Annotated in this window: 98 protein-coding genes (1 of these 98 running past the window's edge); 44 read left to right on the top strand and 54 right to left on the bottom strand. The window is 39.5% G+C overall.

Annotation, left to right across the window (positions count from 1 at the left end):
* Positions 1–573: 573 nt before the first annotated feature.
* From AC1M89_RS08975 to AC1M89_RS08955, 5 genes are all read left to right on the top strand, one after another.
* Complete coding sequence (locus AC1M89_RS08975) at positions 574–1548, top strand: MlaA family lipoprotein (protein WP_481591515.1); 975 nt, start codon at positions 574–576, stop codon at positions 1546–1548.
* Between the two features lie 117 nt (positions 1549–1665).
* Positions 1666–2634, top strand: coding sequence for an RsbU family protein phosphatase GigA (gene gigA / locus AC1M89_RS08970; RefSeq protein ID WP_035268527.1), 969 nt, complete (start codon positions 1666–1668; stop codon positions 2632–2634).
* 112 nt (positions 2635–2746) lie between these two features.
* Positions 2747–3253 (top strand): anti-anti-sigma factor GigB, encoded by a 507-nt coding sequence (gene gigB, locus AC1M89_RS08965; RefSeq protein ID WP_035268529.1) that lies wholly within the window; start codon positions 2747–2749, stop codon positions 3251–3253.
* A gap of 38 nt (positions 3254–3291) precedes the next feature.
* The gene (locus AC1M89_RS08960; RefSeq protein WP_481587539.1) at positions 3292–4119 is read left to right on the top strand and encodes a carbon-nitrogen hydrolase family protein; all 828 of its coding nucleotides are present in this window, start codon (positions 3292–3294) and stop codon (positions 4117–4119) included.
* Positions 4120–4228: 109 nt separating this feature from the next.
* On the top strand, positions 4229–4654 hold the full coding sequence (locus tag AC1M89_RS08955) for an organic hydroperoxide resistance protein (RefSeq protein ID WP_481591516.1): 426 nt from the start codon (positions 4229–4231) through the stop codon (positions 4652–4654).
* Positions 4655–4882: 228 nt separating this feature from the next.
* Here the strand turns inward: AC1M89_RS08955 and gspE are convergent, their stop codons facing one another.
* Entirely contained in the window at positions 4883–6370 is a 1488-nt protein-coding gene (gene gspE / locus AC1M89_RS08950) for a type II secretion system ATPase GspE (protein ID WP_481588729.1), read from the bottom strand.
* 99 nt (positions 6371–6469) lie between these two features.
* Here gspE and AC1M89_RS08945 point away from each other — a divergent pair, with 99 nt between their 5' ends.
* A complete protein-coding gene (locus AC1M89_RS08945) occupies positions 6470–7288 on the top strand; it encodes a hypothetical protein (protein WP_092768367.1) in 819 nt (272 codons plus the stop codon).
* A 9-nt stretch (positions 7289–7297) separates the two neighbouring features.
* Positions 7298–8215: a mechanosensitive ion channel family protein gene (locus tag AC1M89_RS08940; RefSeq protein WP_035268545.1), complete on the top strand. Its 918-nt coding sequence runs from the start codon at positions 7298–7300 to the stop codon at positions 8213–8215.
* Positions 8216–8244: 29 nt separating this feature from the next.
* On the opposite strand, the gene AC1M89_RS08935 is transcribed toward AC1M89_RS08940, so the two are convergent.
* The gene (locus AC1M89_RS08935; RefSeq protein WP_481614108.1) at positions 8245–10956 is read right to left on the bottom strand and encodes a DUF2339 domain-containing protein; all 2712 of its coding nucleotides are present in this window, start codon (positions 10954–10956) and stop codon (positions 8245–8247) included.
* 160 nt (positions 10957–11116) lie between these two features.
* On the opposite strand from AC1M89_RS08935, the gene polA reads away from it, so the two are divergent.
* Positions 11117–13876, top strand: a complete 2760-nt coding sequence (gene polA, locus AC1M89_RS08930) for a DNA polymerase I (RefSeq protein ID WP_481614107.1) — start codon at positions 11117–11119, stop codon at positions 13874–13876.
* A gap of 78 nt (positions 13877–13954) precedes the next feature.
* On the opposite strand, the gene AC1M89_RS08925 is transcribed toward polA, so the two are convergent.
* From AC1M89_RS08925 to ppx, 5 genes are all read right to left on the bottom strand, one after another.
* The gene (locus AC1M89_RS08925; RefSeq protein ID WP_481591519.1) at positions 13955–14503 is read right to left on the bottom strand and encodes a YggT family protein; all 549 of its coding nucleotides are present in this window, start codon (positions 14501–14503) and stop codon (positions 13955–13957) included.
* Positions 14504–14526: 23 nt separating this feature from the next.
* The gene (gene proC, locus AC1M89_RS08920; protein ID WP_035268555.1) at positions 14527–15357 is read right to left on the bottom strand and encodes a pyrroline-5-carboxylate reductase; all 831 of its coding nucleotides are present in this window, start codon (positions 15355–15357) and stop codon (positions 14527–14529) included.
* A 21-nt stretch (positions 15358–15378) separates the two neighbouring features.
* Entirely contained in the window at positions 15379–16731 is a 1353-nt protein-coding gene (gene tilS, locus AC1M89_RS08915) for a tRNA lysidine(34) synthetase TilS (RefSeq protein ID WP_481591520.1), read from the bottom strand.
* Positions 16668–17492: an acetyl-CoA carboxylase carboxyltransferase subunit alpha gene (locus AC1M89_RS08910; RefSeq protein ID WP_035268558.1), complete on the bottom strand. Its 825-nt coding sequence runs from the start codon at positions 17490–17492 to the stop codon at positions 16668–16670. The genes tilS and AC1M89_RS08910 overlap by 64 nt, the downstream gene beginning before the upstream one ends.
* Before the next feature lie 67 nt (positions 17493–17559).
* Entirely contained in the window at positions 17560–19080 is a 1521-nt protein-coding gene (gene ppx / locus AC1M89_RS08905; protein WP_035268561.1) for an exopolyphosphatase, read from the bottom strand.
* Between the two features lie 269 nt (positions 19081–19349).
* Between ppx and trxA the strand changes: the two genes are divergently transcribed.
* The 3 genes from trxA to AC1M89_RS08890 all read left to right on the top strand — a co-directional run bounded on the left by trxA (position 19350) and on the right by AC1M89_RS08890 (position 21950).
* Positions 19350–19676 carry a thioredoxin gene (trxA, locus tag AC1M89_RS08900; protein ID WP_035268564.1) on the top strand — a complete coding sequence of 109 codons (327 nt, stop codon included), beginning with the start codon at positions 19350–19352 and terminating at the stop codon, positions 19674–19676.
* Positions 19677–19995: 319 nt separating this feature from the next.
* Positions 19996–21264 carry a transcription termination factor Rho gene (rho, locus tag AC1M89_RS08895; RefSeq protein WP_035268567.1) on the top strand — a complete coding sequence of 423 codons (1269 nt, stop codon included), beginning with the start codon at positions 19996–19998 and terminating at the stop codon, positions 21262–21264.
* A 401-nt stretch (positions 21265–21665) separates the two neighbouring features.
* Positions 21666–21950, top strand: coding sequence for a hypothetical protein (locus AC1M89_RS08890; protein WP_035268570.1), 285 nt, complete (start codon positions 21666–21668; stop codon positions 21948–21950).
* A gap of 141 nt (positions 21951–22091) precedes the next feature.
* Here AC1M89_RS08890 and AC1M89_RS08885 read toward each other — a convergent pair whose 3' ends face one another.
* From AC1M89_RS08885 to pheS, 3 genes are all read right to left on the bottom strand, one after another.
* Complete coding sequence (locus AC1M89_RS08885) at positions 22092–22388, bottom strand: integration host factor subunit alpha (protein ID WP_035265376.1); 297 nt, start codon at positions 22386–22388, stop codon at positions 22092–22094.
* Positions 22385–24766, bottom strand: coding sequence for a phenylalanine--tRNA ligase subunit beta (gene pheT, locus AC1M89_RS08880; RefSeq protein ID WP_481591521.1), 2382 nt, complete (start codon positions 24764–24766; stop codon positions 22385–22387). The genes AC1M89_RS08885 and pheT overlap by 4 nt, the downstream gene beginning before the upstream one ends.
* Before the next feature lie 120 nt (positions 24767–24886).
* The gene (gene pheS, locus AC1M89_RS08875; RefSeq protein WP_035265373.1) at positions 24887–25867 is read right to left on the bottom strand and encodes a phenylalanine--tRNA ligase subunit alpha; all 981 of its coding nucleotides are present in this window, start codon (positions 25865–25867) and stop codon (positions 24887–24889) included.
* A 169-nt stretch (positions 25868–26036) separates the two neighbouring features.
* On the opposite strand from pheS, the gene AC1M89_RS08870 reads away from it, so the two are divergent.
* Entirely contained in the window at positions 26037–27062 is a 1026-nt protein-coding gene (locus AC1M89_RS08870) for a hypothetical protein (protein ID WP_035265371.1), read from the top strand.
* Here AC1M89_RS08870 and AC1M89_RS08865 read toward each other — a convergent pair.
* The 6 genes from AC1M89_RS08865 to AC1M89_RS08840 form a co-directional block, all read right to left on the bottom strand.
* Positions 27047–27586 (bottom strand): AAA family ATPase, encoded by a 540-nt coding sequence (locus AC1M89_RS08865; RefSeq protein WP_481591522.1) that lies wholly within the window; start codon positions 27584–27586, stop codon positions 27047–27049. The two genes, AC1M89_RS08870 and AC1M89_RS08865, sit on opposite strands and share 16 nt — an antisense overlap.
* Positions 27587–27669: 83 nt before the next feature.
* Positions 27670–28029, bottom strand: coding sequence for a 50S ribosomal protein L20 (gene rplT, locus AC1M89_RS08860; RefSeq protein ID WP_004867327.1), 360 nt, complete (start codon positions 28027–28029; stop codon positions 27670–27672).
* 11 nt (positions 28030–28040) lie between these two features.
* Positions 28041–28235, bottom strand: coding sequence for a 50S ribosomal protein L35 (gene rpmI / locus AC1M89_RS08855; RefSeq protein WP_004278281.1), 195 nt, complete (start codon positions 28233–28235; stop codon positions 28041–28043).
* A gap of 158 nt (positions 28236–28393) precedes the next feature.
* A complete protein-coding gene (locus AC1M89_RS08850) occupies positions 28394–28819 on the bottom strand; it encodes a YqaA family protein (RefSeq protein ID WP_481591523.1) in 426 nt (141 codons plus the stop codon).
* Positions 28819–29115 carry a hypothetical protein gene (locus tag AC1M89_RS08845; RefSeq protein ID WP_481591524.1) on the bottom strand — a complete coding sequence of 99 codons (297 nt, stop codon included), beginning with the start codon at positions 29113–29115 and terminating at the stop codon, positions 28819–28821. Before AC1M89_RS08845 ends, AC1M89_RS08850 begins: the two co-directional genes overlap by 1 nt.
* A gap of 72 nt (positions 29116–29187) precedes the next feature.
* Entirely contained in the window at positions 29188–29805 is a 618-nt protein-coding gene (locus AC1M89_RS08840) for a glutathione S-transferase family protein (RefSeq protein WP_481591525.1), read from the bottom strand.
* Between the two features lie 281 nt (positions 29806–30086).
* On the opposite strand from AC1M89_RS08840, the gene AC1M89_RS08835 reads away from it, so the two are divergent.
* The gene (locus tag AC1M89_RS08835) at positions 30087–30557 is read left to right on the top strand and encodes an Hsp20 family protein (RefSeq protein ID WP_481591526.1); all 471 of its coding nucleotides are present in this window, start codon (positions 30087–30089) and stop codon (positions 30555–30557) included.
* A 443-nt stretch (positions 30558–31000) separates the two neighbouring features.
* On the opposite strand, the gene infC is transcribed toward AC1M89_RS08835, so the two are convergent.
* Both infC and thrS read right to left on the bottom strand, forming a co-directional pair.
* Entirely contained in the window at positions 31001–31552 is a 552-nt protein-coding gene (gene infC, locus AC1M89_RS08830) for a translation initiation factor IF-3 (RefSeq protein ID WP_081403231.1), read from the bottom strand.
* A 5-nt stretch (positions 31553–31557) separates the two neighbouring features.
* Complete coding sequence (gene thrS, locus AC1M89_RS08825; RefSeq protein WP_481591527.1) at positions 31558–33480, bottom strand: threonine--tRNA ligase; 1923 nt, start codon at positions 33478–33480, stop codon at positions 31558–31560.
* 325 nt (positions 33481–33805) lie between these two features.
* On the opposite strand from thrS, the gene AC1M89_RS08820 reads away from it, so the two are divergent.
* Positions 33806–35425, top strand: a complete 1620-nt coding sequence (locus tag AC1M89_RS08820; RefSeq protein WP_481591528.1) for a glutamate synthase-related protein — start codon at positions 33806–33808, stop codon at positions 35423–35425.
* 58 nt (positions 35426–35483) lie between these two features.
* Here the strand turns inward: AC1M89_RS08820 and AC1M89_RS08815 are convergent, their stop codons facing one another.
* The 3 genes from AC1M89_RS08815 to AC1M89_RS08805 are packed head-to-tail and all read right to left on the bottom strand — an operon-like array spanning position 35484 to position 39715.
* Entirely contained in the window at positions 35484–36683 is a 1200-nt protein-coding gene (locus tag AC1M89_RS08815) for an alanine racemase (RefSeq protein ID WP_481591529.1), read from the bottom strand.
* Positions 36684–36686: 3 nt separating this feature from the next.
* A complete protein-coding gene (locus AC1M89_RS08810; protein WP_481614106.1) occupies positions 36687–37976 on the bottom strand; it encodes a D-arabinono-1,4-lactone oxidase in 1290 nt (429 codons plus the stop codon).
* Positions 37973–39715, bottom strand: a complete 1743-nt coding sequence (locus AC1M89_RS08805; protein ID WP_481614105.1) for a neutral/alkaline non-lysosomal ceramidase N-terminal domain-containing protein — start codon at positions 39713–39715, stop codon at positions 37973–37975. The genes AC1M89_RS08810 and AC1M89_RS08805 overlap by 4 nt, the downstream gene beginning before the upstream one ends.
* 264 nt (positions 39716–39979) lie before the next feature.
* Between AC1M89_RS08805 and AC1M89_RS08800 the strand changes: the two genes are divergently transcribed.
* Positions 39980–41620, top strand: coding sequence for an acyl-CoA synthetase (locus AC1M89_RS08800; protein ID WP_481614104.1), 1641 nt, complete (start codon positions 39980–39982; stop codon positions 41618–41620).
* Between the two features lie 57 nt (positions 41621–41677).
* Here the strand turns inward: AC1M89_RS08800 and yjgA are convergent, their stop codons facing one another.
* The 9 genes from yjgA to mazG form a co-directional block, all read right to left on the bottom strand.
* Positions 41678–42211 (bottom strand): ribosome biogenesis factor YjgA, encoded by a 534-nt coding sequence (yjgA, locus tag AC1M89_RS08795; protein ID WP_035265351.1) that lies wholly within the window; start codon positions 42209–42211, stop codon positions 41678–41680.
* 2 nt (positions 42212–42213) lie between these two features.
* Positions 42214–42483 carry an HPr family phosphocarrier protein gene (locus AC1M89_RS08790; protein ID WP_035265349.1) on the bottom strand — a complete coding sequence of 90 codons (270 nt, stop codon included), beginning with the start codon at positions 42481–42483 and terminating at the stop codon, positions 42214–42216.
* The gene (rapZ, locus tag AC1M89_RS08785) at positions 42480–43331 is read right to left on the bottom strand and encodes an RNase adapter RapZ (RefSeq protein WP_035265345.1); all 852 of its coding nucleotides are present in this window, start codon (positions 43329–43331) and stop codon (positions 42480–42482) included. Before rapZ ends, AC1M89_RS08790 begins: the two co-directional genes overlap by 4 nt.
* A gap of 39 nt (positions 43332–43370) precedes the next feature.
* On the bottom strand, positions 43371–44210 hold the full coding sequence (panC, locus tag AC1M89_RS08780) for a pantoate--beta-alanine ligase (protein WP_481591532.1): 840 nt from the start codon (positions 44208–44210) through the stop codon (positions 43371–43373).
* Between the two features lie 2 nt (positions 44211–44212).
* Entirely contained in the window at positions 44213–45022 is an 810-nt protein-coding gene (panB, locus tag AC1M89_RS08775) for a 3-methyl-2-oxobutanoate hydroxymethyltransferase (RefSeq protein WP_481614103.1), read from the bottom strand.
* Between the two features lie 40 nt (positions 45023–45062).
* A complete protein-coding gene (folK, locus tag AC1M89_RS08770; RefSeq protein WP_481591534.1) occupies positions 45063–45551 on the bottom strand; it encodes a 2-amino-4-hydroxy-6-hydroxymethyldihydropteridine diphosphokinase in 489 nt (162 codons plus the stop codon).
* Complete coding sequence (gene pcnB, locus AC1M89_RS08765) at positions 45548–47005, bottom strand: polynucleotide adenylyltransferase PcnB (RefSeq protein ID WP_481588712.1); 1458 nt, start codon at positions 47003–47005, stop codon at positions 45548–45550. The genes folK and pcnB overlap by 4 nt, the downstream gene beginning before the upstream one ends.
* 153 nt (positions 47006–47158) lie before the next feature.
* Positions 47159–47569, bottom strand: coding sequence for a helix-hairpin-helix domain-containing protein (locus AC1M89_RS08760; protein ID WP_481614102.1), 411 nt, complete (start codon positions 47567–47569; stop codon positions 47159–47161).
* Entirely contained in the window at positions 47562–48356 is a 795-nt protein-coding gene (mazG, locus tag AC1M89_RS08755; RefSeq protein WP_481587553.1) for a nucleoside triphosphate pyrophosphohydrolase, read from the bottom strand. The genes AC1M89_RS08760 and mazG overlap by 8 nt, the downstream gene beginning before the upstream one ends.
* 107 nt (positions 48357–48463) lie before the next feature.
* Here mazG and AC1M89_RS08750 point away from each other — a divergent pair, with 107 nt between their 5' ends.
* Complete coding sequence (locus tag AC1M89_RS08750; RefSeq protein ID WP_481608963.1) at positions 48464–49240, top strand: SDR family oxidoreductase; 777 nt, start codon at positions 48464–48466, stop codon at positions 49238–49240.
* A 79-nt stretch (positions 49241–49319) separates the two neighbouring features.
* The gene (locus AC1M89_RS08745; RefSeq protein WP_035265332.1) at positions 49320–49751 is read left to right on the top strand and encodes a hypothetical protein; all 432 of its coding nucleotides are present in this window, start codon (positions 49320–49322) and stop codon (positions 49749–49751) included.
* Between the two features lie 55 nt (positions 49752–49806).
* Here the strand turns inward: AC1M89_RS08745 and AC1M89_RS08740 are convergent, their stop codons facing one another.
* The 4 genes from AC1M89_RS08740 to cysM are packed head-to-tail and all read right to left on the bottom strand — an operon-like array spanning position 49807 to position 55302.
* Positions 49807–52113 (bottom strand): RelA/SpoT family protein, encoded by a 2307-nt coding sequence (locus tag AC1M89_RS08740; protein WP_035265331.1) that lies wholly within the window; start codon positions 52111–52113, stop codon positions 49807–49809.
* A 53-nt stretch (positions 52114–52166) separates the two neighbouring features.
* Positions 52167–53534, bottom strand: a complete 1368-nt coding sequence (gene rlmD / locus AC1M89_RS08735; RefSeq protein WP_481591538.1) for a 23S rRNA (uracil(1939)-C(5))-methyltransferase RlmD — start codon at positions 53532–53534, stop codon at positions 52167–52169.
* A gap of 9 nt (positions 53535–53543) precedes the next feature.
* Positions 53544–54365, bottom strand: coding sequence for a 3'-5' exonuclease (locus AC1M89_RS08730; protein ID WP_481591539.1), 822 nt, complete (start codon positions 54363–54365; stop codon positions 53544–53546).
* Between the two features lie 16 nt (positions 54366–54381).
* A complete protein-coding gene (gene cysM, locus AC1M89_RS08725; protein WP_481591540.1) occupies positions 54382–55302 on the bottom strand; it encodes a cysteine synthase CysM in 921 nt (306 codons plus the stop codon).
* Between the two features lie 151 nt (positions 55303–55453).
* Here cysM and AC1M89_RS08720 point away from each other — a divergent pair, with 151 nt between their 5' ends.
* The 6 genes from AC1M89_RS08720 (at position 55454) to AC1M89_RS08695 (ending at position 62082) form a co-directional block, all read left to right on the top strand.
* Positions 55454–58258 (top strand): GacS-like sensor histidine kinase, encoded by a 2805-nt coding sequence (locus tag AC1M89_RS08720; RefSeq protein ID WP_481591541.1) that lies wholly within the window; start codon positions 55454–55456, stop codon positions 58256–58258.
* A gap of 110 nt (positions 58259–58368) precedes the next feature.
* Entirely contained in the window at positions 58369–59157 is a 789-nt protein-coding gene (locus AC1M89_RS08715; protein ID WP_481614101.1) for a crotonase/enoyl-CoA hydratase family protein, read from the top strand.
* A 35-nt stretch (positions 59158–59192) separates the two neighbouring features.
* On the top strand, positions 59193–60068 hold the full coding sequence (locus tag AC1M89_RS08710) for an NAD(P)-dependent oxidoreductase (RefSeq protein ID WP_481591585.1): 876 nt from the start codon (positions 59193–59195) through the stop codon (positions 60066–60068).
* A gap of 12 nt (positions 60069–60080) precedes the next feature.
* Positions 60081–60854: a hydroxypyruvate isomerase family protein gene (locus tag AC1M89_RS08705; RefSeq protein WP_481591542.1), complete on the top strand. Its 774-nt coding sequence runs from the start codon at positions 60081–60083 to the stop codon at positions 60852–60854.
* A gap of 99 nt (positions 60855–60953) precedes the next feature.
* On the top strand, positions 60954–61361 hold the full coding sequence (gene rsfS / locus AC1M89_RS08700) for a ribosome silencing factor (protein WP_035265319.1): 408 nt from the start codon (positions 60954–60956) through the stop codon (positions 61359–61361).
* Between the two features lie 103 nt (positions 61362–61464).
* Positions 61465–62082: a GNAT family N-acetyltransferase gene (locus AC1M89_RS08695; RefSeq protein WP_481591543.1), complete on the top strand. Its 618-nt coding sequence runs from the start codon at positions 61465–61467 to the stop codon at positions 62080–62082.
* A 41-nt stretch (positions 62083–62123) separates the two neighbouring features.
* Here the strand turns inward: AC1M89_RS08695 and AC1M89_RS08690 are convergent, their stop codons facing one another.
* From AC1M89_RS08690 to AC1M89_RS08680, 3 genes are read right to left on the bottom strand one after another with little or no spacing between them, the layout of a single operon-like run.
* Positions 62124–63569 (bottom strand): NAD(P)(+) transhydrogenase (Re/Si-specific) subunit beta, encoded by a 1446-nt coding sequence (locus AC1M89_RS08690; RefSeq protein ID WP_481591544.1) that lies wholly within the window; start codon positions 63567–63569, stop codon positions 62124–62126.
* Between the two features lie 3 nt (positions 63570–63572).
* The gene (locus tag AC1M89_RS08685) at positions 63573–63896 is read right to left on the bottom strand and encodes a proton-translocating transhydrogenase family protein (protein ID WP_035265316.1); all 324 of its coding nucleotides are present in this window, start codon (positions 63894–63896) and stop codon (positions 63573–63575) included.
* Between the two features lie 11 nt (positions 63897–63907).
* Positions 63908–65035, bottom strand: a complete 1128-nt coding sequence (locus tag AC1M89_RS08680) for a Re/Si-specific NAD(P)(+) transhydrogenase subunit alpha (protein WP_035265315.1) — start codon at positions 65033–65035, stop codon at positions 63908–63910.
* Positions 65036–65832: 797 nt separating this feature from the next.
* On the opposite strand from AC1M89_RS08680, the gene AC1M89_RS08675 reads away from it, so the two are divergent.
* Positions 65833–66756 carry a DMT family transporter gene (locus AC1M89_RS08675; protein ID WP_481587564.1) on the top strand — a complete coding sequence of 308 codons (924 nt, stop codon included), beginning with the start codon at positions 65833–65835 and terminating at the stop codon, positions 66754–66756.
* 53 nt (positions 66757–66809) lie between these two features.
* Here AC1M89_RS08675 and soxR read toward each other — a convergent pair whose 3' ends face one another.
* Entirely contained in the window at positions 66810–67310 is a 501-nt protein-coding gene (soxR, locus tag AC1M89_RS08670; RefSeq protein ID WP_035265311.1) for a redox-sensitive transcriptional activator SoxR, read from the bottom strand.
* Between the two features lie 66 nt (positions 67311–67376).
* Between soxR and AC1M89_RS08665 the strand changes: the two genes are divergently transcribed.
* The 6 genes from AC1M89_RS08665 (at position 67377) to AC1M89_RS08640 (ending at position 71939) form a co-directional block, all read left to right on the top strand.
* Positions 67377–67829 carry a RidA family protein gene (locus tag AC1M89_RS08665; protein WP_481587565.1) on the top strand — a complete coding sequence of 151 codons (453 nt, stop codon included), beginning with the start codon at positions 67377–67379 and terminating at the stop codon, positions 67827–67829.
* Positions 67822–69024: an MFS transporter gene (locus tag AC1M89_RS08660; protein WP_035265309.1), complete on the top strand. Its 1203-nt coding sequence runs from the start codon at positions 67822–67824 to the stop codon at positions 69022–69024. The genes AC1M89_RS08665 and AC1M89_RS08660 overlap by 8 nt, the downstream gene beginning before the upstream one ends.
* Positions 69025–69177: 153 nt before the next feature.
* Positions 69178–70347, top strand: a complete 1170-nt coding sequence (locus tag AC1M89_RS08655; RefSeq protein WP_481591546.1) for a zinc-binding dehydrogenase — start codon at positions 69178–69180, stop codon at positions 70345–70347.
* Positions 70348–70495: 148 nt separating this feature from the next.
* A complete protein-coding gene (locus AC1M89_RS08650; RefSeq protein ID WP_481591547.1) occupies positions 70496–70975 on the top strand; it encodes a GFA family protein in 480 nt (159 codons plus the stop codon).
* Between the two features lie 150 nt (positions 70976–71125).
* Positions 71126–71521, top strand: coding sequence for a transposase family protein (locus AC1M89_RS08645; RefSeq protein ID WP_035265307.1), 396 nt, complete (start codon positions 71126–71128; stop codon positions 71519–71521).
* Positions 71469–71939: a transposase gene (locus AC1M89_RS08640; protein WP_481591548.1), complete on the top strand. Its 471-nt coding sequence runs from the start codon at positions 71469–71471 to the stop codon at positions 71937–71939. The genes AC1M89_RS08645 and AC1M89_RS08640 overlap by 53 nt, the downstream gene beginning before the upstream one ends.
* A gap of 184 nt (positions 71940–72123) precedes the next feature.
* On the opposite strand, the gene AC1M89_RS08635 is transcribed toward AC1M89_RS08640, so the two are convergent.
* The gene (locus tag AC1M89_RS08635) at positions 72124–72486 is read right to left on the bottom strand and encodes a hypothetical protein (protein ID WP_481591549.1); all 363 of its coding nucleotides are present in this window, start codon (positions 72484–72486) and stop codon (positions 72124–72126) included.
* 129 nt (positions 72487–72615) lie between these two features.
* Positions 72616–72882, bottom strand: a complete 267-nt coding sequence (locus tag AC1M89_RS08630) for a hypothetical protein (protein ID WP_481591586.1) — start codon at positions 72880–72882, stop codon at positions 72616–72618.
* A gap of 192 nt (positions 72883–73074) precedes the next feature.
* Here AC1M89_RS08630 and dusA point away from each other — a divergent pair, with 192 nt between their 5' ends.
* Positions 73075–74085, top strand: a complete 1011-nt coding sequence (gene dusA / locus AC1M89_RS08625) for a tRNA dihydrouridine(20/20a) synthase DusA (protein ID WP_481591550.1) — start codon at positions 73075–73077, stop codon at positions 74083–74085.
* A 62-nt stretch (positions 74086–74147) separates the two neighbouring features.
* On the opposite strand, the gene AC1M89_RS08620 is transcribed toward dusA, so the two are convergent.
* The 7 genes from AC1M89_RS08620 to AC1M89_RS08590 form a co-directional block, all read right to left on the bottom strand.
* Positions 74148–74915 carry a tRNA threonylcarbamoyladenosine dehydratase gene (locus AC1M89_RS08620; protein ID WP_481588691.1) on the bottom strand — a complete coding sequence of 256 codons (768 nt, stop codon included), beginning with the start codon at positions 74913–74915 and terminating at the stop codon, positions 74148–74150.
* Positions 74916–74982: 67 nt separating this feature from the next.
* Positions 74983–75816, bottom strand: a complete 834-nt coding sequence (locus tag AC1M89_RS08615) for a TatD family hydrolase (protein ID WP_481591587.1) — start codon at positions 75814–75816, stop codon at positions 74983–74985.
* Between the two features lie 7 nt (positions 75817–75823).
* On the bottom strand, positions 75824–76771 hold the full coding sequence (locus tag AC1M89_RS08610; protein WP_092766781.1) for an RsiV family protein: 948 nt from the start codon (positions 76769–76771) through the stop codon (positions 75824–75826).
* 130 nt (positions 76772–76901) lie between these two features.
* Positions 76902–77726, bottom strand: a complete 825-nt coding sequence (locus AC1M89_RS08605; RefSeq protein ID WP_481591551.1) for a hypothetical protein — start codon at positions 77724–77726, stop codon at positions 76902–76904.
* An 83-nt stretch (positions 77727–77809) separates the two neighbouring features.
* Positions 77810–79402: a peptide chain release factor 3 gene (locus AC1M89_RS08600; protein ID WP_035265298.1), complete on the bottom strand. Its 1593-nt coding sequence runs from the start codon at positions 79400–79402 to the stop codon at positions 77810–77812.
* 120 nt (positions 79403–79522) lie between these two features.
* Positions 79523–81589, bottom strand: coding sequence for a putative bifunctional diguanylate cyclase/phosphodiesterase (locus AC1M89_RS08595; protein WP_481591552.1), 2067 nt, complete (start codon positions 81587–81589; stop codon positions 79523–79525).
* A 216-nt stretch (positions 81590–81805) separates the two neighbouring features.
* Complete coding sequence (locus tag AC1M89_RS08590) at positions 81806–83989, bottom strand: carboxy terminal-processing peptidase (RefSeq protein ID WP_481614100.1); 2184 nt, start codon at positions 83987–83989, stop codon at positions 81806–81808.
* Positions 83990–84185: 196 nt separating this feature from the next.
* Between AC1M89_RS08590 and nagZ the strand changes: the two genes are divergently transcribed.
* Both nagZ and AC1M89_RS08580 read left to right on the top strand, forming a co-directional pair.
* Positions 84186–85205, top strand: coding sequence for a beta-N-acetylhexosaminidase (gene nagZ / locus AC1M89_RS08585; protein WP_481591554.1), 1020 nt, complete (start codon positions 84186–84188; stop codon positions 85203–85205).
* A 70-nt stretch (positions 85206–85275) separates the two neighbouring features.
* Complete coding sequence (locus tag AC1M89_RS08580) at positions 85276–86121, top strand: class I SAM-dependent methyltransferase (RefSeq protein ID WP_481591555.1); 846 nt, start codon at positions 85276–85278, stop codon at positions 86119–86121.
* Positions 86122–86184: 63 nt separating this feature from the next.
* Here AC1M89_RS08580 and AC1M89_RS08575 read toward each other — a convergent pair whose 3' ends face one another.
* A complete protein-coding gene (locus AC1M89_RS08575; RefSeq protein ID WP_481611328.1) occupies positions 86185–87507 on the bottom strand; it encodes an alpha/beta fold hydrolase in 1323 nt (440 codons plus the stop codon).
* Positions 87508–87795: 288 nt separating this feature from the next.
* Here AC1M89_RS08575 and AC1M89_RS08570 point away from each other — a divergent pair, with 288 nt between their 5' ends.
* The 3 genes from AC1M89_RS08570 to pta all read left to right on the top strand — a co-directional run bounded on the left by AC1M89_RS08570 (position 87796) and on the right by pta (position 92875).
* A complete protein-coding gene (locus AC1M89_RS08570; RefSeq protein WP_035265287.1) occupies positions 87796–89061 on the top strand; it encodes a glutamate-5-semialdehyde dehydrogenase in 1266 nt (421 codons plus the stop codon).
* A 384-nt stretch (positions 89062–89445) separates the two neighbouring features.
* A complete protein-coding gene (locus AC1M89_RS08565) occupies positions 89446–90669 on the top strand; it encodes an acetate/propionate family kinase (RefSeq protein ID WP_179998650.1) in 1224 nt (407 codons plus the stop codon).
* A gap of 64 nt (positions 90670–90733) precedes the next feature.
* Positions 90734–92875, top strand: coding sequence for a phosphate acetyltransferase (gene pta, locus AC1M89_RS08560; protein ID WP_481591558.1), 2142 nt, complete (start codon positions 90734–90736; stop codon positions 92873–92875).
* 184 nt (positions 92876–93059) lie between these two features.
* Here pta and AC1M89_RS08555 read toward each other — a convergent pair whose 3' ends face one another.
* Positions 93060–93890 (bottom strand): alpha/beta fold hydrolase, encoded by an 831-nt coding sequence (locus AC1M89_RS08555; RefSeq protein ID WP_481608974.1) that lies wholly within the window; start codon positions 93888–93890, stop codon positions 93060–93062.
* Between the two features lie 239 nt (positions 93891–94129).
* A complete protein-coding gene (locus tag AC1M89_RS08550) occupies positions 94130–95125 on the bottom strand; it encodes an AraC family transcriptional regulator (RefSeq protein WP_481591560.1) in 996 nt (331 codons plus the stop codon).
* Positions 95126–95533: 408 nt separating this feature from the next.
* Here AC1M89_RS08550 and AC1M89_RS08545 point away from each other — a divergent pair, with 408 nt between their 5' ends.
* A complete protein-coding gene (locus tag AC1M89_RS08545; RefSeq protein WP_035265279.1) occupies positions 95534–97060 on the top strand; it encodes a fumarate hydratase in 1527 nt (508 codons plus the stop codon).
* A 71-nt stretch (positions 97061–97131) separates the two neighbouring features.
* Positions 97132–97674: a DUF2059 domain-containing protein gene (locus tag AC1M89_RS08540; RefSeq protein WP_035265277.1), complete on the top strand. Its 543-nt coding sequence runs from the start codon at positions 97132–97134 to the stop codon at positions 97672–97674.
* A 27-nt stretch (positions 97675–97701) separates the two neighbouring features.
* On the opposite strand, the gene AC1M89_RS08535 is transcribed toward AC1M89_RS08540, so the two are convergent.
* From AC1M89_RS08535 to tig, 4 genes are all read right to left on the bottom strand, one after another.
* Positions 97702–98454: a DUF2846 domain-containing protein gene (locus AC1M89_RS08535; RefSeq protein WP_481591561.1), complete on the bottom strand. Its 753-nt coding sequence runs from the start codon at positions 98452–98454 to the stop codon at positions 97702–97704.
* 138 nt (positions 98455–98592) lie between these two features.
* Positions 98593–99903 carry an ATP-dependent protease ATP-binding subunit ClpX gene (gene clpX, locus AC1M89_RS08530; RefSeq protein ID WP_035265272.1) on the bottom strand — a complete coding sequence of 437 codons (1311 nt, stop codon included), beginning with the start codon at positions 99901–99903 and terminating at the stop codon, positions 98593–98595.
* A gap of 33 nt (positions 99904–99936) precedes the next feature.
* Positions 99937–100548, bottom strand: a complete 612-nt coding sequence (gene clpP, locus AC1M89_RS08525; RefSeq protein WP_035265270.1) for an ATP-dependent Clp endopeptidase proteolytic subunit ClpP — start codon at positions 100546–100548, stop codon at positions 99937–99939.
* 192 nt (positions 100549–100740) lie between these two features.
* Positions 100741–102072 carry a trigger factor gene (gene tig, locus AC1M89_RS08520; protein WP_180028337.1) on the bottom strand — a complete coding sequence of 444 codons (1332 nt, stop codon included), beginning with the start codon at positions 102070–102072 and terminating at the stop codon, positions 100741–100743.
* A gap of 266 nt (positions 102073–102338) precedes the next feature.
* Here tig and AC1M89_RS08515 point away from each other — a divergent pair, with 266 nt between their 5' ends.
* The 6 genes from AC1M89_RS08515 to metW form a co-directional block, all read left to right on the top strand.
* Positions 102339–104477 (top strand): TonB-dependent receptor domain-containing protein, encoded by a 2139-nt coding sequence (locus AC1M89_RS08515; RefSeq protein WP_481591562.1) that lies wholly within the window; start codon positions 102339–102341, stop codon positions 104475–104477.
* 281 nt (positions 104478–104758) lie between these two features.
* Positions 104759–107050, top strand: a complete 2292-nt coding sequence (locus tag AC1M89_RS08510; RefSeq protein ID WP_481587582.1) for a TonB-dependent receptor — start codon at positions 104759–104761, stop codon at positions 107048–107050.
* Between the two features lie 64 nt (positions 107051–107114).
* Positions 107115–107798 (top strand): Fe2+-dependent dioxygenase, encoded by a 684-nt coding sequence (locus AC1M89_RS08505; protein WP_481591588.1) that lies wholly within the window; start codon positions 107115–107117, stop codon positions 107796–107798.
* A 317-nt stretch (positions 107799–108115) separates the two neighbouring features.
* Positions 108116–109813, top strand: a complete 1698-nt coding sequence (gene leuA, locus AC1M89_RS08500; protein WP_035265262.1) for a 2-isopropylmalate synthase — start codon at positions 108116–108118, stop codon at positions 109811–109813.
* A gap of 101 nt (positions 109814–109914) precedes the next feature.
* Positions 109915–111075: a homoserine O-succinyltransferase MetX gene (gene metX / locus AC1M89_RS08495; protein ID WP_035265259.1), complete on the top strand. Its 1161-nt coding sequence runs from the start codon at positions 109915–109917 to the stop codon at positions 111073–111075.
* A protein-coding gene (gene metW, locus AC1M89_RS08490) for a methionine biosynthesis protein MetW (RefSeq protein ID WP_092766759.1) crosses the window boundary here: on the top strand, positions 111075–111322 show its start. The gene runs 346 nt beyond the window's last position; the window shows 248 of its 594 coding nt (coding positions 1–248); its start codon is at positions 111075–111077; the stop codon falls past the right edge of the window. The genes metX and metW overlap by 1 nt, the downstream gene beginning before the upstream one ends.

Genomic DNA, 111322 nt, shown 5'->3' with positions numbered 1-111322 from the left:
ATCAATAGTACCTAAAGGGTACCAATCTTGGCTCATCAATTACTGACAAAAAATTTGCTCAAATAAACTTCGAGAAATTTCTACCAATTATCAATGATAATATATATCGATCAATCAACCAGTAAAAATCCACACAAGTTGTTCTTCATAATCTCTTAATGATCTTCTTAATGCTTCGTCAGCATCAAGCTAGGTCGGCTATATTACCCTTTCTTTTCAGAAAGTCAACTAGCAATGTTAATTTATTTTCTAACTTATTCTCAAAACTTAGATCCAACCTATTCAGCTAAACCCTTGTTTTTCAACAAGTTTTAATCAACATCACCGCCGATGGATGTGCATTCTACAGTATTCCTCCCCCAATGCAACCTCTTTTTTAAAATTTAATTATATTTTCTTAACAAGTGATTATATTTTCTACAAAATCACTCTTTTTTCACGGTTAATTCACATTTTTTGTGCAAATATACTTTAGTAAACTGCTTTCAACTCTCGCTATAATGGCGTTATTCTGTTCGTACTTACTATTTATTTAATAAGACTAATATTCAGCTTTTATTCTAGGATGTTTTTATGCAGTACTCTCAACTTATTTGGGTCAGTATGTTAAGTATTGGTTTAGCAGCACCCGCTTACGCCAAACAACCTGAGATTGCAGGCAATAAAATTGCTGACGATACTGCATTATCAACATCTGATAAGTTGTCTACCTCAAATGATAATAACCAGCCTTTAAACAACGATATTGCTAAGGCTTCACAACCAGCTTTAGAAAATTCAGTTAACACCAATGGATCTATCAAAGATTTAAAAAATTTAAAAATTGATAATTTCAAAGTCAATGCAACAGCAGCATTACCTGAAAATGAAAAAGATCCACTTCAACCTTTAAACAGACAAATCTACGCATTTAATGATGTTGTCGATCAAAATGTCTTGCGCCCCATAGCCGTGCAGTACGCTGATAAAGTTCCAGAACAAGTTAGAGATTCAGTACGTGGCTTCCGAGACAATTTGGGTGAGCCATGGAATGCTGTAAATCAGGTTGCTCAAGGTCGCTTTAAACGTGCCGCACAAACGTTTGGTCGTTTTACATTAAATACAATTACAACGCTTGGTTTCGCTGATCCTGCACGTCGCTTATCTCTCCCAATGGAAGATGAGGATTTTGGAACTACTCTAGGCTATTACGGTGTCCCTTCTGGTCCTTACCTCGTTCTTCCTTTTATGGGACCAAGCACCCTCCGTGATACTGTTGGTCGCGTAGTGGATAGTCAGGCACGCCCTCAAAAATATTTACTCGATGGTCATGATCGCATCTATTATAGTGACTGGGCACTTAGCGCATTAGATACACGTGCTCAACTTTTAGAGATTGAACAAGTCTTGCAAGGTGACAAGTATGCAGCAATGCGTGATGCCTACTTACAACGAAAAAACTATGTTATTGCTGAAAAACGCGGTTTAGAAACGGGTTCTGGACTATTTATTGAAGATGATTTTTCAGATGATGAATCCTTCATGGATGAGTCTATGGAATCCGAATAGAAACCATATGCAAGTTAAAGTCTAAATCTTCTGTTTTTAGACTTTAACTTGGCGTTCGATATAAGTTCGTCTAAGATAGTTTTATAAATAAAGCATTTAGGATTGATTCTTTCATCTATGTATTTCATTCAACCCACTCGTGACATCCATCTTCTAGATAGCGTTCTAGAGGCTCTGCCGAGTTTACAAATGATTCATATAGATGATCTTCATCTTTACGATTCAACCATCATTGCCATTAGTGATGTTAATGATTTTCTGCAATATAAATGGACCCTCCCTACGATCGTGATAGGTCATGCAGATGAGGGACTTCAACTCTCGCAAGCATGGGAACTTGGTGCACTCGCTGGCTGGATTTGGGATCGTCTTCCAAAAGACCTCGCAAAATCGATTGCTAAAATTGAAGCAAAATACAAACGTAATCAGGACAGCCGCGACCTGCCCTCCGCAGCCGAATTACAAAAAAAACTATTACCCAACCCAATCGACCTACTTAATTATAAAGTCGAGACTTTATTTCAACCGTCAGCTTACTTATCTGGTGATTGGTATGATTATTGGAAACTCAGTGATCGTGAAATCTTATTTTATCTCGCTGATGTTTCTGGACATGGTGTAACAAGCTCACTTCTTACCTCTTGGATGGCTGCATTTCACGGTAGATCGAAAACCCCACGAGAACTCCTCAAAAAACTTAATGGCATGCTTTTACAAGAGAACATCGAAAAGCATATTACAATGATTGCAGGCACATTGAATCTAGAGACCCACCAGCTTAAGTGGTCAAGCGCAGGGCATTACCCTCCAGCAATTATCTTTGAACCTAATCAGGATGCTCGCATCCTCAACACCAGCAGCTTTCCCTTAGGTCTTACTGAAGATCTCGAAATTGAAGAGTTTGAATGTACGTTGAATCGTGGAGCTCGTTTTATTATTTGCTCAGATGGTGCACTTGAACCTTTTGATGGTGGATTGAATGAACAATTCACACAATTGGTCTATCACTTGCAAAATCAATCATTCGAAGTTCCTGAACATGTTGCAGATGATATTGCAATACTCAGCTTCCAACGTCTAAATTAAGTTAATAATCAATAGTGTAGCTGTTTATAAATCGATCTACGACTGAAGACTACTTGAGTATCGACTTGCGCTATGTGATAATTTTAGCATCCTTTCTGCAAATGGCATTTATATGTCAACAGGTCATGTTGAATATGCAAGCTTGGATGGTACGCACATTTTCAAACTCATTGGAGAAGTGCGCGCTCAATCTTGTATAAGCCTTGATAAATTATTATCTCGGATTGAACAACAACAAAACGTCGTAGGCGCAATTGTTGATTTAACCCAAACTACATTCATAGACAGTACTGTGCTTGGAATCCTCGCAAAACTTGGATTAAAGCTCAAACAAGTGCATCAAGTTCAAGCTGTTATGTTATCTACTAACCCAGATATCACTACACTTGCGAACAGTATGGGTCTTGGTCAGGTTTTCGTAATTTTAAACTATTGCGGAGATCCGAATGTGTGCACGCGCGCTTTATTGGACGAACACATCACACATAATGCAATGCTTTCAACTGTATTAGATGCTCATCGTACATTAATGAAATTAAATGCTGATAACCAAAATATGTTCGAACCTTTGGTTAAACAATTAGAACAACAACAAGATACCATCGATCACAGCATCTGATATTCTCTTAAGCATACTGAGCGCTTAAGGAGAACCTCATGACAACCTTACTTTCTGTCACCCAAATGAACTCCCAAAATGATATTGAAAATAACTTTCAAGTCATTGAATCATTGTTAGCAAAAAGTAAGAATCAAGGGGCCTCCTTGATCGTTTTCCCGGAGAATTTCGTTTGTTTTGCGGCAGGCAAACAGCGTGAGACTGCTGAACGATTTGAAGAAATACAATCTCGTTTAGAACAACTTGCTCATCAATATCAAATGTGGATTGTTGCTGGGACACTCCCCTGTCCTTTTCGCCCAGACGGCACCATTGTGCCAGATGGTCGTGTCAGAACAACCAGTCTTTGTATTAGCCCTGAAAAGACAGAAGCACGTTATGACAAGATTCATTTATTCGATGTTCAAGTCGGTGATGCGGTAGGTGGATATCAAGAATCTAAGTTTTTTGAACCAGGTGATCAAACCGTCATTGCTAAAACTCCATTTGGCAATATTGGTTTAATGGTCTGCTATGACCTTCGTTTTCCTGAACTTGCTTTAAAGCTGCGCGCACAAGGCGCAAATATTTTAACAGCACCTTCTGCTTTTACTTACACGACAGGTCAAATGCACTGGCAATTACTTTTACAAGCTCGTGCCATGGATAGTCAATGCCAAGTTTTAGGCTCAGCTCAACAAGGGTGGCACGGTGAAAAAAGACAAACCTGGGGTCACTCTGGTGCTGCGAATTCTCGTGGTCAATTGTTAGATATCATCTCTGAAGAAGGTGCTCAAATGATTACAGTTCCGTTTGACATCGATGAACAGAAAAAAATTAGAGAATCGATGCCATTAATTCAGCATCGTAAACTTATTCAGCTTTAACCTGCTCACACATAAAAAATTGAATACCAAGCTTTACAAAATTACCGCTTATCATTCCTTTTAAATCAGAGAGTATAGATATTCACCTATACTCTATCTGGAAGGAATCATGTCATTAGAAAAAGTTGTTTATACCGCACATGCAAAAGCTACTGGTGGGCGTGATGGTCGTGCTACATCATCAGATCAAATTTTAGATGTTCGGCTCGGTGTACCAAAAGAAATGGGTGGTCCCGGTGGTGGAACAAATCCAGAGCAATTATTTGCTGCTGGTTATTCTGCATGTTTCTTAGGTGCGATGAAATTTGTTGCCAACCGCGATAAATTGAAAATCACACCAGATGCTTATATTGAAGGTGAAGTGAGTATTGGTCCTATTCCAACTGGTTTTGGAATAGCAGCCACTTTAAATATTCATCTGGAAGGCTTGGATAAAGAGCAAGCTCAAAAGCTAGTAGATGCTGCTCATATCGTTTGTCCATATTCAAATGCAACACGTGGCAATATTGATGTGACCTTGAATGTGATTTTTTGATCCAGTTGTTTCAATCCTAAAAATCACGCTGATATGCATATTGCATCTCAGCTTTTTTAGCGTTGTAGGTTAAGTTCATGTTAGAACCCATTTAAAATCAGTTGTTTAACCATATAAAAGAAGCCCTTTCATCTCCGATTGGGCTCTTTTGTTGAATCCTCAGCTTTCGGGCTTAATTTCAAATCAGCGCTTCTTCGTTTTATCGAGAATTATTAAATAATCTCTGAATCACTCCGCCGCTTCGTTTGTTACTCGAAGTACTTCCTCTAATGTACTCTTACCTTCAAGCACCTTTCGTAATCCATCATCACGTATCGAACCTGACTGCTGGCGAGCATAGTTTTCAACTTCAAACTCTGCAGCATTCCCGTGAATCAGACGGCGCATTCCATCATCAACAGGGACGATTTCATAAATGGCGGTACGACCACTAAAACCTGTATGCGCACAATGTTCACACCCCTCTGGTTGAGGCAGATTGAGCGCAATACCATCATGGACATTCTTAAAAATTTCTTTTTCAAAGTCATCCGCGGCACGCCAACTATGACAATGCGAACACAAAGTACGAACCAATCGTTGCGCAATCACACCAATTAAAGAACTCGACAGAAGAAATGGCTCAATTCCCATGTCTTTTAAACGCGTCACTGCACCAATCGCAGTATTGGTATGCAACGTCGACAATACCAAGTGACCCGTCAAAGATGCTTGCACAGCAATTTCTGCAGTTTCTAAATCTCGAATTTCCCCCACCATCACCACATCGGGATCTTGACGAAGCATCGCTTTCAATGCACGCGCAAATGTCATATCCACTTTAGTGTTAACCTGAGTTTGTCCAATACCTTCAAGTTGATATTCAATTGGATCTTCCGCGGTCAAAATATTCTTAGATCCATCATTTAAATCCGAGAGTGCAGCATAAAGTGTCGTCGTTTTACCAGAACCTGTCGGTCCGGTCACGAGAATGATACCGTGAGGACGATGCACTAATTGGGTTAATCGCTCGTAATCATCTTTCATCAGACCCAAATGGGTCATATTTAAACGACCTGCTTGCTTGTCTAAAAGACGCATTACTACGCGCTCACCATGTGAAGAGGGTAAAGTCGAAACACGGACATCCACCTCACGACCAGCCAGTCGTAAAGAGATACGACCATCCTGAGGAATTCGCTTTTCAGCAATATCAAGTTTTGCCATTACTTTAATACGTGAAACTAACAATGGGGCAAGTTCACGACGTGGTTGCACGATTTCTCGAAGTTGCCCATCAACACGTAAACGAACCGATAACTTTTTTTCAAAAGCTTCAATATGTATATCTGATGCACTCACTCGAATGGCTTCGGACAATAATGCGTTAATCAATCTAACAATCGGAGCATCGTCTTCCTGATCCATCAGATCTTCTGCTTCAGGTACTTGATCGGCTAAACTTAACAAGTCAGGATGATCTTCTAAACCAGCAGCCACTTGCTGAGACTCGCCTGTCTCGCCAGCATAACTTGAACTGAGTAACTGACTAAAATCTTGTTCAGTCGCCAATTGATATTGGGCTGTACGCCCCACGTAACGGCGTGCTTCTTGCAAAGCAACCAAAGCTGTATCTTGACGACGGACAATAAAAACTTGATCCCCTTCATAACGCAACAAAACGCCATGCTTTTTTGCAAAACTATACGGTATTTGTATTTGTTTAAGTACTTGCATAAGGGATGATAATCATGATTAAAATTACCTCGAGTGTACTCTAAGCATTTGACAGCGTGAAGACAGTTTTTTAATGAATTTATTTAAGGATATTCCCTATTGTCTCTAGATCAGAAACTTGAGCAAAACCCTTCAACTTTAAGGTGGTGGGGTGAGCAGCATTTTGAACTCAATCAAGTGCGTGCTTGGCAATTTGGTTCATTGCTCTTTCGACTCACTCGTGGCTTACAAGAATGGCGCATGGAGTACTACCGTCCTCAAATTCAATACGACTACGAACAAAAGTGGCAGGAAATGGATGACCCCCATTTTTCATTTCCTCGTCCAGTACATGTTGAACGTTATATGTTCAGGGAAACTCACCCTAAAATTCAATTGATACCACGTCTTGCAGATCGATCTGTGGTGATCCGTCCTGTAGACCCAATTTACATTCCAGCTGGTCAACGTGGCACGCTTTATATTAGTACCCCTCTGTGGCTTTCAGGTTATGTCGAAAGTCAAAAGACCCCATTATTCGATATACCGGTCATTATGCCTAAAGATACATGGTTCGGTCCTGATCAACGCAGTGGTGAAATGTGTTACGCCACTTCAGTCGATGGTCGCACAGAACTCAAACAACTTCGTCCACGTGCATTTCGTGCGGTCACTCCAATTGACTTTCACAATGTCAGTGGACATCAACTCCGTTTCGATCGAATGAATGTACCTGTTCCTGCCCTGCCTTTGTTTTATAGTGAAAGTACAGAGCGATTATGGACGTCACAAATTAAAGTCATTCACGAAGGGATGGATCGACCAGCACGTATTCGTATTGAAAATCGCACCCCACCATTGGCAGGTGATGTAATTTATGTCAATCCAGCACGTGCCCCAGGTAGTACTTTATTTAACATGTTTGATTCATTCTTCTAAGGGGGGCATATGGCAGATAGTCTTACCGGCACCATTGCTGATAGCCTCAAAAGTATATTTACCAATATCAATACGGATCGCTTAACTGAAATTATTATTGCGATTGTGCTTTGCTTTATTGGATTCCTTTTTGCTCGAGTCGTTTCCAATACTTTTGTTAGAACGATCGGCGCCAAATTTAATGCTCATCAGCGTTTGGTATGGCGGCGCGGTATTTTTTATTTTATTTTCCTCATCTTTGTGATGGCGAGTTTAAAAGAAGCAGGTTTTAAATTAAGTGTATTTCTAGGTGCTGCTGGTATCTTGACCGTAGCGCTGGGTTTTGCCTCCCAAACCTCTGCGACGAACTTGATTAGCGGTTTATTCTTGATTGGTGAAGGTTCTTTTGAAATTGGTGACACCATTCAAATTACGTTAATTCGTGGACATACCATCGAAGGCGAAGTGATCTCCATTGATTTACTGTCTGTGAAATTACTGACTCAAGATAATGTCTATGTCCGTTTACCTAATGAGCAATTAATTCGTGCTCCCGTACACAACCTTTCTAAATTCCCGATACGGCGCATCCCCATTACACTTGCAATCAACTTTCATGAAGACATCATTAAAGTACGAGAAGTTTTATTAAAAGTGGCAAACAGCTATCCTTTAGTGTTAGCAGATCCCAAACCTGCTGTAACGGTAACCGCATTCCGTGAATCTTCAATCGAATTGTTATTCGCCATTTGGTGCCAACAGGAAAACTTTTTAAAAGTGCGTGATGAAATGCAAGAGAGGATTCGAAACGGTTTTGTTGATCACCATATTGAAATTCCTGTACCTAAAATGGGTTTTGTTGATCGCCCTCCACAACCCTCGTTAACAGATGAGGAAATAGACCAATACGCCAATGCTAAGGAAATCAAAAGAGAGCCTAAATTATAATGAATTAAGGTTAATGCTTGATCTCAGGATCAAGCATTAGTCTCTTCTACTCGTTTTTGCTCTGGCGCTGGAGCGATGTACGCAATAATCAACATTAATCCTCCCGCGCCTAAAAATGATAAAACTCGACTTAGAGTGCCGATATGGGATAAATCTAACAACACCAACTTAAAAGTCACGATCGCCAAAATACTTGCACCAAACATCCATACCACTCGATTATGGATGATAGCGGCATATTTCATCACAATGAATGCCATGACCACCCACAATAATGTCAACGCCAATTGCACTGCAGAATCTTGCCAAATGATCCACTGGTTATAAGGTGTAGCAAAATAAAAATGTAAGGCTCTAAGAAGTACATAACTACTTACCCATAGCACAGCGAGTAAGATCAAGAATGCGCCAAGTGTTCGCTCTAGCCCCATTCTGATTTGACTGCGAAGCACCTGAATAAGCACCCACAAACCAGTCAGACTGACGAAATCAATAGGGTTTAAGATTGGGATAAAATATTTCCAAAAGGGTTCTACCACCCAAATTTGTGAGCTGACAATCCAGCACAACAATAAAATGAGGCTAGTCTTAGTTAACCAAAGCTTATTCAAGTCTTTTGTTTTAGAAACACTATAGCCATAAAGTATCAAAGGTAAAAGAACAGCTCCCATCATAGGTGACATTGAAACTACACCCACACTGGCACAAGCTAAAGAAGCGAGTCCACCAAAGGCGATCCATTCATTTTCGTACTGAGCATTTGAAATTGGTTTTAACCACAGATAGCTCAGGCCCAAGCAAACCAAGATAAACAAGCCTTGCTCACCAAATGACTGCCAGACGATGACTCCTTGAGTGTATTGATCGATCAGCATAATAGCTGCGAACACTACAATAGGAATCAGCCCCAACCATTTTGGTAATAACCATGACCATGAGACTACTTGGCGCGGTTGTAAGACTAAATTAGCAGCAAAATAAATCGCAATTGTGAATGCAAGTGTGTAGATTAATCTCATCGGTTCACTAAAACTTTCCACACCTTGATAAAGCAGTAAAAGACTCGCAAAAAAAGAAAAAATAGACAGGAAAATTTTATCTGACAGTGTCAGCTGTTTTTGATAACGCATGACAACATTGGAGACCACAATCGCAAGGATATAACTTAGACCTAGTAACCATGGGATGATATTTGGAATTGATGCTAACTCGATCAAATAGTATACATACGAAAATAATCCAACTGTTAACAACGCATAACCTAATGTTCGCCCTACCCTAAACTCACGATGCAAACCCCACATTAAAATAAGCAGTCCTTCAAAAATCCACCCGATCACACTCCATACTTGTGGGATAAAGATCGGCGGGACAAAACTTAGAAAAATAAAACCTAACATTAAATAATTTTGTTTAATCGCCGTATCAAATTTCGCATGCTGCACAACTTTAAAAATCGCAAAGTGAGTCAATGCAAAACCCAAACACAAGGCAATTTGAACCGATGTTTGATCTAAATACATGAGATGTAAAAATGCATATGCGACCAAGGGACTGACATACATCAATGCGGAGTCAATAATACGCTGACCTAAATGAGCTTGATTTTGATGTGTAGCGAGCTGGTTAAATCTGAAACCCAACCAAATAAATACACTCGCATGTGCAATAACTAGACAGGATAAAACGAATCTCTCTGCAACACCGCCATTCAAAAAGGCATAACCACCACCGATAACAATAATGAGCAGCAACGCTATTTGAGTGAGTATTTTCCATGGATGTAATGTACAAATTACACCTACAACACAATTGACCGCTAGATAATAAGACAGTAATTGAGCTGAGGAAAAATCTGCATGAGGTAATGTGAACGGTGCAATATAAGCAACCAAAACTCCCATCAGGGAAAGCTCCACTGACCGCTGTTTTAAAATCAGCATGACCAACGACAGCATGCTCAAGCTGTAAAGCGTAATCGTATTAATGAGATTTAACAGATTATACTGATAAGCAAATAGAATACTTAATAACAATCCCGCAAAACCCAGTCCTTGTAAAGCAAGACCAAAGCCGCGGTTTTTTTTCTGTATATGATAACCAAAGGCAACACATATGACGGCGATGACAGCAACAGCCAAAAGTTTGATTGAAAGACTTAAGGTCCAATGTTCAACCATATATCTCAATAATAAGACGACCCCAATCACTAGGACGGTAATCGCAACTTTGAGAACAGGATTCCCATGAAAGATCCATCGTCTGATTTGCATCCAAAAACCCAAATCATGCTGCTGATTTGTCTGGATTCCCTCTGAATCTTGTAAAATACTTGTGGTGCTGGTCTGATCGTCTCGATCTAGTTTTATTAGCTTTTCCTGCAAAGCACCGATTTGAATTAATCGTCCCTCAAGTTGGCGCAACCAGTTTAGAAAAAAATAAATCCAGAGTGTTAAACCTAATCCAACCAACCATGTCCAATCGAACAAGCTGCCAATTAGTGCAAGAAATGACGAAATATATAAGGGCAATCGTGATGTATTCTGCTTCGAATAATGAGTCTGTTGCTCAATGTTGGTAAGCGGTTTTTCAACATGATGGGCATATTGCATAACACTTATGATCAATGCAGCAACACATAAAAACGTAATGATCGGCAACGCTAGAACCCAAGCACTGATCGCTACTATGATGAGTAGCATCAACCAAATCATTTTTATTTCACTATGTTGCTTCAGCATACACATCATTCCTTTTTAACTAGATTGATGATACCTCAGCAAGAATTGGCATTTTGCGTTTTTCATCGCATATTCTGTACACTTGATTGCAAATCTTGTATCAGCGCAACTGCTGAAAATCACGTACAATAAAAAAGTTAATTGGATTAGGAACGTTTCAATGCCACCATTTGTCTTGGTCGATGGGTCATATTTTTTATTTCGTGCTTATCACGCACTACCACCGCTAACGACGTCAACAGGTTTACAAACCAACGCAATTCGCGGAGCTATTTCTGCTATCCAAAAATTAATGCGTCGTGTTCAACCTACACACATGGCTGTCATTTTTGACACACCTGAACCAACTTTCCGTCATCAACTTTCCCCAATATATAAAGGGGATCGACCGAGCATGCCTGACGAACTCGCTCAACAAATTCCGTATTTACATAATTTAATTCGTGCTTTAGGTATCCCACTCCATGCCATACCTGGTGCGGAAGCCGATGATATCATCGGTACGCTGGCAAAACGTGCAGAAAAAGAAGGCTATCAAGTCTTGATTTCCACAGGCGATAAAGACATGGCTCAATTGGTCACGGACAAAGTGACACTTGAAGACAGTTTTAAAGACAAGCCCATGGATGTGAATGGCGTTTTTGAAAAGTTTGGTGTTTGGCCGAACCAAATTATTGATTATTTAACCCTCATGGGAGATGCCTCTGACGGCATCATGGGCGTTCCTGGTATCGGGGCAAAGACTGCGGCTAAACTGCTGAATGAATATGGTTCAATAGGCGGAATTCTTGAAAATGTCGATAAAATTAAAGGCAAAGTAGGCCAAAATATTAAAGACAATGCAGATGGTATTGCGCTAGATCATCAGCTAGCAAGTATTGTTTGTGACTTAGACATGAATCTGACCTACGATGATCTTAAACTCCGAGATCCAAATGTTGCAGAGTTACGTCAGCTTTACACCGAACTTGAGTTTAGAAATCAACTTCAGTCTCTAGATCATCCCAACAATCCAAATAGTGCTGCGTATAAACAATCAAGTCAAGTTATCGCAAAACCGAGTACTGCAACATCGAAAATCGAAGACCAAGCGGTTCAAACTAGTGTAGATGATCAGCTTGGCAAGGCAACTTACCATACCGTTTTAACACCAGCGGATTGGGAAAAACTCTTTCAAAGATTGACTACTGAGAAACGCTTTGCTTTCGATACTGAAACCACAAGTTTAGATTATCGTGTTGCAGAGATGGTAGGCTTCTCTGTGGCATTTGATGCCCAAGATGCATATTACGTTCCGCTTGCTCACGATTATGAAGGTGCTCCAGAGCAATTGGATCGCGACGCTATTCTTGCGCAAATCAAACCAATTTTAGAAAATGCTGAGATTGAGAAGATTGGTCATCATTTAAAATATGATGCTCATATTCTCGAAAATCATGGAATTCATTTACAAGGCTGGTACTTTGACACCATGCTTGCCTCGTACGTGCTCAATGCTGTGGCGACGCGCCATGGTATGGATGACGTTGCGCGCGTTTATCTTAGCCACTTAACCACCACTTACGAACAAGTGGCGGGCAAAGGTGCTAAACAAAAAACCTTTAATCAAATTGAAATCGAAACAGCAGCTCATTATGCCGCTGAAGATGCCCATGTAACCTATCGTTTGTATGAGGTATTGGAGCGTAAGCTTAAAGAAATCCCAGAGCTTCTCAATATTCTTCATCAAATCGAAATGCCGACAGCTGCAGTTCTGACGACGATGGAAGAAAATGGAATTCAGCTCGATTTGAGTTTCCTCGATCAATTGGGTCAAGAATTTTCTAATACAATTCTAGAGTTAGAAAATCAGATTATCGAAATCGCTGGTCAACCTTTTAATGTCAGCTCACCTAAGCAGGTGGGTGATATTCTTTTTGATAAGTTAGGTTTAAAAGGTGGTAAGAAAACTTCAACAGGTCAATACAGTACTAGCGAAAGCATTCTTGAGAAAATTGATCACCCGATCGCTGCACTTATTTTAGAATATCGTGGCTTGTCTAAATTAAAAAGTACCTATACTGACGGTTTAATCAAACAAGCCAATAACGAAAGTCATCGTGTTCATACCAGCTACCATCAAGCTTTAACCGCAACTGGACGATTATCTTCTACTGATCCTAATCTTCAGAATATTCCAATTCGCGAAGAGATCGGTCGTCAAATCCGAAAAGCTTTTGTTGCACCTGAAGGTCGGGTTTTACTTGCTGCCGATTACTCACAAATTGAACTACGTCTTATGGCACATTTTTCACAAGATGAGGCTTTAGTTGACGCGTTTAATCACGGCCAAGATGTTCATCGCCGTACTGCAGCAGAAGTATTAAATATTGCTTTGGATGATGTAACCAATGATCAACGTCGCCAAGCCAAGGCCGTCAACTTTGGATTACTTTATGGCATGTCTGAGTTTGGTTTAACACGTCAATTGGGATTCACACGCGAAGAGTCTCAAAATTACATTAAACAATATTTCCATCGCTATCCTGGCATTTATGAATATATGCAACGCACACGACAAGTCGCATTAGAACAAGGCTTTGTTGAAACCATTACAGGGCGACGCTTATACACACCAGATATCGATGCGCGCAATATGATGATTCGAAAGGCAGCTGAACGCGCTGCAATTAATGCGCCTCTTCAAGGTTCTGCTGCGGAGATTATAAAAATGGCAATGATCGAAGTAGATAAAATTTTACCTAAAGATCAGGCCAAATTATTATTGCAAGTTCACGATGAATTATTGTTTGAGGTAGATGAAGCGATCGCTGACGAGATCGCTATTAAAATCGCAGATGCAATGCAAGGCGTTGTTCAACTCTCTGTGCCACTTGTTGTTGAAGTCGGCAAAGGGAAAAACTGGGGCGAAGCGCACTAATTTCTAAGATTCTTAGATTGTAAAAAAGGACTCAAATGAGTCCTTTTTTATGAGATTGTTTAAATCCGCAATTTAGATTTAACCAATTGATTTCAACATGATTTCAGCAATATAAAGTGTAAAAAATGCAAGGATAGGAGAAAGATCAATCATCCCTAAATTTGGCATTACTTTACGGAATGGTGCCAACATCGGTTCAGCTAATTCTTGAATCACTTCAATATATGGTGAACGTGTTTGTGAAAACATCAAAATCCAACTACATATAATGTAAGCAAACAGCAAATATTTAAGAATTGAAATTAATGCCTGCAACATTGAAAGTACTGTTGAACCAATAAAGTACAATGCATCGCCTGTTGGTAAGGAATTTAAATATTTATAGCCAAATACCTTAAGAAAATACAACAACACGATCAGCACTAAAGCTGCTAGATTTACACGCCCCTGTGCCACAGTTGGCAAGATTCGCCCAAACACATCTACAATTTTAGTTGCTTTCACTGTCGATAGCACAACAGGGTTATATGGACTGACTGCCGCCAATTGCATTAAAAAACGGAAAAATACCAATAAAATCGCAACATTAATGATAATGTCAAAAAATAGCGCAGAGTTCGCACCCATACTTCAATTTTCCTAAAATTTAATTATTTAGAACTATCACTTAATTCCTGAGCGAGCTCCTGACTGCGTTTTTTTGCAGCCGCAAGAGCAGCTTGAATATTCTGTGAAATTTGCGCTCGATCAAAAACTTCCAAGGCCGCTTGAGTTGTACCATTTGGTGATGTCACATTTCTACGCAGTTCAGATGGCGTATTAGAACTGGTGATCGCCATTTGTGCAGCACCGAGAGCTGTTTGTAGCGTTAATGCTGTTGCAGTTTTCTCATCCAAGCCTAAATTTTTCCCAGCACGAATCATACTTTCCATCATATAGAAAAAGTACGCTGGACCTGACCCCGATACCGCAGTTACTGCATCAATTTGCTCTTCTGAGTTTACCCAAAGTGTTAAGCCTGTTGCAGCTAAAATCTGACTTGCCAATTCACGCTTTGCTTGGTCAACAACGTCATGAGCATATAAACCATGGGCACCTGTTTGAACCAATGCAGGTGTATTAGGCATGACACGAACGATAAACTCCGTCCCCGTTAATGCAGCAATCGTTGCAATTTCAGCTCCTGCTACAATCGAAACAATTAACTTATTCTCAAATTTATCTTTTAACGGTTTAAGAACTTGTGCCAGTACTTGTGGTTTCACCGCCAGAACAACAACATCAGCATTTTGGATCGCGTCTTCATTATTGTCTGTAACTTGAATTTCTTTTTCTTTTAATAACTCTCTCACACGTTCTACAGGATCGGAAACTGTAATACGCGTTGTTGGTAAACCACGACTAATCAACCCTCCAATTAGGGCTTGAGCCATATTACCACCACCAATGAAACAAATATTACAGTTTAACGCAACACTCATGAACGACTCTCAACCTTGATTTTATAGCGATGAAACTAACTTTGGCTGCCAACCACCGACTTCACAATACTCTGATTCAGCCAGCCAAAACCCTTTTGGCGTGAAAACACCAAGCATAACATTATCTAAGCTTAAAATTTGAATAGTATGACGCTTCCATGGAAAAATTTGTGCCTCTTGAATTGCTTTTTTTAATGGCCATTTCCCCACACGTCCATGCAAATGGACTTTTTCCCCACCTTGACGATAATGCAATGTCAAAGGCTGATTTAAAAGTTCTGTACGCAGACCATACTCTTCCTGATGTTGGCAGATCTTAAATTGACCCGAAGCTAAATTTACAACTTGCTGGATTTCAAATTTTATTTCTGAATCAGTTGTATTCGATTCTGCTAAGTATTCATCCTTAGCAACTCGATATAAGATGTTTTGGAAACGAACATAATATTGTCCATTCCAATGCAATGCTGCTTGTGCATCAGGTTTCGCCAAAATAACTTCTTCAGTCAACCGCTCTACCATCTCAAATGCAGGACGGTATTGATCCTTACCTTTCATCCAATTGGATAAAAGTTGTCTTCTTCTTGCTAAACTTAATTGATTGAGTTGTCGTAAATCTAGATGATCATCATCGCCACAGAACGCCAAATCTTGCTGTAAAACCTCTTGCAAAATTTCATCCGCATCTTGCATCAGCACACTAGTTCTCACAATCGCCTGTTGCATTTTAGGGAATCGGCTTTGCAAAATATTCCAAAGCTCATGACGGCACCAAGCTCGATCATAATGCGTATCAAAATTGGTCGGGTCATCCACGTAGGGCAATTTGAGTTGTTCTACCCATTGGCAAATCTGCTCACGACTTAGATTCAATAATGGTCGCCAAATAATGATGTCTTCACGTGAATCTAATAATTTCATCGCGGACAACCCCTGTATTCCAGCACCAGAGAACAAACGTAATAATACGGTCTCAGCTTGATCCTGCTGATGATGTGCCAGTACTAAAATATCTGTGTCGGATAAATGATGTTTAAAAGCTTGATAGCGTGCTGCTCGAGCTTGCTGTTCCAAATTCCCCTCAGCAACTTGAACTGTCTCGAGAACCACAGGGATGTGCGCTGCTATACAAAATTGATGGACGAATTCAGCCCATTCCTGATTTGCAGATTGCAACTGGTGGTTAATATTAATCGCACGGATTTTTTGGGGAATTAATTGAGACATGATATACAGCAACAGCATGGAATCCATGCCGCCACTGCATCCCACTAAGAACGTGTGTTCATCACCAAATTTGGCAATTTGTTTTAAGAAGCTAGACCTGAATTGTCGCTGCCAAACTTCATTAAACGTTGGTAACGTGCTTCGCATCTTGCATTTGCATCCATTGGAACAAGCTCATCAAGTGCAGCTTGTAACACATGTTTTAATTTATCCATGACTACGTCTGGCTGAAGATGAGCACCCTCACCTTCATCTACAACATACTCAACAATACCAAGTTCTTTCAGTTTATCCGCAGTGAGTGCAAGTGCTTCACTCGCTTGCTCAGCTTTTTCAGCAGTTTTCCAAAGAATTGAGGCACAACCTTCAGGTGAAATCACAGAGTAAATACTGTGAGAGAGCATAATCACACGATCTGCAACGCCAATGCCTAATGCGCCGCCAGAACCACCCTCGCCTAGAACAGTCGCGATGACAGGTACTTTTAAACTTGAGAGCTGAGCTAGGCTCGTAGCAATTGCTTCTGCTTGTCCACGCTCTTCAGCACCAACACCAGGGTATGCACCCATGGTGTCAATAAATGTGAAAACTGGAAGATTAAAGCGTTCAGCCATATCAAGTAAACGCTGAGACTTGCGATAGCCTTCTGGATTACTCATCCCAAAATTATGCTGTAACTTTTCACGTGTACTACGACCACGATGTTGACCAACCACCATCACAGCCTGACCATTAAAACGCGCTAAACCGCCAACCATTGCACCATCATCACCATATAAACGGTCACCATGAAGTGCATCAAATTCTGTAAAAATTTCGCTCACATAATCTAAAAATTGTGGGCGATCTGGATGACGCGCAATTTGAACCGTTTTCCATGCTTTAGATTGAGCAGCTTTATTTTTCATAAGTCGATGAATATCCCTAAATTAACTATAACGTAGTTAACTAATAAAATTCGTTTATCAGCTTTTGTTAGCCAATAAATTGTTCCGACTGAATATTCAAAACGATATCCCAATGTTTAAATTGCACCTGCTCATCATGCAGCTCTGCAACCAACAAAGGCCATTGTTTTGCATCACCAGAAACTTTCAGTTGCCATTGTTGCTCATCTAATATCTTTAATTCAATGGCAGGAAGCATCTCATCGCTTCGGCTGTGATTCAGCAAAATTGCGAGACGAAGGAGCAAACATAGATAGACAAGTTTAATTCCACCGACTTTCGTCACATCATTTTTTGCTTCAGCACGCAATTTACGGCGATGATGAGCGACCAAATGTGACAAATGATTTTGATCAATTTGTGAAAAACCAGCAATGTCAGAATGCTGAAGCAAATATGCGCCATGACGATGATAACCACTATGACTAATCGCTAAACCTATTTCATGAAGATAAGCAGCTCGACGTAGCAAATCACTATCGTCATTATTTAGACCAAGCGTTCCTGCCACGCTATCAAATAATTGTTGAGCCGTTTCAACAACACGTTCTGCTTGTTTTTGATCAGCACCATAACGCCCCATCAAGGCTTGTACGCTACGATCTCGAATATCTTCATGCTGGAAACGCCCGAGTAAATCATACATTACACCTTCTCGTAAGGCGCCATCTGAATAGACCAGTTTATCAACTTGAAGAACTTCAAATACAGCGTATAAAATCGCAATACCCGCAGGTAGGACTGCACGACGATCTTCCTTAAGACCTTCAAATTCCATGTCTGAAATATGTTTGTATTTGAGTAATTTATCTTTAAGTTTTTCCAAGCCTTCACGCGTCAAGTTTTCCTGATCATCGCTCCAGCCCATATTTACCGCAATTTGACGACAGGCTTTAATGGTTCCACTTGAACCAACAACAGTATCCCATCCTGCCGCACGATAAGTTGTCGCGATACCCGAGATTTCTTTGCGTGCAGCAGTCACCGCACGATCGAAAGCTTTTGGATTAATATCGCCGTCTGCAAAATAGGCCTTCGTAAATGCAACACATCCCATTTGCACGGATTCAGTATGAATCGGCTCAAACTCTTCACCAATGATTAACTCAGTCGAGCCACCACCAATATCAATCACCAAACGGCGACCGCTGTTCGCCATAGTATGTGATACACCTAAATAAATTAAACGTGCTTCTTCACGACCAGCAATAATTTCAATAGGTTTAGGCAGAATTTCAGCTGCTTTTTGAATGAATTCATGCCCATTTTTAGCTTGGCGCAACGCATTGGTGGCGACAATTCTTAAGCGATTGGATTGGACTGAACTTAGGCGCCCTACAAATCGAGCTAAGCATGCTAAACCACGTTGTTGAGCAGCTTCTGTCAAATTTTTATTTTCATCTAAACCTGCGGCCAATTGGACCTTTTCAGACATCGATGCGACTTTTTTTACCTCACCATGATCAACTCGAGCAATCGCCAAGTGGAAGCTGTTTGAGCCCATATCAATGGCTGCAAGGAGTTCTTCATCAATCAAAAAATCAGACATTGTTGCGCTAAGTTCAACCAGAATTGTGCCTAGATTAATTCACATAACTGTAATTTAAAAGCCATTTATTTAGTCAATTTAACGACTATTTAAAAAATCATCATATATGACAATTGTGTTACACCGATCATGGAAATCGTGAGCATCAATTAGACATTTACAGAATTTAGTCCGAAAATAAACCCTATCCCCTACTTTGTTAAAGTGGTCTATGTAATACTTATATACATAGATAGACCGTTTTCAAAAAATTATTCGGAGCAAATTCCATGTCTGCTAATATTGTTAATACAACTGATGCTAATTTTGAAGCTGACGTTTTAAATTCTGACACGCCAGTTCTTGTTGATTTTTGGGCAGGCTGGTGTGCGCCATGTAAAGCTATTGCTCCTGTACTTGAAGTTTTAGCAACTGAATACGAAGGTAAGGTTAAAATCGTAAAAGTTGACGTAACTTCATGCGAACAAACTGCTGTAAATTACAATATTCGTAATATCCCAGCTTTATTGATGTTCAAAAATGGTGAAGTTGTTGCTCAACAAGTTGGTGCAGCTCCTAAATCTAAACTTGCAGCTTTTATTGAAGAAAATATCTAATTCTTTCAATTTTAATTGCCTTGAAAGCGTCAAATTTTTGGCGCTTTTTTTGACGGTAAAATTGACAAAGAGCCATATCTCACTTATATTGCATGATCAAGAAACACTTGGACAATTTCTCCTCGTTTCTTACAATACACAAAACATAAGATCGCCGCTCGGCTAAAGAAATTGTTTACACATTTCTCCTCGAAAGAACTTACTAGATTCTGAGTTTGTTATTGTGCAAATCAATTGCTGCTCTTTTCTTGCACTGCGGATGTCTTTTGCTTCTATTCTATCTGTGTTCCACACTTCCTTTTTATTCAATCGACCATTTATGAACTTAACTGAACTCAAGAAAAAACCGATAGGCGAACTCATCAAAATTGCTGAGTTCATGGGCCTTGAAGGAATGGCACGTAACCGTAAGCAAGACATTATTTTTGCCATTTTGAAACGCCATGCTATGAATGGTGAAGAAATTTTCGGCGATGGTGTTCTTGAAATTCTGTCTGATGGTTTCGGTTTTTTACGTTCTGCAGCAGGGTCTTACCTTGCGGGTCCAGATGACATTTATGTCAGCCCTTCTCAAATTCGCCGCTTCAATTTGCGCACTGGGGATACGATTACAGGTACGATTCGTCCACCAAAAGAAGGCGAACGTTATTTTGCACTTTTAAAAGTGAATCAAATTAACTACGACACGCCAGAAAACTCTCGCAATAAGATTCTTTTCGAAAACTTAACGCCTTTATTCCCAACTGAACAATTAGTGATGGAGTTAGGAAATGGTTCGACTGAAGATTTAACTGCGCGTGTTGTCGATTTAGTTGCTCCAATTGGTAAAGGTCAACGTTCAATAATTGTTGCACCACCTAAAGCTGGTAAGACAATGTTAATCCAAAACATTGCTCAATCTATTGTTCGTAATAATCCTGAATGCTTCCTAATCGTTCTTCTCATTGATGAGCGCCCAGAAGAAGTAACAGAAATGGAACGTACCGTTCGTGGTGAAGTTGTTGCTTCAACATTTGATGAATCACCTGCACGTCACGTTCAAGTCGCTGAAATGGTGATTGAAAAAGCGAAACGTTTGGTAGAACACAAAAAAGACGTTGTTATTTTGCTTGACTCAATTACACGTTTAGCACGTGCATATAACACGGTTATTCCATCATCAGGTAAAGTTTTAACTGGTGGTGTTGATGCCCACGCTTTAGAACGTCCAAAACGTTTTTTCGGTGCTGCACGTAATATCGAAGAAGGTGGTTCACTTACGATCATTTCTACTGCTTTGATTGAAACTGGCAGTAAAATGGATGAAGTAATTTACGAAGAATTCAAAGGTACAGGTAACCAAGAAATTACGCTTGATCGCCGTATTGCTGAGAAACGTGTATTCCCTGCGATGAATATCAAGAAATCTGGTACACGTCGTGAAGAACGCCTCATGGATGAAGATAAACTTCGTAAGGTTTGGATTTTACGTAAGCTTCTCCATCCTATGGATGAACTTGCTGCGATGGAATTCTTACTTGATCGCATGAAGGAAACCAAGACCAATGATGATTTCTTCGATCAAATGAAACGCAAAGCTGCCAACTAATACGCAAAAGGCCATCATTTACTGATGGCCTTTTATTTGGGTTGACACCATTTACATAAATACACAATACCGACTTTTGAATGTAACTTTTCTTGCAAGTATGTGATTTTTATCATCTTGTATTTTAATTCCCTTTATTTTTTAAGTATTTACTTAGTATTTATCCAATTCAAAATGCAAAAATGATTGTAATTTTCTGTTAAAAATAGGGTCAAATTTCTCATTTTTTAAGCATTTTTTCATTTCGCCTAGTAGTAATTCAAAATACTCAGTGATAGCATGTCGGCATACCAGTTAGGCTGCTCCATGCGTTATTAACCTTACTAACGTTAGGAATAATAAAAGCACACAACAGACTAACCGGGTTTTTTGTCTCAATTTATTTTAATGAGAGTGATGCCATGTTATTCAAAAAAATTGCTATTGCTGCTGCCGTTGCTACTACTTTAGCTTTCGTTGGTTGTGCTAAAAAAACTGAAGAAGCTGCTGCTGATGCAAACGCTGCTGCATCTGAAGCTGTAGAAGCTGCTTCTGAAGCTGTTGTAGCTGCTGACGCTGCTGCTGTTGAAGCTTCTTCTGAAGTTGCTGCTCAAGCTGACGCTGCTGCTGCTGAAGCTACTGATGCTGCTGCTGAAGCTACTGACGCTGCTGCTGACGCTACTGCTGCTGCTTCTGCTGCTCAATAATCTAAAGTTTAGATTATTCGAAAAAAAGAGAACCTTTGGTTCTCTTTTTTATGCGTTGAATTTTATGAATACGCATAAAGTTAAGAGCATAAAAAAACCTGAGCTGAGCTCAGGTTTTTTTAATGTTATTTGATCAAGCGATTAATCAACTTGCTCTGTCCCTACACGCTGTCTAAACTTTTGACCAGCACGGAAGGTCACTACACGGCGTGCAGAAATAGGAATCTCCTCACCTGTTTTTGGATTACGCCCTGGACGCTGACGCTTGTCACGCAGTTCGAAATTACCAAAACCCGATAATTTGACATGTTCACCTGCAATTAATGCCTGGCTAATTTCATCAAAAAACAACTCAACCATTTGTTTAGCTTCACGACGATTTAAACTCGTCAGCTCACTCAAATGATCAGCCATTTCTGCTTTTGTTAATGCTGTCATGAGGCCCTCAATGTCGCTTGGTAAGTGTTTTCTAACACTTGTAAAATATTATCCATACCAGATTTAATTTCAGCATCCTCAAGCGTGCGACTCGGATGCTGCCATAAAAGTGCAAACGCCAATGAACGTTTACCCTCTTCTACACCTTGACCCGTATACACATCGAATAACCAAGAAGAATCAAGTAACTCTCCTCCAGTTTTTTCGATAAGTTGCTGAATTTCACTAACATTAATCTTATCACTAATTAAAACTGCAATATCACGTCTCACTGAAGGAAATCGTGATAATTCTGTAAAATTAGATACATAAGTTTGCAAAACAGACGATTGATCGAGTTCTGCTACCCATGTCGTTGCGAGATCAAGCTCATCTTCAAGCGATGGATGTAAACGACCAATATAACCAATCGATTGTCCGTCCACTAAAATTTCAGCAGATTGACCTGGATGTAACCATGAACGCTCTGAACGCACATATTCTACTTGAACTCGCCCAGCCGCCAATACAGCCTCAATTTCACCTTTAAAATCGAAGAAATCCATTGGCTGAGGTTTAGCATGCCAAGATTCCTGATTCTTCGCACCTGTTGCCACAATCGCAAGTGTAGGTATTTGCTTAAGATCATGAATACTGGTGGCTTCTTGATAATCAAAACGTAAGCCAAGCTCAAAGAAGCGTACGCGACTTTGTTGACGATTAACGTTGTATTGGACACAAGGAATTAAGCTTGAAAGTAAAGTCGAACGCATTACCGCCAAATCACTTGAAATTGGATTTGCCAATGCCAAAGGATTTACACTTGGATTTAACTGTTTTTCAAGTTTTAGATCAGCAAAACTAAAGCTGATTGCCTCTTGATAACCAAGAGCAACCAAAGTTTGACGTAATTGTGCAACTTCAAATTGATCTTGGTATTTTGCAAGTTTCACATCAATCACAGGCAAGCTGATTTGAATGTTGTCATAACCATGAATACGCGCAACCTCTTCAATTAAGTCTTGGTAGATTGCCATATCATAACGATGTGATGGCGGTACGACAGACCATTGACCTTGTGCTTTAATTGCTACCTGACAACCTAGACGTGTTAACGCATCAGTAATAAAGTCAGAGTCAACTTTATAACCAAGAAGTTGATCAACTTGCGCCTGCTCAAGCTCGATTGCTTCTCGTGTTGGTAATACTGCTGGATTTTCTGCTACCGTAATTGGACCAAATTCACCACCTGCAAGCTCAGAAATCAACTGAGATGCACGGTGCATTGCGATCATTGGAAGTTCGAAATCTACTCCACGCTCATAGCGCTGAGACGCATCTGTATGTAAACCGAAGCTACGCGCACGACCTGCGATATGAAGCGGTGCAAAGAATGCTGATTCAAGGAAGATTTCAGTCGTTGCGTCTGTCACCGATGAAGACAAGCCACCCATGATGCCCGCAATTGCTAATGCTTTTTCGTCATCTGCAATCACCATCACGTTGTCTTGCATTTCAACTTCTTGCTCATTCAAGAGAACAAGTTTTTCACCTGCAGTTGCTTGACGAACGTGTACCGCACCTTGAACTTTACCACCATCAAATGCGTGAAGCGGTTGACCCAACTCCATTAATACATAGTTGGTAATATCAACCAAGATACTGTGCTGACGGATACCAGAACGAGCCAGTGCACGCTCCATCCATTCAGGAGTTGGCGCTTTGGTGTTGACGTTTTTGATCACACGACCTAAGTAACGTGGGCAACCTTCAGTAGATACAACGACCTTCTTTTCATCAGCAATCGTTGCAGCCACTTCTTTAATTTCAGGCGCAGTCACGGGAACTTGGTTAATCACACCAATTTCACGTGCAATCCCACGAATACTGAAACAGTCACCACGGTTTGGTGTGATACTAATATCAATCACGTTGTCATCAAGGTCTAGATATTCACGTACGTTTACACCGACTGGCGCGTCCGCGGGAAGCTCGAGTAGACCGTCGATTTTATCTTCTAAATCAATTTCAGATGCACCGCACAGCATACCCTGTGATTCAACACCACGAAGCTTACCTTTTTTGATTTTAAAATCACCTGGCAATACTGCACCGATGGTTGCTACGGGTGCTTTCATTCCTGCACGTACATTAGGTGCACCACAGACGATTTGTAATGGTTCACCCACACCAATGTTGACAGTCGTTACACGTAAACGATCTGCATCTGGGTGCTGTTCTACCGTAAGTACTTCACCTACAACCACACCTGTAAATGGTTTTGCAGCAGGAGATAAATCATCTACCTCAAGGCCAAGCATGGTCAGTTGGTCAGATAAAGTATCGCTATCGATGGCTGGGTTAACCCATGTGCGTAGCCAATTTTCGCTAATTTTCATTGATATAAAACCTGTAATTCAAATCTCTAGAATCCTCCCTCTAACCCCCTTTGCTAAGGGAGAGAACCCCAAATGATTCTGTGGAGTTCCTCAAGTTAGGAGAGGATTTAATAAAAAGTTTTAAGCAAACTGGCGTAAGAAACGCACATCATTTTGGTAGAACATACGCAAGTCGTTTATGCCATAACGAAGCATTGCAAAACGTTCAACACCTAAACCAAATGCAAAGCCTTTGTACTTGTCTGGATCAATACCCGCTGAACGAAGAACATTTGGATGTACCATGCCACAACCTAATACTTCTAACCATTTTCCTCGCTCATCCATGATGTCGACTTCAGCACTTGGTTCTGTGAATGGGAAGTAAGATGGGCGGAAACGTACTTTCAAGTCTTTTTCAAAGAACTCATTCAGCAAATTAACCAATAATCCTTTTAACTCAGCAAAGCTCGTATTTTCTGCAACGTACAAACCTTCAATCTGGTGGAACATCGGAGAATGTGTTTGGTCTGAGTCACAGCGATACACACGACCTGGACATACAATACGAATTGGTGGTTGCTGTGTTTCCATCGTTCGAATCTGTACACCAGAGGTATGCGTACGAAGCAAATGGTTTACATCGAAGTAAAAGGTATCGTGCATTGCACGCGCAGGGTGATGACCAGGAATATTTAATGCCTCAAAGTTGTGATAGTCATCTTCAACCTCTGGACCAGTCGCAACAGAAAAACCTGCTTTCGTGAAGAATTGACAAATACGCTCTTGTACTTGGGTCACTGGGTGGATACTGCCCACCTGTTGACCACGACCAGGCAACGTGATGTCGATCTGTTCACTTGCTAATTTTTGTTCTAGTGCAGCTTTTTGTAATGCAGTTTGACGCTCAGTTAATGCGCCATTAATCGCTTCTCGAACTGAATGAATCTGCGCACCAAAAACCTTACGCTCTTCCGGATCCATTTTACCCAGTGCTTTCGATTGTTCAGCAAGCTGGCTTTTCTTACCCGTAAATTGCACTCGAACCTGATCGAGTGTTGCAAGGTCTTGAGCTGCTGCAATGGCAGCGAGCGCTTCAGTGGTCAGGGCTTCCAGTGACATAGTAACTCTCAAAGCAACAAATATAAAAAATAATATAACTGCGCATTCTAACAGCTTTTATAGCTCCGTATGAAGATCAGCAAGTGTTAAAATTGGATGTGGAATTAAATTGGAAATTACATTTATAAAAAGTTTAAGATATGCGCAATGATCATTGAGAAGATATGTCATGGCATTAGATCAAATTTGGAAACAACAGCTCACACTCGTGACTTACGGCAATGAGTTTTTAAGTCAGGATTTAAGTTTTCAACACTGGAAAAATCATGCGATTTTTAATCAGCACCATTTCCTTTTTCGAGATTTAAATACGCAACACTTATTGGCACAACATTTCCAAGTTTGGTTAGAAAGCTTAAAACGTCAGGGTGTCACACGCTTAAGCCTACATAACTCAAGTTTATTAATCGATGAAAAAAATCCCAATCCAAATGTTGAGCTTTTACCATATCCCCATTTCATTGTCAGTCATCACCGCAATGTAAAAACAGCATGGATCTGTGGTAAAGAACTTGCCGAATGGTATAGTTCTGAACAAGACTTCGACATACCAAACAACCAAACACTCCCTGCACGAATTGAAACATTTTGGCGTTTTGATCTATCCACCCAACATATCAAACGTGTTGAGGCAGATCTTCAAGCACCTAATTGGAATGATATTCACGACTACACAGAGAATGAGCTGTTCGATCGCGCATTAGCACAAGGGGTGGAATCCGTTAAACGTGGCGCAATCTTTTATGGTACTGACGATCAATCACCCTCCAACGCTGGAGCTGCCTTACCATTACTGCCACAAGATTATGCAGCACCTTATGCCAATGAAACCTTAGTGCGTTTCATGCATCTAGAACAACATTTAAAGATTCAAAAACGAAAGCTTTTGGAGCAAGATCATCAAGAATCTCTTGAGGAAGAAAAACAACTGAAGGTATTTCAACAAAAGTTAGATGACCTGAGTGCAAAATTCATTACTAAAGTAGCAAATCACTATAAAACTGCTCATTTAAAAAGCCCCGAAATTCACTCCCCTTTGGATGAAGCCTTAACACATACTCAACATGGAAAACGCTTTTTCAACAATGATTCCAGTTCTCACCAACCCACACCTAAAACAGGTAAATCAAATGTGTTTGCCCTCATTTTAGTCACTGCAATAATCTGTTTCTGCGCTTACTATTTTGGACTGTGATGTTTTAAAAATTCATCTAATTGTTCAGTTTTATGAAAATGTAGCCACTTTATATGATGATATTGAGTGGCATTCATCATCTGCAAATATTTAAGTCTATTTTTCCCATGTGTTTGGACTACCCACAATATTATTGAGTCTTTACTTAACAATTTCGCCCAATGTTCTCTATTGTTAGAATTTTTCCATATTTTCTTTTGGCTAATCACACGGTATAGCGACCTCTTAATCACACGATAAAGATTTACGCGTAGTGAAAAATCCAACCACATCACAGTGTCGATCTCACTTAAGATTAAATTTTGAATCAGAGAATAATTACCATCAATCACGAAGCCCTTATTCATAGACCTAACACGATTTATAAATTTTTCTTGAAATTCTATTGAAGATGACTCAGTCCAGTTATCCAACCAAAAGAGATTATCAAGTTCAATATGATCGACTTGCAGTTGAGCAGCCAACTTACGTGCAAAGGTTGTTTTCCCAGATGCTGCTGTACCGACGACCATAATTTTATTCATACTAATCTCTTGGCTTTATTTGATCGTAAACAATGAAAATAAAAAAGACCGCTAAAAAGCGGTCTTTTTCTCATCTACGATGATTAAGCAGCTAATGCGCCTTTAGCTTTTTCAGCTAAAGCAGCAAATGCAACTGCGTCATGCATAGCGATGTCAGCAAGTACGCGACGGTCGATGATCACTTGAGCTTTTTTCAAGCCATCGATCATACGGCTGTACGACAAACCATTTTGACGTGCACCAGCATTGATACGCGCAATCCATAAAGCACGGAATTGACGTTTCTTTTGACGACGGTCACGGTAAGCATATTGACCTGCTTTGATTACCGCTTGGAACGCTACGCGGTAAACGCGTGAACGAGCACCATAGTAACCTTTAGCGCGAGCAAGAATTTTTTTGTGACGGCGATGAGCCTGTACACCACGTTTTACACGAGCCATTTATAATCTCCTTAGATGTACGGGCACATACGACGAACTGAAGCAACGTCACTTACGTGAACCATTACACAGCCGCGCAATTGACGAATACGCTTAGCAGATTTTTTGGTCAAAATGTGGCGTTTGAACGCTTGTTTACGCTTAAAACCGTTAGCAGTCGCTTTGAAGCGTTTTGCTGCACCACGGCGAGTTTTCATCTTAGGCATAACAACCTCTTTTGAACACCTGTTCGGCTCGTTTGCACCATTACAATACGACCTGCAGGTAAGGGAGCGAGTATTCTATAGCATCTTTGCGCAAAACAAAAGCACCGTTAATCTTGATTCAGACAAATTAATCTTGATGAGTTTTACTCTACGAAAATTTAGAACAAACCAAGATACACCCAGTAGATAAATAGATATCGACCTGTTTTCGCTATACCCACCACGAAGATAAATTTCCAGAATTTTTCTTTCAAGATTCCTGCAATTAAGGTGATTGGATCACCAATGATAGGCACCCAACTTAAAAGAAGTGACCATGTACCATACTGCTGATAAGCCCGTTGAGCACGAATCATTTGATCTGACTTAAATGGAAACCACTTTTTGGTTTTAAACTGCTCTATTTTTAAGCCCAACCACCAATTAACGCATGAACCCATCACATTCGCTACACTTGCAACAAAAATAAGCATCCACGGCGAAAATTGTTTTAAAGCAAATGACCCCAACAATACTGCTTCGGACTGTAAGGGCAATAAAGTGGCGGCTCCAAAGGCACTTAAGAACAATAAAATCAGATTCATTAACTGGACTTGTTCGCCGCTAAAAGTTTCTGCGTTTTGCGATATTCTTTTATCGACCACGCAATTGCCAACACTACTATGATGACACGTAGCACCGTATATTTACTCGTAATTGCTGGAATCACCTGTTTTAATTGATCCCTAGAATCTGGTTCGATTGCTGCAATGATATTTTGCACATGAAATATTTCGACGATATAAGAAGCAACACAGAGTAAAATACCAGCAATAATTGCCCAGTATACTTTTGAATTAGATTCAACAATTTTGCTAAAATTTAAAAAAAAATCCTTCATGGCAGTTCTCCATAAAAAAACCACCAAATGGTGGTTTAGATATGTAAAGTTTATCACACTTAAATCCGTGATCTACTTTAGTAGTGCAAGCGCCTTTTGTACCGCTGGTCTCTGTTGGATACGTTGAATATAAGCTTCCACCTCAGCAAACTCTGCTAAATGAATACTTTGCCACTCGTGCCGCATCAACCAAGGGAAAATTGCCATATCCGCAATAGAGTACTCACCTGCCACATAGTCTTGCCCAACTAACTGCTTATTGAGCACCCCATATAATCTTTTGGTTTCTGTAATGTAGCGCTCGATCGCATAAGGGATTTTCTCTTTAGCAAATTTAGCGAAATGATGATTTTGACCTAACATCGGTCCTAGACCACCCATTTGCCACATCAACCACTGCTCAACCTGAATCCTCGCGATTTCGTGCTGAGGATAGAATTGTCCCGTTTTACGTCCTAAATATTGCAGTATTGCACCAGATTCGAAAATCGAAATTGCTTGATTATTTGGTCCATTTTGATCAACTATCGCAGGAATTTTATTATTAGGAGAAATCGCAAGAAAGTCAGCTTGGAACTGATCATTTTCTAAGATATTGATTGGATAGATTTGATAATCTAAAGCCATTTCTTCGAGTGCAATTGTTATTTTTAATCCGTTGGGTGTTCCCCAATAATATAAATCGATCATTACAGTTCAGGCTCCATATGCCCTTTGTTGATTGATTTATCCACCATAAATCATTTCAAACCAAACAACAAGGATAGAAATTTTTTATTTATAAATTATAAAAAATCAATTATTTATAAAATAATTTTAAATTTTTTTTGAATTTATTATTGAAAAATTTCGGTCTGAACCTATATAAAAAATTGCCAGATTAATGATGATCATCTGGTTCTGTTGATGATAGTCATGACAGAACAACATTCTTATTTTTATGACTTTGCTGACCTCAGGAGGTTTTAATCATGAGTAACTTAAATCTTCATCCATTGTTTCGTCGTAGTATTGGTTTTGATCGTTTAAACGATTTTATTGATTACGCAATGCAAAGTGATGCTCCAAACTACCCACCTTATAACATTGAAAAAAAAGGTGAGAACAGATATCGCATCGTGGTCGCTACTGCAGGATTTAGTCAAGATGAGTTAAATATCAGTCTTGAAAATCAACTTCTCTCAATCACAGGAAAACCGGAAGCTATTCAATCTGAACAAACCGAATATCTTCATAAAGGAATTGCGCGTCGTTCATTTAAATTATCGCTTCGCTTAGATGAACATATTGAAGTTCAACAAGCAGATTATGAAAATGGCTTATTAGTGATCGACTTAGAGCGTATCATTCCAGAAGAGAAATTACCTCGACAAATTCCAATTGGCAAAAAACTTCTGTTAGAAAATACAGAGTCTACTGAAAAAACAGTTCATCTCGAATAAAGCATCGAACTTAATGAGTCACAAAAAAAGCCGATGCAAAAGTATCGGCTTTTTTTATAGATCAAATCTACAGGTACTTTGAGCAACGAATTTCCTGATGTGCTGATGTGCAATATAAAAAATCCTTTTTGGGTCATCTTTCAAGACAGTAAACACTCTAAACCTATTCAGTTTTACCATCCATCTAGAATTTTCTATGCATAAGTACGAGTTTACCTGTCGAAATAATTACATTTTCTACTCAAGCCACAAAATGATTCGAGAAGTTTAAAATATACGTTTATTAGACTTCACTAAAGTACTGCCTGATGGAAATATTCAACTGATGATTTATACCCCAACTACAGTCGTTCCTCTCTTTACCAACTCAGGATGTACCTATATCCCTTCAATCAACATATAAAAAAGCCCTGCATGTGCAGGGCTTTTTCTCTAAATCGGTTTTACTTTTTCTTTTTAGGACCAAGTAACATACCCATTTGACGGCCTTCCATTTTTGGTGCTTGTTCCACTACACCGATTTCAGCCACATCAGCTTCAATCTTTTGTAATTGAGCAAGACCCAATTGTTGGTGAGCCATCTCACGACCACGGAAACGTAGAGTAATTTTAACTTTGTTGCCTTCTTCAAGGAATTTCAGAATAGCACGCAACTTAACATTGTAATCACCAACGTCTGTACCAGGACGCAACTTGATCTCTTTAACCTGAACTTGATGCTGCTTTTTCTTAGCATCTTTTTGCTTTTGCTTCAGATCAAATAAATGCTTGTTGTAATCCATGATTTTACAAACAGGCGGCTCTGCATTCGCAACGATCTCAACGAGGTCAAGATCAACTTCTTCTGCAGCACGCAACGCTTCAGCAAGTGAAACGATGCCTTTTTGTTCTCCGTCAGCGCCAACGAGACGTACTTCTTTCGCACGAATCTCATCATTTAATGCAGGACGATTGCTTTTAGCACCTTGTTGTTGGTTACGGTCAGGCTGTTTAATCTTTCTTACTCCACAATATACCGGCCGCGTTCGGCTACGGCTACTTTCACTAAGTCAACGAATGCATCGATAGACATAGTACCTAAATTTGTTCCAGAGCGGGTACGTACATTCACTGTACCTTCCTCTACTTCTCGATCCCCAAGCACCAATAGGTATGGAATACGCTCTAAAGTACGCTCACGAATCTTAAAGCCGATTTTCTCATTTCTCAAGTCTGAAATCGCTCGAATGCCATTTTCTTGCAATTTAGCGACGACTGACTGACAAGCATCTGCTTGAGAATCGGTAATATTCATCACACATGCTTGAATTGGTGCCAACCATGGTGGCATAAATCCAGCGTAGTGTTCAATAAGTATACCAATAAAACGTTCAAAACTGCCAAGAATTGCACGATGAAGCATCACAGGATGATCACGATCGTTGTCTTCAGTGACATAAGATGCATCTAAACGTAATGGCAAGTTAAAATCGCATTGGATTGTACCGCACTGCCAGATACGACCTAAACAATCTTTCAAAGAAAATTCAATTTTAGGACCGTAGAACGCACCCTCACCAGGTTGTAAATCCCAAGCGAGACCTGCTGCATCCAGTGCGTCAGCTAAAGATTTTTCAGCAACATCCCAAAGCTTATCATCCCCTACACGCTTTTCTGGACGTGTTGAGAGTTTCATTTGCACTTCTTCAAAACCGAAATCTTTATAAACATCTAAAGTCAGTTTAATAAAGTCAGCAACTTCTTGACCAATTTGCTCAGTTGTACAGAAAATGTGTGCGTCATCTTGGGTGAAACCACGAACACGCATAATCCCGTGTAATGAACCCGATGGTTCGTTACGGTGACATGAACCAAATTCAGCAAGACGAATTGGTAAATCACGGTAAGATTTTAAACCTTGGTTAAACACTTGAACATGACATGGGCAGTTCATTGGTTTAACGGCATAGTTACGGTTTTCAGAATGTGTAGTAAACATGTTTTCTGCATAGTTTGCAGCATGTCCTGATTTTTCCCACAGACTAAAATCGACCACCTGAGGTGTGCGAATCTCTTGATAACCATTGTCCTGCTGAACTTTACGCATGTATTGTTCTAAAACTTGATAGATCGTCCAGCCATTTGGATGCCAGAACACCATGCCTGGTGCTTCTTCTTGCATGTGGAACAGATCAAGCGCTTTACCAATTTTACGGTGGTCACGCTTTTCAGCTTCTTCAATACGCTTGATATAAGCAGCCAACTGCTTCTTATCCGCCCAAGCCGTACCATAAATACGTTGAAGCTGTTCGTTTTTCGCATCACCACGCCAGTAAGCACCTGACATCTTCGTCAACTTAAATGACTTTAAGAATTTAGTGTTTGGTACGTGTGGACCACGACACATATCCACATATTCTTGATGATAGTAAAGACCCATTTGAGTCTCATCTGGCATATCTTCGATGAGGCGTAATTTATAATCTTCACCACGCTCAGTGAATACTTTGATCACTTCATCACGAGGTGTCATCTTTTTAATGACATCATAATCTTGATCGATGAGCTTTTTCATACGCTCTTCGATGGCAGCCATATCATCTGGTGTAAATGGTTTTTCACTGTAGATATCGTAATAGAAACCATCTTCAATGACAGGTCCAATCACCATCTTTGCTTCGGGGAAAAGCTGCTTCACTGCGTGACCAACTAAATGGGCACAAGAGTGACGAATAATTTCAATACCTTCATCATCTTTAGGCGTAATGATCTGCAACGTGGCATCATCAGTGATTAAGTCACATGCATCAACTAGATGGCCGTTTACACGACCTGCAACCGTATTTTTTGCAAGACCTGGACCGATGCTTTGAGCAACTTCCATGACAGAGACAGCTTGATCAAATTGTTTTTGATCGCCGTTTGGCAAAGTAATAATTGGCATAAAAAATCCTTAAGGAGTGATGCCCCGTACAATGGAGCATGTCACCGCGAGATTATGATCGAGGCGAACCTCAAAAGATAAAAACGGTGGATAAATAAAATCGCTAGAGATTTTACACGTGTCACGTTGTTTAATAAACCGTTAATCGAGCATTAGGCGATAGCAGTTTTAATTGTGACAAAAATAGTTAAAATATATTCCCAATTTAATATTTAAACCAATATTATCCCAATTATAGAAAAATAATCTTTTATACTTTCTATTAGATGATCAACATACTTTTAAACAAATAAATATAACCCACTGAAATCATTAGGCAGGTCATATGAAATCTCACCCACTAATTGCTTGGTCTACACTCCAGCCGCTTAAACCCGCATATGCTTTAGCAGCCAATGTGGATCTTGTTGTTCTTCGTCTTGAAGATCATGATGAAGAAAAAGTCGTAGTCATGTATGGTCGTTGTCAGCATCGCGGAGCACTCATGTCCGATGCCCATATTCAAGGCGACAAAATTGTATGTGGCCTTCACGGCTCTCATTACATCTATAAAACTGGCATTAACCCGAGATATCTCAATAAAAATCTGCAAAAATTTAAAGCTTGGATTCATGATGATCATGTCTATGTTGACTTAGAAGAAATCGAAGCTTGGGAAAAAAGAAATCCACAGCAATTCAACCGTGATCGTTATCAAGGACTCTACGCAGATTCTCAGCCTGCTCCTGAAGAGCCACACAATAGATTCATCTTAGAATTAGCTCGAAATGGTCTAAAAAATTTCGGTCATCATGGTCCTACCGCAGCCATGGGTGTGCCTTTTGACAAACTTCCAAAATGGGAAGATATTCAACTGGTCACAGCTCAACTTTGGAAAGTTCCTCTACTGGATGATGCCCCCGTTGCAAGCGAAGTGATTATTGGACCAAATGCAAAAAAACCATTGAGACTCAATATTCCATTATTTGTTTCCGACATGAGTTTTGGAGCTTTATCGCAAGAAGCAAAAACTGCACTGGCAATGGGTGCGGAAATGGCAGGTACTGGCATCTGTTCTGGTGAAGGTGGAATGTTAGATGATGAACAAGCCTCGAATTCACGATATTTTTACGAGTTGGCCTCTGGTCGTTTTGGCTATGACATTGAAAAAGTAAAAAAATGCCAAGCTTTTCACTTTAAAGGTGGACAGGCAGCAAAAACAGGAACAGGTGGACATCTACCCGGGCATAAAGTGGTCGGAAAAATTGCAGAAGTACGTGGTTTAGAAGAAGGACAATCCGCGATTTCTCCCGCAACCTTTCCGGATTGGACTGAACTTTCACAGTACAAGGAGTTTGCAAACTATATACGCGAGCAGACAGGTGGCATTCCGATTGGCTTTAAACTGTCTGCACAGCATATCGAAAAAGACATTGATGCTGCGATTGCGATAGGTGTGGACTACATTATTTTAGATGGTCGTGGTGGTGGTACAGGTGCAGCACCAACATTATTCCGTGACAATATTTCAGTGCCGACCATTCCTGCTTTAGCACGGGCACGTCGTCATTTAGATCGTTTAGGACGTCGTGACATTAGTTTGGTCATTACAGGTGGCTTACGTGTCCCTGCTGATTTTATTAAAGCCTTAGCGCTGGGTGCAGATGCCATTGCCGTGTCTAACTCTGCCATGCAGGCAATTGGTTGTTTGGGAATGCGCGCGTGTAATACAAATGAATGCTCTGTCGGTATTGCAACACAAAAAGATCATTTGCGTCGAAGACTCGAAATAGAAAAATCAGCACAGCAACTCGCCAACTTCTTCAATGCTTCAGTCGAGTTGATGCAAGTAATGGCGCGTGCTTGTGGGCATGACCATTTAAGTAAATTTAATTTGGATGACTTAACCACTTGGAAAAAAGAAATCAGTGAATTAACGGGCATCCATTACGGCGGCGTCCAATAAATTTCAAACCAATGCTAAAAAGGGATGATTAACTTCATCCCTTTTTTTCTTTTAATCACTACTCTCTAAAATTTTCCCAAGGTTCAAATCTACTCGTTTCCAAATCAGATGAATTCCACTCATTTTCTTTTCGATAAAGGTACGTGCGATTGAACTGCGGGATGACCACCTCACTCTGGCTCGGTCGAATAAATACATAGTCATCAGGATGGATATCAATTTTACGATCGACACAAATCATTTCCTGGTTGGTGCTTCGTCCATACAATAAATGAGGATGAGATTTTGCTGGATAAACATATTGACCCATCCAATAGCCACCGTAGATAAAAACCGCTTGATGCTTCTGAAAGAATTTTATTTTTTTAAATGAAGGTATCCCTGGCAATGAGACTTCGTCTAATACTTTCAGTACGGGACTCGCAATATATAAAGCGGGTTTAAGCAAAGAAAGATGTTCAGAATCAAAATCGCTGGGCTTTAGCAACATTGAGCCAAATGACAGATCATTACACACACTATGTTTCACGTGAAAACTAAAGGTTGGACTTCCTCCTCCGTTAAAACACAGCTGAGCATGATTTAAATCTGGGAATTGGTGTTTTAAGATGTGCTGATAATTTTGATAAATATGTTGAGACTCAGCATAAGCTGTTTCTGGACGCTTCACCATCTTAGGTAGTTTAGTAACATGCGCATCGTAGCCCATTAAACCACTCAAATTTAGCGTTTTTTGATGCTGCTGAATATAATTGAGCATTTGTATAAATTCAGCAGAATTTTGAACGCCTCCACGATGTAATCCCACATCAATTTCAAGATTGATATTGAAGCTAAATCCCAGTTGATCAGCCAAGGCTTGATATTGTTGCAAACGAGCAAAGGAATCAATTAACCAATGTATCTTGCATTTGATTGGCGTGTGATGGTTTTGATAAAACCTTTCTACTGCACGAATTGGCATCGGCTTGCCAAAGAGTAAATCAGCTTGATCAAAATGATTGAACATCAATTGTAAGTGATCAATATGAAATACCATAAAGTGTTGGGTGTCTAAATCGAAACTTAGCTTTTTTAACAAAGGCAAACAAGCCAAAGATTTAACGACTAACCGCGGTTTTAAGTGCTTTGCCGAAGCTAGCTGCTGTTTTACATAAGCAATATTAAAGTTTAATGCATCGTCATCGATCAAGAGCATAGGTTGACCTAAACCATGTGCCCGCAAATCATCATTCATTTGATTAAAAAAACTATTCATCTCTCATCCTTGTTGCCCAAGTAATAGTTTTTCAAGATAGGGATTGAGAAACTTTCGATGGGGATCGAGCGCTTCTCTGATTTGCATAAATTCATTCCATTTCGGATAAAGAGCTCGCATCTCTTGGTGAGACAGTTGATGCATCTTAGCCCAGTGTGGACGGCCTCGATTTTTTTGAAAAATCGGCTCAATAAGATCAAATACTTTTTGAGGTGACTGCTTATAATATTGATGGATTGAAATCGAAATACTGTCTTGCTGATAGAAAGGACTTAGCCAAATATCGTCCCCTTTGACCACGCGGAATTCGATAGGGAAAAAAGAATTTATTTGATATTTTCTAAACGTTGCAATCACTTCTTTGATGCATTGAATACCATTCTCAATTGGAATTTGATATTCCATTTCATTGAATTTGGTATTCCGAGGTGTTGCAAAAATATCACCCGACCAATCAATGAATTCTGTTGGCTTCACAAAAACACCGACTAATTTTTGAAGATATTTCGTCAAAAAAGGGGCTTTTTTAGAAATTTCACAACACCATGTTAAAAGTTGATCCTCAGATGGCCAAGAAGTTTCTCTTGGCTTCACCTCACCCTCTATAACATCAAGTGTTTTAAAAATTAACTGATCTGTAAAAGGGAAAATAAAATACTCCAAATGCCGATGTTGGTGCATCAATTGGAGAAATTGATCAAGGCTTTCTTCTACAGGGGCTAAATGAATTTTCTCTTTCAATTTATATCTAGGGCGGTTTTGCATGGTTATTTTCGTTAATATCCCGAGCGATCCCAACGATACTCTACCTGCCTGAAAAATTTCAGGGTTCTCCGTCTTTGAGCATTGGATTAAATCCCCATTTGCCTGTAATAGCTCAAAATCTTCTACATAGCCTGAAATAGAATATAGCGCTGCACCTGTCCCGTGTGTTCCTGTAGATACAGCACCAGCTAAACTTTGTTGATCAATATCACCCTGATTCATAAGCGACTGCTCATAAGGCGCAAGATGCTGGCCTAAATTGAATAGTCGAGTACCTGCCCATAACGTCGCTTGGCATTTAGCCTGATCAGCATTTAAGACACTTGAAAATCGGTCTAAAGAAATAATAGACGCATCCGTTTTTACCAACGGAGTAAATGAGTGCCCTGCACCAACCACACGAACTTTAGGATGTTGAATCACAATATCCTGTAATTCATGTAATTGGTCTGGATATAAGATATGTTGCGGGTTTGAGTGGCAATATCCCGACCAGTTAGACCAATAATGATGTGTCAGATTACTCATGTTGCCAACTCCTTTTGTGCAACGGCGGTTTGAACATTTCCCCGATTGGTTCTTTTCTCTAATTCTTTTTGAGGTACTGCTTTAGGTACGCAATTTGATAATTGACGTTGTTCAGGTGGCAAACAAATCTGTTTAGCCAAATGTTTAAAATAGGTTTGAAAAGCTGCCAAAGTCCATTGACCAAATAAAGTGTGTCCACCTTCATAGGCTTGTTCTTGATATTCTTCGAATGTCGTGACATAGCCCATATAGTCATTACAATAAGATGCAAACCAAATTTTTGCGTTAGGAAATGTCGGTAATACACTTTTCTGAATGGTATTTAATACGCGCTTACCTGAAGTTGTTGTAAACTCTCCGGGAACACATACCAAAAAAAGTTGACCGATTCGAATGAGCTGAATTGGCACAATATGTGGCACTAAATCGCTTTCTTGAATTGCGCCGGCGTGAACTTGAGCATTCATTTCAGCAATGAGTGGATCTAAAACACCAGGAAGTGAACCTAATTTTTTTCCTAATATCCGATGCTGACCCGATTCAAAAATAATATTTTTGGGTCCTTGAGCATGATAAAGCTTCTGATAATAAGCACTTTCCACTGGATCTTTTGAATTCAATTTACTTCGTTTGAATTGTTTTGAAAGTAAATTCATAGCCATGATCAATGGCTTTGCAGCACCCACACCATCGACTGGTGTGCCCGCAATAAATGCTGTCCCATGACAAGCTTGGCTTGTTATCGCATTGCTATATCCACCTGAAAACTCTGGATCAGCCACAGTATTTGCCATATCCACATACTCGAGTACTGCATCCAAATCTTGATATTGGATGTTTTGATTCTGTTTCTGAAGTAAAGCGGCTAAAGCATACTCACTCTGTATACGACCATTGTTTCTCGCATAGATGTATTCTGCTTCTCCTTTTATCTTTTTTCTGATCTTAGTCTGATTCTTTCCATGGAAGTGTGGTGACACATCGCCTGCTGTTGCTTGCGCAAATATACAAACTGGTCCATCCACCCCAGCAGCACTTAAGGTCTCTTCCGAAAGTGTTGCGGCATAGCCTTTATTATCACCATCATGAGCGTCTAATTGATTGCCCAAACATGTCGCATGCACACCAAACAGTGACAACAGAGAATGAAGCTTTTCCCCACGATAAAAGCCAAGGACTTGCATTTGTCGATTGATTGCTTTGTAAGTTTCAGATTCATCGACGAATGCAGTATCGAGATTTCGATTATACGCTTTTATCGAGCGATTCCATGCCACAGGGACTTGCTCAGGAATGTCAATTGTCGCTAATCGAATCTCTGTAAAATCGCGATTGGATAATGCCTGTTGAATACTGGATTGCACAGCATCCACAACTGCATCAAGGTGCTCAGGCACAAATCCTGGTGTCGGCATATTATAAAGAGCTTCATAACCACAACCGCCTGGACCTGAATGGGTATGCGTTGCCATTAGAACCAAACGATGCGGATCGAAACAATCCCTCAACGTTTCATTCAAGCGTTGGATTACATTGATTCGAATTGCTGAAGTAATACAGCCAAAATCTAGACAACATAATATCAATGGGGCATCTTGATCTTTTTGAATGGTCACTGTTCTCGCATACAGCGCAGTTCTTTTTTTATAGGCACGGTGATGCCACATCCCATAGCCAAACATGGCATAGCCTTTGGGTTCGATGTTAATTTCATCTTTCCCCCACCCAACAATATACATATGCAAAATCCTTTTGCTTTTATTATTCGATTTTGAAACTTAAAATCTGTTTAAAATTTACCCTATTTCTCGATCAATTACATTATTCAGCACAAATAAATATCACCAACTTCACGAATAAATCGCAATAAAATGAAGTTAAAAAATATGAAATTTCGCCTAATTGACAAAATGTCACGTTTGCTCGACTAAAGGATAAATGTATTCCGTTTATTTTTTGCTTATCTTTTACTCAGGATTATAAAAATGAAGATGGATACTAAAATGAATTTAAGTCCGTATGACGAACTACCTAGAACGCCAGCAAATTTTGTTGCCCTTTCTCCACTCAGATATTTAGAGCGTGCGGCCTATATCTACCCTCAGCAAGATGCAATTATTCATGGTACACGCCGGATTAGCTGGAAAGAAAAGTACAAACGTTGCCGTCAATTTGCCGATCAGCTGCAAAAGCTTGGTATTCAAAAAAATGATACTGTGTCGGTATTACTTCCAAATATTCCAGCCATGATCGAAGCGCATTTTGCAGTGCCTATGGCAGGCGCTGTACTCAATACATTAAATACGCGCCTAGATGCAAAAACACTCGCATTTATGCTTGAACATGCTGAATCAAAAGTACTTTTAGTTGACCCTGAATTCTCAGAATTAGCACAGGAAGCTTTAGCACAAGTTCCTCAGGACATTTATGTTATCGATGTTGCAGATACTGAATATGAATTCAATGAACAAGCGCCCCGTATTGGAAAAATTGAGTATGAATCTTGGCTTTCACAAGGTAATCCTGAGTTTGAGTGGCAATTACCACAGGATGAATGGGATGCCATCAGCTTAAACTACACCTCAGGCACAACTGGGAATCCAAAAGGTGTGGTCTATCATCATCGTGGGGCTTATATTAATGCAGCGAGTAATATCATTGCTTGTGGTATGACACCCCGTGCCACCTATTTATGGACTTTGCCTCTGTTCCATTGTAATGGATGGTGTTTCGCTTGGACCATGGCCGCCAACGGTGGCACAAATGTTTGTCTTCGAAAAGTAGATCCAGCACAGATCTATCAATTGATCGCGGATCATCAAGTCGATTACTTCTGCGGTGCACCAATTGTATTGTCCATGTTGATCAACACACCAAAAGAGCAACAACGCGAAATTAATCATCGAGTCGAAGTGATGGTTGCTGGTGCAGCGCCACCAGCTGCCATTATTGAAGGTATGCGAAATCTAGGAATCAATGTTACCCACGTCTATGGTCTCACTGAAACCTATGGACCATCAGCACTATGTGCTTCACAAGCAGGCTGGAGTGATTTAAGCATCCAAGAACAAGCTCAACTACATTCACGCCAAGGTGTACCTTATCCACTTCAAGATGGGATGAAAGTATTGGATCCTGAAACAATGCTGCCTGTACCGAATGATGGTCAGACCATGGGGGAAATTATGTTCCGTGGCAACATTGTCATGAAAGGGTACTTGAAGAATCCTGAAGCCACCGCTGAAGCATTTGCTGGTGGATGGTTCCATACTGGCGATCTTGCCGTATGCCAGCCTGATGGTTATGCCAAAATCACAGATCGCTCGAAAAATGTGATTATTTCTGGTGGTGAAAATATTTCTTCACTTGAAGTGGAAGAAGTACTTTATCAACACCCTGCCGTGCTGACAGCTGCAGTTGTTGCAAAACCTGATCCACGTTGGCAAGAAGTTCCATGCGCATTTATTGAATTGAAGCAAGGGCAACAAGCTACACCTGAAGAAATCATTGAATACTGCAAACAACATCTTGCTCGATTCAAGGTACCTAAAGACGTAGTGATTACTGAAATCCCTAAAACTTCAACAGGTAAACTGCAAAAGTTTGTGTTGCGAGATTGGGCAAAAGATCGTGCTGCACTCTAAATATTAAGCATCTAAGAAATAAAAAAGGTCTGAAACATCAGACCTTTTTTTTGACCATTAACGATCAGAGATAAGTGCAACTTGCTGAACGTAATTCAGCAAATTTAACTTAGATTGTGCAACAGCATCCTCACCTAAGTTTTTTTGAATATCACGTTCAATACGAAGTAAATGCTGACGTATTGCATGATGCTCTGCAGCATTGTAAGTCTTCATAAATTCTTTAATAACAGGCTCACCTTGTGCAATCATACGATCGACCCAGCGGTGCAATTGTGCTGTCTTTTTCGCCCCTTGTTGAGGTGTCAAATAAGATAAGATCATGCTCTCGTCTTCATTGCGTAATAATTTACCAATACGCAAAAATTGACGACGACGAGCCTCACCTGATGTTATCAATTGAACATCCAATAAAGCTTCAATTAAGCGCTCTTCCACAGGAAGGCTTTCAATCTTTTTTTTGGGTAACTCAGCAAGTTGAGCCCCTAAAGCAGCCATACGTTGTACAGCTTTCTTTTGTTCAGTTTTACTTGCACGTCCTTCTAAAGACTCAAAATCATCTTCAGTAAAACGTTGCGATCGACGTGCCACGATTATTCAGCCTCGTAAAATTTTGCTGCGAATAATGCTTGAACTTCAGACAAAGCTTTCTCTTCATCTGCCCCTTCAATCACTAGTCTTAATGTAGTTCCTTTGCCTGCACCGAGCATGAGCAAAGACATAATATTTTTGGCATCGACTAATTTATCGCCCTTACCAATTTTAATCGAACTTCGAAATTTGGTAGTGACCTCAATGAGCTTGCCTGACGCACGCGCATGTAATCCTAATTTGTTAATTACGTCAACAGTTGTGTCAATCATGACCAGTGCTTCATTTCTCTATGCAAGACCTGAATAGACCATTGTGCCTCAAGCGCCTTTTTGAGTCTATCCACAATAAATACAGAGCGGTGCTGACCACCTGTACATCCAATCGAAACCGTAATGTAATGGCGATGCCCTTCTGCAAAGGCAGGCAACCACTTCTCTAAAAATTGCTTTAAATCCTCAAACATCATATTCACTTGGTCAAATGATGTCAGGAATTTTTCAATGGGCTCATCTAAACCCGAATATTTTCTAAGCTCTAAATCCCAATGTGGATTGGGTAAATGCCGCACATCAAAAATAAAATCAGCATCCAACGGAATACCATGCTTATATCCAAAAGACTGTAAAATAACAATTAAGTTATCTACCTGCCCTAAGCGGGATAATAATGTATCTTTAAGATCATGGACACTTTTATCTGATGTATCAATCTGTACAGTTGCTCTTAATTGAATCGGCAACAGTAATTGTTTCTCTTCCTGAATGCACTCATTCAGACTTTTAAAACGATTCGCCAGTGGATGAGGTCGACGCGAGGCACTAAAACGAGCAATTAACTCTTGATCTTTGGTGGTGAGATAAATCACCTCGACCTCACCATGTTTTTCCAGTTGCTGATAAACTTGCTCAAATTCTTGCAAATCAGCGCGTGTACTCCGAACATCAACCCCTAAAGCCAATTGTTCTAAATTATTTTCTTGATCTAACTTTCCAACGATCTCAGGAAGTAATGCTAGCGGCAAATTATCGATACAGTAATAACCTAAATCTTCGAGAACCTGCAATGCAGATGACTTCCCTGAACCGGATTGTCCTGTAACAATAAGAATTCGCTTCATGCACCACACCTGACGATCATCATCGAGTTTAATCCTGTTTTAATGACTGATTTGTAAATTGTCGATCAAGCGTGTCGAGCCAATTTTCGCAGCAACAAATAACACAATATCTTGGTCAAATTGCTCAACTGCCTGCAACATTGGATTACGTGCTTCAACATAATCCACGACAAAGCCAGCATTACTTAAAGTTGATTTTATCTCAGCAAGAACCTCTGTAAGCGCTTGACCTTGTTTTAAATTTGTTTCAGCAGTTTTTAAAGATTGATAAATCACTGGTGCAATTTGACGATGTTCAGCCGAAAGATAACCATTACGTGAACTTAATGCCAAACCATCTTCAGCACGTGCAATTGGCACACCAATAATTTCAATCGGCATGTTCAAGTCACGTACCATTGTCTTAATCACAGCCAACTGCTGGTAGTCTTTTTGACCAAAGAATGCAAAATGTGGTTGTACGATATTAAATAACTTCGTTACCACTACCGCAACACCATCAAAGTGCCCCGGACGTTGAGCACCACATAAATCATTGGTGATTTGACCGACACTAATGTTAGTTAAGCGAGGTTGACTGCCATACATTTGCTCAACTGAAGGTGCAAAAATAATGTCACAACCCTCTTCAGCCAACAACTGACTATCTTGATCAAGTGTGCGTGGGTAACTGTCATAATCTTCATTTGGGCCAAATTGAATCGGATTCACAAAAATACTGACCACAACCACATCACATAATTTACGTGCTTCACGTACTAAATTTAAGTGACCTTGATGTAGATTCCCCATGGTCGGGACAAAACCAATAGTCTTTCGTGCTTGACGAGCAGCATGAAGTGATGCGGTTAAACCATGGATTGTTGTTTCAGTTTTCATGATTAAAGCTCAACTTGGAACGTATGTTCTTTAGCAGGGAAAGATTGATCTAGTACAGCAGCATGATACGATTTGATTGCATCAAGAATGGCTGTTTCACCAGACTGTTCTTTCATAAAATTACGTACAAAACGTGCAACACGACCGAAGTTTAATCCCAGCATATCTTGAACAACCAGAACTTGCCCATCGGTTTGTGCCCCAGCACCAATACCAATCACAGGTACATGCGGAAATAGTTCTGTAATTTCTTGACCCAATTGTGCAGGTACACACTCTAGCAATAACACTGCAGCCCCAGCCTCAACAACGGCTTTACAATCAGCAATCAGTTGATCCGCAGCTTCACGCGTTTTGGCTTGTAATTTATAGCCACCAAATACATGAACGGATTGTGGCGTTAATCCAAGATGGATACACACTGGAATACCATTGCGAGTCAACACTTCTACCGTTTCAGCAAGCCAAGCACCACCTTCAAGCTTGACCATTTGTGCACCAGCTTGCATCACTTTTTTCGAGTTTACTAATGCATCATTGAGTATGGCATAACTCATAAAAGGAAGATCAGTTAAGATGAAAGCATGGTTATTTCCACGACGTACAACTGAGGTGTGATAGACCATATCTTCCACATTTACAGGCAACGTTGAATCATGGCCTTGAATAGTCATCCCAAGCGAATCACCAATTAAAATGGTATCTATTTCAGCAATTTCCATTGCCTTCGCCATACTGGCGTCATAACAAGTCAGACATGAAAATTTTCGACCTTGCTGTTTGAATTGTCTTAAATCGCTCAGACTGATCATAAGATGTCCTCTAACACAGTTCCTTAGAACATTTTAAAGTTTAAATATTGATCCAAGATGAATCTGCTAAAACATCCAATTGGCTGTGTTTTGCAATATTCGTTTCTCGAATTTTCTGTCCATGAATTTCTAATTCGACATCCAGATCTAATAACGGCAGTATGACAAAATCTCGCTCAAATATCCCGATATGCGGAACAGTTAAGCGATCATTTTGAATCGTTTGATCACCATATAACAATAGATCTAAATCGAGTGTGCGTTCACCCCAACGACGTAAACGCACCCGCCCTGCTTCATTTTCTATTTTTTGTAATTCATCCAATAATTCAAGCGCCGTTAGACTCGTATCTAAACGAACGACCGCATTGTGGTAATGTGGTTGGTCTTGAGGACCCATAGGTGGACTATGATAAAGCCTTGATGCTTTCACCATACCCAGCATTGCCAGTTTCGTATAGGCTTCTGCCATCAACTGCTGAGAATCACCTAAATTACTTCCCAGTCCAATATATGTTCGTACTGTCATTGGATAGGACCAAACACCACTGTATTTAAATCACGTTTGACACGTTTACGCTTCAAAATAGGATGATCAGCTGCAATACCATTATCCAAAGCGATACTCGCATTTTGCTCTGTTCTTCGCTCATTCGCTGAAGCGGCCTTACGACTGCGGCGGCTACGTGACTCCGTTTCTTTAACTAGCGGTTCAATCTGCTGAGGCTTTGTTTCCGCAACATCTTCGGTCACGGCAACTTTACGTCGTGATTTAGTCCGTTGACGATTGTACTGCGCAATCACACGCTCTTTTTCGTCCAAAGACATCAACTGATAAGCATCCCACCATTGACCCATGCCATTGGTCGTCTGATCTCCAGACTTTTCACGCAGCAACATAAAGTCAAAACCTGCTCTAAAACGAGCATGACCTGAGAGTGCTTCAATTTGCTGAGGTTTTGGGTTCAACAAACGAGTTTGCATTTCCCAAACTTCACGAATAAATGTTTCTGCAAAACGCGGGATAATCGTGCGTGTCGCTTGGCGCTTCAGCACATCTAAGCCAGCTTGAGCACGTGCTTCAGCTGCCACAACACCTTTGTGCATATAAAAATCACAACGCTCAAGGAATGGTTTCCACAACAATACCGCATAGAAAAATGCAGGGTTGATCGTTTTACCAATTTGAATTCGCTGATCTGTATTTTTCGCTGCACGTTCAATAAATGCATCAATATGAGGAGGAATATCTGCAAATAATTGCTTCCAGATTCCAAACTCAATCAACATCGGGAGCACACGATTCAAATGCCCCATTGTGAATAACTTTTGAGATTCATCATATAAACGATGCGGTGATACATCACGTAAAAGCAAGGTTGCCTCAGGTGTAAATACATCTAAAATTGCAGGATCAATTTTAAAGTTAAGTTTCGCAGCAAATCTCAGTGTTCGTAACATACGAACTGGATCTTCTTCAAAACGTAACTTTGGATCCCCCAATAAACGCAATGTTTTTGTTTTTATATCATCAATAGCGTTACAGAAATCAAGAACGATACCCTTACGCGGTTGGTAATACATCGCATTGATTGAGAAATCTCGACGAGCAAAATCTTCTTCAATTGAGCCCCAATTATTATCTCTTAGAATCATCCCTGCAGCAGAAGTCACTGCTTTTTTAGGAGGAGCTCGGAAAGTGGCCACTTCAATTAATTCACGACCAGAATAGACATGAGCCAACTCAAAACGACGACCAATAATTCGGCAACGACGACCAAATACTTCTTTAATTTGTGAAGGTGTCGCATTGGTTACAGCATCGAAATCTTTAGGCGCAAGTCCAAGCATCAAATCACGGACACCACCACCGACGATATAAGCTTCATAGCCGGCTTTAGTTAAAGAATCAATAACATCTAAAATGGAAGAAGGTAATTGTGCAGTGGATAAACCGCACTTTGACGCGTGCAAAGTTTGCAAAAGACGCTGTCTCCTACGTCAGAACGTAAAATCATAATTGTGCTAATCATAGCTCTAACACAATCAAAGGGCAATTTTATTCTCCAAGATTCACCGTCAAAATTGATTAAATTTCAACACCCCTTAGTGCCATTTGATCTCTATAAAAATGTGTTAGAGGGCTAACTGGTTGCGATTCTTTTCGATAAACTTTGGACCTATTCCTTTGACATTTTGAAGTTCATCTACTGACTTAAAACTGCCATGCTTTTGCCGATACTCAATAATTGCAGCAGCTTTCTTCTCACCCACTCCTTTAATCATTTGTAGTTCAACCATTGAAGCCGTATTAAGACGAACTTTAGTTGATTGCCCGACACCACCAGCTGCTTGCTTTGATGATGTATTTACGGCTGGTCGAGATAAATAATGGTTCTCACTTTGCCGGTTAAGTCGTTGATCATGAGCTTCTTGCTCTGCTTTCCATTTTAAGTAAGATTGATCAAACTGTTGTGCATATGCCGAACTGATTAAACTCACACATGCAGTAAATATCAGAAGAAGAAAAGAAATGATGCTATTCATGTTGAACCTGAATTTTATTGTTATGTTGCTTTAGATACACTTTTGCCTGATCCCACAATTGGTCCATTTCTTTGAGACTCATATTTTCAATGGGCGTATTTCTATTTTTTGCCTGCAACTCAATGTATGAAAAACGTTGTTTAAATTTGTGGATGGTTCCAAGTAGAGCCATCTCACTTGAAATGCCGATTTTACGTCCAACATTGATTAAAGAAAATAAACAATCTCCAAACTCTTCTTGTATTTCGTCGGAATTTTGATGGTTGAGGGCTTCTCTTAATTCAGATAACTCTTCATCTAACTTTTCATACGCTTGCTCAACATTTTCGAAATCAAATCCAATCTGAGCTACATTTTTTTGAATTTGCTCGGCTTGATCTAAGGCAGGACCCGCTTTAATTTCATCTAAACGTGATTTAGTTTTGTCTTTTTTCTCTTCAGCCTTAATTTTTTGCCAAAGTTCACTCACCTGCTGTTCATTCAGTTGTTCAAACTGAGCCGATTGAAAGACATGAGGATGTCTTCGAATCAACTTGTCGCACAGTGTTTCCACCACATCATGAAAATTAAATGCTCCTTGCTCACTATACATTTGCGATTGAAATACAACTTGCAGCAGAAGATCTCCCAATTCCTCTTTTACATGCGCTGTATTTTGTGATCGAACTGCTTCTTCTACCTCATAAGCCTCTTCAATCGCATAGCGAGTCAAGCTTTCAGGCGTTTGTTTTTGATCCCATGGACATTTCGCACGAAGCTCTTGCATGATATTTAAAAGTTTTTCCATGAAAGTTGATCTCTAGTGAATGATGAGTTTAAAGATATTGTTGATTCAATGAACAATCTTATGCTCAACTAGGAACATAAAATGATGTAAAACAACAAGGATTTTCGATGACATCTAGCATTTTTATCAGTGGCGCGGCTCAAGGGATTGGCGCAGCTACCGCAAAACTATTCTATCAGCAAGGTTATAAAGTCGGTATTTATGACATCAATCTCGAACAAGCTGAACAATTGGCTCGATCTTTAGGGCCAAATGCTAAAGCGGGTTTGCTAGATGTTTCCCAATACGACCAATGGCAAAGTGCTTTAACTGAGTTCAACGAATGGGCTGGTGAAATAAATATATTATTAAATAATGCTGGCATCTTATATTCAGGGGCATTCGAAAATACAGATATCTCATCGCATCATCGAACATTTAATATCAATGTTAACGGCGTTCTCAATGGCTGTCATGCTGCGCTCCCTTTCTTAAAACAGGCCTCCCACGCACGTATCATCAATATGTCCTCTGCTTCTGCTATCTATGGTCAAGCTGATTTAGTGTCCTATTCAGCAAGTAAATTTGCTGTTCGCGGCATTACAGAAGGTCTTGATGTTGAATGGCAAAAATATGGAATACGCGTATTAGACATCATGCCATTATTTGTTCAGACTGCCATGGTAAAAGGCATGGATGCGGGTACGATTCAAAATATAGGAGTCAGTCTCAGCGCCCAAGACGTTGCTCAGGAAATTTACCGTGTCGCACGTTTAAAAAACCATCACTTAACCGTGACTCACCATACTGTTGGCATCAAAACTGAACTGATGTATCACCTGTCAAGATTCAGTCCTCAATTGATCAATAGAGTGACAAATTTAATATTAAGTAAAAAGAAATGACAAATTAGTCACATTTGTGTAATATTCTCTCGCCCCAACAGGGGCATTTATAACAATGCGTTACAAATGAGAATATATAATGAAAAAAATTTTAACTTTAGCTATCGCTACTGCTTTAACAACGACTCTTGCTCAAGCTTCGGGTGAACTACCAACGAAACAACACTCAACTGCTGAACTCAAGGCAATGGATTGTGCAACACTAGCTGTTGAAAAAGCCAATGCTAAGCGTAACTTAGAAAATGCTGATAAAAATATTGCAGCTGCTGCAACCCAAACGCCAGCTAAATCATTGAGCAAATGGGCGGGTATGGCAGGTAATGCATTATCTACTTTCGGTGGCAACTCAGAAAAAGCAACAAAAATGGGGCAAGTTGCAAACTCTGTAGCGGGTGAAAGCGATACTTCTGATGCTGCAAATATTCCATTACAGCAACAGATCAAAGCTGCATCGCAAGCAAACATCGATAATATTGGAATCTATCAAGGTTCTAAAAAATGCAAAATCTGATTTAACTCTATTTGAGTGATCAGTCATAAAAAAGCCTGCTAAAGCAGGCTTTTTTTTAATTTCCTTGAACCAAACGTCTTGCGCTAATGATGCCTGGTTGCTGTTCCAATCGAGCCAACAAGCGAGACAATTGAGCCAAACCTTTGACCTCAATCAATAGTTTCATATTGGCAATACCATCCGCTTCCGAAATAGTATTCACTTGGCGAATATTAATCTGATCTGAAAAAATCACTTGGGTTAGATCCTTCAGCAGTCCTCGACGATCATAAGCCTCAACCACAATTTGGACACTCTGTCCTCTTGTCGGTTGCATTTCCCAATCTGCTTCAACAGCGCGTTCAGGTTCTTGGCTGATCATACGCACATAATCCGGACAAGCCACCTTATGAATACTCACGCCACGATTGAGTGTGATATATCCAGCAATCGACTCACCATGAACAGGCTGACAACATTGTGCAATATGTAGTTCAACATTATCCAAACCGTCAATCAGAATCCCATGCGCTGATAATGTATGACTCGCCCGTGGATTTAATGCTGGCTTCAGCACTAACTCAGGCTCATCTTGATCCAAGTGCATATGACGATTGACTTGATTAATCAATGCATGAAGACTGATATCTCCACTCACCAAGGATACAAGAATGTCCTCACCTGTTTTAACGTTAAAGTGAGCACAATAATCACTCAAATCAATACTTTTTGGGTGAATTGCAAGACGTGATAATTCCTTGGTGAGAATCTCTCGACCGACTTCTAAGTTCTTACTACGGTCTTGCTGTCTGAACCAATGGCGCAACTTGTCTCTTGCACGTGCTGTCTTGATATAACCTAAAGAGTTCACCAACCAATCACGATTTGGCTCACGATCTTTCTTGGTCAGAATCTCGACTTGTTCACCTGTTTTTAATGTATAAGTCAGTGGCACATAACGTTGGTTCACACGTGCTGCATAACACTTATTACCAACCTCAGTATGCACATGATATGCAAAATCTAAAACGGTTGAATTACGCGGTAATTCTTTAATGTCACCATCACGACTAAAAACATAAATTTTTTCAAAATCTTCAAAATCTTGAAGCTGATTGAAATTTTCAGTTTCGTCTTCATTCGGATGCGCACCTGCTTCATTTCGTTCTTGATAATGTTCAAGCACGGAACGTAAAGAGTGCAAACGATGATTAAATGAATAATCTGTAGTTTTCGCACCTTCTTTATAATTGAAATGAGAACAAACGCCTAACTCAGCTTCTTCATGCATTTCAGTGGTTCTGATTTGTATCTCTAAAGATTTATTTTCAGCAATCACTGCAGTATGTAAAGAACGGTAGCCATTGGCTTTTGGGTTAGTGATGTAATCATCAAACTGATGGGGAATATGACGCCAGATTTGATGTACGATCCCCAAAGCGTGATAACACTCAGATACATTCTGAACCAGTACACGAACAGCTCGAATGTCATATAGCTGATCGAAACTTAAGTTCTTACTTTTCATTTTTCGATAAATCGAATAAATGTGTTTCACACGACCTGAGATTTCAGCCTCAATGCCATGCTTCAATAACTCACTTTTCAGCTTATCGACCACGAATTGAATATATTGTTCGCGCTCTAAGCGTTTTTCATTGAGTAAAGATGCAATTTCTTTATAGCGCTCTGGTGCTAAATAACGGAACGCAAGATCTTCAAGTTCCCATTTTAACTGCGCGATACCAAGACGATGCGCCAAGGGCGAGTAAATGGTCAAAATTTCTCGTGCGACACGCTCTTGACGCTCTTTTGGAGAGTTTGCCAACTCACGCAAAGCCAGCGTACGCTCAGCCAACTTGATTAATACAACGCGAACATCCTCTGTTACTGAGATCAACATCTTGTAAATCCCAGTTAAATGTTCACGCTGATTATTATTGAAGTGATCTTCTAAACGTTTATTTTTTTCGATCAGCTCTGACAACTTACCCATTGCCAAAGTGCCTTTCACCAAATTGTAGACACTTTCACCAAAGCTTTTACGAATCTCCTCAAGCGACGTCATGCCCTCACGCACACTACGATAAAGCATCGCTGCTGACAAAGTATCTTCATCAACATGTAGGTGAGCCAAAATATCTGCCATACCTAAGCCAGTCGCGAAGGTATTGGTTTTATGATGGTGATCAGAAGTCAGTTCTTTTTTTAAAACACTAAGAGCGACTTCTTCTAATTTTTTAAGTTCTGCACCGTCTAAAATAATCCGCGCACGGTCTAGCCAAGTTGCTAAACCAAGTTGCGCTTCAGCGGCATGTTCTACAGTCGTTTCCTCAGACAACTCAGTCAGTCGTCCAGGTAACTGCTCACGTACTGTGACCATACCCTTCTCCTTTTTTAAATCTAATCTTCATTTTATTAAATCAACACTTAGCACTAGCTTTTTTCAAATAAAGCAATAGATTCAACATGGCCTGTATGACTGAACATATCCATCACACCAGCTTTCTTCAACTGATAACCATGTTGTACTAAAATCCCTGTATCACGTGCTAATGTAGCAGGATTACAGGAAACATAGACGATTTTTTTTGCACCAAAATTTGGCACATAGTGCATAATTTCTTCAGCTCCAGCGCGTGGTGGGTCTATTAAGAGTGCATCGAACCCTTGATTTGCCCAAGAATGTTGCGAAAAATCTTGCGTTAAATCCTGAGCATAAAATTTTACGTTTGTGATGCCGTTTTTCAGTGCATTTTCTGTCCCACGCATCACCATTTCCTCACTTCCCTCCACCGCGACGACCTCACCCCGTGTTACAGAACGTGCAAGTGGCAATGAGAAATTCCCTAGACCACAGAATAAATCAAGAACACGCTCATTTCCGCTCAGGTCAAGCAATTCACATGCCAGCTTCACCATTTGTGGATTAATGGTGGGGTTAACCTGAGTAAAGTCAGTCGGTTTAAAACCAAACGTCACGTTAAAATCCGGTAGTGAGTAATGTAATCGCTCAGATAGGTCACCATCCGCACGATGAACACTACTTACACCAGCTGGTTGCAAATAAAGCTGCCATGATCTTTCTAACGCAAATTCACGCAGTTGGTTGACATCATTTTGCAGTAATTTGTTGGTATGACGTATCAAAAGTGCAACCTCTTGATCTCCTTTCGCCAATTCGATATGACCTATATCTGCTTTTGCTTTTAGATTTTCAAGGAGTACCTTGAGGTGAGGTAACGCAGCATCTAGCTCTGCATCTAAAATTTTGCAGGTTTTAATTTCTGTAAGCTGATTAGATTGAACCTCACGAAAACCCATGACTAGTTTATTTTTTTTAGCAATGTAGCGAACGCCAATACGCGCCTTGTGACGATAATCTTCACGTGTCGAACGCAATGGTTCTAGCCACGACTCTGGAAGAGCACCTGCAAAGTGGGTGAGATGCGACTCTAAAACTGATTGTTTTAAACGAATTTGTTCATCTAATTTTATGTGCTGCATATTACAGCCTCCACATTTTCCAAAATGTGGACAAACTGGCTGTGTACGAATTGGACTCGGCGCCCCAATCAACTGCACACAATCAGCTTCTTCTAATTTTTTTGCCTGATGGGTAATTTGAGCTTCTACTGTTTCTCCTGGCAGTGCAAAACGAATAAAAATCTTTTTACCCAATTTGTCTTGAGGATGTTCCTGTCCTTGAAAATGTGCGATCCCTCGCCCTTCATGTGAAAGTCTCTCAACTGTAAATGTATAACGAGGAAGTTGAGATGAGCGATGTGCGGCACGTTGTTTCAAAGAGATAACCTAATGTTGAGTTGATTTAAAATCCGAAGCGGTGAAGTCAGTTTTTTCAGCAGATTCTTGCCAAATACGCAAAAATTCTGTTTGCTGGGGTTGACCTTGAAGATAATGAATCGTCGCTTGAATCCACAGACGATGATCTTCAGGCAAAATCTGTCCTTTTAACAATACATAGCGCAGATAGACTAACCATGTGTTTAAAACATCCCCTTCACAATAACTGGTTAATTCTATCCAATTATTGTTACGAACATATTCAGGGATAAAATAACCTGGTGTTCCGCGCTTACCCGGGTAACCGAGCATATAGGCGACATCATCCAGTTTTTGGAAGTGACGCGCATTAAACATTGCCATAAAATCCATCAAATCAATATGACGATGATGGTAACGATTCTGGTAGTTATTATAGCGCTTTTGCGTATCAATTTCGCCTTGATCAAACAGACTTGGCGCAGACAACCCATGATACATTGCTCTATACATAATAACAGGCAGATCAAATTGGGAGCCATTCCAACTGACTAAAGTCGGATTACGTTTATCAAAAATTGATAGAAATTTTTGTAAAATTTCAGGTTCTGAATAATGTTCACGACTGAATGAAAATAATTTCATTCCTGCCTTTTCATCAATCCATAGTCCTGAAATACAGACAATTTCATGTAAAGCAAGTCGCTGAAAGTCAGTGCCCGCTTCTTGACGTCTTAACTTACTCAGCGCTTGTTCAATACTATCTTCTGGTAAATCTAAGCCATATAGATGCGCTCCTGATTTAAGATCGGTCAATGTTTCAATATCAAACACTAAAACAGGTAAGCGCATATAGATTTACTCGAATTTATTGTTCATCTTCTACAGAGAATAACCCCGTAGAGAGATAACGATCACCACGATCACACACGATACATGCAATCACAGCACTAGGATGTTGTTCAGCGATTTTTATTGATGCCCAAACTGCACCACCAGAAGAAGTACCAGCACTAATTCCTTCCTTACGTGCCAATTGTCGAGCCATTTTTTCAGCTTCAACTTGTGGAATATCCATAATTTGATCAACACGAGAAGCATCAAAAATCGTCGGTAAATATTCTTGAGGCCAACGGCGAATACCTGCAATATTCGACCCTTCAGATGGCTGTAGACCAATAATTTGAATATTTGGATTTTGTTCTTTGAGGTATTTTGAAATCCCCATGATGGTTCCCGTTGTTCCCATCGAACTTACAAAATGCGTAATTTTACCGCCAGTTTGTTGCCAAATTTCTGGACCAGTTGTCAAATAGTGTGCTTGGACATTGTCTGGATTACCAAATTGATTGAGTACTAAACCTAGACCATCTTTTTCCATTTGCAATGCGATATCACGAGCTTCTTCCATATTCTCGGATTCAATAAGCTCAGCACCATACGCACGCATTGCATCTTTGCGCTCTTGACTAGAGCTTGCAGGCATAATCAATTTCATTTTATAGCCACGCATTGCCGCAACCATGGCTAATGCAATACCTGTGTTACCGCTAGTCGCTTCGATCAGCGTATCACCTGGCTTAATGTCACCACGTTTTTCAGCTTGCATGATCATGTTATATGCTGGGCGATCTTTGACAGAGCCCGCTGGATTATTACCTTCCAGTTTTGCCAATACAGTCGCTTGAGTATGACTTGCCAGACGCTGTAACCTAACCAATGGGGTTTTACCCACATAGTGGTCTAATAAAAAATCGTCTGATTGAAAATCTACTTGTGTATTACTCATTATTTGCACCTATATTGAGGTGCAGGTATTGTATGAAAAAAAGTATCTCACTGCATCAATTTCAAAGGCTTTTTAATGAGGGTGATTAAAGCACCATCATTTTTTTAAAGCGTGCTAATATTCCTAACATGGGGAATGAGTCACTCTGCACATGTCGAATTTGAATAAAAAAATCTTCAATCGCTTAAAACTAAACCATGCTTATGGGCAATTGATTGCCCTTATTTTTGTCCCCATTGCAGTACTGGCAAGCGTCGGCTCTGCACTGGTGCTCACAGAAACCTCCAATTCTGCAAAATCAGAACAACGCTTTGCCGCAAATGCAATTTTAAGTCGTTATAAATACACGACAGAAAACCTACTTATTGCGCTAGAAAACAATCCCTCACAAGCGCAACAAGACCGCGCTAAAAGCATCTTACAAAAGATGTTTAATGAAAAATATTTACTCAGTGTCGCAGTCCTAGACCAACAACAAAAACCATATTTTGGGTTAGGCTATCGCAATGAAAAACCTTGGCCTAGCTTCCCGACCAATGTACAAACATTTGGTCCGATTAAAGATCAACATAATCATATTTATGGCTTAGCATTAAATACGCCTGATCAAAGTAAAAAATGGCTTGTTATCGAGCTAGATAATCAACCTCTAGCCATTTCTCAATATCGTGTTTTCATTGTACTGATCACGACGGGTTTGTTGACACTTTTACTCTTATTACTGTGCTTGAACTTTTATTCACGACGTTGGATTGCGCCTATGTACGAAATACGTATGCAATTACAGCGACTCAATGCAGACACACTCGACCAACACATGGTCATCAATAGTACTGGCGAGTTAAGGTTACTCCAACGTGATATTGCGAATGTCGTGAAGCGTCTACATTTCAGCTTTTTAGAGCTGAAGGAACATACCGAGCAGACCGAAGACGATTTAAGACGTACGCTTGATACACTTGAAGTGCAAAATATTACTTATAAACAAGCACGCGATCAGGCCATCTCATCCAATCAGGCAAAATCTGTTTTTCTTGCCAATATCAGTCATGAATTGCGTACCCCGCTGAATAGTATCGATGGTTTTATTCACTTGTTATTGCGCCAAGAGAATCTCAGCAATGATCAAAGCCTGTATTTGCAAACGATTCGCAAATCCTCTGCACATCTTTTAGCACTGATCAATGATGTCTTAGACTTTTCAAAAATTGATGCCGGTAAACTTGAATTAGAAACCGCATCATTTGATTTAGAAGAAGCGATCTTCGATGTTATGGACATGTTGTCGCCATTAGCCGCCCAAAAAAATATCGACATGGCCTTCTACTATGCCGATAACATTCCAAAGTATGTGATTGGCGATGCTTTACGTTGTAAACAGATTTTGACTAACCTGATTTCAAATGCCATCAAATTCACTCCTGATGGTGAAATTATTGTACGTGTTCGCATGGAGCATGACGATCTAGAACATTGCCTATTGCATTTCAGTGTTCAAGATAGTGGTATTGGATTAAGTGGTACAGATCGTAAACGGTTATTTGAATCATTTTCTCAAGGCGATGCTTCCGTTACTCGTCAATTTGGTGGCACAGGTTTAGGGTTAGCAATCTCAAAACAATTGGTTAATCTGATGCATGGCCAAATTGGCTTTGAAGATAACCAAGAACGCGCCCCAACTGAAAAGGGTTCAACATTCTGGTTTACTGCGAAATTTGCGGTTGATGAATATGAAATTATTCATCCGCAATTCCATGACATGCGTGTCATCTCCTATTTAGCCCACCCTGCAACTGCGAATGTTTTACGTCATTATTTAGAAAATTATGGTGTTGAACACACAGAAGCTCAATCCATTCTAGATTTATTCAGCCGTCTAAACGGTTTGACACATCAACCTGAAAATACGTGGTTGATTGTAGATCACAGTGGTGATCCAGAGGCTTTATTAAAAGAGATTCGCGGACGTTATCAAGGTCACTTAGCCGTATATGGCTATCAGATGGCGCTCGACCTCAACATGTTGAATGAATACAAAGCGAGGCCACTGTATCAACCTCTGAGCCGCTCATCATTAATTCAGCTCTTGGAAAATCAGCCAATATTTGAAGTTGAACCTCATGATAACTTTAAAGCCCTTAATTTACATGTACTTGCAGTAGACGATCATCTACCAAACTTAATCGTTTTAGAAGCTTTGCTCGGCGAAATTAATGTTCAAACAACTAAAGCGCAAAGTGGACAAGAGGCACTACAAATTTTACAACAACAGATTCAAAATGATGAAAAGCCGTTTGATCTGATATTTATGGACATTCAAATGCCAGTGATGTCTGGCATCGATACGACTCGTGCGATCAGATCGTTAGAATCCACCATCGAGGGACGTCACACACCAATCATTGCACTCACAGCACATGCTTTAGCAGATGAGAAACAAAAGTTGCTTAAAGTTGGCATGGATGACTATGTCACCAAACCAATCCAAATGGATCAGATTATTCAAATTCTGACCCATTGGAGCAGTGATAAGTTTATTCATCCAATTAAATCCCAAGAAAAAACTTTACGTATCGAAACCTTAGATCATCAGGTTTTAGATTGGAAACAGTGCGTTCAATTGGCAGCGAATAAAGAAGACTTAGCACAAGATTTATTGAAGATGCTGGTGGACAGCTTCCCGAATGAACTTGCTGAAATAGAACAACTCATCGAACTTGAAGATTATCCGCAGCTCGAACATGTATTACACCGTTTGTATGGGGCAACACGCTACGTCGGCACTCCGAATTTACAAAGCATCACAGGTGAATTTGAACAGTTCGTTTCAACGCTGCGTAAAGAGCGTAGAAAAGCAGATGAGCAATTTATTGAAAATGTGATGAAACGACTGGATGAATTAAAACATGCGATTGGACAAGTAAAAGAAGCAGCCGAGTCTATTTTGAATCATTAATAGACGATCAACGCACTGTATTAGGCAATACGTGATGACTCTACTGTCACGACAGTCTATTTTGGACATGTTATGCTTAAAACAAGGAACAATAAACTCGAGTCACAATAATGGCTTTAATACGTGTAGAAAAAAATAATGGAATTGCGACGGTTTTTCTGAATCGTCCCGACAAACGTAACGCGATGAGCTTTCAACTTTTGAAAGAGTTGGTGCAAGTCGCAAAAAAAATTAAATCTGATCGTACTATCCGCTGTGTGATTCTCACTGGTGAAGCCAACGTATTTAGTGCAGGTATTGATTTAACAGACCTGAATAATCCACAAAATCGTGCTTATGCCGCATGGGAACTCATTAAGCCTGGTCAAAGTCTATTTCAAAAAGCTTTTTTAATCTGGCAAGAACTCCCTGTTCCAGTCATTGCAGCTATTGAAGGGTATTGCTTCGGTGCAGGTATGCAATTGGCTTTAGCGGCTGATATTCGAATTGCTCACCCCAACACCCAAATGTCGATTATGGAAACCCGTTGGGGCTTAGTTCCAGATATGGGGTTAACACGCTCAATCAAAGGTATTATTGGAGTCGACCTAGCCAAAGAATTATCATTAACAGCACGTGTATTTGATGGTCAATATGCCAAAGAAATTGGATTGATCACACATGTTGATAACGCGCCGATGCAAAAAGCTCAACAGCTTGCCGACGAAATGTTGCAGCGCTCACCTGATGCCTTAGCTGCAGTAAAACAAGTCTTAGATGCGATGGAACACGCACCCAAAAAATCACTTCGTCTTGAGAAAATTTGGCAACTCAAATTACTCCTTGGCAAAAACAGTCAAATTGCGCGTAAAAAAGATAAAAATCCAGATTTGGAATTTCTACCACGTCAATTCAAATAAATTGGTTTTCAAACTTAGATCAGGGATTAGCTTCAATAATGATTAACGGTCAAACTAAAATCGCATTCTTAGGTATGGGTTTAATGGGTAGCAGAATGGCGACTCGATTGATACAGGCTGGGTTTTACACTGCTGTCTGGAACCGAAGCCCCAACGCATGTGAGCCGTTAATCCAGCTTGGGGCACATCCCCTTCAACTCTCTGAGATAGCACAATTTGATCTGATCCTAACTTGTTTAGCCGATGACAATGCGGTAGAGGCTGTTTTTTCTCAAATTGAATCACTGATTCAACCCGAGCAGATTATTGTGGACTTCTCGAGTCTATCTGTGGATAAAACTAAAAATCTTGCACAACGTGCAACTGCTAAATCAGCGCATTGGATAGATTCTCCTGTGTCAGGTGGAACAGCTGGTGCTGAAAATGGCAGTTTAGTTATTTTTGCTGGCGGACCATCGAGCATCATCGAATCTTTACAACCAATCTATCAAGTTCTTTCACAACGTGTAACCTGTATGGGTGGAACTGGAACAGGACAAGCCACCAAAATTTGTAATCAACTCATCGTTGCTGCAAATAGCACACTCATCGCAGAAGCTGTTGCTTTAGCAGATCAGGCGGGTGTTGATACTCAACTGCTTGCACCTGCCTTAGCAGGTGGATTCGCCGACTCTAAACCTTTTCAAATTTTAACACCACGTATGGCAACGCATGAGTTTGAGCCTGTGCAATGGAAAGTTCAGACGCTGTCTAAAGATTTAAATAATGCCTTGAGTTTGGCTCGACAATTTGACCTTAATATTCCTGTCGCTCAACAAGCCTTAGAACAATTGAAAGCGCATCAATCCAATGGCTTTTCTGAATCAGACCTTGCCTCAGTCATTCTGCAAGTTGAACAAAACAATAAATAGGTCGCATTCAATATGAAGCTCGCTGTTAATTTATCGATGATCTTTACAGAAGTTCCACTCATTGAACGCTTTGCGCTGGCTGCTGAATATGGGTTCCAACATGTAGAAATTCAATTTCCATATGAGCTGAGTATTGAGCAAATTCAGCATGAACTTAATGAAAATCAACTTAGCTTGTGTCTCATCAACGTTCCTGCCGGAGATTTAATGCAAGGCGGATGCGGATTAGCAAGTATCCCAAGTAAAACTGATGAATTTAAACAAGCTGTTGACTTAGCGATTGAATATGCATGCTCACTCAATATACCTCGAGTGAATATTTTGGCTGGCAAGCAACCAGATAATGTTGAATATCAGGTCTGCTATGAAACCTTAGTCTCAAATCTTAAATTTGTCAGCGAGATCTTCACAGCGCATGGGATTCAACCCGTTTTTGAGATGATTAATGGCTTTGATATGCCCAACTTCATGATTCAAACAATGCATCAAGCCAAAGAGTTACTGAAAGACGTCAATCATCCAGCTCTAAAAATGCAATTCGATTGCTATCACATGGCTAGAATGCAAGAAGACCTGATTCTGTCACTCAAAGAAAATATGCAACACATTGGGCATATCCAATTTGCAGATGTACCAGGTCGCCATGAACCACTCACAGGGATAATTGACTATCCCGCTATTTTTGAATGCATTGCAAATAGCATGTATGAAGGATTTGTCGCAGCCGAATATCGCCCCCAATCTCATTCAACAGATTCTTTCGAATGGAAAAATAAACTTCTTTAATATCATCATATTGTGGTATAAAATTTGTTCAAAGTTTGAATTTTCAAGCAGAAAGCGCTATAGTGAAAGATGAGTTATAGTCAGGAAAATACACTTCTCATGAATTTAGAACCATCGCCCGGCGCTTCTAATTCTCACGAACTCTCTTTGAATTCTCCAAAACAAGACGTTCAAGCTTGCTTAAAAGTTGTTCAAGAAGCATTGCTTGACGTTAAAGCAAAAGAAATCACAACGATTGATGTTAGCGAAGTGAGCAATGTTGCAGATGCAATTGTCATTGCTTCAGGTACTTCTACACGTCACGTGAAAGCGCTTGCAAACAACGTCGCTGATGAAGCACGTAAAGCAGGTTTTCGCCCTATCGGTATTGAAGGCGAAAGCGATGCAGAATGGATCCTTGTTGATCTTGGCACTGTTGTAGTACATCTGATGTTACCTACAGCACGTAAGTTTTATGATCTAGAAAACTTATGGCGTAATGCTTCAACTACAGATTCTGTAGCATAAACATATTAAAGCGACCTTCTTGGTCGCTTTTTTATACTGTGCATTTTAAATTTATAACAATAAAGCCAACAAAAAAGAACTCACTAATTTGGTTTACCTTAATATGACCATGATAAAAGCCACAAGAACAGATCACGATGCATTAGTAGAAACATTAATGCAATCCTTTTGGAACGAAGAGTTTTGCAACTGGGCGATCCAAGCTGAAAAACTGAGTTTCCAACAAAAACATGAAAAACTAGAGCAATTCTTTAGTATTCAATTGAAAGATATCGCTCAACCATATGATGAAGTCTATACCAATCCCGATCGCTCAGTTGCTGCACTTTGGATTCCGCCAAATCAGTGGGATTTAAACCTCATTCAGCAGGTTAAACTACTCCCTCAATTAACGAAGATTATCGGTTTAAGACAACTGGTGAAATTTATTCACATCATTAATCTGGTGCAGAAACATCATCCCAGTGAGGCGCATTATTATTTACAACTCATAGGTGTAAGTCCTGACCACCAAGGACAAGGCTTAGCCAGCAAAGTCTTAACACCTATTCTCACCAAGAGCGATCAACACGGTATCCCATGTTATTTAGAAACTGCAACACCAAGCAATGTTGGACTCTATTGTCATTATGGATTTGAAGTGATCTTTCACCTTCGGGATCTGCCCTACGATGCACCTGAAATTTGGGGAATGTGGCGAAAACCTACACATGAAAAATAAAAAAACCACCCGAAGGTGGTTTTTTTAAAACAGTCTATAAATTAGTGACCTGTACCATTAATGGCTTTCGTCATATCTTCAACAACTTTCTTCGCATCACCAAAGATCATCATTGTTTTGTCGTTATAGAACAAGTCATTATCAAGACCCGCATAACCTGTCGCCATAGAGCGCTTGATCACCATAATGGTACGAGCTTTATGTGCTTCAAGAATAGGCATACCATAAATTGGCGAGTTTGGATCATCTTTCGCTGCAGGGTTAACGACGTCATTCGCACCGATGACCAACACCACATCTGTTGCTGGGAAGTCTGAGTTAATCTCATCCATCTCTAAGATGTCTTCGTACGGAACATCTGCTTCAGCTAAAAGGACGTTCATGTGACCAGGCATACGACCTGCCACTGGGTGAATCGCAAAACGTACAGTTACACCTTGCTCTTTCAATAAATTTGCAAGCTCTTTCACCGCATTTTGAGCACGACCTTGCGCCATACCATAACCCGGTACAATTACAACACTGTCTGCATTTGACATTAAGAAACCAGCATCGTCAGCAGAACCAGAACGGTAGTTGCGTTGAACTGCTGCACCAGCTGCTGCTGTCGGTGCTGCAGCACCACCCATTGCACCACCAAACAATACGTTGATGATTGAACGGTTCATTGCTTTACACATAATATAAGACAGAATTGCACCTGACGAACCTACAAGCGAACCTGCAACAATTAACATGTTGTTTTCAAGCGTAAAACCAATCCCTGCTGCCGCCCATCCAGAGAATGAGTTAAGCAAAGACACCACAACTGGCATATCACCACCACCAACAGGCGCAATCCATATCCAACCAAAGGCTAAAGCAAGTGCTGTCATTGCCCAGAACGAGGTCATGTTACCCGTCAAGAAGAAGTGAATCCCTGCTGCTAGCATAGCAATAAAAATCAAAGCTTGAACAGGTTTAACCCATGCACCTGAAATCGTTTTTGCCCATTTCTTTGCCGCCAATTTACCATAAGCAAATACCGATGCAGTGAATGTAATGGCACCAACGAAACATCCTACGAATAATTCGAATAAATGTACGCGACTCATTTCATGGAAGTTCACACCATTTGCAGCCAGTAAGTCTGGCCCAAGCTCGACGAGCTTGTTGTTGTGAATAATTGCAGCGATCGCAATCAACACTGCAGCAAGACCCACGAGTGAGTGCATGAGAGCAACTGTTTCTGGCATTTGTGTCATAGGCACTGTACGAGCTCGAGCAATACCAACAATCGCACCCAATACCATTGCACCGACAATCATCCATACCACAGGATTATCAGCAACAAAGAAAGTTGTTAACACGGCGATTGCCATTGCAATCATACCGTAACGGTTACCTGCAATTGCTGTCTTAGGACCAGACAAGCCACGCAAAGTTAAGATAAAAAGAACGGCACCGATTAGGTAAAACCAATCCGCATACTCACGAATAAATTCCATGTATTAACCCTCTTTTTTCTTTTGCTTTGGCTTAAACATTTCAAGCATACGAGCGGTTACAGCGAAGCCACCGAAAATATTAATGCTTGCTAAGAAAACAGCGATCGCACCTAATACACTCACCACATTGATGGTTTGAAAATCAACAGCCCCCTCAACACCCATAACAGGTAAACCAACAGTTTGGATCATCGCACCGACAATAATAATTGAAGACAATGCATTCGTTACGGCCATCAGCGGCGTGTGAAGCGCAGGTGTCACTCCCCAAACAACGTAATAACCTACGAAGATTGCGAGGACAAAAATTGTAATAGTTTCAACCATGATCAGTCTCCTTAACCACGCTTCAACAGCACTTGACCACCATGAGTGACAAGCAATGCTTTTTGGATTTCATCTTCTTGATTAATGCTGTAGTTTTTATCTTGATCAAAAAGCGTTTCAACAAAGTTATAAACGTTACGTGCATATAGCGCTGAAGCTTCTGTAGAAACGGTCGCTGGAATATTTGGAATACCCAAAATTTTCACGCCATTATCAGTCACAACAGTTTCACCGCATTTTGAGCCTTCAACGTTACCGCCAGTTTCAACTGCCATATCGAGGATGACTGAACCTGGTTTCATTTTGGCAACTGTTTCAGCTTTAATTAAGCGCGGTGCATCACGACCTGGTAAAAGCGCCGTCGTGATCACGATGTCAGCATTCGATACCGCTTTGTCTACAATTGCAGCTTGGTCTTTAATATATTGTTCACCAGGCATCCAACCATAACCATTTTTTGCAGCTTCATCGGCACGCGCTTGCTCTTCTGCTGACATTGGTACGTCTAACCATTTACCGCCTAAAGATTCAACTTGATCTTTGGCTGTTGGACGTAGGTCTGTCGCTTCAACAATAGCACCTAAACGTTTGGCTGTTGCAATCGCTTGTAAGCCTGCTACACCAACACCCATAATGACTACACGAGCTGGTTTAACCGTACCCGCCGCTGTCATTAACATTGGGAACATACGTTGGTACTCTGCCGCCGCAAGAAGCACAGATTTATAACCTGCCAAGTTTGCTTGTGATGACAACACGTCCATATTTTGGGCACGAGATAACGTACGTGGTAATAACTCAAGTGCAAATGCAGACACTTGCTGAGCAGCGAATTGATCAAGTTCCGTATTACGGTACGGATCAAACATCGCAACCACTGTGGTGTTTGGGGCTAATTTTTGTATTTCTTCGCCTTTAGGTGCGCGAACTTTTAAAACCAATTGACTGCCGGTATAAGCATCATCAACAATTTTTGCACCAACCTGTTCATAGGCACTATCAATATATGCAGCTTTAACACCTGCATTACGTTGGATAACGACACTGTGACCAGCACCAATTAACTTCTTTACTGTTTCTGGTGTCGCAGCTACACGACTTTCACCAACTACAGTTTCGGTAGGGATTCCGATCTGCATGAGCATTCCTCAAGCTAATTTTTCTTAAAGTAGATATCGCATTCCTGCGATATACCCCTGGATGTATTCATGTGAATTTTTTGGATTCTAATTGAACTTTTTTAAATTACCACCCAATATTTATTTAATAAATACCCTCATTTTGAACTCATGATTCACAATCATCACAAAATTTCATGGTATTTGATCTATCATTTTCATAAAAAATAGTTCCAGATTCGTTCAATTTTCGATCCATTTTTTAACAAAAAAGAAACTTTTTTCTAATTTATCGTCAGTATAGGGAGCTTGACTTTATTAAGCTTTGATCATTCTGACATTTTTTAGCTTTCTTTTTATCCCTTTTGATTGTGTTAAAGCGCCGTGCATGTCACATTTTTAGTTGCTTCTTTCATTCTCATAAATCTCAATTTGCCGAATTGACAAAAAATCAGACTAATCGATTCAAATTCTCACGACATTCTTAAAAATTATAAATAAGACAAAATTTAGATAAATCTTGGTTTTAAAATTGAGCTTAAATTTTGGCTGAACATGAAATACAAGCTGACTGATTCTTGAAAAGAATGCTTACAAACCGTGCAAAAAAAATTTGAAATATTTTTTTGATGTATTTTTTGGGTTGATAGACCACTGTTTTTTTCATATTACGCACCACAATGATGCATTTAAACAAAAAATCAAAACGCCTTATGTCGCTAGGTAGGTGATTTAGCGAAAATTAGAGATTGAATTTTAGAGCTTACAATGAAGATTGGCTTATACTTCCATTACTTAAAAATTGATTTTTAACATTTATGGTACTTAAGCTGACTCCCACTCAGTTAGGGAGTTTATGTGCGCTGTTGGCAGCATTCTTGTTTAGTAGTAAAGCGATCTTAATCAAACAAGCTTATGCAGTTTCTGAAGATGTTGATGCAACATTGCTGGTTGCCTTAAGGATGCTCAGTGCCTTACCCGTTTTTCTTTTTATTTGTTGGTTGAACCGACACCGTAATCGCGGATTTTCAGCGCAGGATTGGGCCCTACTCCTCGTTGCTGGTTTGATTGGATATTATTTTTCAAGTTGGCTCGATTTTATGAGTCTGATGTACATCAGTGCCTCTTTGGAGCGTATTATCCTATTTCTATATCCCACCATGACAGTAATTGCATCAAGTGTAATTTTCAAACATCCTCTTTCAATGAAGACTATTTTTGCGATTGGACTAAGTTATGGCGGCACGCTTATAGTGATGCTCCAAGAACAAAGCAATGTGCCTCATGAAAGTAATTTTTGGCTAGGTGTGAGTTTAGTTTTCGCAAGCGCGATTTGCTTTGCGAGTTATCTATTGATGACTCCAAAATTAATCCAAAAATTTGGATCGTGGAATTTTACGGGCTTAGCAATGTCTATCGCCTGCTTAGGGACGATTCTTCACTACTTTATTGCTCAGCCAAGTCCTATATCCAATATCCTTCAACAACCCATAGAAATAATCGGATATGGTGTTGCATTAGGTATTGGGGTAACGGTGATTCCAACTATTCTCATTGCGCAAAGTATTGCTCGTTTAGGTGCTTCTCAAACAGCCATGATTGGTTCACTTGGTCCAATTCTGACCATTATATTGGCAACTATCTTTTTAGGGGAATCAATGAATATGATTCAATGGTTTGGTTGTGCGCTGAATATATTGGGTGTGATGATGATTACGCTTTCCAAAACTAAACTGAAATAAAGACAACATTAACCTCACAGTTCAAATTTCAAAATAATGCTTCACGATGAAACTTAGTCTTCATAGTGAATTTCTATTTTCCCTTGATCATCGTCAAATTTAATGTCGAGTGGAACAAAGTGGGAACCCGACGATGTAGACCCCATTTGATCATTTTCATTTCTTAGTGGGCATTCAGTTAAAGATAAGCACCCACAACCAATGCACCAATCCAGTTGTTGACGAAGTTGAAGCATATTTAAGATTTTTTGATCTAAAATTTTTTGCCATGCACTCGATAATGCGGTCCAATCTGATTTAGTCGCGGTTTTATTCTTAGGGAGTATGTTAAATGCTTGCTTCACTTCAGAGAGTGAAATCCCAACCTGCTGTGCCACTTTGATGATAGCAATCCTTCTCAGCATATATCGAGGATATCGCCGTTGATTTCCTTCCGTCCGCACACTCCAAATAAGAGCTTTGTCTTCATAAAATCTGAGTGCTGCGACCGATACACCACTTCGAGCAGCTAACGCGCCTATACTGAGCCACTGTTGTAATTTTTGTTCTTCCATGCTCTTGACCTCAAGTTAAGTTGAGCTTTCATAATTCTTTTCTAAGCTTAATCCAGAGAAGATAGAATGACAAAACCAAATAAGCCACCATTTAGTTTAACCACTAAAAATCCACCTCAGCTTTATTCCCCAAGGCAATTTGGATATAGCCACATCTGTGAGGTCAAACACTTCAACACAGTCGTTCATATATCAGGTCAAGGTGGTGAAAATGCCGAAGGACATTATTCCACTGATTATTCAGAACAACTCAACCAAGTCTTCGAAAATCTCAAAATCGCTCTCAGCTATGCACATATCGACTTTTATAACATTGCTGTTCTAAGCGTATTGATTGTCAATTTTGACCAACAAAAACATCACCTGTTAAATCTGAAAATGAATACAATATGGAAAGATCAAAATTTCCCAGCATGCACACTAATCCCTGTGTCTCGCTTGGCATTAGACGCCATGCAAATTGAAATCGAAGCCACAGCTTACTGCTCCTCATCCACTGAGCCATTTATTCATGTATAACGATCTTGACGATTTAAATAAAAAAGACATCACGAATGACACTGCTTTACTTTGGTTGATGGCCATTGCTTGTGGTATTTGTGCAGGCGCTAATTATTATTCGCAGCCCTTAATTCACTCTGTTCAACTTTACTTTAATGCCCCTGCAACAGATGTGGCATTAACTGTCACTTTGGCTCAAGTCTCTTATGCTGTCGGACTACTTTTTATCGTACCACTTGGTGATATTCTTAATAAAACGAAATTAATCCCATTTTTAATGTTCTTTGCAGCAGTGGGATTATTTATTTGTGCTTTTTCGCTCAACCTTTATATGTTATGGGCTGGCACAATTATCACTGGGCTTTTCTCGGTTGCAGCACAAATTTTGATTCCGTTTGCCACGATGGCGGTTCGACCAGAACGAACAGGCGAAGTCGTCGGGTTACTGATGAGCGGATTATTGGTAGGCATTTTAATTTCGACCAGTTTAGCTGGTTTGTTATCCAACTTATTTAATTGGCAGCTCATTTATATCGTCAGTGGAATTTTGATGTTAATGGTCGCTGTGGTACTTAATATTCGTCTGCCTTATATTCCTAGCTCTAAAATTAGTTATTTTGCTGTGTTTAAATCCATGGGGCTGCTACTCAAAGAAGAGCCTCGTTTAATTTATCGCTCTATCATTGGTGCCTTTGCATTTGCAACGATGAGCATCCTCTTCTCGACCATTTCTATTTTACTTAAATCCTCTTTTTCTCTTGAAGATGTCATGGTGGGTTTAGTCACTTTGGTTGGCGTATTTGGCGCCTTGTCCACCAAGAAAATTGGTAAGATCGCCGACCGTGGTTACGTCAAACAAATCACTTGGTTTGGCATTTTAATCCTAGGTAGCGCATGGATATTCCTTTATTTAGGTGCATTCTATTTAAGTTGCTATATCATCGGTTTTGGACTGATGAATCTCGGTCTAGCATTGGTGCATAGTAGCAACCAGAATGTGATTTTTAATTTAAGACCGGATGCTAAATCTCGTGTAAATTCACTTTATATGACCAGCTATTTTATTGGTGGCGCAAGTGGTTCCGCGCTAGGAATTTATGCTTGGGATCATGGTGGATGGGCAATGGCGTGTATCGTAGGATTAATCTTGGTCAGTTGTACAGCACTATTCACGCTAGTGGATCAACGTTATCATCGAACCCAACTAAGCTAACTCATAAAATATGCATGTTAAGCCTCTATAAATGGAGGCTTTTTCAATAATTTAGCCTCTGCAGTCATCATTCAGTCCTCTAAAGCTGTGTATCTCTTGTGCGTAATCACACACACTGTTCACTATCATTATAAAAAATATTCGTGAACAAGAATGAAAGCAGTTGTATGTCATCAAAATGAATTAACACTTGAAGATGTCAGCCATCTAACACCATCACAAGGACAAACTTTATTAGAAGTTGTGCGATGTGGTATTTGTGGCAGTGATTTACATATGCAACATAGTTGTGACCACATGCATGAACTTACGGCTAAAGTGGGTCTAAAAGGTGTTGCAAAGTCAACAGACCGTTTTGTCATGGGGCATGAATTTTGCGGTCGTGTTCTAGATTATGGTCCTAAAACTAGAAAAAAATTTAAAACAGATACCTTAGTTTGTGCGATGCCACTATTGAAAGTTGATCAGTGGGGTTATCAAGCGACTGGTCTTTCCCCTCAAGCTTCTGGTGGTTATGCCGAACAAATATTGGTGCAATCTCAACTCATGTTTGCGGTGCCAAATGGATTACATCCCGATCTTGCAGCAATGACCGAGCCAATGGCGGTTGCTTTACATGCAGTACGTCGGAGCAGAATAAAGAAATCAGAACCCGCAATTGTTATTGGTTGTGGTCCAGTAGGCTTAGGTGTCATTTTAATGCTCAAAGCGATTGGTGTGAAAAAAATTATTGCCAGTGACTTCTCACCAAATCGCCGTCGGCTGGCTCAACTTTGTGGTGCAGATGTCGTCATTGATCCTAAACAATCCTCGCCTTTTGAGAGTTGGAAAGAATACGGTTTATTGGGTGATGCTTCTGAAGCAATTAACTATGGAATCGGTATTTTCGAAAAGATACAGTCTATGCATATTCCATGGTGGCATGCGTGGCGTGTGGCTGACAAATTAGGTGCTTTACCCAAACGTCCTGTGATTTTTGAATGTGTCGGGATGCCAGGCATCCTTCAACAGATTATTAACGGTGCGCCATTATTTTCTAAAATTATCGGTGTGGGTGTATGTATGCAATCCGACAGCATCGAACCCGCTTTGGCTTTAAACAAAGAAATCGAAATCCAGTTTGTGATTGGTTATACGCCACTTGAGTTCAGAGATGCGCTCCATATGATCGCTGAAGGTCAAATTGATTGTTCTCCTCTGATAACGGGCGTTGTAGGTCTTGCAGGAGTCAAAGATGCTTTTCAGGCCTTAGGTGATCCTGAACAACACGCTAAAATTTTGGTCGACCCCAAAAAGACCGGATCTGATATCAGTGCACTTTAGATAATCTTTAGGTTCTATACGACATAAGTGCGATTTTTTTACTATGGGGCTCAAACTTGATCAGAGTCCTTATTTATCCTGCGTGATACTCAATCGAACTTTAAAATTTTAATTTCATCTATGAATAGATCTTAAACAAGGAAGTTTTATGTCAAATTTAAATCACATGCCTTTCAATGTTGAAGCAAGTTGTTCTTGTGGCGCAAATACTTTTCGCTTTTCTCATGCACCCATCGCACATTTTATTTGTCACTGCCAAGTTTGCCAAGAATATACAGGTAAGGCATTTTCAGATGTTTTAGTATTCTTGAAACAAGATGTTTATGATTTAAATATTAAACAGACTACTTTTAAACGTTTGAAGTCACCACCCAATATCCGTCGTGGGATATGCAAACAATGTCAGTCCCCTTCTATTGAATTTGGAATATTAGATCAGTTGGTATTTATTCCTAAATGGAACTTAAAAGACTTCTCGCAAGTTCCCCCTGAAAATATGCATATTTTTTACCATCGTCGTGTGCAAGATGTAGCTGATGATTTGCCAAAAAATAATGGTTTTATCCAGAGTCAAACTCAAGCAGCTAAGTTTATTCTTGAAGGGTTAGCTAATAGAATTCTAAAATAAAATCATCAATAAAATATGACTTCACTTGAACACTTTTTAAACCAATGATTGAAAAATTTAAATTATATCTCTTTCATAAATCAAAAAAAGATCTATCCTTTGCTGATTATTTGTACCGAATAATTTTAAATATTCATACATAATTTGCGAATGAAATACATCGACTCAAAGAAGCTTTCTGAAACACAGTTTAAGCGATATACAGGCATCTCATGGTCAACCTTTGATTTAATGGCGGAACAGCTAAAAATGCTTGTACCTGCTAAAGGTAGACCATCTAAGTTAAGTGTAGAAGATCAAATCCTGCTGTGCTTAAGTTATTGGCGTGAATATCGAACATTGTTTCATGTCGCAACCAGTTATGGTGTGTCAGAGCCTACTGCTTCAAGAATCGTCCGCCACGTAGAGGATTGCCTGATCAAGTCCAATCTATTTAATTTACCCAAGAGTTTGCCTGAAGGCGAAGGTATCGACTGGAATGTGGTGATCGTTGATGCCACAGAAACCCCAATACAAAGACCTAAAAAAACAGAAGAAAAGCTATAGTGGTAAGAAGAAAGCTCATACTTTCAAAGTACAAGCCATTATCCATTATAGAACACAGCAAGTTCTGAGTTTATGCACGAGTTGTGGTGCTGTACATGATTTCGAGCTTTTCAAACGCAACTTGAATCAGATTCCTAAAGGTGCTTTTATTCTTGCAGAGAAAGGTTATCAAGGGATTTATACGGTGTATCCAAATAGTCTATTGCCATTAAAAGCAAAAAAGCGCTGTAAACTAGATCCTGAGCTAAAAGTTTACAATCAAGAAATCAATAAAAGAAGAATTGGGATTGAGCATGTATTTGGGACTTTGAATACCTTCAAAATCCTTGCTGAGCGATATCGCAACCGTGGCAAAAGATTGGGATTAAGATTCAGTTTAATCGCAGGGGTTTATAATTTAGAACTGAGTAAAAAATGATTTATGAAAGAACCCTAATATTTATACCAAGCAAAAAAATATAATAACCAAGAGGCTTTGTTGCAAACAATAATTCATAACCGCCTGATTCAAATCAATTAAAATAAAAAATTATATTTCCTATAATAAAGATTTATTCATATAAAAAGATTTATATAAAAAAAGCCAAAGCTTCTGATAATATTTAAATTAATATTGAAAATATCCAACCGCCTATAACATTGATATAAGAAAAAAAATACCATCTAATTTTAAGTAGATTTAATTTAAATAAAAAACTAAATATCCAAAAAAATGTATTTAAAGCAAAACATATACAAAAATAAGTGAGAATTAATGTTAGTTCCCCAAAAAATGAATTCTGATAGTGATCAAACAACAATTCAATACTGAGTACAAATGGAAGCGAGCCAATTACAATATTCCAGTTCAATATCTTTTCTCTTTTCTCTTTTAATTGCCAACCAAAGAGAGTCAATGTAGCCTGAAAAATAAAAAAATAAGCCAAAATGAGTAAAAAGTCTCCTGGGTTTTTAAAACCACTCATCATTTTGAAAACCCACATTTGGCTTCATAGCCCATATCCACACATCCTTCATCTATTAGATAAAGCAGTGTATTAAACTTCCTCAAAGTCTGGCTAAATATACCGTCCAGTTTAATACATGACGCCACATCACTTTGACCAATAAGTATTAAACATCTCTTTGATACCATCATCATCTTCCATATATTCCTCAGGTGATATTTTTAAAGCTACACCACTCAAATAAATTATTGCTTTCCATAGAAGCTTCTCTTCAGTAGGAGGATCAAAAAACAATTCATTATGGTCAAGCGCATTCATCCTTATTCTTGCCCACTCTTCAGCTTCCTCTCGACTGATTCTATGGGTCAATAAGCCGCTGAATACTTGTTGTACATCTGATAAAAATATTTTCATAACACCATTTCCCAGTATATTACCCATTCTTATCAAATAAATAATGTGTTTTAGTTCCATTATTAAATTCTGGGCGTATCTGTCTAATATTACCTGAATTATCAAGTGTTTCATGCCCCTCCTCAATGAACCATTTTTTAAATTATGGTAAGATGCCGAGCTTTTCACGATTTACAAAATCTAGGTTTTATCATGTCCAATATCCAATCCTTACAGCCTCGAATTTCCGTCGCACCCATGATGGATTGGACAACTCGTGATTACCGCTTTTTTGCACGTTTATTCAATCCAAATATCATCATGTACACCGAGATGGTAACCACAGGCGCAATTTTATTTGGCGATGCAGCCCGTCATTTAGATTACAGTAAAGAAGAACACCCTATTGTGTTACAGCTTGGTGGATCAAATCCTAAAGACCTCGCAACCTGCTCTAAAATGGCTCAAGATTGGGGCTATGATGAAATCAATTTGAATGTTGGTTGTCCTAGTGATCGCGTTCAAAACAATAAAATTGGTGCTTGCCTCATGGCTGAGCCTGACCTGGTTGCTGAATGTATTGCTGAAATGCAAAATGCAGTTGATATCCCCGTCACGGTAAAACACCGAATCGGCATCGATGATATGCAATCTTATGAGGAGATGCTGCATTTTGTCGATACCGTTGCAAAAACGGGATGTCAAAATTTTATCGTGCATGCACGCATTGCTTTACTACAAGGTTTGTCACCAAAAGAAAATCGGGACATTCCGCCTTTACGTTATGAAGATGTCTATCGCTTAAAGCAAGATCGCCCAGAACTATTGATCGAAATCAACGGTGGGATCAAAACATTTGCTGAAACTCAACAACACTTACAACATGTGGATGGTGTCATGATTGGTCGCGAGGCTTATCACAATCCTTATCTACTGGCTGAACTAGGACAATTATGGAATTTGTCAGCACCTGATCGTTTTGAGATCATGCAGGAAATGATGCCATATATTGCAAAACGTTTAGCTGATGGTGCGCCACTTTCAGTGATTACACGTCATATTTTAGGCTTATTTCAAAACCTTCCTGGTGCACGAAAATGGCGACAAGCCCTGAGTGGGGGTAATGCGAAAACCTTAAAAGATATTGAAAATGCCTTAATCGGTATGCAACAAGCCATTCAAAGACATGCTGAACAAGAAAGCTTAAAAATCAATGCTGAATAAACAAATATCATCAGTAAAAAAGGTCTCTTGATAGAGACCTTTTTTGATAATCACTTTTAGGCTTATTTTGCTTGAATCGAGTCTAATCGTTTTAACACTTCAGCCACAGCTACCATTGCAAAACTTGATGTCACCACCACGGCTGAACCATAGCCCCCACATCTTAACCCGGCACTTGCACAAACATCAGCATTCGAAAAAGGATTATCCACCGAATAAATACAGGTGATACCAAACTTCTCTTTCGGCTTTTTACAGATACCTTTTGAGCGCAACTGACTTCTTAATTTTGCCAGCATCGGGTCGTATTCTGTTTTTGACAAATCTGCGACCCGAATTTTGAGTGGATCTAATTTACCACCAGCACCGCCAGATACAATCAAAGGGACTTTATTGAAACGACAATGTAGCATCAATGCGAGTTTTGCTTTGACATCATCAATGCAATCCAACACAACATCTGGATTTGAACTCAAAATCTCTGTTACATTTTCAGGCGTTAGATAATCATCAATTAAATTGATTTTTATACGTGGATTGATTTGGCGACAACGCTCTGCCATCACTTCAATTTTTTCATGACCTAATGTTGATGTCATCGCAGGTAACTGACGATTAATATTCGATGCTGCAACAGAATCCATATCCACTAATGTGAGCTCGCCCAAACCTGTTCTAGCCAAAGCTTCGACAGCCCAAGAGCCAACACCGCCAATACCGATCACCATGACATGACTGTTTTCATAATGCTGAAAATTTTCTTCGCCATAAATTTTGGCTACACCGGTAAAACGGCGTTCATATTCATCATCATGAACTAAGTCAGTCATATTGCTCTAACACTATTTGGAAAAGGCGTATTTTAGCAAAACTTCAGAGGAATAGAGAGTTTTGAACTCACGACAATTTCAGTTCATTTTTTAGGTTGAGTGCAGACACACTATTCTCCCAAACACGTTGCGCAATGTCTTCGATTCTCGTATTTAGACTATGTGCCAAACCCTCTAAAACATAAATTAAATTCTGTGGGGTATTACGGGTTCGGTGTTCAGTTGAAGTTTGACAACATAATGGCGTCATATCAGGACAGTCTGTTTCAATGACCAGATGCTCAATGCCAACATACTGAACTGTTTGGTGTAATTTTTTAGCATTGGGATTGGTAATCTGTCCCGTGACCCCTAACTTAAATCCAAGTTGAATAAATGCCTTTGCTTCTTCTACCCCTCCACTAAATGCGTGGGCGATCCCCCCCTGAAAAAATTGCTTTGCTTTTAACAGTTTTAATACTTCAGCATGAGATTTACGAATATGTAACAGCACAGGAAGCTTAAATTGTTGAGCCAAATCGAGTTGTTGCGCAAAAAAATCCTGTTGCTTAGCGAAAACTTCCGGCTGCTTATGTTGCTTGAGAAAAGTATCTAAACCAATTTCACCAACGGCGATGCATTGTTGTACTTCAAGAATTTTTTTTAAATCGTCTAGATGATGAGGCTGATGTTGTTCGATATAAAAAGGATGTAGACCTGGAGCGAGATAACTCCTCGGTGCCTGATCTAAACCATTTAACCAATGGTGTGTTTCAATCAATGTATGAAAGCGTTGGTGTTGAAACCCGATCAGTACAAGGGCATCCACTCCCTTCTGTTTAGCCTGATACGCAAGTTGCTCACGATCGAAGTCAAAATCTTCTACATCAAAGTGCGTATGCGTATCAAACAAACGTGGCATGGACATGTTATTTTGCTTCACCTGCAGCTTGAGGTACAGCAACTTGAACCGAAGAATGAACAGCCTCCAGCATTTCAGGTTTAATCACACCCTGTAGCTTTTCATAAGGAATCGTAAGTCTTGGCAAACCCACCACATAAGGACCAATTTCATATTCACCGTATTGAAGAATTAAACCCTTCTTACCCAAATAATAATTATCAGTGAGTTTAAATTTCCAAGCCTCTTCATACTCTTCAACGTTATCTGCTAACTGGGAATCTATGACCCATTTTTTAAATTCATCATGGGCCAATTGATTTAATTTATTCTTTTGGTCTTTCACTAAAATTTGATCTAGTGACACTTGTTTCTGCTGTTTCAAATCAAAATTAAAGTAAGTTTGTGAAGAAGAACCATGTGCACCTCCTAAATAGTTACTCGTATTCAATACGACGGTTGCAAGTGGTCCTTGTGAATTTAAAATTTTAGGACTAATACTCAAACTAATTTGATGTCCAACCCCCAAGTGCTTTAACTCTTTATCTAAACCCACAAAGTTATCAATATAGGGCTGAATCTGCTCTGCAAGTAACTGCGCTGCAGTTTTATATTCAACAACTTCACTTGCGGCTTGAGTATCTTTGTCTTTAGGCAGCGTCTGCTCAGGTTCGAACAACTCTAGCGTTTCTTGTAAATTTTTGATAATCGCTTGATCAATTAAGCCATCTAACACAAATTGATTCGTTCTCAATCGATCAATTGAAATTTCTGGACAATTGTTACCATCACATTCTACCAACCGAACAGGCACTTTTTCAGTTTCACCCTGAAGCACGAGTATCTGAACTTCCGATGCTGCTTGAGTTTGAGTGTCAGGTGACTCTTTAGGCCCGTCCCCTTTTGGCTGACATGCGCTCAGCGTAATTGCGGCAGTAAGTACAGATACAGTCCAAACTATTTTATTTTTTAACATCTCACAACCTTGAGGAGAAACGGTCATTTATCATTGATTTAAGCCTAACCCGATGAAATTGATAGCTCAAGCTTCGTTTGTATGGGTTTAACTGCAATTGTATATGCTACATTACAATATTTGTAATATTTCAAAACATCTTTTGAAAGATCTGCGGTACAACCACCTGCTTGGTTTGAGCATGATTCAAATAGATATCCAATTGCTCACCACCTTTGACAATTTCGTTCGCACGAATATGAACACCAATCCCTTCACCATCAAAGAACCATTCCTGATTTTGCCAGCTGAGATTCACTGGAGCGATACTTCTCACTTCACCACTCTGGGCCTTTAACCATTTTTGATAGGACACTTGAAGTATTCTTTCAAAATCATTTATTTGGTTCTTTTGAATCACATCCTGCAACTGTAAAACTTTTTTCTGCTTTCGATCCAATACCATAAAGTAACCACGATCTTTAACGATCACTTCAGCTTGTTTTGTGTTAACAATGAATTGGATCAACACATATTGATTTCGTTGGGTGGCGACTTGCGTCAGTATATCCAACTCATAAGGCTGATTCAGTGAAAACTCCTTCATCCATGATTCAGATCGACTTATATAGGTTTCGATGGATTGATCCAAACTCAATTTTTCTTTTTCATTGATTTGATCTTGAATCACAAAAGCCAAATGGTTGTTAAGTTGTTGATTGACCCACTGATCTGCTGTTTTTAGACTTAAAATTTCAATTTTTTCGCAGACCGATTTTGTGCAATTTTCGCTCTTTATTTCAACTTGAAACGCGTCATCATTTAAGTAAGGTAACACATCAGCATTTTTAACTTGGGCAGACTGCCCTGACTTTTGTGTCGTAGACTCTGGTTGTTTTTCACAAGATGCCATCCCAATGACTAAGGTAGCAAGAAGAATACGCAATCGTTTTTTTTGTAAGTTTAGAGTAATCACAAGAATCAACCAAAATTAAAGCATTGGTTATTCTGATACAAAAACAGCTTCACGAGGAAGCTGTTTTACATTTTCAAGCAAAATTAATGTTCACGTGTATTACGGAAAACAATATCAGGATAACGCTCTTGCATTAATTGTAAATTGACACGGCTAGGTGCTAAGTACGTTAAATGCCCACCACCATCAACTGAAAGTTGGTCATGTGCTTTTTTCTTAAATTCATTAAATTTTTTCTCATCTGGACATGAAACCCAACGAACAGTGTTAATGCTCACAGGCTCGTAAATACAATCTACTTTGTATTCTTCTTTTAAACGATAAGCAACAACTTCGAATTGAAGAACACCCACAGCACCTACAATAAGATCATTACTGTTTTGTGGCATAAATACCTGAGTTGCACCTTCCTCTGAAAGCTCTTTTAAACCTTTTTGAAGTTGCTTCGATTTTAAAGGATCTTTTAAACGAACACGACGGAACATTTCAGGAGCAAAGTGAGGAATACCTGTGAATTGCAAGTTTTCACCCGAAGTGAAAGTATCGCCGATTTGAATCGTACCATGGTTATGTAAACCAATAATGTCGCCTGGCCATGCCTCTTCTAAATGCTGACGATCACCCGCCAAGAACGTTAATGCATCTGAAATACGCACATCTTTCCCAATACGCACATGCTTCATTTTCAAGCCTTTTTCATATTTGCCTGAACAGATACGCATGAAAGCAATACGATCGCGGTGTTTAGGGTCCATATTGGCTTGAATTTTAAAGACAAAACCAGAGAAACCCTCTTCAGTCGCTTCAACTTTACGGTCTTGGGTAGGATGTGCTTTTGGTGGTGGTGCATATTCACTAAATGCATTCAAGACATGGTCTACACCAAAGTTACCCAACGCTGTACCAAACAATACTGGGGTTTGACGCCCTGCTAAGAATTCTTCACGATCAAGCGGTTCATTTGCCATTTGAACTAATTCTAGTGACTCTTCAAATGCAGCCCAAGCTAATTCACCGACTTTTTCACGAAGGTCAGCATGGTCATAACCGTCACGAATTTCAATATCTGTAATGGTTGAACCAAAACCTGCTTTATAGACATAGAATTTTTCTTCGATCAGATTAAAAACACCCGCGAAGTCACGGCCTGTACCTAAAGGCCAAGTTAAAGGTACGCATTTAATTTTCAGGACATTTTCGATTTCGTCGAGGAGCTCAAGCGGCTCACGGATTTCACGGTCCATTTTGTTGACGAATGAAATAATTGGTGTGTCACGCATACGACACACGTCCATTAACTTAATAGTACGATCTTCGACACCTTTCGCACCATCAATCACCATCAACGCTGAGTCTACGGCTGTAAGGGTACGATATGTATCTTCAGAGAAATCTTCATGCCCCGGTGTATCGAGCAGGTTGATCATTTTGTCTTTATAAGGGAACTGCATCACAGAGGTCGTAATCGAGATACCACGCTCTTTTTCCATTTCCATCCAATCTGATGTCGCAGCACGGTCAGATTTACGGCTTTTTACCATACCTGCAACTTGGATCGCTTGCCCCCACAACAATAACTTTTCCGTCATTGTGGTTTTACCCGCATCGGGGTGGGAAATAATGGCAAATGTACGTCGCTGAGCAACTTGCTCCGCTAACTCTTGCTTAAAGCTCATGAATAACACCTACTGCAGACATGCAGTTTAGAAGATCAAAAAAGATCAAAATAAAAATTGGCGATATTGTAGCAGATCAATACCGAATGTGAATGTGATGAATCAGAAACTGACCAGAAGTTAATAGTTCTTAAATGTGCTTTCTAAACGATCCACAGGTAATGGCATACCCAATAAATAGCCTTGTAATTGCTGACAACCTAAACGTTTTAAGATATCGGCTTGTTTTTGAGTTTCGACGCCTTCAGCTGTCACCACCAAACCTAAACGTTTAGCCAAGACAATAATACTTTCTAAGATAATTTCATCTTTTGTATTGGGTGAAAGATTTCGAATAAATTCACGGTCAATTTTAAGTTCATCTACCGGGAGATTCTTTAAATATAAGAAGCTTGAATGACCTGTTCCAAAATCATCAATCGCAAGCCCAATCCCCAGGTTTCGCAGGCTCTCAAAAGTACGAATACTGACATCGATATGATGCATTGCTGTCGACTCAGTAATCTCAATAATTAAATGGGCTGGATCGATCTGGTATTGTGTGATTAAACATCTTAATGTATCTACCAGCGCTTTATGTTCAAATTGTACAGCTGATAAATTTACAGCGATCGGACAGAAAGGCAATTTCTTTTTTTGCCAAGCTTGAATCTGTATACACGCTTGTTCAAGGGCCCAGTAGCCCATTTTAATAATAAGACCTGTTTGCTCCGCACCCTCAATAAACATATTCGGTGCTAGAAGTCCTAGACTTGGATGCTTCCAACGAATTAAAGCTTCAACGCCACAAATTTTAAAATCTGCTGTGAATTTCGGCTGATAAAATAAAATGAATTGTTGTTCTTCAACAGCACGATACAAATCATTGATAAGTTTTGATTGGCTACGTGCGACTTCTTGTTGATCTAATGAATAGTTAAACACACTATAAGTATTGCGACCTTGCTCTTTGGACATCAGCATTGCAGCATCAGCATTCACCAACAAATCATGTAAATCAGCACCATGATCTGGATAATAGACCACACCTAAACTTGCTGAGATATTGATTTCCTTCCCCGAAATCACAAAGCCTTCTTGGATTTTACTCAATACTAGATTGGCAACTTGATCAATTTGGTCTGTAGAAAAATCTTCAACAACCAATAAAAACTCATCACCACCAATACGAATTAATTTTTGGTTTTTTTCGAGTAATGCATGGAGTCGATGCGCTAAATTCACTAAAAGCTGATCACCAATATGATGTCCAAAAGCATCATTCACTGCCTTGAAACGATCCAAATCAATATAAATGAATGCAACTTTATGATCTTTAGATTGGTGAAGTGAAAATAATGAAGTGGTGTAATCAAGCAAAAAAAGTCGATTTGGAAGTTTGGTCAAATTATCTTGAAGGGCAAGGCTTTCCAATTCCTTATTCATTCTGATTAGTTGTTGATTTCTCTCTTCAAGTCGTAATTCTAAAATAGCGACAAAAAAACTGACCACTAAAACCAAGCAGGTGACAAATATAATGACAAAAAGTAATAAACCTTGACCTTCATGGAGTTGATTCAATGCTGCATATTTGGCATCCACGGGTTGGAAAGTCGCAGCCGCCATACCAATATAATGCATTCCCACAATACTAAAAGCGATCATGAATGCCACGGCAAGCTTGAAAGCCAATTTATTGTGATAGGTACGCTTATATTTAAACATCAGCCAGAATGACAACCCTGAACCACATACAGCAATCAGTACAGAAAAAATCACCAAAATGGTGTCATAACGAATAATGTAGTTGGGAACGATCAATCCCGCCATTCCAGTATAGTGCATACCTGAAATACCGAAACCCATCAGAAGTGCACCCAAAACCAATCTAGCCAAAGGAAGTGTAGATCTAGTCGTGAGCCATATGGCAAAAATTGAAGCGAGAGCTGCGATCACATAAGAGAATAGCGTTAAACCTATATCGAAACTATGATCTTCGGGTAAATGACAAGCCAGCATTCCAACAAAATGCATGACCCAAATCGCAAGACCAAATATCATGCCACTTACACCGAGCAGCACTTTTTGACCAACTGGGTTTTTGTGGGTACTAATGAGTTGTTCAAATGAAATAGCAATAAAGCAGACGATCACTGCCGCCACAGCAGAACCCGCCACCATTGCATAATCGTAACTCATATGAATCATATAGAGACTTATCCGTACCTGAACCTGTTTTTATTTTATTTAAACCCCAAAAGTACAGCAAATAAATGTAAGAAGGTTCAACTTTTTAATGAGCATTTGTCGCCTACAACAATATCACCATCTCATTGAACGTCAAGTTGTTTTTCGGCGATATCCATAAAAAATGGCGTATCGAAATACGCCATTTTTTTAAGTAAAACTTAACAATAAATATTTTTATTTTTGCAAGGCAATGTAATCGAGCAAGATATGAGCTGATTCAGTGACAAATGCCTCTTCCTCAGGTAAAGGTGGACGTTGATTAGTTTTCATCTTAGCACGCGATTCAGCCAAAGCTTCCATCGACGCCTGATAACTTTCCCAATTTGGATAAGCAGTTTTACCCATTGCTATACGGCGTTTGTTTTCTTCTGCCAACGTTTCTTTTTCCAAAGCGATGAGCTCAGATTTACGTTGATCGATATCCAACACGATTTGTTTATTCTCTTTAGCTTTCTGCGAAATCGCTTTACGCGCTTCTAAATACTTAAATTGAATATCATTCGCAACACGCTGTTTTGAATGAGCAGCTAATTTTGGTACAAAGGCTTGCACTTCTCCCTCACGTTTGAAAGGAGCTGTAGGGATGGTATCCCACTCTAAAGCATTCTTAGCTTTACGCTCCCCAAACTCTTCATCGTAGATATCAACCAATTGAATATCAGGCACAACCCCTTTATTTTGTGTGCTTCCACCAGTAACACGGTAAAACTTTCGTTGCGTCAATGTCGCTTGACCATACGCTAAGCTGTCCAATTGAACTTGGGCTGTACCCTTACCTGTCGTAGTACTTCCAATCACAATCCCACGACCATAATCCTGCACAGCAGCTGAATAGATTTCACTTGCTGATGCAGAAGCCAGATTCACCATGACAGCCAATGGACCTGCGTAGGTTTGAGCGCCTCCATCACGATCTTCGAAGACACTGACGTTACCATTCCCATCCCGAATTTGAACCACTGGACCAGATTTAATCACTTGCCCAATCATTTTTGCCACTTCTTCGAGTGAACCACCAGGGTTATTACGAAGATCAACGATAATGCCATCGACATTTTGCGCAGCTAAACTTTTCAATGCATTATTGGTATCTTCAGATACTGAACGATAGCTTTCACCAGCACGACGGGCACGGTAGTTGTAATAGAACGATGGAATTTCGACTACTCCAACTTTATGTTTCTTGCCATCACGTACAATTTCAACTGTTCTTGAACGTACACCCGCATCCTCTTCTTGAATCACATCACGTACGATAGTTACGGTACGTGCCTGACTCATAGATGCTCCAGGTCCGAGCAATTTAATGGTGACTTTAGTCCCACGCTTACCTCGGATCAATCCAACGATTTCAGAACTGGTCCACCCAATGACGTCGACCATTTTGTCACCGTCTTGCGCGACACCAATAATACGATCACCAGACTTGACCTGCCCCGTCTTAAACGCAGGACCACCATCTACGATCGTCTCGATACGCGTATAGTCTTCATTCCCACGTTCTGGACGGATCGACACACCAATCCCCTCAAGCTGCAATGTGGTCTGACGATTTAACTCAATCGCATCGATTGGCGGGAAATAATTACTGTGCGGGTCATAGGTCGCCAACATAGCATTGAGCGTTTTTTCTAAAACGTCATCGCTTTTTGTACGCTTCATACGTTCTAATTGACGCATATAGCGCTTGGTCAAAGTCTGAACTGGCGTTAAATCTTCAGCTGAAGTGAGATCTTGTCCTGCTGCTAAAGAAGGATCATCTTTCAGCACTTTTTGCTTAGCCAAATCTTCTTCTTTAGCAATCGTTAAATTGATTAACTGAGACACCAACATTTTGCGCCATTGATTTTCTTGCTCAGCTTTATTTTTGAAAAATGGAGCCTTTTCACGATCAGACTCGATAAACACATTAGGTTGATTTAGGTTTTGCGGTTTTTTTAACTCCGCCAACATAAACTCATAGAATGACTTTAAACGATCACGATATTGAGCGTGAATGGCATAAGGTCCTTCAAGGTTACCCGCTTTGAGCGCCGCTCCAAAAGTTGGTCCGTATTTTTTCTTATAGTTTGCCACTTCATCTGCCAAGAAAAGGCTATGGTCAGGATCAAGACTATCAATATACATATCAAAAATACGTTGTGAGGTCTTAGCATCTAAACGCATATTTAAATAGTGCTGACGATCCACCAAAGTTGCTAATTGTCTTGAAACTAAAGCTTGTTCTTGTGTGGGCTTTATATTCTGAACCTGTTGAACCGCTGGTTCATTCGCTGCGATCGCAACATTAATTGTATGACCAAAAAATAAACCACCAGTGGCAATGGCTACCGCGCAAGCGATTGTTTGAAGTTTCATAACGAATTTGTCTTTCCTTGGATAAACCAAATTTACACTATTGTTTTCAGATAGAAATATTAATATTCAAAACCTTAAACAACTTTTTTATTTCTGCCGTATAGTTTTATCATAATCTGTACGGAGAAAATGTAGCAAATCATTGCAAAATTCGGGTATTGTTTTCTCTTTTAAAATTAGAATCACGGATTCCACTATGATTGGCGCATTGATGCTTGATATTGAGGGCACAACACTTAATCAAGAAGATATTCAACTCCTACAATCTCCACAAGTTGGTGGAGTCATTTTGTTTGGAAGAAATATTGAATCACCTCAACAAGTTCGCGCCTTAACGGATCATATGCGCCAAGTTCGTCCCGATATTTTGATTGCAGTCGATCAAGAAGGCGGACGCGTACAACGTTTAAAACAAGGCTTCACTCTCCTTCCTGCCATGGGACGTTTCGGTGAGCTCTATTTAAGTCAGCCAGAACGCGCAATTGAATTGGCTGAACAATGCGGTTGGCTCATGGCTACCGAAGTTCTTGCAGTCGGGATCGATTTCAGCTTTGCACCTGTATTAGACCTTAACGACATTAGCGATGTTATTGGTGATCGTGCTTTTGCTAAAAATATCTCAGATATCATCCCTTTAGCCCAAGCCTTTATGCAAGGTATGAAACGCGCAGGTATGGCAACCACGGGGAAACACTTCCCTGGCCATGGCTCGGTTAAAGCAGATTCACATATTGCTGCAGCTGTGGATACACGAAGTTATGCTGAAATTGAAGCTCAAGATATGCAAAGCTTTATTCAACTCCAACCTCAACTTGACGCACTCATGCCAGCACATGTGATTTATGAAAAAGTAGATCCAAATCCTGCTGGTTTTTCTCAGTATTGGGTTCAAAAAGTACTTCGTGAAACACTTGAGTTCGATGGTGTCTTGTTTTCTGATGACTTAAGTATGCAAGCAGCTTGTGTTGCAGGTGGTGCAGATGCTCGCATCAAAGCCGCGCTTGAAGCTGGCTGTGATATGGGCTTAGTCTGCAATAATCGGGAATCTGCATGTGTCGCGCTCAGTGCCATAGAGAATTATCCATTGCCGAACCAAGAACGCTTAGAGCGTATGCGCGGTAAGATTCAAGAGATTCGCATTGGTGAACAACTTGACTTAGGCAACGAATGGAAATCTGTCAAAAAGGTCATTGAAGATTTTAGACAATCATTTTAATAATAAAGGGAGCATCTAAATGCTCCCTTTATCTTGACCAATCCAATAATAATCATAGCTAAGGATGTGTATGTCTCAATCAAAACAATCAAAGCACCGTCATATTTCGTTTACTGCTCACTACACTGCCTATATTTGGTACCAAATGGGTATCTCTCACGAAGCATTTGCGACTTCGAAAGGTAAAGCGTTGGCGCAATTCGCTCACCCTTTTGAAAGTATGGCTGAGAAGTTTATCGGCGGAAGTATGCGTTCAACTCTGAAGACACGACATACATTATTAGACGACCATTTAAAATTATTAATCAAACAATATCCAAACCTGCAAATTTTAGAAATTGCAGCGGGACTTTCACCTCGTGGTTGGTGGTTTAGATCTCATTATCCCGAAATAGATTATCGCGAATTAGATTTACCAGACATGGCTGCCACAAAACAATCCGCTTTGAATAAAATCGATCCCGAAAGCCCTAAAGTTTTATCAGCAGACTTATTCACGGATGATTTCAAAACAGCTTTTGACGAATTCGACCCAACACGACCGCTAGTGATTATCAGTGAAGGATTAATCAATTATTTTAATCAAGATTTACTCAAACAATTGCTGAATTCAATTGTACGTTTTGGTCAACCATTCCAAACGCTTCATTATTTAACTGACCTTTATCCCGAACCTGTCCAACATAAACTGGCTAACTTAATTTGGTCGAGCAGCAAATTACTCAAATACGCTTCAAGAAGTGCATTTACCTTCCACTTTAAAGACCCTTTAGAGGTACAGCACTTTTTCAAACTGTCAGGTTTTACTGAAGTTGAAGTCATTCAACCTCAACTGTATTTTGAAAAAAAGAATCAAAATATGGATACAGATCAGCATCTTGGTGATCTAGTATGGATGATTCATGCAATAAAATAATGATTCATTCGTAGCAATATTACGAAGTATCTATTTTTTGATTCAAATGAATTCAATGACAGCCTAATCCACGCTGTCATTGTGTTTATGGGTATCTATAAATTGAAGTAAGCGATCAGCCACTTCAAAATAACCATGCTTGAATAATGCTCTTACTTCATTTCCAATAAAATCGAACATTAAGCATTCGACAGCAAAATGTCCTTGCTCATCCTCAAATTCAATTGCAAAACTTCGAGCATCTTCCTGTAAGACTTCAACTTGAGATGGGTCATCCAAAAAGAATGATACACCAAAGTAATTCAGGTCTTTAATTTCAACTTCAAAACGTTGTGCATTTGTTTGATGAATTAAAACAGAATGCGCATTTTTAAGGGCAAATCGAACTTCCCCCCTTCGATCCAAAGATTGCATTTGGTCTTTATCTAAATAAATGATTCCATCTAGATTGTGAATCGATTCGCCTTTTAAGAAACTGGTAAAAAGATTCATGGTTTCTTTACGACGTTGCAATTGAGGCACATGATCCGCATTTGCAATCATTGCAAACTCAACATCTGGACATTGCAAGGCGAAATTCGCATTCTCAAATGGCAAAGTAAAACTATCGAATTGACCACATGCTACCAATGTTTTACACATCGGAATTGGAACATGGGAAAGACGCAATAAACGATTACAGTTAATTTCATATCGCTCACGCTCAGCGATATCAAACTCAGACATCTGCTTATAAAAAAGTCGTTTAGCTGTTGGAGACATACGCGTTTGATCTAATTTTGCATGATTCACCAAGTACAAAATGACAGCCTGACCAAACTCATCCATACGTTGCTCTTGCATCAATATTAATGACTCTTCAAGCAACATACGCCAGCTTTTCCGAGTCTTCTGCATGACGCCCATCAGAATCAATCGATCTACCAGTTCTGGGCGATAATGAGCAAAACAGGAAGCAACCACAGAGCCTAATGACATCCCCATGACAGAGACTTTCTTAATCTCCACCAAATCCAACCATTGACCTAACATTTTTGAAAGCTCTGGTAACTCTAGAGTACCAGCAGAAATTCCAGTATCACGATTGTGGATTTGTTGATTTGAACCTAAAGATGGTAAGTCGATTAAAATAACAGGTCCTTTCTCGAAGAGCTGTTCAACGCAATATTTATATGAATTAAAATTTTGAAATGCGCCTCCGACAATCAGCGTTGGCGTCTGGTACAGTGTTTCTGGCGATGCGATCGCCATATATTCAATTTTCCAGCCATCAATCCATGTGGTTCGTGGCGGCTCTTTAAAACTATTTTTATGGTACAGATCAAAAAAATGAGTGCTGTCTTCAGCTGAATAATCTTCAAGCTCCATTTTTATCATGGAATTCATTCCCTTATCTCCATTTGGCTTTATTGTTTTGTTTTCACAGCCGTTAATTTGATCATACTCTCAATTCGTTATGATTATGCAACATAATTAACATTCATTTCATTTTATACAGATGCATGAAATCTGCGCAATGCAAGAATTCACCTTTTATCTTTTTTTAACTGCCGTTAGGTTCTAAAAATAGTTACAAGTTTTATCAACTTAGCTTTTTTCGCTGATAAACATAGATTGTTGTCATCTGCGCTGCTACTATTTGAATGAGATTTTAAAATGATCAGTTAAACTGCTATGCAAGACTCCATCGAACAGTACATGCAAGTCGTCGGTCAGAATGCGCGTGAAGCTTCACGCTTTTTGGCTGGCTCTTCGACTTTTGAACGAAATAATGCTTTGACGGCAATCCATACCGCTTTGGAAGACCATCAAGCTCAAATTCTAGCTGCGAATAAACTAGACATGACTCGTGGTCATGAAAACAATTTAGACAGCGCATTACTCGATCGTTTGGAACTTACACCCACACGCTTCAGTGGAATGTTACAAGGTCTTAAAGATGTCATCAGTTTAATTGATCCCATTGGTGAAATTACTGACCTAGCTTATCGCCCGTCTGGTATTCAGCTTGGAAAAATGCGAGTGCCTTTAGGTGTCGTAGGTATGATTTATGAATCACGTCCTAACGTCACTCTAGAAGCAGCCTCTTTAGCGATTAAGTCTGGCAATGCCATCATTCTTCGCGGTGGTTCAGAGGCATTAGAGTCAAACAAAGCCATTGCTACCGCAATTCAAAAAGGTTTAGAGCAAGCTGGTGTACCAGTTAACGCAGTCCAAGTTGTCAATACAGCAGATCGTGCTGCAGTTGGGCAATTGATTACCCTCTCTGAGTATGTTGACGTTATTGTTCCACGTGGTGGCAAAGGCTTAATTGAACGTATTACACGTGAAGCGACTATTCCTGTAATCAAACATCTTGATGGTAACTGTCACGTCTTCGTTGAGGCCCAAGCAGATCTACAAAAAGCATTGCCAATTGCGTTAAATGCAAAAACTCATCGCTATGGCGTATGTAATGCCATGGAAACGCTGCTGGTTGATGAAAAAGTTGCTGATGACTTTCTGCCTCGCATTGCTGAACTTTATGCTGAAAAACAAGTTGAGTTGCGTGGTTGCTTGAAAGTCAAAGCAATTTTAGGTGAACAGATTAAAACTGCGACCGAAGAAGACTGGTATGAGGAATATCTAGGACCTATTTTAGCGGTTAAAGTGGTCAGTGGCGTTGAAGAAGCAATTTTGCATATCAATAAATACGGATCGCATCACACTGATTCGATTATTACTGAAAACTTTAGCACGGCCCGAAAATTCCTTACTCGCGTCGATTCAAGTTCGGTCATGGTTAATGCCTCTACTCGTTTTGCTGATGGTTTTGAATATGGTTTAGGTGCTGAAATCGGCATTTCAACAGATAAAATTCATGCCAGAGGTCCAGTCGGATTAGAAGGACTCACCTCACAAAAATGGATTGTTTTAGGCGATGGCCAAATCCGTCAATAAATCTAACTTAAAAAAACAAAGCCCTTTGAGTAAAGGGCTTTGTTTTTGAGTGATTCAACTCTTCATAACGAAATAAAAAACGTATAAATTAAATCAATTACAAACCAGAAGTGGTATATAAAAAATACAATACATGCTATGTTTTACGCATACAATTTAATTAAAACATAACCATCATTTATTTAATAAATGAATAAAGAAAGACTATAAATTTTAATTATTATTGCCTTAGTGGTCGATAGTGCTTAAGTCTAATCACCTAAAGTCTATCTAGGACAATAAAAAAACGCATGATACAAATGCTTCACGATCAAGAAATAACATTTTTTGTTCATTTGGAAGAAAACAAACGAAATATTAAAATTGCCAGTAAAGGAACACACCATGCCTCATTCAGTTCTTATCATCAATTGCGGTTCTTCTTCGATCAAGTTTGCATTATTACTTAAAGATCAAGATTTCCGAATTCATGGTCTTGCTGAAAACTTAGGTACGCCAGAAGCGCGCATCAAAGGCGTGACTGTAGGCAACGAACCAGTTGATATTCGTATTCCAAATGCAGACCATAAAGAAGCACTTGAAGTTGGATTATCTCGCTTAGCGAATCACAAGCCTGATGCCATTGGTCATCGTATTGTACATGGTGGTTCTTTAACTCAAGCAGAGTTAATCACCGATGAAATTATTGAAAAAATCCGTGAAGCAACACCTTTAGCTCCATTACATAATCCTGCACATCTCGTTGGGATCGAAGCGACTAAACGTTTGTTCCCAGACTTACCGCAGGTTGCAGTGTTTGATACAGCGTTCCATCAAACAATGCCAGCGCATGCCTATCGTTATGCGGTACCAAAATTTTTATACACTGAACATAATGTTCGCCGCTATGGATTCCACGGTACGAGCCATGCCTATGTATCAGATCGTGGTTCTGAGCTTGCTGGTAGTTTCCGTGAAGGTGGTTGGCTCACCGCTCATTTAGGCAATGGTAGTTCTACTTGTGCAATTTGGAATGGTAAAAGTGTTGATACCTCTATGGGATTAACGCCACTCGAAGGTTTAGTGATGGGTACCCGTAGTGGTGATGTAGACCCAAGTTTACATAATTTTTTAGCCAAAAACCTAGGATGGGACATTTACAAAATTGACAGAATGCTCAATAGCCAATCTGGTTTATTAGGACTTTCAAACCTGTCAAACGATATGCGAACACTTATCGAAGCTTCAGAAGAAGGCAATGAAGATGCTGCACTTGCTATTGAAGTATTCTGCTATCGTCTTGCTAAATCATTAGCAGCACTCAGCTGTGGTTTACCTCGTCTTGATGGCTTATTCTTCACAGGTGGTATTGGTGAAAACTCAGCATTTATTCGTGAAAAAACATTATCTTATTTGCCACATTTTGGTTTTAACTTTAGTAAAGAAAAAAATGACCAATTAGCTCGCGGTACAGAAGGTCGTATTGATAATGGTACTGGTCCGCAAATTTGGGTCATTCCTACAGATGAAGAAGGACGTATTGCACAAGAAACAGAACATGTGGTGAATCAAATCGGAGATGTGAATTCATCTGAAAAAAAGTCTGAACTTGAAACCGCGACTGCTTAAGTAGTCGCCCGCTCAGACATATTTACATATTTCTTTTTTATTTTTAGATATAGATTTTGATGATATGAAAACAATTGTACTTGTTCCAACTGGTGAAGGTGTAGGTCTGACATCAGCGTGTTTAGGCTTAATTTATGCACTTGAGTGTCAAGGTGTAAAAGCTGGTTTTGTTAAGCCATTTTCACAAGAAGTACATGCTGAAAATTTCGATCGCACCACAGCGTTATTCCGCCATGTTTCTCAGAACGAAACAGTTGAACCAATCTCATATCAAAATGTAGTTCAGCAATTAAATGCTGATGAAAGTGATGAGTTATTAGAAGAAGCTGTTCGTCTACATCGTCAAATTGCTAAAAAACATGATCTTATTATTGTGGAAGGGTTAGTTCCAAATAGTCGTGATAGTTTTGCATCTGAACTGAATGCTCAACTTGCTCAAGCACTAGATGCGAAAGTCATCATTGTGAGCAATGCTGATATCAAACAACCAGCCTATACTGCAGAAAAAGTAGAAACCCAATTACGTAATTTTGGTGGAGCAAACAGCAACCGAACAGCTGGTGTGCTGTTCATGCGAACCAAAGGTCTGTCCGAGGAGTCTGCACAGATTCCAGTGACCATTGATCCAAGTCTGCGTCTGACACAAGAGACTCAACAATTTGTTGGGGAAATTCAAAAAACACATCCACTGATTGGTTCCGAACAACTTCCTGTTATTGCATTAGTACCATTTAGTAATACTTTAAGTGTGCCGCGAATGTCTGATATCGCGCAACATATTCAAGCAGAATGGATTAACTTAGGTGAGGCTGCACAACGACGTGTTCTGCATAGTAGCCTGATCGCTTCAAATATCGAGCGCGAACTGCACAAATTCACGGCAGGCGAACTGATTATTAGCGCATCAGATCGTATTGATGTCTTACTTGCAAGTAGTTTAGCAAGCAGCAATGGTATCCCTCTTGCTGGTTTAGTATTGACTGAACATTATGCACCTAATCAACAAGTACTGGCTTTCTGCCAAGCTGCGATAAAACAGGGCTTACCTATTTTACACACACCATTGAGCACCTTTGAAACGGCAACCCAACTGGCTAATTTAAGTAATGAAATTCCTGTAGATGATACTGCTCGCGCTGAACAAGTCACTCGATTTGTATCTAGCCATATTGATGCGGATTGGGTAACGCAGTTGCTGAATGGTTCATACCAACCACGTCTTTCTCCATCTGCATTCCGTCATGAGTTGGTACAAAAATCAATTGCAGCGAAGAAAAGAATTGTTCTTCCTGAAGGTGATGAACCTCGTACGATTCAAGCAGCCGCGATCTGCCAATCACGTGGTATTGCTCACTGTATCTTACTGGCAAAACCAGAAGCAGTTTTAGATGTAGCCAAAGCTCGAGGGATTGAATTACCTGACGATTTAGAAATCATTGATCCAGACCTCATCCGCGACAATTATATTGCGCAAATGGTAGAGTTGCGTAAAGGCAAGTTAAATGAACTGCAAGCGAAAGAACAGTTACAAGATACAGTGGTTCTTGGAACGATGATGTTAGCACTAGATCAAGTGGATGGATTAGTTTCAGGTGCAGTTCATACCACAGCCAATACAGTTCGCCCTGCATTTCAGTTGATTAAAACGGCACCTGATTACTCTTTAGTTTCGTCTGTTTTCTTTATGTTACTACCAGATGAAGTGTATGTTTATGGTGACTGTGCAATCAATCCAGATCCTAATGCAGAGCAACTTGCTGAAATCGCGATTCAATCTGCCGATTCAGCCAAAGCGTTTGGTATTGATCCACGTATTGCCATGATTTCATATTCAACTGGTACATCTGGCACAGGTGCTGATGTTGAAAAAGTTGCTGAAGCAACACGCATCGCAAAAGAACGTCGTCCAGATTTATTGATCGATGGCCCCCTTCAATATGATGCTGCCTCTGTAGAAAGTGTAGGTCGCTCTAAAGCACCTGACTCTCAAGTGGCGGGTCGTGCCAATGTCTTTATTTTCCCTGACTTGAATACTGGTAATACCACCTATAAAGCAGTTCAACGCTCTGCCAATGTGGTCAGTGTCGGTCCAATGCTCCAAGGTTTAAACAAACCTGTAAACGATTTATCTCGTGGTGCATTGGTCGATGATATTGTCTTTACGATTGCTTTAACAGCGATTCAGGCTGAGCAACAAGCCCAATAATTTGATTTGCATATGAGTTACCATCCTCGCGAAAGTGAGGATGGTTTTTTCAATAAATCCCTTAGAACACTGAGATCTATGATTAACTCCTACGTGTTGTAACTTAGAATCATGAGGTTAACTAAAGACTTATATAAAAAAACAAGAACTCTTAAAGAGTTCTTGTTTAAGACAAGATCGAAAATTAACTTTGAATAAATGCAAGAAGATCAGGGTTAATCACGTCATGATTAATAGTAAGCATCCCATGTGAATAACCTGGATAAATTTTTAAAGTTCCATTTTGTACCAATTCAGCCGATAACTTTCCTGAAATATCAAGAGGAACAATTTGGTCATCATCACCATGTAAAACTAATACTGGCACTGAAATTTTCTTAAGGTCTTCTCTAAAATCAGTTTGGGAGAAAGCCACAATCCCTTCATAATGAGCTTTAGCAGAACCCATCATTCCTTGTCTCCACCAATTCTGAATCACCGGCTCAGACGGCTTCGCATTTGAACGATTAAATCCATAAAATGGACCTTCAGGTACAACACGATAGAACTCAGCTCGATTTTTAAATAATTGAGCCTGCATGTCGTCAAAAACAGCTTTCGGCAATCCGTTTGGATTATCTTCAGTTTTCACCATATAGGGTGGTACAGAGCTCACCAGAACAGCTTTAGAAACACGTTCCTCACCATGTCTTGCAATATAGTGCGCAACCTCACCTCCGCCTGTTGAATGACCAATATGAATCGCTTTTTTGATGCCTAAATGCTCAACAACAGCTGCAACATCATCAGCATAATGATCCATATCATGACCTTCAGACACTTGAGAAGATCGTCCATGACCACGGCGGTCATGCGCCACTACACGGTAACCTTTGTCTAAAAAGTAAAGTATTTGCGCATCCCAATCATCTGAACTTAAAGGCCACCCATGATGAAAAAAAAGAACCTCACCGTCACGTGATCCCCAATCTTTATAAAAAATTTCAACACCGTCTTTAGTCTTTACATAACTCATTTTCAACTCCTTAAATTGGTTGAATAATAATTGAATATGAAATCAAATTAATTCTTAAGCAATTGAATATTTTTTAAAATTTAATTCGATTTATTAGGATTAGAACTTCATTAAAAACTTAAATGTGTTAAAAACCAAGTAACCATTTAGAGCATTAAAACTGTTCTACCTCAGATTAAAGTAACGGATTTGGCATAAGTTTAATTGACTCAGATGATATAGTTTAAGTATCAATTGAATCATTTTCTGGAGATTTTTCTTTTTCGGTATTGCAAAGGTGTCTCACCCGTCCAACGTTTAAATGCTCGTGAAAAAACAGAACTCTCTGAGAAACCGAGAACGCTGACAATATGGCACATGGAAATCTCTTTGGATGCTAATAATTGCTTTGCAGTCCGAATACGATAATGAGTTAGAATTTTCTCAAAAGAAGTGTCAATATCGTTTAAAGATGCACGCAAGGTGTTGACCTTCATATTTAACTTGTCTGCCACATGCTTTAATTGAACATTGCCTGATTCGAGTAAAACTTCAGCTAGAATTTGTTCTATATCAGAAATAAGTTCATATTTTTCAACCTGTCTCATCTGACGTTTTGCATAAGTTTCATGGATGGCAAATAATTCAGGCTCATACCAGTCAAATTTTAAATTCAACAACGCTGCATCAAATATAATTTTCCCATCTGGACAGCCCAACTCAACTTCACATCCCCATACGCGCTTGTATTCTATTAATGTCGCACCATATTCATAGGGTAAATAAATTTTAATTGGGCGGAATTGATCATCTGTAATGAATTTCAAAAACTTTAAAATCACACTGATCACAATCTCTAAATAGTGCCGAACAGGATGATTAAACCCTTGAATTCCAGCAACATGCTCATCTGTGAACAGGCTAAAATGAAAAGCTGAAGAAAGTAATTTTTGGTAATTTAAAGCTTTCTCTAGTCCAACTTTAAATCCCGAACTACTCAAAAACAGATACTCAATCACTGAGCCTCTAATTACAGGAAAATGCTCTCCTACATGTAAACCAATATCTCTGTCATTAGAAACTTTTTGCGCTGTATTCCAAAATCGGTACTGACATGAATTATCTCTGCGAACTGTCTTATCAGGCAACTGTGCGGGCAATCTTACATCTTCTAAAATTTGCTCTACATTTAATCCCATCTGGTGCATTGTGATATAGGCATAACTCAGAAAGACTCCAGCGTCACTTGACTTCATATTTAATTAACTTCTAGATTTTATGAAATATATAAATAATATTGATTTTTAATTATATAAATATTTACTTAATACTTTCTATTGAAAATCTTAACAAAATTTAATTTCATAAAGTCAATGTATTAGAATTATTGATGACTAAAATAGTGAAATTTCACCCATTTAATCTAAAAATATTATGAGATAAATTTGAAAAAAATTATTGTTACGTATAAAAAAGCTTAAACAACTTATTACGTAAACGTATTTCCATCTAAAAAATTAATTAGCAAATATTAATTTTAACTTTTCTATGAATGAATCTGCTCTCTTAAACTTTCGCCAATTCCTCAGCAAAAAAGCCACAATTGAATCATTTTGTCTTATAATTTAGCCCGCTAGCTATCAGCCCGCTCAAGAGATATTTGTATGACAACTATTATCAAGCAAGACGACTTGATCACATCCGTTAAAGATGCGCTTCAGTTCATTTCTTACTATCATCCACAAGACTTCATCCAAGCAATGAGTCGTGCGTATGACCGTGAAGAAAACAAAGCTGCCAAAGATGCGATCGCACAAATCTTAATCAATTCACGTATGTGTGCCGAAGGTCACCGTCCGATCTGTCAAGATACTGGTATCGTCAACGTATTCGTTGAAGTGGGCATGGACGTTAAATTTGATTTAACAATGAGCTTAGACGACGCGATTAACGAAGGTGTTCGCCAAGGTTACTTAGAAAACTCTAACGTACTTCGTGCATCTGTACTTGCTGATCCTGCTTTTGGCCGTAAGAATACGAAAGACAACACCCCTGCTGTGATCTACCATAAACTTGTTCCAGGTAACAAAGTAGATATCACTGTTGCAGCAAAAGGCGGTGGTTCAGAAAATAAATCTAAACTTGCAATGTTAAACCCATCTGATTCAATCGTGGACTGGGTACTGAAAACTGTACCAACCATGGGTGCAGGCTGGTGTCCTCCTGGTATGCTCGGTATTGGTATCGGTGGTACAGCTGAAAAAGCCATGATGCTTGCTAAAGAAGCATTGATGGAAGAGATCAACATGGACGAGCTTCTTCGTCGTGGTCCACAAAATAAACTTGAAGAACTTCGTATCGAAATCTTCGAGAAAGTAAACGCGCTGGGTATTGGTGCACAAGGTCTTGGCGGTTTAACGACTGTTCTAGACATCAAAATTAAAGACTACCCTTGTCACGCTGCGGGTAAACCAGTCGGTATGATCCCGAACTGTGCTGCGACTCGTCACGCACACTTCACACTAGACGGTACAGGTGTTGCGAATATTATTGCACCTAAACTTGAAGACTATCCTGAAGTCACTTGGGACTCATCTTCTTCTAAACGTGTTGACTTAGATAACATCACACAAGAAGAAATGAACTCTTGGAAACCAGGTGATACGCTTCTTCTTAACGGTACAATCTATACAGGTCGTGACGCTGCGCACAAACGTATGGTTGATATGTTAAACAACGGTGAAGAGCTTCCAGTAGACCTTAAAGGTAAGTTCATTTACTACGTTGGTCCTGTTGATCCAGTGGGTGACGAAGTTGTAGGTCCTGCAGGTCCAACAACTGCAACACGTATGGATAAGTTCACACGTCAAGTTTTAGAAGCAACTGGTCTTTTCGGTATGATCGGTAAAGCGGACCGCGGTCCTGCTGCGATTGAAGCAATCAAAGACAATAAAGCAACTTACCTCATGGCTGTAGGCGGTGCTGCATATCTCGTATCTAAAGCAATTCGTGAAGCGGAAGTTGTCGCTTTTGAAGATTTAGGTATGGAAGCAATCTATAAGTTCGTGGTTAAAGATATGCCTGTATCTGTTGCTGTAGACGTTAACGGCACATCAGTTCACGCAACTGCACCAAAAATTTGGCAGGCTAAAATTGGTAAAATTCCAGTTGTAGATGCAGCTGCACAATAAATAATATTCGACTTGTCTCAAGTTCAAAAAGCACTCTATCATTAGGGTGCTTTTTTATACCGAGAATACTCATGAAAATTTTAAGAACATTATTTTTGAGCGGATGCATGATCTGCTCACCTGCGGTTATGGCAGCTCAAGCGACTGATCAACAAATCGAAAAACTCATACAAGTATTGAATTTAGATCAGCTCTTACAAAGTACGCTTAAACAAATCCGACCTCAAATTGATCAACAGGCCTATAGCATTGTTCAAAATATTGTTAAGGCCGAAAAATTAACACCACAACAACAAGTTATTGCCAATGAACTGGCTGATAAAATTCACCAAGAAAATATTAAGCAAACTTCTTGGGAAAAACTTAAACCGATCTATCTCAAAATTTATAAAGATGTCTATGATGCCCAAGAAGTTCAAGCCCAGATCGACTTTTATTCCTCTCCAACAGGTCAATCCATTTTAAATAAAGGTCCACTTGTTGCTCAAGAATCCATGAAAATCCTGAATCAACAACTTGCAGGCTCTTTACAATCTACAGAAAAGAATTTTGCTGAAGTCCAAAAGAAATTAGAACAACTACAAAAACAAAGTATTCATACTGACTCGAAATAAGCTAAAAACCATTCTGCTGAATCAGAGTTACCATGTGCGTGGATCATATATCTTAAAAGGTTCTGTTAAGCGCACATCATCACTGGCTTTATATTCTTTATTTTTAATTTTTTCTTTTGATTTTTGCAATGTTCCGTTCGGTTGAATAACGGCAACATAGTTAAGCCCAGGCGTTTTCAACTGAGTCATGCCAATTTCTCTTAATGCCTGTTTTGTTGGCATTTGCATCAATGGTCCAACTCTGAGGAGATCTTCACTACCATTTGGTCCACCTCGAAACTGTTCTTCTTCATATTTTAAGAAATACTGCTGCCCCGCTTTAACACTAAAACTTGCAACCAAAGGTTTTTGAAAATGCATCACAGTTAAAGGTCGACTGATACTAAGTTGATAATCCCCTTCAGCCAGCTCTATCCAATAATAATGATTGCTGATTAAACTCGGAATGCGCTTACCATTTAGAAAAAAACTCGGTGCAATAATTTCCTGACGATTCCACTTACTATCAGGACGGTACAGATACAACACTGCGGCTTGCTGATGTTGAGGTTTTACACGGCTGAAAAACTGTCCTGGTTTTTGATTTACCCATGAGCCCAGATCAAATCCTGCAACTTTATATTGAGCTAGCTTCTGAGATACAAAAGTTTTTTTCTCACTAAAATCTACCGGTTTTAACGTTGAAACCACATGAGTTTGATTATTATCGTTAAGCCCTTTATGTGTCTGACATGCCACAAGAAACAGACTCAAAGCACACACTGCTACGCTTGATCGCATGATTATCCCTCATCACGAATACTTTTTATTCTATGTCATATTTTTGTTATCGTTAGATTATCATCTCAATCCGAGATTAAAAACAAAAAACGCGCAAAAAGTGGGACTTTTTACGCGTTTCAGATGAATTACAATCAATTAAGCAGATTTAGTATCTAAAATCTTTAAATCGACCTTTTCTTCAACTTGTTGTTCTTGTTTAGGTTGGCGCTCAGTTCGATATTCTGGTTCAGCATTTTCATTGATCACAGCTTCATTGATCACAACAGTACCAATATCAGAGCGACTTGGTAAATCGTACATCGTATCGAGTAAGACGTTTTCAAGAATTGAACGTAAACCACGTGCACCTGTATTACGCTCAAGTGCTTTTTTCGCAACAGCTCGCAATGCTGAATCTTCAAATAATAGATCAACATCTTCCATTTCGAACAAGTATTGATACTGACGCGTTAATGCATTTTTTGGTTCAGTCAAAATTTGCATTAATGCTTCTTCGTCCAATTCTTCGAGCGTTGCAATCACTGGCAGACGACCAATGAATTCAGGGATTAAACCAAATTTCACAAGATCGGCAGCTTCTACCTGACTAAATAATTCAGATAACTTCTTAGAATCATCTTTAGTCTTCACGTCAGCAGTGAAACCAATTCCACCTTTTTCTTGACGCTGTTGCACGACACGCTCCAAACCAGAGAATGCACCACCGCAGATGAACAGGATATTAGACGTATCAATTTGAATGAACTCTTGCTGTGGATGCTTACGACCACCTTGAGGTGGAATTGAAGCTACCGTACCTTCGATCATTTTTAAAAGCGCTTGTTGAACACCTTCACCTGAGACATCACGTGTAATTGAAGGATTTTCAGACTTACGGGTAATCTTATCGATCTCGTCGATATAAATGATACCCTTCTGTGCTTTCTCAACATCGTAATCTGCTTTTTGTAGCAATTTTTGAACGATATTCTCAACATCTTCACCAACATAACCAGCTTCAGTTAATGTCGTTGCATCAGCCATCGCAAATGGCACATCTAATAAGCGCGCTAAAGTTTGCGCCAACAAAGTCTTACCCGAACCTGTTGGTCCTATGAGTAAGATATTGCTTTTAGCAAGTTCTACACGATCTTCTGACTTTGCAGTTGATTGAGTCACTTTAAGACGTTTATAGTGGTTATATACCGCAACAGAGAGCGTTTTTTTCGCAGTGTCTTGACCAATCACATATTGATCTAAAGCTGCACGAATTTCATGCGGCTTAGGTAATGGACGAGTTGCCCATTCACCAGTTTCGACTTGCTGGCTCGTCTGAACTAAATCTAAGCATACATCTACACATTCATTACAAATGTAAGCGTCCTCGCCTGCAATGAGTTTACCCACTTCAGACTGCGTTTTACCGCAAAATGAACAATGCTTTTGTCCTTGAGGATTTTCAGACATCTTCACTCCAAATAAATTTCTATGCTTTACAGCTTAAAGTTGCGGACGTTTCGTTAAAACTTCATCGACCAAACCATATTCTTTTGCAGCTTGAGCGGTCATAAAGTTATCACGGTCTGTATCACGTGCAACAGTTTCATAATCTTGGCCACTGTGTTCAGCCATTAGACGGTTCAAACGCTCTTTAATAAATAGAATTTCACGTGCATGAATTTCAATATCTGAAGCTTGACCACGGAAACCACCCAATGGTTGGTGAATCATAACACGAGCGTTTTCTAAGCAGTAACGTTTACCCTTAGCACCAGCATTCAATAAAAAAGCGCCCATTGAGGCTGCTTGGCCCATACAATATGTCACGACATCTGGTTTGATGAATTGCATCGTATCGTAAATTGCCATACCCGCAGTCACTGAACCACCAGGTGAGTTAATGTACAGATGAATATCTTTTTCTGGATTCTCAGCTTCTAAGAACAACATTTGCGCAACGATTAAGTTCGCCATATTGTCTTCAACTTCACCCGTTAAGAAAATTACACGTTCGCGCAAAAGACGCGAGAAAATATCAAAAGAACGCTCACCACGAGATGATTGCTCTACGACAACTGGAACCAAAGCATTATCAATTGTTGGAACATACATACGTTATTTATTCCTGAATTTTTTGTCACTCAATACATTTTCACAATATGAGGGATAATTGTCGAAAATGCAAAATATTCACCATTAAATATCAGATATTTTTTAATTAGGCTTTGTGAATACAGGACAAGTTGATCCATATTTTTTACAAGAAAAAAGGCGCGTTAAGCGCCTCTTCCTTCGGATAACCGATTAGCCTTGTTGACGAGCTTGTTGTTCTTTCAACAATTCTTCATAGCTAACAGCTTTATCAGTTACTTTAGCAGACGCTAAGATGTGATCTACAACTTGGTCTTCTAAAACAACAGCTTCGATTTGTGCACGTTGTTGCTTATCATTTTTGAAGTATTCAATAACTTCTGTAGGATCTTCATAAGAAGTCGCCATATCTTCGATATAAGCTTCTACACGTGCTTGATCAACTTCGATTTTTGCTTCAGCAAGAATACTGCTCACCAAAACACCTAATTTTACTGATTTTTCAGCTTGCTCTTTGAATAATTCATCTGGAAGCATGCTTGAATCAAATGCTTTAGCGCCTTGAGCACCAAACTGTTGAGTAAACTGTTGGATCATTTGTTGACGTTGACGGTCAATTTCTTGAGACAACATAGATGCAGGTACTTCGATTTCATTTGCAGCTACAAGCGCATCAAAAGTTGCACCTTTCACTTGATTGCGAAGACCGTTTTTCACTTCACGTTCCATATTTTTGCGAACGTCAGCTTTTAACTTCTCAACACCTTCTTCTTCAGTTAAACCAAAGATTTTTAGGAATTCAGCATCTACGTCAGGAAGCTTTTGTTTTTCAACAAGCTTAACTGTGATTTTGAATTGAGCTGATTTACCTGCAAGGTTTTCTGCTTGGTAATCTTCAGGGAAAGTTACATCAATTACTTTCTCTTCGCCTTTCTTCATACCAACGATACCGTCTTCGAAGCCAGGGATCATACGACCAGAACCTAATACAAGTTTGAAGTCTTCAGCAGAACCACCTTCAAATTTTTCGCCGTCAATAGAACCTTCGAAATCAAAAGTAACTTGCATGTCTTTTTTAGCCATGCCTTTTGTTTCAGTCCAAGTCGCGCGTTGCTTTTGAAGATTTTCGATCATTTGATCTACATCTTTATCATTTACTTCAGTAGATTTACGTTCAACTTCTAAACCGTCAAACTTAACTGAAACTTCTGGGTAAACTTCAACAGTTGCTTCATAAACTAAAGCATCTTCTTTGTTTTCAACTTTTTCAATGTTAGGCATGCCTACAGCATTGATTTTCTCTTGTTGAATTGCTTCGAATACTGTGTCACGAATAACATCATTTACCACTTCTTGGTAAATGCTCGCGCCGTATTCACGACGAACAACATTTAAAGGCACTTTACCTGGACGGAAGCCGTTGATCTTAACTGTTTTAGCAGTACGTTTTAAACGAGCTTCGAATTGCTCATTAACACGGCTCGTCGGTACAGATACATTTAAACGACGGGCTACGCCCGAAACCGCTTCAGAAGTTACTTGCATGGCTTCCTCGATATAGAAATAGTAATTGCAATTTTTAAAGTGCCACATTATATGACAACAATCAAAGATATACAAAATACCTTTTTCAAACCATCTTTTTTATGAACCTGAGAATATTTTTTTTGCTCACAAGGTTTGACCATATTCAATTCATTTTTCTTAATTATTGTTTGTTTTTTATTGCAAATGATAAAGTTTATCATTAATATTTGCATCAAATTTGATCATGCCCTCAAGCATCACTCATACCAGCGGAAGAACATAATATGAGTAAGTTTAAGCTTCAACCTCTTACAGTTGCATTATTCGCTTTGTCTAGCGGTGTAACATTTGCAAATACCACAAATGAAAGTAGTGCTCATCAACTTTCGACAATTGTCGTTTCTGCTGCGGGTTTTGAGCAGGATATTAAAAATGCACCTGCATCTATTAGTGTTGTAACTAAAGAAGATATTGAAAAGAAAAATGCGACAAGCATCGCTGATCTTTTATCAGATGTCCCTGGTATTGATATTCGTTCTGGAGTTGGGAAAACATCTGGCCTTAACGTTAAGATGCGTGGTCTTGGTAATGACTATAGCTTAGTTCTTATTGATGGACGCCGTCAAACAACCTCATCAGATGTAACACCTAATGGCTTTGGTGAAACCTCTAATAGTTTTTTACCGCCTCTAGCCGCTATTGAGCGAATTGAAGTTATCCGTGGACCAATGGCTACTCGCTATGGTTCAGAAGCAATGGGTGGTGTGATCAATATCATTACTAAAAAAGTTGCAGATCAGTGGTCAGCAAATGTCACAACGAGTGGCAACATTATGGAAAGTAATGCTGAAGCAGACTCTTGGAAATCTAGTTTTGTGATTAATGGTCCACTTATTAATGACCGCTTAGGTTTACAATTAAGAGGTAGCTATTTGGATCGTCAACGTTCTGAACGTATTGTTGAGGGTTCGACTAGCCGTGATCCACGCCCAAGTAAAGCAGATAATTATGATTATGGTGCAAAATTAGACTTTAAATTAGATGAACAAAATGCTTTATGGATTGATGGTTTTTATTCTAGCCAACGCTATGACAACACAGATCAACGTTTAGGAAACTTTATTTCTCGTGGTGGTATCGCAGGCTATAACGATGAGCTTGAGTTCAATCGAACTCAATTTGCACTTGGTCATGATGGTAACTATGATTTTGGTTTGTGGAAAACTTATCTAAGCCATAACACAACAGAGACCCAAGGTCGCACCATTCCAACAGATGCATTCCCAGAGTTAGCAGGTCAAGCTCGAAAACTCGAAAATAAAGATCTTGTGATTGACTCTCATATTATTGCACCAATCAAAAGTCATAAATTGACAGTTGGTACTGAATACAAAGATACAACCATTGCAGATGATATTGCAGGTATAGGAAAAGAATTTACACAGGATACTTGGTCTCTCTACGCTGAAGATGAATGGCAACTCAAAGACAACTTATTTTTCACATTCGGTGGTCGCTTCGAAGATCATAGCGGATTTGGTGGACAATTTAGTCCGCGGGCTTATTTAGTTTGGAACACCAATGATGCACTAACGATCAAAGGTGGCGTAAGTACAGGTTATAAAACACCATCCGCTAAGGATCTTTACGACGGAATCAATGGTTATAGTGGTCAAGGTGCTACACCGAGTCTTGGAAATCCAGATTTAGATCCTGAAACATCAATCAACTATGAGCTTGGATTTAATTATCAACCTTCTGATAATTTTAACCTTACAGCAACTGCATTCTTCAACGTTGTTGAAGACAAGATCGTTTCTAGAACGTTCAGTTGTAACACCAATGATTGCTCTAATCTTAGTGATAAAGCAACTTCTTATAGCAAGAGTTTCAACACGGATGAAGCAGAAATTTATGGTTTAGAGACATCCCTAAATTATCAAATTATTCCAGAATGGAGCTTAAAAGCGGCTTACACCTATACCGATTCAGAAATAACTAAAGGTCAAGACAAAGGATATGCTTTAGAGTCTACTGCGAAACATTTAGCTAGCCTAACATCTACTTGGCACATTAATGACTCTTTAGACCTATGGTTACAACATGAATATCAATCTGGTCGTCCTCGATTTACTAGTGAACCTACAGACGCTGGCTCAATTAGTATTTTGGAACAAACCAATAACGAATTTTCTGGTTATAATTTATTTAATCTTGGTGCAAGTTATCAACTGAACGATAAAATTCGTATTAATGCTGCAGTAAACAATCTATTGGATAAAGACTTTACTCAAAATATGGAATATGTAGATATTAACGGCGATCTTCAACAAGCTTATAAATATCTTTCAATTGGACGTAGCTCTGAAGGCACATACTTAGCTGGTCGTAACTACTGGTTATCTATTTCATATGATTTCTAATTCTAGGTAGATTCTCTCTAGTAAAACCCTGCGCTAGCAGGGTTTTTTATTTTATTAAAAATTAATTCCCTATCAAAAATAGCCATACAAAAATGTAGAAACTTTAATTTTTCCAATATTATTTAAATTCATTTACTTATACATAAAATATTACATTATTACATTTAAGCTTCCGTTATTTAGTTTAACTTAAATCGCAAATATCAATTTTAAGACCCGTTAAAGCTAAAAAAGAATCATTATTATTCTCAACCTGAAAACAAATTCATATCAGGTTGAACATGGCCTTTATCAAGACACGTAAAAAAATCGTTTCATCTGCAATAGCAACGTCATTGGCTGTTATTTCAGGTCAAACTTTCGCACAAGAAGATACAGCGCATTTAGAAACAATTAAATCAGAGGCTCAATCAGAGCAGTCATTTAAAGTCGACAAATCCTCAAACGCTAAATACGTTGCTCCCCTACTCGATACTCCCAAATCAATCTCTGTTATTTCTCAAAAACAGATACAAGATACTCAAGTGACTACGCTGTCTGATGCTTTAAGAACTGTTCCAGGAATCACACTTGGTGCGGGCGAAGGTGGCAACCCAAATGGTGACCGTCCATTTATCCGTGGTTATAACTCTGAAAGTTCAATGTACGTTGACGGTGTGAGGAACTCTACTTCTCAAAACCGAGAAATGTTTGCCGTTGAACAGGTTGAAGTCACCAAAGGCTCCGCCTCTACTTTAGGTGGTGGAGGTTCCACGGGTGGTAGTATTAACCTAATTTCCAAATTAGCCAAATCTGGAGATGCTTTCCAAGGCTCTGTTGCTGGCGGTACTGATGCTTATGCACGTATCACATTAGATGCAAATAAAGATTTTGGGAATGGTATTGCGACTCGTGTCGTGGCAATGGGTCACCAGAATGAAAAAGCGGGACAACATAATGGCGCTGAATATGAACGTGCTGGTATTGCACCAAGTATTAGCTTTGGGTTAGACACGCCCACTCGAGCGACACTAGCCTACTACTACCTAAAGTCTGCTGATAAGCCAGATTCAGGTATTCCATATAAATACGACACTGACAGAAAAGCGACCGTCGGCTCACCCGTTGATGTTAAACAGGGTACATACTACGGTTGGTTAAATCGTGATTTTCAAAAGCAAGAAAATCAAAGTGGGACCCTTAAGCTAGAGCACGATTTTAGCGAAAATCTAAGCTTGATGAATACTGCTGTCTATAGCAAATCAAAAAATAATTACTTATGGACTCAACCAGATGACAGTCAGGGCAACGTCGCAAATGGAAAAGTTTGGCGTCGTCTAAATACCAACCTAACAACCACTGACAGTTTTACAGATCAACTCGCATTAACAGGTAAACTCCAAACAGGCATCATAAAACATAATTTCAATTTGGGTGCTGAATACAGTAAACAAGATTCTGAACGCGGCACAAACATTGTAACCGACCCTAATACCACGTTAATAGGCGGTAGTGGTGCTAATAATGCATGCTCATTAAATATTTCAAATGGTTGGTGTACTGATCTTTATAACCCCAATTCGAATGATGCTTGGCTAGGTAAAGTTCAAGCTAATCCAAATGTCATGAAGATTAAATCTGAAACACAATCAGTATATGCCCTAAATAATATTGAGCTTAATCCTCAGTGGCTCCTTGACCTTGGTATTCGCTGGGATGAATTCGAAACTGAAATGAAATACAATCAAGATACTGGTTCAGGCACTTCAGCAATTCAAGCAGGAACAAAATATAATTCAAAACACGATTTCTTCAATTATCAAGCTGGATTAACCTTTAAACCAAGAGAAAATGGATCAATTTATGCAAGCTATGCGACTTCAGCTAATCCCGTTGGAATCGATGCTGGTAATGGTTCAGAAGGGTTAAGTGTCCCAGGACGAAATACGACTGATGCACAAGCAAGAGCAATTAACAACCTCAAACCTGAAGAAGTCAAAACCTATGAAATCGGAACCAAATGGGACCTTTTGAATAACAGAATTAATCTCACAGCTGCTATTTTCCGTACAGAAAAAGAAAATACTCGCGCTTTAGATAGTGATGGATTTACAAGAAATATTGGTGAGACACGTGTTGATGGCGTTGAATTAGGCTTAAACGGCAATATCACAAATAAATGGGCTTTATCTGCAGGATACACATATTTAGATAGTGAAATTGTTGATGCAGGTTATGTAAAAAATAGCGATGGAAGTTATTCGGCTAGCCCAACTAATGGTAACCAAGTCCAAAATGTCGCAAAACACTCTGCCACTTTGTGGACAACTTACCAAGTTCTCCCTAAATTACAATTAGGTGCTGGTGTTTTAGCTATGGATCGAGTGTATGGAGATGCTGCAAATACCAAATTTGTACCAGGCTATGTTCGTTATGACGCCATGGCTCGCTATCAAGTAAATTCAGATATTGATCTTCAATTGAACGTCAATAATCTCTCAGATACACGTTATTTCACGAAAGCTTATGCTTCGCATTATGCAACTGAAGCTGAAGGTCGAAATGCTGTATTGTCTTTAAATTTCAAGTTTTAATTTCATTTCAGCATAGCTCTATACAAGCTATGCTTTTCATCACCTAAAGCAGTGAGTGATCGTAGTGATTCATCATATTCCAAATATTCTAAGCCCTGAACAAGTTCGATATTTTCGTGAAGAAATGTCTAAAGTAGATTGGGTCAATGGAAAGGTAACAGCTGGAACACTCTCTGCAACAGTGAAACATAATCAGCAACTTTCCAATGATCATCCCCTGACCAAACATCTAGGTGATATTATTTTAGAATCCCTAGGTCAACATCCTTTATTCTTATCAGCAGCAATTCCACTAGATATCATCCCTCCTCTGTTTAATCGCTATGAAAAGCATCAATCATTCGGTTTTCATGTCGACAATTCGATTCGCAGAGTTCAAGGCTCACAAGAACGCTTGAGAACAGATTTATCTTGTACTTTATTCTTGAGTGATCCGCACGAATATGACGGCGGTGAATTAGTCATTGAAGATACTTATGGATATCACGAAGTCAAACTCCCTGCAGGAGATTTGATACTTTATCCATCTACTAGCTTACATGAGGTCACTTCTATCCAATCGGGTTGTCGCTTGGCATCATTTTTTTGGGTACAAAGTATGATTCGAGATGATTCAAATCGACATATGTTATTTACTTTAGATCAATCTATTCAGCAACTTCGTATGGAATTAGGGGATCAACATGAGCAAGTCATCAAACTCACGAGCCTCTATCACAATTTAATTCGAAAATGGGCAGAACTATAATTTATTTTTCACAGTTAATTTTTATAATGAAAAATATTATTAAAAAAAAATATATTGTGAAAAAAAATTTCACATTCATCATACTTTGATCTAAATCAGGGAATAATTCTCTTGAAGATCGCACTATACTAAAAGAAAGAATTTACAAGCACTGTGACGGTATAGCTAAGCTCTATATATTCAAAAGATTTTTAGGGAATTCAGCAAAATGATGCAGTAAGCCACTTGTAAATTGATAGAATAGACACAATCGATATAAATAGCGCAGTGCCTTTACACAAGACCCAAGCATGTTGTGCTATGAAAGGAGTTATCTCATGATGTTGGCTGATCCAAGCAAAAAATACCGTCGCATGTACCAACGTGTAGACTTACCTGACCGTCAATGGCCAAATAACGAAATTAATAAAGCGCCTATCTGGATGAGCACCGACCTCCGTGACGGTAACCAAGCTATTTTCGAACCAATGAACATTGAACAAAAGTTCAAGATGTTCCAAATGTTGGTGAAAATTGGTTTCAAACATATTGAAATTGGCTTTCCATCTGCCTCACAGATTGATTTTGACTTTACCCGTAAATTAATCGAAGAAAATCATATTCCAGATGATGTCTATATCGAAGTATTAGTTCAAGCTCGTGATCACTTGATTCAACGTACATTTGAATCATTACAAGGTGCCAAACGTGCAATTGTGCATATCTATAATTCAAACTCACCAACATTCCGTCAAAAAGTATTGAATGTTGATGTAGCGGGTGCGAAAGCCTTAGCGGTGAATGCGGCTCAAAAAGTGAAAGAATATGCAGCACAATATCCTGAAACTGAATGGGTGTTCCAATACTCTCCTGAATGCTTTACCGCAACTGAATTAGAAGTTGCAAAAGATGTCTGTGATGCAGTCACTGAAATTTGGGATGCTCGCCCAGATAATAAAGTTATCTTGAATCTACCCGCGACTGTTGAAGTTTCTGGGCCTCATGTTTACGCTGACCAAGTTGAATGGATGCATCGCAACTTACAACGCCGCGATGGTGTCATTATTTCTGTACACTGTCACAATGACCGTGGATGCGGTATTGCAGCATCCGAGTTAGCGATCATGGCTGGTGCTGATCGTGTGGAAGGTTGTGTATTTGGTAATGGTGAACGTACAGGTAACGTTGACGTTGCAGCGATTGCATTAAATATGTATACCCAAGGTGTCGCTCCAAATCTAGATTTTTCAAATATTAATGAAATCATTTCTACTATTGAAGAATGTACAGGTATACCCGTTCATCCACGTCATCCATATGCGGGTGATTTAGTATTTACTGCATTTTCTGGCTCACACCAAGATGCGATTAAAAAAGGCTTTGAGTTCCAGAAAAACGAAGAAATTTGGGACATGCCTTACTTACCAATTGATCCTAAAGATTTGGGACGTGATTATGACGCAGTCATTCGTGTCAATTCACAATCAGGTAAAGGTGGTATCGCATACTTGTTAGAGTCGAACTACAACGTCGTATTACCACGTCGCTTACAAATTGAGTTCTCGCAAGTCGTGCAACAGGTAGCTGACGAAGAAGGCGTAGAAGTTTCTGCTGAGCAAATTTGGAGTTTATTCCAAAGTACATATGTAAATCAGAAAGATAAACATTATGTCGCGAAAAACTATCGATTATCTGATGAAAATGGCAATCAAGTCATTGAATTAGATATTGAAGTCGGTGGTCAAGTTCAACATCTACGTGGTGAAGGCAACGGACCAATCTCTGCAATTTTAGATGCTTTACAGTTGCCAATCGATGTTGTGAACTATGAAGAACGTAGCATTGGTTCTGGTGCAAATGCTAAAGCGTTGGCACTAATTGAACTTCAAGTCAAAGGTACAGGTAAATCAGCATTCGGTGCTGGTGTACATGACAACATCGTGACTTCATCTATTGAAGGAATTATTGCATGTACAAATCGTTTAATTGATCAAGGTGTTTTGAGCACAGATCAAGTGATCGCTGCGGCAGTATAAATATTAGCAATAATATTTAGCACGAAAATGACTTTAGAAGGATACCCTCAAGTGGTATCCTTTTATTTATTCATACTTAAGATTTTAGGCGAATTTATCCTGTGTCTTTTCCAGCTGACTCAGTGGGCATTGTTGTTCCACAAAAGTTCCAATTTGAAGAACCACTCGCATTAGAATGTGGCCGCGTTTTACCACGTTTCGAATTGATGGTCGAAACTTATGGCACACTCAATGCAGATAAATCTAATGCAATTTTGATCTGCCATGCGCTTTCTGGTCATCATCATGCTGCTGGTTATCACCATGAAGATGATAAAAAAGCAGGTTGGTGGGATGCTTGTATTGGGCCAGGCAAAGCAATTGATACCAATACATTTTTTGTGGTGGCATTAAACAATATTGGTGGTTGTAACGGATCAACAGGACCAACCTCCCCAAATCCTGAAAATGAAAATCGTCCTTATGGTCCAGACTTTCCATTAGTGACCGTGCGCGATTGGGTTAAAACTCAAGCAATGCTGTCTGATCGTCTCGGTATCACTGTTTGGCACTCTATTATTGGTGGCTCTTTGGGAGGCATGCAGGCACTTCAGTGGTCTGTAGATTATCCTGACCGATTAAATAATTGTGTCATTATTGCCAGTGCACCTAAACTTTCAGCGCAAAATATCGCGTTTAATGAGGTCGCGCGCCAATCCATTTTGTCTGATCCTGATTTTCATCATGGTCGCTATTTAGAAAAAGACAGCTATCCTAAACGTGGTCTTATTCTAGCGCGGATGGTAGGTCACATTACCTACCTTTCTGAAGAAGCCATGAAACAAAAATTTGGTCGTGATTTAAAATCTGGCAAATTCATGTATGGTTTCGATGTTGAATTCCAAGTTGAAAGTTATCTTCGCTATCAAGGTGAACAATTTAGTCGTAACTTTGATGCGAACACCTACTTGATCATGACTAAAGCTTTGGATTACTTCGATCCTTCTCGTGAGTATGAACAATCTTTAGTTAAAGCAATGTCGAATACAAAATGTAAATTCCTTGTGATTTCATTTACTACGGATTGGAGATTCTCTCCTTCCCGATCTGTTGAGATTGTGGATGCATTGATTACCAATCATAAGCCTGTGAGCTATGTTGATATTGATGCAGAACAAGGTCATGACTCGTTCTTGTTTCCTATCCCTTTATATGTCAAAACTTTAAGGGCTTTCTTAGGTGGTGTAGACCATCTTGCTTCAACCCCTAAGGAGACCGTGTAATGCGTATTGATCAGAAGCTTGCAGAAAAATGGATTAAACCTGATTCAAGCATTTTAGATCTTGGTTGTGGCGATGGTGAGTTACTGGCTCATATGAGCAAAAAGCACAACATTCGTGCATACGGATTAGAAATCGATCAAGAAAAGATTGCAATTGCAGTCAGTCGAGGGTTAAATATCATCCAACAAGACTTGAACCTCGGTTTGGGACGCTTTGCAGACCAGTCATTTGACTATGTTGTCATGGC

The organism is Acinetobacter sp. ANC_7635 (assembly GCF_056779945.1).
This window is presented reverse-complemented; position numbering and strand designations above follow the sequence as displayed.

Coding starts and splice junctions, on each gene's coding strand:
- AC1M89_RS08975 (WP_481591515.1), top strand. CDS start 574: ATGCAGTACTCTCAACTTATTTGGGTCAGTATGTTAAGTATTGGTTTA.
- gigA (WP_035268527.1), top strand. CDS start 1,666: ATGTATTTCATTCAACCCACTCGTGACATCCATCTTCTAGATAGCGTT.
- gigB (WP_035268529.1), top strand. CDS start 2,747: ATGTCAACAGGTCATGTTGAATATGCAAGCTTGGATGGTACGCACATT.
- AC1M89_RS08960 (WP_481587539.1), top strand. CDS start 3,292: ATGACAACCTTACTTTCTGTCACCCAAATGAACTCCCAAAATGATATT.
- AC1M89_RS08955 (WP_481591516.1), top strand. CDS start 4,229: ATGTCATTAGAAAAAGTTGTTTATACCGCACATGCAAAAGCTACTGGT.
- gspE (WP_481588729.1), bottom strand. CDS start 6,370: ATGCAAGTACTTAAACAAATACAAATACCGTATAGTTTTGCAAAAAAG.
- AC1M89_RS08940 (WP_035268545.1), top strand. CDS start 7,298: ATGGCAGATAGTCTTACCGGCACCATTGCTGATAGCCTCAAAAGTATA.
- AC1M89_RS08935 (WP_481614108.1), bottom strand. CDS start 10,956: ATGCTGAAGCAACATAGTGAAATAAAAATGATTTGGTTGATGCTACTC.
- polA (WP_481614107.1), top strand. CDS start 11,117: ATGCCACCATTTGTCTTGGTCGATGGGTCATATTTTTTATTTCGTGCT.
- AC1M89_RS08925 (WP_481591519.1), bottom strand. CDS start 14,503: ATGGGTGCGAACTCTGCGCTATTTTTTGACATTATCATTAATGTTGCG.
- proC (WP_035268555.1), bottom strand. CDS start 15,357: ATGAGTGTTGCGTTAAACTGTAATATTTGTTTCATTGGTGGTGGTAAT.
- tilS (WP_481591520.1), bottom strand. CDS start 16,731: ATGCGAAGCACGTTACCAACGTTTAATGAAGTTTGGCAGCGACAATTC.
- AC1M89_RS08910 (WP_035268558.1), bottom strand. CDS start 17,492: ATGAAAAATAAAGCTGCTCAATCTAAAGCATGGAAAACGGTTCAAATT.
- ppx (WP_035268561.1), bottom strand. CDS start 19,080: ATGTCTGATTTTTTGATTGATGAAGAACTCCTTGCAGCCATTGATATG.
- trxA (WP_035268564.1), top strand. CDS start 19,350: ATGTCTGCTAATATTGTTAATACAACTGATGCTAATTTTGAAGCTGAC.
- rho (WP_035268567.1), top strand. CDS start 19,996: ATGAACTTAACTGAACTCAAGAAAAAACCGATAGGCGAACTCATCAAA.
- AC1M89_RS08890 (WP_035268570.1), top strand. CDS start 21,666: ATGTTATTCAAAAAAATTGCTATTGCTGCTGCCGTTGCTACTACTTTA.
- AC1M89_RS08885 (WP_035265376.1), bottom strand. CDS start 22,388: ATGACAGCATTAACAAAAGCAGAAATGGCTGATCATTTGAGTGAGCTG.
- pheT (WP_481591521.1), bottom strand. CDS start 24,766: ATGAAAATTAGCGAAAATTGGCTACGCACATGGGTTAACCCAGCCATC.
- pheS (WP_035265373.1), bottom strand. CDS start 25,867: ATGTCACTGGAAGCCCTGACCACTGAAGCGCTCGCTGCCATTGCAGCA.
- AC1M89_RS08870 (WP_035265371.1), top strand. CDS start 26,037: ATGGCATTAGATCAAATTTGGAAACAACAGCTCACACTCGTGACTTAC.
- AC1M89_RS08865 (WP_481591522.1), bottom strand. CDS start 27,586: ATGAATAAAATTATGGTCGTCGGTACAGCAGCATCTGGGAAAACAACC.
- rplT (WP_004867327.1), bottom strand. CDS start 28,029: ATGGCTCGTGTAAAACGTGGTGTACAGGCTCATCGCCGTCACAAAAAA.
- rpmI (WP_004278281.1), bottom strand. CDS start 28,235: ATGCCTAAGATGAAAACTCGCCGTGGTGCAGCAAAACGCTTCAAAGCG.
- AC1M89_RS08850 (WP_481591523.1), bottom strand. CDS start 28,819: ATGAATCTGATTTTATTGTTCTTAAGTGCCTTTGGAGCCGCCACTTTA.
- AC1M89_RS08845 (WP_481591524.1), bottom strand. CDS start 29,115: ATGAAGGATTTTTTTTTAAATTTTAGCAAAATTGTTGAATCTAATTCA.
- AC1M89_RS08840 (WP_481591525.1), bottom strand. CDS start 29,805: ATGATCGATTTATATTATTGGGGAACACCCAACGGATTAAAAATAACA.
- AC1M89_RS08835 (WP_481591526.1), top strand. CDS start 30,087: ATGAGTAACTTAAATCTTCATCCATTGTTTCGTCGTAGTATTGGTTTT.
- thrS (WP_481591527.1), bottom strand. CDS start 33,480: ATGCCAATTATTACTTTGCCAAACGGCGATCAAAAACAATTTGATCAA.
- AC1M89_RS08820 (WP_481591528.1), top strand. CDS start 33,806: ATGAAATCTCACCCACTAATTGCTTGGTCTACACTCCAGCCGCTTAAA.
- AC1M89_RS08815 (WP_481591529.1), bottom strand. CDS start 36,683: ATGAATAGTTTTTTTAATCAAATGAATGATGATTTGCGGGCACATGGT.
- AC1M89_RS08810 (WP_481614106.1), bottom strand. CDS start 37,976: ATGAGTAATCTGACACATCATTATTGGTCTAACTGGTCGGGATATTGC.
- AC1M89_RS08805 (WP_481614105.1), bottom strand. CDS start 39,715: ATGTATATTGTTGGGTGGGGGAAAGATGAAATTAACATCGAACCCAAA.
- AC1M89_RS08800 (WP_481614104.1), top strand. CDS start 39,980: ATGAATTTAAGTCCGTATGACGAACTACCTAGAACGCCAGCAAATTTT.
- AC1M89_RS08790 (WP_035265349.1), bottom strand. CDS start 42,483: ATGATTGACACAACTGTTGACGTAATTAACAAATTAGGATTACATGCG.
- rapZ (WP_035265345.1), bottom strand. CDS start 43,331: ATGAAGCGAATTCTTATTGTTACAGGACAATCCGGTTCAGGGAAGTCA.
- panC (WP_481591532.1), bottom strand. CDS start 44,210: ATGAAAACTGAAACAACAATCCATGGTTTAACCGCATCACTTCATGCT.
- panB (WP_481614103.1), bottom strand. CDS start 45,022: ATGATCAGTCTGAGCGATTTAAGACAATTCAAACAGCAAGGTCGAAAA.
- folK (WP_481591534.1), bottom strand. CDS start 45,551: ATGACAGTACGAACATATATTGGACTGGGAAGTAATTTAGGTGATTCT.
- AC1M89_RS08760 (WP_481614102.1), bottom strand. CDS start 47,569: ATGAATAGCATCATTTCTTTTCTTCTTCTGATATTTACTGCATGTGTG.
- mazG (WP_481587553.1), bottom strand. CDS start 48,356: ATGGAAAAACTTTTAAATATCATGCAAGAGCTTCGTGCGAAATGTCCA.
- AC1M89_RS08750 (WP_481608963.1), top strand. CDS start 48,464: ATGACATCTAGCATTTTTATCAGTGGCGCGGCTCAAGGGATTGGCGCA.
- AC1M89_RS08745 (WP_035265332.1), top strand. CDS start 49,320: ATGAAAAAAATTTTAACTTTAGCTATCGCTACTGCTTTAACAACGACT.
- AC1M89_RS08740 (WP_035265331.1), bottom strand. CDS start 52,113: ATGGTCACAGTACGTGAGCAGTTACCTGGACGACTGACTGAGTTGTCT.
- AC1M89_RS08730 (WP_481591539.1), bottom strand. CDS start 54,365: ATGCGCTTACCTGTTTTAGTGTTTGATATTGAAACATTGACCGATCTT.
- cysM (WP_481591540.1), bottom strand. CDS start 55,302: ATGAGTAATACACAAGTAGATTTTCAATCAGACGATTTTTTATTAGAC.
- AC1M89_RS08720 (WP_481591541.1), top strand. CDS start 55,454: ATGTCGAATTTGAATAAAAAAATCTTCAATCGCTTAAAACTAAACCAT.
- AC1M89_RS08715 (WP_481614101.1), top strand. CDS start 58,369: ATGGCTTTAATACGTGTAGAAAAAAATAATGGAATTGCGACGGTTTTT.
- AC1M89_RS08705 (WP_481591542.1), top strand. CDS start 60,081: ATGAAGCTCGCTGTTAATTTATCGATGATCTTTACAGAAGTTCCACTC.
- rsfS (WP_035265319.1), top strand. CDS start 60,954: ATGAATTTAGAACCATCGCCCGGCGCTTCTAATTCTCACGAACTCTCT.
- AC1M89_RS08695 (WP_481591543.1), top strand. CDS start 61,465: ATGACCATGATAAAAGCCACAAGAACAGATCACGATGCATTAGTAGAA.
- AC1M89_RS08690 (WP_481591544.1), bottom strand. CDS start 63,569: ATGGAATTTATTCGTGAGTATGCGGATTGGTTTTACCTAATCGGTGCC.
- AC1M89_RS08685 (WP_035265316.1), bottom strand. CDS start 63,896: ATGGTTGAAACTATTACAATTTTTGTCCTCGCAATCTTCGTAGGTTAT.
- AC1M89_RS08680 (WP_035265315.1), bottom strand. CDS start 65,035: ATGCAGATCGGAATCCCTACCGAAACTGTAGTTGGTGAAAGTCGTGTA.
- AC1M89_RS08675 (WP_481587564.1), top strand. CDS start 65,833: ATGGTACTTAAGCTGACTCCCACTCAGTTAGGGAGTTTATGTGCGCTG.
- soxR (WP_035265311.1), bottom strand. CDS start 67,310: ATGGAAGAACAAAAATTACAACAGTGGCTCAGTATAGGCGCGTTAGCT.
- AC1M89_RS08665 (WP_481587565.1), top strand. CDS start 67,377: ATGACAAAACCAAATAAGCCACCATTTAGTTTAACCACTAAAAATCCA.
- AC1M89_RS08660 (WP_035265309.1), top strand. CDS start 67,822: ATGTATAACGATCTTGACGATTTAAATAAAAAAGACATCACGAATGAC.
- AC1M89_RS08655 (WP_481591546.1), top strand. CDS start 69,178: ATGAAAGCAGTTGTATGTCATCAAAATGAATTAACACTTGAAGATGTC.
- AC1M89_RS08650 (WP_481591547.1), top strand. CDS start 70,496: ATGTCAAATTTAAATCACATGCCTTTCAATGTTGAAGCAAGTTGTTCT.
- AC1M89_RS08645 (WP_035265307.1), top strand. CDS start 71,126: ATGAAATACATCGACTCAAAGAAGCTTTCTGAAACACAGTTTAAGCGA.
- AC1M89_RS08640 (WP_481591548.1), top strand. CDS start 71,469: ATGCCACAGAAACCCCAATACAAAGACCTAAAAAAACAGAAGAAAAGC.
- AC1M89_RS08635 (WP_481591549.1), bottom strand. CDS start 72,486: ATGAGTGGTTTTAAAAACCCAGGAGACTTTTTACTCATTTTGGCTTAT.
- AC1M89_RS08630 (WP_481591586.1), bottom strand. CDS start 72,882: ATGAAAATATTTTTATCAGATGTACAACAAGTATTCAGCGGCTTATTG.
- dusA (WP_481591550.1), top strand. CDS start 73,075: ATGTCCAATATCCAATCCTTACAGCCTCGAATTTCCGTCGCACCCATG.
- AC1M89_RS08620 (WP_481588691.1), bottom strand. CDS start 74,915: ATGACTGACTTAGTTCATGATGATGAATATGAACGCCGTTTTACCGGT.
- AC1M89_RS08615 (WP_481591587.1), bottom strand. CDS start 75,816: ATGCCACGTTTGTTTGATACGCATACGCACTTTGATGTAGAAGATTTT.
- AC1M89_RS08610 (WP_092766781.1), bottom strand. CDS start 76,771: ATGTTAAAAAATAAAATAGTTTGGACTGTATCTGTACTTACTGCCGCA.
- AC1M89_RS08600 (WP_035265298.1), bottom strand. CDS start 79,402: ATGAGCTTTAAGCAAGAGTTAGCGGAGCAAGTTGCTCAGCGACGTACA.
- AC1M89_RS08595 (WP_481591552.1), bottom strand. CDS start 81,589: ATGATTCATATGAGTTACGATTATGCAATGGTGGCGGGTTCTGCTGTG.
- AC1M89_RS08590 (WP_481614100.1), bottom strand. CDS start 83,989: ATGAAACTTCAAACAATCGCTTGCGCGGTAGCCATTGCCACTGGTGGT.
- nagZ (WP_481591554.1), top strand. CDS start 84,186: ATGATTGGCGCATTGATGCTTGATATTGAGGGCACAACACTTAATCAA.
- AC1M89_RS08580 (WP_481591555.1), top strand. CDS start 85,276: ATGTCTCAATCAAAACAATCAAAGCACCGTCATATTTCGTTTACTGCT.
- AC1M89_RS08575 (WP_481611328.1), bottom strand. CDS start 87,507: ATGAATTCCATGATAAAAATGGAGCTTGAAGATTATTCAGCTGAAGAC.
- AC1M89_RS08570 (WP_035265287.1), top strand. CDS start 87,796: ATGCAAGACTCCATCGAACAGTACATGCAAGTCGTCGGTCAGAATGCG.
- AC1M89_RS08565 (WP_179998650.1), top strand. CDS start 89,446: ATGCCTCATTCAGTTCTTATCATCAATTGCGGTTCTTCTTCGATCAAG.
- pta (WP_481591558.1), top strand. CDS start 90,734: ATGAAAACAATTGTACTTGTTCCAACTGGTGAAGGTGTAGGTCTGACA.
- AC1M89_RS08555 (WP_481608974.1), bottom strand. CDS start 93,890: ATGAGTTATGTAAAGACTAAAGACGGTGTTGAAATTTTTTATAAAGAT.
- AC1M89_RS08550 (WP_481591560.1), bottom strand. CDS start 95,125: ATGAAGTCAAGTGACGCTGGAGTCTTTCTGAGTTATGCCTATATCACA.
- AC1M89_RS08545 (WP_035265279.1), top strand. CDS start 95,534: ATGACAACTATTATCAAGCAAGACGACTTGATCACATCCGTTAAAGAT.
- AC1M89_RS08540 (WP_035265277.1), top strand. CDS start 97,132: ATGAAAATTTTAAGAACATTATTTTTGAGCGGATGCATGATCTGCTCA.
- AC1M89_RS08535 (WP_481591561.1), bottom strand. CDS start 98,454: ATGCGATCAAGCGTAGCAGTGTGTGCTTTGAGTCTGTTTCTTGTGGCA.
- clpX (WP_035265272.1), bottom strand. CDS start 99,903: ATGTCTGAAAATCCTCAAGGACAAAAGCATTGTTCATTTTGCGGTAAA.
- clpP (WP_035265270.1), bottom strand. CDS start 100,548: ATGTATGTTCCAACAATTGATAATGCTTTGGTTCCAGTTGTCGTAGAG.
- tig (WP_180028337.1), bottom strand. CDS start 102,072: ATGCAAGTAACTTCTGAAGCGGTTTCGGGCGTAGCCCGTCGTTTAAAT.
- AC1M89_RS08515 (WP_481591562.1), top strand. CDS start 102,339: ATGAGTAAGTTTAAGCTTCAACCTCTTACAGTTGCATTATTCGCTTTG.
- AC1M89_RS08510 (WP_481587582.1), top strand. CDS start 104,759: ATGGCCTTTATCAAGACACGTAAAAAAATCGTTTCATCTGCAATAGCA.
- leuA (WP_035265262.1), top strand. CDS start 108,116: ATGATGTTGGCTGATCCAAGCAAAAAATACCGTCGCATGTACCAACGT.